Origin of the sequence: Nocardia cerradoensis NBRC 101014 (assembly GCF_000308535.1) — a bacterium.
Taxonomy (GTDB): Bacteria; Actinomycetota; Actinomycetes; order Mycobacteriales; family Mycobacteriaceae; genus Nocardia; species Nocardia cerradoensis.
On sequence record NZ_BAFW01000388.1, the window covers coordinates 1 to 113,479 of the forward strand.

Annotated in this window: 118 protein-coding genes, 2 tRNA genes and 1 pseudogene (1 of these 121 cut by a window edge); 57 read left to right on the plus strand and 64 right to left on the minus strand. The window is 67.7% G+C overall.

Annotation, left to right across the window (positions count from 1 at the left end; translation table 11 throughout):
• Both crtI and ON23_RS34955 read left to right on the plus strand, forming a co-directional pair.
• The coding region (gene crtI / locus ON23_RS34950; protein ID WP_039784131.1) for a phytoene desaturase family protein at positions 1-1,386 on the plus strand (1,386 nt) is incomplete at its 5' end.
• A 10-nt stretch (positions 1,387-1,396) separates the two neighbouring features.
• The gene (locus ON23_RS34955) at positions 1,397-2,368 is read left to right on the plus strand and encodes a phytoene/squalene synthase family protein (protein ID WP_039784134.1); all 972 of its coding nucleotides are present in this window, start codon (positions 1,397-1,399) and stop codon (positions 2,366-2,368) included.
• On the opposite strand, the gene ON23_RS34960 is transcribed toward ON23_RS34955, so the two are convergent.
• Genes ON23_RS34960 through ON23_RS34970 form a run of 3 tightly spaced genes read right to left on the minus strand, consistent with a single transcriptional unit; the run spans position 2,325 to position 5,820 of the window.
• A complete protein-coding gene (locus ON23_RS34960; RefSeq protein WP_039784136.1) occupies positions 2,325-3,797 on the minus strand; it encodes an SDR family oxidoreductase in 1,473 nt (490 codons plus the stop codon). The two genes, ON23_RS34955 and ON23_RS34960, sit on opposite strands and share 44 nt — an antisense overlap.
• Positions 3,798-3,821: 24 nt before the next feature.
• Positions 3,822-5,144, minus strand: coding sequence for a cryptochrome/photolyase family protein (locus ON23_RS34965; protein WP_039784138.1), 1,323 nt, complete (start codon positions 5,142-5,144; stop codon positions 3,822-3,824).
• A gap of 55 nt (positions 5,145-5,199) precedes the next feature.
• Entirely contained in the window at positions 5,200-5,820 is a 621-nt protein-coding gene (locus ON23_RS34970; RefSeq protein WP_373282280.1) for a lipocalin family protein, read from the minus strand.
• A 255-nt stretch (positions 5,821-6,075) separates the two neighbouring features.
• On the opposite strand from ON23_RS34970, the gene ON23_RS34975 reads away from it, so the two are divergent.
• From ON23_RS34975 to ON23_RS34985, 3 genes are all read left to right on the plus strand, one after another.
• Positions 6,076-6,957, plus strand: coding sequence for a MerR family transcriptional regulator (locus tag ON23_RS34975; protein WP_051043817.1), 882 nt, complete (start codon positions 6,076-6,078; stop codon positions 6,955-6,957).
• A 160-nt stretch (positions 6,958-7,117) separates the two neighbouring features.
• A complete protein-coding gene (locus ON23_RS34980) occupies positions 7,118-8,149 on the plus strand; it encodes an NAD(P)H-dependent amine dehydrogenase family protein (RefSeq protein WP_039784140.1) in 1,032 nt (343 codons plus the stop codon).
• 4 nt (positions 8,150-8,153) lie between these two features.
• Positions 8,154-8,924 carry an SDR family NAD(P)-dependent oxidoreductase gene (locus ON23_RS34985; protein WP_039784142.1) on the plus strand — a complete coding sequence of 257 codons (771 nt, stop codon included), beginning with the start codon at positions 8,154-8,156 and terminating at the stop codon, positions 8,922-8,924.
• A gap of 229 nt (positions 8,925-9,153) precedes the next feature.
• On the opposite strand, the gene ON23_RS34990 is transcribed toward ON23_RS34985, so the two are convergent.
• Entirely contained in the window at positions 9,154-9,654 is a 501-nt protein-coding gene (locus ON23_RS34990; protein ID WP_051043777.1) for a hypothetical protein, read from the minus strand.
• 137 nt (positions 9,655-9,791) lie between these two features.
• Between ON23_RS34990 and ON23_RS34995 the strand changes: the two genes are divergently transcribed.
• The 9 genes from ON23_RS34995 (at position 9,792) to ON23_RS35035 (ending at position 18,935) form a co-directional block, all read left to right on the plus strand.
• The gene (locus tag ON23_RS34995) at positions 9,792-10,991 is read left to right on the plus strand and encodes a PucR family transcriptional regulator (protein ID WP_039784144.1); all 1,200 of its coding nucleotides are present in this window, start codon (positions 9,792-9,794) and stop codon (positions 10,989-10,991) included.
• Between the two features lie 174 nt (positions 10,992-11,165).
• Positions 11,166-12,620 (plus strand): dihydrolipoyl dehydrogenase, encoded by a 1,455-nt coding sequence (gene lpdA / locus ON23_RS35000; protein WP_039784147.1) that lies wholly within the window; start codon positions 11,166-11,168, stop codon positions 12,618-12,620.
• An 11-nt stretch (positions 12,621-12,631) separates the two neighbouring features.
• On the plus strand, positions 12,632-13,801 hold the full coding sequence (gene pdhA, locus ON23_RS35005; RefSeq protein WP_083904437.1) for a pyruvate dehydrogenase (acetyl-transferring) E1 component subunit alpha: 1,170 nt from the start codon (positions 12,632-12,634) through the stop codon (positions 13,799-13,801).
• A gap of 18 nt (positions 13,802-13,819) precedes the next feature.
• A complete protein-coding gene (locus ON23_RS35010; protein ID WP_210743613.1) occupies positions 13,820-14,803 on the plus strand; it encodes an alpha-ketoacid dehydrogenase subunit beta in 984 nt (327 codons plus the stop codon).
• Positions 14,804-14,814: 11 nt separating this feature from the next.
• The gene (locus ON23_RS35015) at positions 14,815-16,053 is read left to right on the plus strand and encodes a dihydrolipoamide acetyltransferase family protein (protein ID WP_174376543.1); all 1,239 of its coding nucleotides are present in this window, start codon (positions 14,815-14,817) and stop codon (positions 16,051-16,053) included.
• Positions 16,054-16,242: 189 nt separating this feature from the next.
• A complete protein-coding gene (locus ON23_RS35020) occupies positions 16,243-16,470 on the plus strand; it encodes a hypothetical protein (RefSeq protein WP_157170386.1) in 228 nt (75 codons plus the stop codon).
• Between the two features lie 301 nt (positions 16,471-16,771).
• Positions 16,772-17,218 (plus strand): PaaI family thioesterase, encoded by a 447-nt coding sequence (locus ON23_RS35025; protein ID WP_039784156.1) that lies wholly within the window; start codon positions 16,772-16,774, stop codon positions 17,216-17,218.
• A gap of 53 nt (positions 17,219-17,271) precedes the next feature.
• Positions 17,272-18,108, plus strand: coding sequence for a helix-turn-helix transcriptional regulator (locus ON23_RS35030; RefSeq protein WP_039784158.1), 837 nt, complete (start codon positions 17,272-17,274; stop codon positions 18,106-18,108).
• A gap of 68 nt (positions 18,109-18,176) precedes the next feature.
• A complete protein-coding gene (locus tag ON23_RS35035) occupies positions 18,177-18,935 on the plus strand; it encodes a glucose 1-dehydrogenase (protein WP_039784160.1) in 759 nt (252 codons plus the stop codon).
• A gap of 273 nt (positions 18,936-19,208) precedes the next feature.
• Here the strand turns inward: ON23_RS35035 and ON23_RS35040 are convergent, their stop codons facing one another.
• From ON23_RS35040 to ON23_RS35075, 8 genes are all read right to left on the minus strand, one after another.
• Positions 19,209-19,574 carry a hypothetical protein gene (locus ON23_RS35040; RefSeq protein ID WP_051043779.1) on the minus strand — a complete coding sequence of 122 codons (366 nt, stop codon included), beginning with the start codon at positions 19,572-19,574 and terminating at the stop codon, positions 19,209-19,211.
• The gene (locus ON23_RS35045; RefSeq protein ID WP_051043780.1) at positions 19,561-20,004 is read right to left on the minus strand and encodes a Zn-ribbon domain-containing OB-fold protein; all 444 of its coding nucleotides are present in this window, start codon (positions 20,002-20,004) and stop codon (positions 19,561-19,563) included. Before ON23_RS35045 ends, ON23_RS35040 begins: the two co-directional genes overlap by 14 nt.
• Positions 20,005-20,412: 408 nt before the next feature.
• A complete protein-coding gene (locus ON23_RS35050; RefSeq protein WP_051043781.1) occupies positions 20,413-20,805 on the minus strand; it encodes a type II toxin-antitoxin system VapC family toxin in 393 nt (130 codons plus the stop codon).
• Positions 20,802-21,071, minus strand: a complete 270-nt coding sequence (locus ON23_RS35055; protein ID WP_157170387.1) for an antitoxin — start codon at positions 21,069-21,071, stop codon at positions 20,802-20,804. Before ON23_RS35055 ends, ON23_RS35050 begins: the two co-directional genes overlap by 4 nt.
• A gap of 116 nt (positions 21,072-21,187) precedes the next feature.
• Positions 21,188-21,259: transfer RNA gene (locus tag ON23_RS35060), tRNA-Val, on the minus strand.
• Positions 21,260-21,333: 74 nt separating this feature from the next.
• Positions 21,334-21,798, minus strand: coding sequence for a peroxiredoxin (locus ON23_RS35065; RefSeq protein WP_039784164.1), 465 nt, complete (start codon positions 21,796-21,798; stop codon positions 21,334-21,336).
• A 79-nt stretch (positions 21,799-21,877) separates the two neighbouring features.
• Positions 21,878-22,300 carry a DUF3052 domain-containing protein gene (locus tag ON23_RS35070; protein WP_030518770.1) on the minus strand — a complete coding sequence of 141 codons (423 nt, stop codon included), beginning with the start codon at positions 22,298-22,300 and terminating at the stop codon, positions 21,878-21,880.
• Positions 22,301-22,477: 177 nt separating this feature from the next.
• Complete coding sequence (locus ON23_RS35075; protein WP_039784167.1) at positions 22,478-23,035, minus strand: Rv2240c family protein; 558 nt, start codon at positions 23,033-23,035, stop codon at positions 22,478-22,480.
• Between the two features lie 238 nt (positions 23,036-23,273).
• Here ON23_RS35075 and aceE point away from each other — a divergent pair, with 238 nt between their 5' ends.
• The 6 genes from aceE (at position 23,274) to ON23_RS35105 (ending at position 31,936) form a co-directional block, all read left to right on the plus strand.
• Positions 23,274-26,198: a pyruvate dehydrogenase (acetyl-transferring), homodimeric type gene (gene aceE / locus ON23_RS35080; protein ID WP_039784306.1), complete on the plus strand. Its 2,925-nt coding sequence runs from the start codon at positions 23,274-23,276 to the stop codon at positions 26,196-26,198.
• 142 nt (positions 26,199-26,340) lie between these two features.
• Positions 26,341-27,606 carry a PucR family transcriptional regulator gene (locus tag ON23_RS35085; RefSeq protein WP_039784307.1) on the plus strand — a complete coding sequence of 422 codons (1,266 nt, stop codon included), beginning with the start codon at positions 26,341-26,343 and terminating at the stop codon, positions 27,604-27,606.
• Positions 27,607-27,734: 128 nt separating this feature from the next.
• Positions 27,735-28,649, plus strand: coding sequence for an ACP S-malonyltransferase (locus ON23_RS35090; RefSeq protein ID WP_036499807.1), 915 nt, complete (start codon positions 27,735-27,737; stop codon positions 28,647-28,649).
• Between the two features lie 130 nt (positions 28,650-28,779).
• Complete coding sequence (gene acpM, locus ON23_RS35095; protein ID WP_030518485.1) at positions 28,780-29,079, plus strand: meromycolate extension acyl carrier protein AcpM; 300 nt, start codon at positions 28,780-28,782, stop codon at positions 29,077-29,079.
• Between the two features lie 10 nt (positions 29,080-29,089).
• Complete coding sequence (locus ON23_RS35100) at positions 29,090-30,340, plus strand: KasA/KasB family beta-ketoacyl-ACP synthase (protein ID WP_039784171.1); 1,251 nt, start codon at positions 29,090-29,092, stop codon at positions 30,338-30,340.
• Between the two features lie 150 nt (positions 30,341-30,490).
• The gene (locus ON23_RS35105; RefSeq protein WP_039784172.1) at positions 30,491-31,936 is read left to right on the plus strand and encodes an acyl-CoA carboxylase subunit beta; all 1,446 of its coding nucleotides are present in this window, start codon (positions 30,491-30,493) and stop codon (positions 31,934-31,936) included.
• Positions 31,937-32,013: 77 nt separating this feature from the next.
• Here the strand turns inward: ON23_RS35105 and ON23_RS35110 are convergent, their stop codons facing one another.
• The 3 genes from ON23_RS35110 to ON23_RS35120 form a co-directional block, all read right to left on the minus strand.
• Positions 32,014-32,541, minus strand: coding sequence for a DUF3145 domain-containing protein (locus ON23_RS35110; protein WP_030518482.1), 528 nt, complete (start codon positions 32,539-32,541; stop codon positions 32,014-32,016).
• Between the two features lie 96 nt (positions 32,542-32,637).
• A complete protein-coding gene (locus ON23_RS35115) occupies positions 32,638-33,471 on the minus strand; it encodes a serine hydrolase domain-containing protein (protein WP_039784173.1) in 834 nt (277 codons plus the stop codon).
• A 50-nt stretch (positions 33,472-33,521) separates the two neighbouring features.
• Entirely contained in the window at positions 33,522-33,893 is a 372-nt protein-coding gene (locus ON23_RS35120; RefSeq protein WP_051043783.1) for a MerR family transcriptional regulator, read from the minus strand.
• 54 nt (positions 33,894-33,947) lie between these two features.
• Between ON23_RS35120 and ON23_RS35125 the strand changes: the two genes are divergently transcribed.
• The 3 genes from ON23_RS35125 to trpB all read left to right on the plus strand — a co-directional run bounded on the left by ON23_RS35125 (position 33,948) and on the right by trpB (position 37,356).
• Positions 33,948-34,721 carry an alpha/beta fold hydrolase gene (locus ON23_RS35125; RefSeq protein WP_039784174.1) on the plus strand — a complete coding sequence of 258 codons (774 nt, stop codon included), beginning with the start codon at positions 33,948-33,950 and terminating at the stop codon, positions 34,719-34,721.
• Between the two features lie 65 nt (positions 34,722-34,786).
• Complete coding sequence (locus tag ON23_RS35130; RefSeq protein ID WP_039784175.1) at positions 34,787-35,977, plus strand: serine hydrolase domain-containing protein; 1,191 nt, start codon at positions 34,787-34,789, stop codon at positions 35,975-35,977.
• Between the two features lie 137 nt (positions 35,978-36,114).
• Complete coding sequence (gene trpB / locus ON23_RS35135) at positions 36,115-37,356, plus strand: tryptophan synthase subunit beta (protein WP_039784310.1); 1,242 nt, start codon at positions 36,115-36,117, stop codon at positions 37,354-37,356.
• Positions 37,357-37,373: 17 nt separating this feature from the next.
• Here trpB and ON23_RS35140 read toward each other — a convergent pair whose 3' ends face one another.
• Positions 37,374-38,438: a phosphotransferase family protein gene (locus ON23_RS35140; RefSeq protein WP_083904438.1), complete on the minus strand. Its 1,065-nt coding sequence runs from the start codon at positions 38,436-38,438 to the stop codon at positions 37,374-37,376.
• Between the two features lie 77 nt (positions 38,439-38,515).
• On the opposite strand from ON23_RS35140, the gene pabB reads away from it, so the two are divergent.
• Positions 38,516-40,930 (plus strand): aminodeoxychorismate synthase component I, encoded by a 2,415-nt coding sequence (gene pabB, locus ON23_RS35145; protein WP_083904450.1) that lies wholly within the window; start codon positions 38,516-38,518, stop codon positions 40,928-40,930.
• Here pabB and ON23_RS35150 read toward each other — a convergent pair.
• Positions 40,910-41,383: a hypothetical protein gene (locus ON23_RS35150; protein ID WP_039784314.1), complete on the minus strand. Its 474-nt coding sequence runs from the start codon at positions 41,381-41,383 to the stop codon at positions 40,910-40,912. The two genes, pabB and ON23_RS35150, sit on opposite strands and share 21 nt — an antisense overlap.
• A gap of 89 nt (positions 41,384-41,472) precedes the next feature.
• Between ON23_RS35150 and ON23_RS35155 the strand changes: the two genes are divergently transcribed.
• Positions 41,473-43,110 carry an HNH endonuclease gene (locus ON23_RS35155; protein ID WP_244969791.1) on the plus strand — a complete coding sequence of 546 codons (1,638 nt, stop codon included), beginning with the start codon at positions 41,473-41,475 and terminating at the stop codon, positions 43,108-43,110.
• A gap of 7 nt (positions 43,111-43,117) precedes the next feature.
• Here the strand turns inward: ON23_RS35155 and ON23_RS35160 are convergent, their stop codons facing one another.
• The 6 genes from ON23_RS35160 to ON23_RS35180 form a co-directional block, all read right to left on the minus strand.
• A complete protein-coding gene (locus ON23_RS35160) occupies positions 43,118-43,489 on the minus strand; it encodes an ACT domain-containing protein (protein WP_039784177.1) in 372 nt (123 codons plus the stop codon).
• 20 nt (positions 43,490-43,509) lie between these two features.
• Positions 43,510-44,382 (minus strand): class I SAM-dependent methyltransferase, encoded by an 873-nt coding sequence (locus ON23_RS35165; RefSeq protein ID WP_039784178.1) that lies wholly within the window; start codon positions 44,380-44,382, stop codon positions 43,510-43,512.
• Positions 44,379-44,720, minus strand: coding sequence for a VOC family protein (locus ON23_RS35170; protein WP_039784179.1), 342 nt, complete (start codon positions 44,718-44,720; stop codon positions 44,379-44,381). Before ON23_RS35170 ends, ON23_RS35165 begins: the two co-directional genes overlap by 4 nt.
• A 1-nt stretch (position 44,721) precedes the next feature.
• A complete protein-coding gene (locus ON23_RS35175; RefSeq protein ID WP_036499828.1) occupies positions 44,722-44,889 on the minus strand; it encodes a ribbon-helix-helix domain-containing protein in 168 nt (55 codons plus the stop codon).
• 80 nt (positions 44,890-44,969) lie between these two features.
• Positions 44,970-45,131 carry a hypothetical protein gene (locus ON23_RS38665; RefSeq protein ID WP_167331925.1) on the minus strand — a complete coding sequence of 54 codons (162 nt, stop codon included), beginning with the start codon at positions 45,129-45,131 and terminating at the stop codon, positions 44,970-44,972.
• A 49-nt stretch (positions 45,132-45,180) separates the two neighbouring features.
• A complete protein-coding gene (locus ON23_RS35180) occupies positions 45,181-45,924 on the minus strand; it encodes an SDR family NAD(P)-dependent oxidoreductase (RefSeq protein WP_039784317.1) in 744 nt (247 codons plus the stop codon).
• A 259-nt stretch (positions 45,925-46,183) separates the two neighbouring features.
• Here ON23_RS35180 and ON23_RS35185 point away from each other — a divergent pair, with 259 nt between their 5' ends.
• The 3 genes from ON23_RS35185 to ON23_RS35195 all read left to right on the plus strand — a co-directional run bounded on the left by ON23_RS35185 (position 46,184) and on the right by ON23_RS35195 (position 49,843).
• Positions 46,184-46,999 (plus strand): IclR family transcriptional regulator, encoded by an 816-nt coding sequence (locus ON23_RS35185; RefSeq protein WP_051043785.1) that lies wholly within the window; start codon positions 46,184-46,186, stop codon positions 46,997-46,999.
• A 97-nt stretch (positions 47,000-47,096) separates the two neighbouring features.
• Positions 47,097-48,752: a steroid-24-oyl-CoA synthetase gene (casG, locus tag ON23_RS35190; protein ID WP_039784181.1), complete on the plus strand. Its 1,656-nt coding sequence runs from the start codon at positions 47,097-47,099 to the stop codon at positions 48,750-48,752.
• A 149-nt stretch (positions 48,753-48,901) separates the two neighbouring features.
• On the plus strand, positions 48,902-49,843 hold the full coding sequence (locus ON23_RS35195; RefSeq protein ID WP_039784183.1) for a hypothetical protein: 942 nt from the start codon (positions 48,902-48,904) through the stop codon (positions 49,841-49,843).
• A 91-nt stretch (positions 49,844-49,934) separates the two neighbouring features.
• Here the strand turns inward: ON23_RS35195 and ON23_RS35200 are convergent.
• From ON23_RS35200 to ON23_RS35220, 5 genes and pseudogenes are all read right to left on the minus strand, one after another.
• Positions 49,935-50,093, minus strand: a pseudogene (locus ON23_RS35200) (polyphosphate kinase 2); the annotation flags it as partial.
• 9 nt (positions 50,094-50,102) lie between these two features.
• Entirely contained in the window at positions 50,103-50,414 is a 312-nt protein-coding gene (locus ON23_RS35205; RefSeq protein WP_051043786.1) for a DUF3349 domain-containing protein, read from the minus strand.
• 10 nt (positions 50,415-50,424) lie between these two features.
• The gene (locus tag ON23_RS35210; protein WP_039784187.1) at positions 50,425-50,724 is read right to left on the minus strand and encodes a hypothetical protein; all 300 of its coding nucleotides are present in this window, start codon (positions 50,722-50,724) and stop codon (positions 50,425-50,427) included.
• Between the two features lie 5 nt (positions 50,725-50,729).
• Positions 50,730-51,965: an inorganic phosphate transporter gene (locus tag ON23_RS35215; RefSeq protein WP_039784322.1), complete on the minus strand. Its 1,236-nt coding sequence runs from the start codon at positions 51,963-51,965 to the stop codon at positions 50,730-50,732.
• Between the two features lie 289 nt (positions 51,966-52,254).
• Complete coding sequence (locus tag ON23_RS35220; RefSeq protein ID WP_039784190.1) at positions 52,255-52,707, minus strand: hypothetical protein; 453 nt, start codon at positions 52,705-52,707, stop codon at positions 52,255-52,257.
• A 124-nt stretch (positions 52,708-52,831) separates the two neighbouring features.
• On the opposite strand from ON23_RS35220, the gene ON23_RS35225 reads away from it, so the two are divergent.
• From ON23_RS35225 to ON23_RS35235, 3 genes are all read left to right on the plus strand, one after another.
• Positions 52,832-53,596 carry a maleylpyruvate isomerase N-terminal domain-containing protein gene (locus tag ON23_RS35225; RefSeq protein WP_051043787.1) on the plus strand — a complete coding sequence of 255 codons (765 nt, stop codon included), beginning with the start codon at positions 52,832-52,834 and terminating at the stop codon, positions 53,594-53,596.
• A gap of 122 nt (positions 53,597-53,718) precedes the next feature.
• Positions 53,719-53,792 (plus strand) — tRNA-Ile (locus tag ON23_RS35230).
• A gap of 376 nt (positions 53,793-54,168) precedes the next feature.
• A complete protein-coding gene (locus ON23_RS35235) occupies positions 54,169-54,660 on the plus strand; it encodes a hypothetical protein (RefSeq protein WP_039784191.1) in 492 nt (163 codons plus the stop codon).
• A 351-nt stretch (positions 54,661-55,011) separates the two neighbouring features.
• Here the strand turns inward: ON23_RS35235 and ON23_RS35240 are convergent, their stop codons facing one another.
• Positions 55,012-55,815, minus strand: coding sequence for an LLM class flavin-dependent oxidoreductase (locus ON23_RS35240; protein WP_039784192.1), 804 nt, complete (start codon positions 55,813-55,815; stop codon positions 55,012-55,014).
• Positions 55,816-56,017: 202 nt separating this feature from the next.
• Positions 56,018-56,686, minus strand: coding sequence for a maleylpyruvate isomerase family mycothiol-dependent enzyme (locus ON23_RS35245; RefSeq protein ID WP_051043789.1), 669 nt, complete (start codon positions 56,684-56,686; stop codon positions 56,018-56,020).
• 101 nt (positions 56,687-56,787) lie between these two features.
• On the opposite strand from ON23_RS35245, the gene ON23_RS35250 reads away from it, so the two are divergent.
• On the plus strand, positions 56,788-57,669 hold the full coding sequence (locus ON23_RS35250; protein ID WP_039784193.1) for a MerR family transcriptional regulator: 882 nt from the start codon (positions 56,788-56,790) through the stop codon (positions 57,667-57,669).
• Positions 57,670-57,691: 22 nt separating this feature from the next.
• On the opposite strand, the gene ON23_RS35255 is transcribed toward ON23_RS35250, so the two are convergent.
• A complete protein-coding gene (locus ON23_RS35255; RefSeq protein WP_039784194.1) occupies positions 57,692-58,309 on the minus strand; it encodes a TetR/AcrR family transcriptional regulator in 618 nt (205 codons plus the stop codon).
• A gap of 153 nt (positions 58,310-58,462) precedes the next feature.
• On the opposite strand from ON23_RS35255, the gene ON23_RS35260 reads away from it, so the two are divergent.
• From ON23_RS35260 to ON23_RS35285, 6 genes are all read left to right on the plus strand, one after another.
• Positions 58,463-59,515, plus strand: coding sequence for a Rieske 2Fe-2S domain-containing protein (locus ON23_RS35260; RefSeq protein ID WP_039784196.1), 1,053 nt, complete (start codon positions 58,463-58,465; stop codon positions 59,513-59,515).
• A gap of 39 nt (positions 59,516-59,554) precedes the next feature.
• Positions 59,555-60,640 carry an NAD(P)H-dependent amine dehydrogenase family protein gene (locus ON23_RS35265; protein WP_039784198.1) on the plus strand — a complete coding sequence of 362 codons (1,086 nt, stop codon included), beginning with the start codon at positions 59,555-59,557 and terminating at the stop codon, positions 60,638-60,640.
• Between the two features lie 132 nt (positions 60,641-60,772).
• Positions 60,773-61,204, plus strand: coding sequence for a nitroreductase family deazaflavin-dependent oxidoreductase (locus ON23_RS35270; RefSeq protein ID WP_039784200.1), 432 nt, complete (start codon positions 60,773-60,775; stop codon positions 61,202-61,204).
• Between the two features lie 199 nt (positions 61,205-61,403).
• Entirely contained in the window at positions 61,404-62,423 is a 1,020-nt protein-coding gene (locus ON23_RS35275) for a TerC family protein (protein ID WP_039784202.1), read from the plus strand.
• Between the two features lie 56 nt (positions 62,424-62,479).
• The gene (locus ON23_RS35280; protein ID WP_051043791.1) at positions 62,480-62,998 is read left to right on the plus strand and encodes a UCP032817 domain-containing protein; all 519 of its coding nucleotides are present in this window, start codon (positions 62,480-62,482) and stop codon (positions 62,996-62,998) included.
• A 220-nt stretch (positions 62,999-63,218) separates the two neighbouring features.
• On the plus strand, positions 63,219-64,127 hold the full coding sequence (locus ON23_RS35285; RefSeq protein ID WP_039784204.1) for a slipin family protein: 909 nt from the start codon (positions 63,219-63,221) through the stop codon (positions 64,125-64,127).
• Positions 64,128-64,247: 120 nt separating this feature from the next.
• On the opposite strand, the gene ON23_RS35290 is transcribed toward ON23_RS35285, so the two are convergent.
• The 5 genes from ON23_RS35290 to ON23_RS35310 all read right to left on the minus strand — a co-directional run bounded on the left by ON23_RS35290 (position 64,248) and on the right by ON23_RS35310 (position 69,166).
• Entirely contained in the window at positions 64,248-66,011 is a 1,764-nt protein-coding gene (locus ON23_RS35290; RefSeq protein WP_373282279.1) for an SDR family oxidoreductase, read from the minus strand.
• A gap of 30 nt (positions 66,012-66,041) precedes the next feature.
• Positions 66,042-67,151 (minus strand): PDR/VanB family oxidoreductase, encoded by a 1,110-nt coding sequence (locus ON23_RS35295; protein WP_039784207.1) that lies wholly within the window; start codon positions 67,149-67,151, stop codon positions 66,042-66,044.
• Positions 67,148-68,050, minus strand: a complete 903-nt coding sequence (locus ON23_RS35300) for a metal-dependent hydrolase (RefSeq protein ID WP_039784210.1) — start codon at positions 68,048-68,050, stop codon at positions 67,148-67,150. The genes ON23_RS35295 and ON23_RS35300 overlap by 4 nt, the downstream gene beginning before the upstream one ends.
• A 128-nt stretch (positions 68,051-68,178) precedes the next feature.
• Entirely contained in the window at positions 68,179-68,640 is a 462-nt protein-coding gene (locus tag ON23_RS36425; protein WP_051043792.1) for a hypothetical protein, read from the minus strand.
• Between the two features lie 208 nt (positions 68,641-68,848).
• Positions 68,849-69,166, minus strand: coding sequence for a winged helix-turn-helix transcriptional regulator (locus tag ON23_RS35310; RefSeq protein ID WP_051043794.1), 318 nt, complete (start codon positions 69,164-69,166; stop codon positions 68,849-68,851).
• Between the two features lie 51 nt (positions 69,167-69,217).
• Here ON23_RS35310 and ON23_RS35315 point away from each other — a divergent pair, with 51 nt between their 5' ends.
• Positions 69,218-69,970, plus strand: coding sequence for an SDR family oxidoreductase (locus ON23_RS35315; RefSeq protein ID WP_039784215.1), 753 nt, complete (start codon positions 69,218-69,220; stop codon positions 69,968-69,970).
• Between the two features lie 76 nt (positions 69,971-70,046).
• Here ON23_RS35315 and ON23_RS35320 read toward each other — a convergent pair whose 3' ends face one another.
• The 3 genes from ON23_RS35320 to ON23_RS35330 all read right to left on the minus strand — a co-directional run bounded on the left by ON23_RS35320 (position 70,047) and on the right by ON23_RS35330 (position 75,148).
• Positions 70,047-70,241, minus strand: a complete 195-nt coding sequence (locus ON23_RS35320) for a hypothetical protein (RefSeq protein WP_039784217.1) — start codon at positions 70,239-70,241, stop codon at positions 70,047-70,049.
• A 132-nt stretch (positions 70,242-70,373) separates the two neighbouring features.
• Positions 70,374-73,850, minus strand: coding sequence for a carboxylic acid reductase (gene car, locus ON23_RS35325; RefSeq protein WP_039784219.1), 3,477 nt, complete (start codon positions 73,848-73,850; stop codon positions 70,374-70,376).
• 410 nt (positions 73,851-74,260) lie between these two features.
• Positions 74,261-75,148 (minus strand): aldo/keto reductase, encoded by an 888-nt coding sequence (locus ON23_RS35330; protein ID WP_039784221.1) that lies wholly within the window; start codon positions 75,146-75,148, stop codon positions 74,261-74,263.
• A gap of 203 nt (positions 75,149-75,351) precedes the next feature.
• Here ON23_RS35330 and ON23_RS36430 point away from each other — a divergent pair, with 203 nt between their 5' ends.
• Positions 75,352-76,548, plus strand: coding sequence for an alpha/beta fold hydrolase (locus ON23_RS36430; protein WP_051043796.1), 1,197 nt, complete (start codon positions 75,352-75,354; stop codon positions 76,546-76,548).
• Between the two features lie 643 nt (positions 76,549-77,191).
• Here ON23_RS36430 and ON23_RS35345 read toward each other — a convergent pair.
• Positions 77,192-78,157, minus strand: coding sequence for an alpha/beta hydrolase (locus ON23_RS35345; RefSeq protein WP_039784223.1), 966 nt, complete (start codon positions 78,155-78,157; stop codon positions 77,192-77,194).
• 131 nt (positions 78,158-78,288) lie between these two features.
• Here ON23_RS35345 and ON23_RS35350 point away from each other — a divergent pair, with 131 nt between their 5' ends.
• On the plus strand, positions 78,289-78,990 hold the full coding sequence (locus ON23_RS35350; RefSeq protein WP_051043798.1) for a FadR/GntR family transcriptional regulator: 702 nt from the start codon (positions 78,289-78,291) through the stop codon (positions 78,988-78,990).
• Here the strand turns inward: ON23_RS35350 and ON23_RS35355 are convergent, their stop codons facing one another.
• The 5 genes from ON23_RS35355 to ON23_RS35375 form a co-directional block, all read right to left on the minus strand.
• Positions 78,991-79,254 (minus strand): hypothetical protein, encoded by a 264-nt coding sequence (locus ON23_RS35355; protein ID WP_157170389.1) that lies wholly within the window; start codon positions 79,252-79,254, stop codon positions 78,991-78,993. It lies immediately after the preceding gene.
• A gap of 234 nt (positions 79,255-79,488) precedes the next feature.
• Positions 79,489-79,686, minus strand: a complete 198-nt coding sequence (locus ON23_RS35360; RefSeq protein WP_039784228.1) for a DUF397 domain-containing protein — start codon at positions 79,684-79,686, stop codon at positions 79,489-79,491.
• A 174-nt stretch (positions 79,687-79,860) separates the two neighbouring features.
• The gene (locus ON23_RS35365) at positions 79,861-80,064 is read right to left on the minus strand and encodes a DUF397 domain-containing protein (RefSeq protein WP_039784230.1); all 204 of its coding nucleotides are present in this window, start codon (positions 80,062-80,064) and stop codon (positions 79,861-79,863) included.
• A 9-nt stretch (positions 80,065-80,073) separates the two neighbouring features.
• Positions 80,074-80,277, minus strand: a complete 204-nt coding sequence (locus ON23_RS35370) for a DUF397 domain-containing protein (RefSeq protein ID WP_039784232.1) — start codon at positions 80,275-80,277, stop codon at positions 80,074-80,076.
• Positions 80,274-81,155 (minus strand): helix-turn-helix domain-containing protein, encoded by an 882-nt coding sequence (locus tag ON23_RS35375; protein WP_039784233.1) that lies wholly within the window; start codon positions 81,153-81,155, stop codon positions 80,274-80,276. The genes ON23_RS35370 and ON23_RS35375 overlap by 4 nt, the downstream gene beginning before the upstream one ends.
• Positions 81,156-81,350: 195 nt before the next feature.
• On the opposite strand from ON23_RS35375, the gene ON23_RS38675 reads away from it, so the two are divergent.
• The 5 genes from ON23_RS38675 to ON23_RS35395 all read left to right on the plus strand — a co-directional run bounded on the left by ON23_RS38675 (position 81,351) and on the right by ON23_RS35395 (position 83,808).
• Positions 81,351-81,518 carry a hypothetical protein gene (locus ON23_RS38675; protein ID WP_167331926.1) on the plus strand — a complete coding sequence of 56 codons (168 nt, stop codon included), beginning with the start codon at positions 81,351-81,353 and terminating at the stop codon, positions 81,516-81,518.
• A 5-nt stretch (positions 81,519-81,523) separates the two neighbouring features.
• On the plus strand, positions 81,524-81,703 hold the full coding sequence (locus ON23_RS35380; RefSeq protein WP_039784235.1) for a hypothetical protein: 180 nt from the start codon (positions 81,524-81,526) through the stop codon (positions 81,701-81,703).
• On the plus strand, positions 81,684-81,971 hold the full coding sequence (locus ON23_RS35385; protein ID WP_039784238.1) for a hypothetical protein: 288 nt from the start codon (positions 81,684-81,686) through the stop codon (positions 81,969-81,971). The genes ON23_RS35380 and ON23_RS35385 overlap by 20 nt, the downstream gene beginning before the upstream one ends.
• A gap of 137 nt (positions 81,972-82,108) precedes the next feature.
• Positions 82,109-83,191 (plus strand): S-(hydroxymethyl)mycothiol dehydrogenase, encoded by a 1,083-nt coding sequence (locus ON23_RS35390; RefSeq protein ID WP_039784239.1) that lies wholly within the window; start codon positions 82,109-82,111, stop codon positions 83,189-83,191.
• On the plus strand, positions 83,188-83,808 hold the full coding sequence (locus ON23_RS35395) for an MBL fold metallo-hydrolase (RefSeq protein ID WP_245556281.1): 621 nt from the start codon (positions 83,188-83,190) through the stop codon (positions 83,806-83,808). The genes ON23_RS35390 and ON23_RS35395 overlap by 4 nt, the downstream gene beginning before the upstream one ends.
• 23 nt (positions 83,809-83,831) lie before the next feature.
• Here the strand turns inward: ON23_RS35395 and ON23_RS36435 are convergent, their stop codons facing one another.
• Positions 83,832-84,611 (minus strand): glycoside hydrolase family 19 protein, encoded by a 780-nt coding sequence (locus ON23_RS36435; RefSeq protein ID WP_083904456.1) that lies wholly within the window; start codon positions 84,609-84,611, stop codon positions 83,832-83,834.
• A gap of 556 nt (positions 84,612-85,167) precedes the next feature.
• Here ON23_RS36435 and ppnP point away from each other — a divergent pair.
• Positions 85,168-85,479, plus strand: a complete 312-nt coding sequence (gene ppnP / locus ON23_RS35405; protein WP_039784241.1) for a pyrimidine/purine nucleoside phosphorylase — start codon at positions 85,168-85,170, stop codon at positions 85,477-85,479.
• 117 nt (positions 85,480-85,596) lie between these two features.
• On the opposite strand, the gene ON23_RS35410 is transcribed toward ppnP, so the two are convergent.
• Positions 85,597-86,472, minus strand: coding sequence for an NmrA/HSCARG family protein (locus ON23_RS35410; RefSeq protein ID WP_039784242.1), 876 nt, complete (start codon positions 86,470-86,472; stop codon positions 85,597-85,599).
• A gap of 128 nt (positions 86,473-86,600) precedes the next feature.
• Here ON23_RS35410 and ON23_RS35415 point away from each other — a divergent pair, with 128 nt between their 5' ends.
• A complete protein-coding gene (locus ON23_RS35415) occupies positions 86,601-87,197 on the plus strand; it encodes a TetR/AcrR family transcriptional regulator (protein ID WP_039784244.1) in 597 nt (198 codons plus the stop codon).
• A 120-nt stretch (positions 87,198-87,317) separates the two neighbouring features.
• Here the strand turns inward: ON23_RS35415 and ON23_RS35420 are convergent, their stop codons facing one another.
• From ON23_RS35420 to ON23_RS35445, 6 genes are all read right to left on the minus strand, one after another.
• On the minus strand, positions 87,318-88,544 hold the full coding sequence (locus ON23_RS35420) for a cytochrome P450 (RefSeq protein ID WP_039784246.1): 1,227 nt from the start codon (positions 88,542-88,544) through the stop codon (positions 87,318-87,320).
• A 281-nt stretch (positions 88,545-88,825) separates the two neighbouring features.
• Positions 88,826-89,905, minus strand: coding sequence for an NAD(P)H-dependent amine dehydrogenase family protein (locus ON23_RS35425; RefSeq protein WP_039784247.1), 1,080 nt, complete (start codon positions 89,903-89,905; stop codon positions 88,826-88,828).
• 31 nt (positions 89,906-89,936) lie between these two features.
• Positions 89,937-90,134 (minus strand): ferredoxin, encoded by a 198-nt coding sequence (locus ON23_RS35430; protein ID WP_039784250.1) that lies wholly within the window; start codon positions 90,132-90,134, stop codon positions 89,937-89,939.
• Complete coding sequence (locus ON23_RS35435) at positions 90,134-90,937, minus strand: SDR family oxidoreductase (protein ID WP_039784252.1); 804 nt, start codon at positions 90,935-90,937, stop codon at positions 90,134-90,136. The genes ON23_RS35430 and ON23_RS35435 overlap by 1 nt, the downstream gene beginning before the upstream one ends.
• Position 90,938: 1 nt before the next feature.
• On the minus strand, positions 90,939-92,144 hold the full coding sequence (locus ON23_RS35440; protein WP_039784337.1) for a cytochrome P450: 1,206 nt from the start codon (positions 92,142-92,144) through the stop codon (positions 90,939-90,941).
• 177 nt (positions 92,145-92,321) lie between these two features.
• A complete protein-coding gene (locus ON23_RS35445; RefSeq protein WP_051043802.1) occupies positions 92,322-93,200 on the minus strand; it encodes an SDR family NAD(P)-dependent oxidoreductase in 879 nt (292 codons plus the stop codon).
• Positions 93,201-93,312: 112 nt separating this feature from the next.
• On the opposite strand from ON23_RS35445, the gene ON23_RS35450 reads away from it, so the two are divergent.
• Entirely contained in the window at positions 93,313-94,785 is a 1,473-nt protein-coding gene (locus ON23_RS35450; RefSeq protein WP_039784254.1) for an aldehyde dehydrogenase, read from the plus strand.
• Between the two features lie 45 nt (positions 94,786-94,830).
• Positions 94,831-95,580, plus strand: coding sequence for an SDR family oxidoreductase (locus ON23_RS35455; protein ID WP_039784257.1), 750 nt, complete (start codon positions 94,831-94,833; stop codon positions 95,578-95,580).
• Between the two features lie 86 nt (positions 95,581-95,666).
• Here the strand turns inward: ON23_RS35455 and ON23_RS35460 are convergent, their stop codons facing one another.
• Complete coding sequence (locus tag ON23_RS35460; RefSeq protein ID WP_051043828.1) at positions 95,667-97,019, minus strand: cytochrome P450; 1,353 nt, start codon at positions 97,017-97,019, stop codon at positions 95,667-95,669.
• 222 nt (positions 97,020-97,241) lie between these two features.
• Between ON23_RS35460 and ON23_RS37635 the strand changes: the two genes are divergently transcribed.
• The 6 genes from ON23_RS37635 to ON23_RS37640 all read left to right on the plus strand — a co-directional run bounded on the left by ON23_RS37635 (position 97,242) and on the right by ON23_RS37640 (position 103,180).
• Positions 97,242-98,246, plus strand: a complete 1,005-nt coding sequence (locus tag ON23_RS37635; protein ID WP_039784260.1) for a DUF4189 domain-containing protein — start codon at positions 97,242-97,244, stop codon at positions 98,244-98,246.
• Positions 98,247-98,490: 244 nt separating this feature from the next.
• Complete coding sequence (locus tag ON23_RS35470; protein WP_051043806.1) at positions 98,491-98,967, plus strand: helix-turn-helix domain-containing protein; 477 nt, start codon at positions 98,491-98,493, stop codon at positions 98,965-98,967.
• A 2-nt stretch (positions 98,968-98,969) separates the two neighbouring features.
• Positions 98,970-99,455, plus strand: coding sequence for a hypothetical protein (locus ON23_RS35475; RefSeq protein WP_039784262.1), 486 nt, complete (start codon positions 98,970-98,972; stop codon positions 99,453-99,455).
• Positions 99,452-100,657 carry an MAB_1171c family putative transporter gene (locus ON23_RS35480; protein WP_039784264.1) on the plus strand — a complete coding sequence of 402 codons (1,206 nt, stop codon included), beginning with the start codon at positions 99,452-99,454 and terminating at the stop codon, positions 100,655-100,657. Before ON23_RS35475 ends, ON23_RS35480 begins: the two co-directional genes overlap by 4 nt.
• On the plus strand, positions 100,657-102,057 hold the full coding sequence (locus ON23_RS35485) for a cytochrome P450 (protein WP_083904442.1): 1,401 nt from the start codon (positions 100,657-100,659) through the stop codon (positions 102,055-102,057). The genes ON23_RS35480 and ON23_RS35485 overlap by 1 nt, the downstream gene beginning before the upstream one ends.
• Positions 102,058-102,181: 124 nt before the next feature.
• On the plus strand, positions 102,182-103,180 hold the full coding sequence (locus ON23_RS37640; RefSeq protein WP_244969793.1) for a transglycosylase SLT domain-containing protein: 999 nt from the start codon (positions 102,182-102,184) through the stop codon (positions 103,178-103,180).
• A 15-nt stretch (positions 103,181-103,195) separates the two neighbouring features.
• Here the strand turns inward: ON23_RS37640 and ON23_RS35495 are convergent, their stop codons facing one another.
• Together ON23_RS35495 and ON23_RS35500 are read right to left on the minus strand one after the other, a co-directional pair.
• Positions 103,196-104,236, minus strand: coding sequence for an NAD(P)-dependent alcohol dehydrogenase (locus ON23_RS35495; RefSeq protein ID WP_039784265.1), 1,041 nt, complete (start codon positions 104,234-104,236; stop codon positions 103,196-103,198).
• 101 nt (positions 104,237-104,337) lie between these two features.
• Positions 104,338-104,757 (minus strand): pyridoxamine 5'-phosphate oxidase family protein, encoded by a 420-nt coding sequence (locus tag ON23_RS35500; protein WP_174376545.1) that lies wholly within the window; start codon positions 104,755-104,757, stop codon positions 104,338-104,340.
• A gap of 296 nt (positions 104,758-105,053) precedes the next feature.
• On the opposite strand from ON23_RS35500, the gene ON23_RS35505 reads away from it, so the two are divergent.
• On the plus strand, positions 105,054-105,920 hold the full coding sequence (locus ON23_RS35505; RefSeq protein ID WP_039784269.1) for a PfkB family carbohydrate kinase: 867 nt from the start codon (positions 105,054-105,056) through the stop codon (positions 105,918-105,920).
• A 48-nt stretch (positions 105,921-105,968) separates the two neighbouring features.
• Here the strand turns inward: ON23_RS35505 and ON23_RS35510 are convergent, their stop codons facing one another.
• The 8 genes from ON23_RS35510 to ON23_RS35545 all read right to left on the minus strand — a co-directional run.
• Positions 105,969-106,643, minus strand: a complete 675-nt coding sequence (locus ON23_RS35510; RefSeq protein WP_083904443.1) for a nucleoside/nucleotide kinase family protein — start codon at positions 106,641-106,643, stop codon at positions 105,969-105,971.
• 73 nt (positions 106,644-106,716) lie between these two features.
• Positions 106,717-107,361 (minus strand): LutC/YkgG family protein, encoded by a 645-nt coding sequence (locus ON23_RS35515; protein WP_039784270.1) that lies wholly within the window; start codon positions 107,359-107,361, stop codon positions 106,717-106,719.
• Positions 107,358-108,839 (minus strand): LutB/LldF family L-lactate oxidation iron-sulfur protein, encoded by a 1,482-nt coding sequence (locus ON23_RS35520; protein WP_039784271.1) that lies wholly within the window; start codon positions 108,837-108,839, stop codon positions 107,358-107,360. Before ON23_RS35520 ends, ON23_RS35515 begins: the two co-directional genes overlap by 4 nt.
• Positions 108,836-109,618: a (Fe-S)-binding protein gene (locus ON23_RS35525; RefSeq protein WP_039784272.1), complete on the minus strand. Its 783-nt coding sequence runs from the start codon at positions 109,616-109,618 to the stop codon at positions 108,836-108,838. Before ON23_RS35525 ends, ON23_RS35520 begins: the two co-directional genes overlap by 4 nt.
• A gap of 162 nt (positions 109,619-109,780) precedes the next feature.
• Positions 109,781-110,176 (minus strand): DUF779 domain-containing protein, encoded by a 396-nt coding sequence (locus tag ON23_RS35530; protein WP_039784274.1) that lies wholly within the window; start codon positions 110,174-110,176, stop codon positions 109,781-109,783.
• On the minus strand, positions 110,176-111,693 hold the full coding sequence (gene adh, locus ON23_RS35535; protein ID WP_039784275.1) for an aldehyde dehydrogenase: 1,518 nt from the start codon (positions 111,691-111,693) through the stop codon (positions 110,176-110,178). Before adh ends, ON23_RS35530 begins: the two co-directional genes overlap by 1 nt.
• A gap of 117 nt (positions 111,694-111,810) precedes the next feature.
• Positions 111,811-113,103, minus strand: a complete 1,293-nt coding sequence (locus ON23_RS35540) for a hypothetical protein (RefSeq protein ID WP_039784347.1) — start codon at positions 113,101-113,103, stop codon at positions 111,811-111,813.
• 147 nt (positions 113,104-113,250) lie between these two features.
• Positions 113,251-113,479 carry the 3' portion of a nitroreductase family deazaflavin-dependent oxidoreductase gene (locus ON23_RS35545; protein ID WP_039784277.1) on the minus strand. 275 nt of this gene lie beyond the right edge of the window, so the window shows 229 of its 504 coding nt (coding positions 276-504); the start codon falls outside the window, past its right edge; its stop codon occupies positions 113,251-113,253.

Genomic DNA, 113,479 nt, shown 5'->3' on the forward strand with positions numbered 1-113,479 from the left:
GTGGACGGCTACCGCCTCGACACGGGTCCGACCGTGCTGACCATGCCGCATCTGGTCGAGGAGACGTTCGCCGCGGTCGGTGAGCGGATGGACAATCGCCTGTCGCTGATGCCGGTGGATCCGGCCTATCGAGCCCACTTCGCCGACGGGCGTCACCTCGAGGTCCACAGCGACGCCGATCGCATGGCCGCCGCGATCACCGAGTTCGCCGGGCCGGGGCCGGCGGCGGGATACCGGCGACTGCGCGCCTGGCTGACCCGGCTCTACCGGACCGAATTCGACTCGTTCATCGCGGCGAATTTCGATTCACCGCTGTCGGCGCTGCGTCCCTCGCTGGCGCGACTGGCGGCGATGGGCGGATTCCGCCGCTGGGACCGCGCGGTCGCCCGGCACATCGACGATCCGGAATTGCGGCGCCTGTTCACCTTTCAGTCCCTGTACGCCGGCGTCGCGCCCAGCCGGGCGATAGCCGCGTACGCGGTGATCGCCTATATGGACACGATCGCCGGTGTCTGGTTCCCGCGCGGCGGTATGCGAGCACTGCCCGACGCGCTCGCCGCGGCCGCACTCGACGCTGGCGTGGAGATTCGCTACGGCACCGCCGTGACGGGCCTGGACCGCAGTGGATCCCGGATCGGCACGGTCGTCACCTCGTCCGGCGAGCGCATCCCGTGCGATGCGGTCGTGCTGACCACCGAGTTGTCCGAGGCCTACCGGTTGACCGGCCACACCCCGCGCCGCCCGCTGCGCCCCACGGCGGCACCGTCCGCGGTCGTATTGCACGTGGGCTGCGAGGCGATGCCCCGGGCGGCCCACCATCATCTGCTCTTCGGCCGCGCCTGGGACGAGGCCTTCGACGACATCATCGCCCGCGGCAGCGTCATGACCGATCCGTCGCTGTTGCTCACCCGGCCCACCGCGGCAGATCCGAGCCTCGCCCCACCCGGTCGCGACCTGCTCTACATCCTCGCTCCGGTACCGAATCTCGTCCGGGGACCGATCAATTGGGACCGCTTCGGTCCCGCCTACGCCGAGGAGATCCTGACCACCGTCCGGGATCGTCTGCCGTTCCCGGTGTCGGATCCGCGGTTGCTCCACATCACCACGCCCGCCGACTGGGCTCGGCGCGGCATGCTCGCCGGCAGCCCGTTCGCCTTGGCGCACACCGTCACTCAGACCGGTCCTTTCCGCCCGGCCAATATGATTCGCGGTCTCGAGAACGTGGTGCTGGCCGGTGGCAGCACCGTCCCCGGCGTGGGCATACCGCCCGTCCTGATCTCCGGACGGCTCGCCGCGGACCGCGTCACCGGGCCGATTTCTGCGCCACGGCCCGCACGCCGACCCGAGGCTGCTCTTTCCACACCGACCGCCGCCATCGCCCGCTGATCGGAAACTCATGTCCCCCATCGCTTTCCTCGACAACGGCCGCACCGATACACAGCTGCGGCGGTCCTATCGCGCCTGCCGGACGCTCAACGCGCGCCACGGCAAGACCTTCTTCCTCGCCACCCGGTTGCTCGCCCCGGATCAGCGTCCGGCGATCCACGCGCTCTACGGCTTCGCCCGCCGCGCCGACGACATCCTCGACGACATCGACCCGAGCCGCCCGGTCACCGAACGCGCGGCGCGACTGGACGCGCTGGCCGCGCAGTTCACCACCGAGAACGCCGATGCCGACGCGGTCCTCCCGGCCGTCCTGCACACGGCACACTCCTACCGCATCCCCACGTCGCTGTTCGACTCGTTCCTGGAGTCGATGCGCATGGATCTCACCGTCACCGACTATCCGGATCGGCGCGCGCTGGACCGCTACGTCTACGGTTCCGCCGAAGTCATCGGATTGCAGGTGCTGCCGGTGCTGGGCACGGTGTGCCCGGTGGACGAGGCCGCCCCCTACGCCGCCGCGCTCGGAAAAGCTTTCCAGCTGACCAACTTTCTGCGCGATGTGGACGAGGACCTGGTCCGGGACCGGGTGTATCTGCCGGCGGACGAACTGGCCGTCCACGGCGTCGACCGAGACCTGCTGCTGTGGTGCCAGGCGCACCGCCGCACCGACCCCCGCGTCCGGCGCGCTCTGATCGCCCAGCATGCCCACACTCGCGGCATCTACGACTACGCCCGTGCCGGGATCGCCCTGCTCGATCCACGGTCGCGCCCATGCGTCGCCGCCGCGCTCACCCTCTATTCGGAAATCCTCGATCGCATCGAAAGCCTGGACTTCGACATCTTCGTTCATCGTGCCCGCGTCGGTATTCCGCGACGGGCCGCGGTGGGAACCCGCGGTCTCGCCGCTGCCGTCTGGTCTCGGAGTCGCGTGGCCGGTGTTATGAAACCGACTGGGACACAGCCTCTTCGGCCGCTCCGGTGATGTTGCGGGTCATTCCGCCGAAGATGAGCGCGTGGAAGGGAGCGATCGCCTTCCAGTACAGGTGACCGGCCAGGCCGTGCGGGTCGAATACGGCCCGCTGCCGGTAGACCGTGCCCCGCGCATCGGTGTCCACGCTCAGCTCCAGCCACGCCCGTCCCGGCACTCGCATTTCCGCGCGCAACACGAGGGTGCGCGGGCGTTCGATGCGTTCCACTCGCCACCAGTCCAGCGCCTCGCCGGCGTGCAGCCGATGCGGATCCCGTCTCCCCCGGCGTAGTCCGGCGCCGCCGGCCAGCCGGTCGATCCAGCCGCGCAACGACCACGCCAGCGGAAACGAATACCAGCCGTATTCGCCGCCGATGGATTCGATCACCGCCCACAGTGTCGCCGGATCGGCGCGCGTGTGGCGTTCTCGCACATCGACATAGAGGGAACCGCCCGACCACACGGGATCGGTGGGCAACGGGGACGACGGTTCACGACCGAGCTGGTCGGCATCCGACCAGCGGGTGGGGACGTCGAGGTCGCGGATGCGCGTCAACGCCAGTTCGACCGCGGTGCGGTAGCCGATCAATCCGCGCGCCGGGTCGGGGATGTGCTCGGCGATCGCGTGGTCTTCGCAGACCACGTCATTGACCAGCGATTCCATCAGCGGCACCGCGATCGCCTTGGGCACCGGGGTGACGAGATTGACCCATTGTGCCGACAGCCACGGGGTGAGCACCGGGACCGGGACGATCACGCGCCGGGGCAGCCGCGCCACTTCGGCGTAGTCACGCATCATCTGTTCGTAGGTGAGCACATCGGGGCCTCCGATATCGAAGGCGCCGCGCACATCCGGCGGTAGTTGGGCTGCCCGCGTCAGGTAGTACAGCACATCACGCACCGCGATCGGCTGGATGCGGTTGCGCACCCAGCGCGGCGTGACCATCACCGGCAGCCGTTCGGTGAGATACCGCAGCATTTCGAAACTGGCCGAACCGGATCCGATGATCACGGCGGCCTGCATCGCTATCGCCGGAACCGATCCCGCGAGCAGAATTCGCCCGACCTCGGCGCGGGAGGACAGGTGCCGCGACAGTCGCTGACCGGGCGGAACGATGCCGCCCAGATACACGATCCGGCGTACCCCCGCGCGGGCCGCCTGCTCGGCGACCAGTGTCGCCGCGCGTCGGTCGACATCGTCGAAGTCCGTTCGCGTCAGCGAATGCACCAGGTAGTAGAGCACATCCGCCTCGGCGCAGGCCGCCGCCACATCCTCGGCGCGGAGCACATCACCGCGCAGGACTTCCACGCTGTCGCGCCAGGCGGCGTCGTCGAGTTTGGCCGGGGTGCGGGCCAGCACTCGCACCTGGTGGCCCGCGGCCAGTAGCTCGGGCACCAACCGGCCACCGATGTAGCCGGTCGCACCGAACACCACACATCGCATACCGTCTCCTGATCACCGCATCGATTACATGCCGGGCACTTCCGCGATCGGCGCCGGATAGGTCGCTTCGTCCATGTCCTCGCGCCACGGGCGGTGCACCGCCGCGCCGGACAGGTGGGCGAGTTCGGGCAGCCAGCGGCGAACGTACTCACCCTCCGGATCGAAACGATGCGCCTGCCGCAGCGGATTGAGCGTGCGATTGGGGCGGGTGTCGGTTCCGGTGCCCGCGACCCACTGCCAATTCATCTGGTTGTTCGCGACATCACCGTCGACCAGCCAGTACCGGAAATGGGCTGCGCCGCTTCGCCAATCCAGCCGCAGGGTTTTGGCCAGGAACGATGCGGTGATCAGCCGCGCGCGTCCCGGCATCCACCCTTCGTCACGTAGTTGGCGCATCGGCGCGTCGACGATCGGGAAACCGGTGCGACCGTGTGTCCACGCGTCGAAAGCCTGCTCATCCTTACGGATCTCGACCGGACCCGAGCGGTAATCGGACCAGGCCGCCGCGGGCCGGGCCGCCAGCACCTGATGGTGGAAGTCGCGCCAGGCCAATTGCCGCGCGAAACTGTGCGCACCCGGGTCCGACATGTCCAGGCGCGACACCACCTCCGCGGCGGACAGGCATCCGAAATGCAGGTACGGCGACAGGTGGGAGGTGGCGTCGGCGGCGAGATCGTCATTGGCCTCGTCATACGCGGTGACCGGATCGGACAGCCAGCGGCGCAACATCTTTCGCCCGGTGGTCTCGCCGCCGACACGCAGATTCGGTGAGGTCCGCACCGTGCGGAGTTCGTCGAGACCCGGTTGTTCGCCGTCCAGCCACGGCACCTCGAGATTTTCGGGCGGCGGCAGCGGACGCCGATGGCGAGCGCTTTCCCAGCGCCGGAAGTACGGCGTGAACACCGCGAAATGATCGCGTCCGGTGCTCGGCTCGATCGCATCGAGGTCCACGCTGGTCACGGTCGCCGCGTGCGTATGCACCTGGCAACCGCGGGACTCGAGCCTGTCACGCAGGGCCGCTTCGCGTCGTTTGCCGTAGTAGCTGACTTCGGCCGCGAGGTGGACCGACTCCGCCTGCGTCTGGGCGACGATCCGTTCGACCTCGTCGACCACGGCGCCGCGCCGTAGAACGAGATGCCCACCGCGCGTCCGCAATTCGTCGTCGAGTTCGTCCAGCGCCGCGGCGAGGAATCGCACCCGGTTGGGTGCGGCCGCCGAGCCGGTGACCAACGATTCGTCGAGGACGAACAGTGGAACCACCGCATCGCCGGCACGCTGCGCCGCGGTCAGCATCGGATTGTCGTGCACCCGCAGATCACGGGTGAACAGAGCTACCGCCACACCCATCGCCACTCACCTCCACTCACCGAACTCGCCATGGCCGGTACGCACCGAGCCGGGCTCACAGCCGGCACAACGGGGTGATATCGCCGCGCCCACCGGTCACCGGCGAGGTCAGGTACAGGCAGGGCTGCTCACCGGCCGCCACGATCGCCGCGACGACGTGGTTCCACTGATCCGCATCCAGTGCGGGCGTGCGGGAGAGCACGAATCCGGAGATCCGGTAGGGGTCTGTGACGAGCGCCCAGGAGTAGTCCGGCCCGAGTGCGGTCACGACATAGTTGGGCGGACCGTCCAGGCTTTCCTGCGTCGGCACGCCCGGGAACGCCACGCGCAACTGTGCTCCCGTCACCGGATCGACCACCCGCGCCGCCCCCTGGATCTCGTTGCCCGCACCCGACCACGTGGTGCACGAGTTGTGCACCGACACATCACCGTTCGGCAGCGCCGCGTACTCGGCGCGCGTATCGCGGGCGCAGACGAGATTGAAATACTGAGGAACTGCGGCGACCTGGTACCAGGTTCCGACGTAACGGCTCAGATCCAGCGCGGGAACGGGAGCCGGACCCGCCGCCGGACTCGCACCGGCGGGCGCCGCGACGGCGCAGAACACGACCGCCGCCGAGACGGCGACACCCGCCAGCCGAGCCGGGCGCATCGCTGTCGCAGCGAACGCGGTCATGCGACGCAGGGCGCCGGTCAGCGTGCCCGCCACCTTCCCGTCGAAGCCACCGGGCCGGTCTACCTGCGAACGATGTTCGAGCACCTGCGACTCCTCTGTTCGATGAGCATGGGTTCGACGACACGGACGATCCTACAGCAATCGATGCGTAATCGATGCATACTGGAGGCACCCGCACGCATCGCCCGCACCGCGCGGGTGCCCCTGCACCGTGACGTTGTGGCGCCCATGCCCGCGAAAGGCAGAATGATCGTCATGTCCGATGTCTCGCCTCCCGACAACGACGCGACCGGATTCTCGGTACGCACCGTCGCGGAGCGCATCGGCATCCCCACCGCGACCCTGCGCAGCTGGAATCAGCGCTACGGCATCGGCCCCTCGCAACATCGGCGCGGTCGCCACCGCCTCTACTCCGAGGCCGATATCGCCCGGCTCGAGCGCATGGTCGTACTCGTCCGAGGCGGATCGAGTCCGGCGCGGGCCGCCGAGTCCGTGCGCGGACCACTGCCGGTCGCCGGAGACCACGCGTCACTGCTCGAAGCCGCCTTCGCCTCCGACCCCACCACACTGCAGTCGTTGCTGCTCGCCCACATTCGCGCCTTCGGCGTGGTGGATACCTGGGATCGGCTGTGCCGCCCGGCCTTCGCCGAGATCGTCCAACGGCAAGGGGAGGGCATCGGATGCATCGACGTCGAACACCTACTGTCCTGGTGCATTACGGCGGCACTGCACCGCGCGGTCCCACCACCGGCCGACGCACCCGCCACCCCGGTACTGCTCGCCTGCACCAGCGGTGAAGCACACTCCCTGCCACTCGAGGTCCTGCGCGCGGCCCTCGCCGAGCGCGACGTCCCGGCCACCATGCTCGGCCCCAACGTCCCCACCCCCGCCCTCGGCGACGCCCTCGATCGCAGCGCGCCGGACTCGGTAGCGGTGCTGTGGTCACAGCAGGAATCGACCGCCCTCCTCTCGGCCGTGCGTACGTGCGCCGACCGCGGCGCCCGCGTCCTGCTGGCAGGCCCCGGCTGGCAGGACATACCCGCCCCCCACACCGCCGAAATCGTCGACGACCTCCAGTCCGCGCTGACGGAACTGACCCGCGCCCACCCGGCCGAGGTGTCGTCTCGACCACGCTGACCTTGCATCACCGGCGGCGAGCACGCAGTGCAGGTACCCCTCGCTCCGCCGTCGAGAGCCTGCCGGACCTTGTCCGACCGTGTGTGTGATGCTAATTTTCGTATACGAGAATTGCATTCTCATCCGGCCGACACCACCGGCAGCTCGAAAGGTCGATCACGTGCGCGTCATTCAATGGACCACCGGGAAGGTCGGAAAGCTCAGTCTGCGAGGGATTCTCGACGATCCGCGACTCGAGTTGGCCGGTGTCTACGCCTATTCCGACGACAAGGTCGGAGTGGATGCGGGCAGGCTGTGCGGGCGGCCCGATACGGGAGTGCTCGCCACCGCCGATATCGACGCGCTGCTCGCGCTCGACGCGGACACCGTCATCTACACGCCGTTCATGGCCGACCTCGACCATGCGACGCGGCTGCTCGCGAGCGGCCTCGACGTCATCAGCACCAACCTGTTCCTCAACGTCGGCGGAATTCAGGGCGAGACGGAGCGGAAACTCGCCGCCGCCTGTGAACGCGGGAACAGCTCGCTGCATATCACCGGCATCAATCCCGGCTGGGTCAATGCCGTGACCACCGCATTGACCGCGGTGTGCCGTGACATCCGATCGATTTCGATCTTCGAATCGGCCGATGTCTCGGTCTACGAATCCGCGGAAACATGGCAGGCCCTGGGAATTTCACGGCCCGAGGCCACCCCGGAGCTGATCGAGATCGCGAAACTGTGGATGAGCACATTCCGTGATTCGGTGCGACGCATGGGCGTGGCCCTCGGCTACGAATTCGACGATATGGATTTCTCCATCGAATACGCGACCGCCGCCGAAACGGTGGATCTGGGCTGGATCCGCATCGAGAAGGACACCATTGCCGCGGTGCGCGGCGGATGGGCCGGCACAGTCGGCGAGAAATCCGTCGTCCGGTCGAACGTCGCCTGGTATCTGACCGAAAAGCTCAATGAGAGCTGGGAATTCGACGACGACCACTATCACATCGTCATCGAAGGAGAACCCGAGGTGCGGACCCGGATCAGGTTCGTCCCGCCGGACAGCTGGGGAAATCACGAATGGGACACCATGACCGCGATGCCCGCGGTGAATGCCGTATTCGACGTCGCCCGAGCGCCCGCCGGCATCTCGACGCTCAAAGAAGTGGGATTGCCCTGCGCGCCCGCCGATCTGTGGCTGTCGAGGTGACGCGGTGGGATATGCCGACCAGCTGTTCGATCTGACCGGCACGGTGGTTCTGGTCACCGGCGGCAGCCGCGGACTGGGGCGCGAGATGGCCTTCGCCGCCGCGCGCTGTGGTGCCGATGTGATCATCGCCAGCCGCAACTACGACAATTGCGTGGCCACCGCCGACGAGATCGCACACGAAACCGGACGCGCCGCCATGCCCTACGGCGTGCACATCGGCCGCTGGGACCAGCTCGACGGGTTGGTCGACGCCTGCTACGACCGGTTCGGCAAGGTCGATGTCCTCATCAACAACGCCGGGATGCAACCGGTCTACGACGATCTGCCGTCGGTGAGCGAGAAGCTGTTCGACGCCATCATCGCCCTGAATCTCAAAGGGCCCTTTCGATTGTCGGCACTTCTCGGGGAGCGCATGGTGGCGGCGGGCCGCGGATCCATCGTCAACGTCAGTTCCACCGGTTCCATCCGGCCGCGCCCGTCGATCGTGCCCTATGCCGCGGCCAAGGCGGGACTCAATGCCATGACCGAAGGCCTCGCCCTGGCATTCGGCCCGGCCGTCCGAGTCAATACCCTGATGGCCGGCCCCTACCGCACCGACGCCACCGCCGGATGGTATCTCGACAACCTGGGACCCGACGACAATCCGTTCGCCGCCCATGCCCTGCAACGCATCGGCCATCCCAGCGAAATCGTCGGAGCCGCATTATTTCTCGCTTCCGACGCCTCCAGTTACACCACCGGATCGATCCTCCGCTCCGACGGCGGCATGCCGTAACGACCTGCGCGGCAACCGGTAACCGGCTGTCGGCGCGAAGGCCTCAGCTCAGGCTCTGTTCCGACCGTGATCAGCCGGCCAGGAATTCCAGGCGGTTGCCCACCGGATCGGCGGTGCGGAAACGGCGGCGACCGGGGATCTCGGCGGGATCCGCCCACCGGACCTCATGTCCGGCCGCCGTGACCGCGTCGACGACGAAGGCGGAATTCGCCGTGCGTTCCGGTCGCGACTACGGTGCGCGTCGAGCCGCCGGACGGTGCTCGGCATCGTCCTCGTCGTCCTCCGCGTCGTCGTGAATACGGTTGCGGGTCAGCGCAAGTCCGGTCCCGACGACGCCGATCAGACTCAACGCGATGGCAATGCTCGACCAGCCGTCCCTGTGCCAGTACACATCTTCGAGCGTGATCAGCAGCGCTGCCTCATCCACGATCAGCGCCAGCGCGATCCCCAGCGCCAAACCCATCCAGGTGCGCGCCCGGGGACTGCGATCGACCATGCCGAAGATGGCGACACCGGCCAGCAGCACCAGCCCCCACAGGTAATGGTGCAGATGAGTTCCGCCGGTGGATACATCGCCGACGTTGCTGGTGTCGATATGAATCAGCCAGGTCACCAGCCGGGCGCCACCGAAAGTGACGGTGAACGCCAGCCAGGCCAGCACGATCCCGCGGCGAGATTCCTCGATCTGGTTCCATCGGCGCGGAAACCGAAAACGAGCAGCTCCAGTCATGGCGCCGATATACCCCCGGCGGGCACCGCCAAGCGGTCACGACGGCCGGTGCTACCTCACACCCAGCGGCCGAAACCGGCACCGCGCCGACCGGTCGGCGTCCTGTGCGCATCGCCGCTCGACGTACTGTGGCCGTCGTGGCGCCCGCAGAAATCCCCGAACAAGTGCCCGACTCCGCGGAGTTGGCGAGGGCGTGCGGGAGCGATATCGCCGAGCTCACCGCCCGGCTCATGGCGGCGGTGTTCACCGACAATCCGGAGTGGACCGACTATTCGGCGGTGAGCAGAACCGACCTGCAGGAGGGATGCCGGCGATTCCTGACGCGGGTGCTGGAGTTGCTCGCGGCGAAGGGGGCCGGCGCCGAGCGCGACGATGTGGCCGCCGCGATCGGCCGGCAGCGCGCCGCGCAGGGTGTTCCGCTCGAGGCCATGCAGCGCACCTTCCGCCTGGGCGGGCGCATCGTGTGGGAAGCGCTGATGGATCGGGCCGGCGATATGTCACCTGCCGATTTCCGTGAAATCGGGACCGCGATGTGGGCGGTTGTCGACGGGATGTCCTCGGCGCTGGTGACCTCCTATCGCGGCGCCGAACTCGACCGGGTCCGACGCGACGAGCGCCGCCGCCACGCCCTGATCGAAGATGTCCTCTCCGGGCGTGGTCGCGACGCCGCCTTCGCGGCGTATGCGGCGCGGGAACTCGACCTCCCCGCCGGTGGCGACTATCTGGTGGTCGTCGCTCGCGGGGAACCGCAGCCGCTGCGGCTGGGCACCGAAAGTGCGTTGGCGGCCATGGGGATTCGTTCGGTCCGCCACGATCGGGGCGACCACACGGTCGGCATCGTCGCGCTGGAACAGCATTCGCCGCAGCAGGTGGCGGAGCTGCTGGGCCCGCTCGTTCTCGGACGCGCGGGGCTGTCCCCGGCGGTCGACGGATTGGCCGAGATCGACGTCGCCCACGCACTCGCCACGCTGGCACTCGATACCGCGCCGCGAGACCGCGAAGCCACCCTCACACTGCTGGACGATCGCTACCCGGAAGCCCTGCTGGTGCGCGCGCCCGATCTGGCGCAGCGATTGGTCCAACGGTGCTTGGGCCCGATTCTGGCGCTGCCCGCCAGAGAGCGCGACATCCTGCTGCGCACACTGACGGTCTGGCTGGCCGAGAACTGCTCGGCCGCGCACGCCGCACCGCTGTTGCACTGCCATCGCAACACCGTCATCAACCGGCTCCAGCGCGCCGCGACGCTGCTCGGGCGGCCATTGGAAGGCCGGCGCCACCAATTCGAACTCACCCTCGCGCTCACCGCCCGCGACCTGCTCGATCACCCCGCCGGCTGAACGTTTCCCGCACCGTAGCCGCAAGCGATATTGGGCGCAGCGCCCAATTCCGGGTCGCAAAACCTGGGCTTGCCGGGAATTGTCCGGTGTCCGTACGCGGATAAGACTCCACACCTGATGACCCACACCGCAACCGGATTCGGGTCACGCGATTCAGGACGAGGAGCACCACAAGTGCCGGAATTCGATCTCTTGATCATCGGCGGCGGGCCGGGCGGGTACGTCGCGGCGATCCGCGCGGCCCAGCGCGGACTGCACGTCGCCGTGGTGGAGAAGGAACGCCCGGGCGGGGTGTGCCTGAACTGGGGCTGCATCCCCACCAAGGCCATGCTGCGCTCGGCGGAGGTATTCCAAACACTGGGCGCCGCAGCCGATTTCGGTGTGCAGGCAGACAACGTGCGGTTCGACTTCGCGGCCGTCCGCCGGCGCAAGGACGGAATCGTCGGCACACTCACCGGCGGCGTGGCCGGGCTCCTACGGGCCAACGGCGTCACCGTGATCGAGGGACATGCCCGTTTCACCGGACCGACCACGGTCGAGGTATTCGAGCCGGGTCCCTCGCCGGTCTTCCCGGACGGTCCCCGCTACGCGGCCGCCCCGACCGGCACCCCGACGCGAACCGTGACGGCCACCGACGTGATCGTCGCCACCGGGTCGGTGCCCGCGCTCCTGCCCGTGCCGGGCGCCGACCTGCCCGGTGTGATCACCTCCGACGGCGCGTTCGGGTTGACCGAGGTACCGCGGCGGCTGGTCGTCATCGGCGGCAGCGCGGTCGGCGTCGAATGGGCCGGCCTGTTCGCCGCCTTCGGCGCCGAGGTGACCGTCGTGGAGATGCGGGACCGGCTGGTTCCCGCGGAGGACACCGAGATCGGCGCCGCACTGGGCCGCTCGTTCACCGAGCGCGGCATCACCGTCCTGACCGGTTGCACCGTCACCGGCATCGACCGGACCGGCGATGCGCTGGAGGTCGACGTGAACGGCGCGACGCCTCGGACGATCGCGGCCGACGTCGTGCTCGTCGGTGTGGGACGGCGGCCGAACACCGCCGACCTCGACCTGAAATACGCCGGAATCGAGACCGACGCACGAGGTTTCATCCCGGTCGACGACCGCCTGCGGACCACGGTCGAACACGTCTACGCCATCGGCGATGTCACCGGCAAGGCGCTGCTGGCCCATGTGGCCTCCCATCAGGGGCTCGCCGCCGCCGACGTCATCGCCGGTCACGACACGCACATCGATTACACCGTCATCCCCGCGGCGACGTTCACCCATCCGGAGATCGCGAGCGTCGGCCTGACCGAGGACGCGGCTCGCGCCGGCGGCCACGAGGTGATCACCGCGAAATTCCCGTTCGCCGCACTCGGGCGAGCCCAAGCGCTCGGCGATACCCACGGCTTCTGCAAGATCGTGGCCGGGGCACGCCATCGGGAAGTGCTCGGCGTGCACATCATCGGCCCCTCGGCGAGCGACCTGATTGCCGAAGGGGCGCTGGCGATGTCGCTCGAAGCGACGCTCGACGAACTCGCCGACACCATCCACGCCCACCCCACGCTCGGCGAGATCGGTATGGAAGCAGCCCTGACCGGGCTCGGCCTGCCGGTCCACACCGCGCCGCGTTCACGTTGAGGAGCACCACCGTGACTACCACAACCCCACCGAAGGCCACGCGCACGTCGACCCGGCGCGCATCCAAACGAGCGGCCGTGACCGCCGAGTCGACCGGGATCGCGTCGAGCGAATCGCTACCGGACGCCCGAACCGCCTCGCAGACACCATCATTCGACGCCCGTGTGGCGGCCGAGGACCCCGGCACACTGCGGAAGCTGTATCGCGACATGCTGTTCGTGCGCCGATTCGAGGAGCGCACCGCGCAGAGCTATCAGCAGGCCAAGATCGGCGGCTACTGCCACCTCAACCTCGGCGAGGAGGCCACCGTGGTCGGCCTGGGCGCGGCGATGCGGCCCACCGACTATCTGTTCACCAACTATCGGGAACACGGTTACGCCCTGACCAAGGGCATCGAACCCGGCCGGGTCATGGCCGAACTGTACGGCCGCTCCACCGGCACCTCCAAAGGCTGGGGCGGATCGATGCACATGTACGACACCCAGACCCGGCTGCTCGGCGGCTACGCCATCGTCGGCGGCCAGGTACCGCTCGCCGTCGGCGCGGCCCTGGCGATCGACTACCGCGGTGGCGATGACGTCGTCGTCTGCCAAATGGGTGAGGGCACAACGAATATCGGCGCCTTCCACGAATCGCTCAACCTGGCCGCGCTGTGGAATCTGCCGATCGTCTTCCTGGTGGTCAACAACCAGACCGGCATGGGCACCACCGTCGAGAAGTCCTCCGCCGAACCGGATCTGTGGAAACGCGCCGCCGCCTACCGCATGTGCGGCGAACGCGTCGACGGCACCGATGTCCTCGCCGTCCGCGAGGTGGCGAGCGAGCTGATCGAGGCCGCACGCCGCGAAGGCAAGCCGGCGCTGCTGGAAGCCGTCAGCCACCGTCTCAAAGGCCACTCGGTGGTCGATCCCGCGAAATACCGCACCGGTGAAGCCGTCTCAGCCGCTCGCGACAACGACCCGATCGCCCGATGGCAGACCGCCCTGCTGAAAGCCGGTGTGCTCAGCGAGGATTCGGCCGCCGCCCTGGACGCGGAGATACTCGCCGAGGTCGCGGCCGCCGTCGAGTTCGCCGACACCAGTCCGCATCCGCAGCCGTCGAGCCTGTTCGACTACACCTACGCCACCCCGGTGCCCGGCGATTCCCGCCGCCTGCCCGGCGACCCGCTCTTCACCGCCTGAGGACCCCCCGTGCCTGTCATGACCTACCGCGAAGCGCTGCGCGAGACCCTGCGCGAGGAAATGCGCCGCGACGACGACATCTTCCTCATCGGTGAGGAGATCGGCGTCTTCGAAGGCTCCTACAAGATCACCGCCGGACTGCTGAACGAATTCGGCGACAAACGCGTTCGCGACACCCCGATCGCGGAGGAAGGGTTCGTCGGCGCGGCCATCGGCGCCGCCATGCTGGGCTTGCGCCCGGTCGTGGAGATCATGACGATCAACTTCTCGCTGCTCGCGCTGGATCAGATCGTCAATCACGCCGCCAAGATCTACGGCATGTTCGGCGGGCAGACCAGCGTGCCGATGGTCATCCGCACCCCCGGCGGCGGCGGACAACAACTCGGCGCCACCCACTCCCAGAACATCGAGCTCTATTACGCGTTCGTGCCCGGACTCAAAGTCGTCGCGCCCAGTACTCCCGCCGACGCCCGCGCCCTGCTCAAGGCCGCCATCGACGACGACGATCCGGTGCTGTTCCTGGAGAACCTGTCACTGTACAACACCAAAGGCGAAGTGCCGGAGGATCTTTCGCCCGCGCAGATCGGCAAGGCCGCCGTCACTCGCAAGGGCACCGACATCACGCTGATCGGCTACTCCCGCATGGCCACGGTCTGCACCCAGGTCGCGGACAAGCTTGCCGCCGAGGGCATTTCCGCCGAGGTGATCGACCTGCGCAGCCTGCGACCGCTCGACCGCGACACCCTCGTCCACTCGGTCCGCACCACCGGGTGTGCGGTCATCGGCGAGGACGACTGGCTCACCTACGGCATCGGCGCCGAAATCGCGGCCTCGATCTCCGACGGCGCCTTCGACTACCTCGACGCCCCCGTACGCCGCGTCGCCATGGCCGAAGTGCCGCTCCCCTACGCCAAGCCGCTGGAGAAGCTGGCACTGCCGTCCGTCGAATCGCTCTACACCGCCGCCGTCGAAACCCTTGCGGCCGTGGGCAAGCGACGCTGAGAGGAAGATCGTTGTCCGACATCACCATGCCCCGCCTGTCCGACACCATGGAAGACGGCGTCGTCGCAAGCTGGCTCAAACAGGTCGGTGACACCGTCACCCGCGGCGAAGTGCTCGCCGAAATCGAAACCGACAAGGCCCTGATGGAACTCGAGGCCTACGACGACGGCATCCTCGAACGCATCATCGCCGCACCCGGAACCCGCGTGCCGATCGGCGAACCCATCGCCATTCTCGGCGACGGCAGTGGGACCGCTGCCGCACCCACACTGTCTTCGACTGTTCAGCAGGCCGAGACCGCATCGGCACAGCCGCACACCGAGCAGCCGCAAGAGCCGGCCCCCCAGTCCGCCGCCGACGCCGTCCGGCACAAATCCTCGCCGCTGGCACGCAAGATCGCACAGGAGCTCGGTGTCGAAATCACGACCGTCACCGGAACCGGCCCCGGCGGGCGCATCACCCGTCTCGACGTCGAAAACGCCCACGCGACAAGAACTCCCGACACTGCGCAAACGACCGCCGCGCCGGAACACACGGAACCGGCCACCCCGGCCACCGGCGACTACGACGAAATCCCGCTGACCGGCATCCAGCGCGTCTCCGCCACTCGCCTCACCGAGAGCAAACAGCAGGCGCCACACATCTACCTGACCAGCGCCATCGACGTCACCGAACTCCTCGCCTTCCGCACCCGGATCAACGAGACACTCGCCGACACCGGGGCCGGCAAGGTCAGCGTCAACGATCTGCTCGTCAAAGCCGTCGCCACGACACTGCGCGCGAACCCCGCGGTCAACGTCTCCTTCGCCGGTGACACCCTGCGCCGCCACCACGGCATTCACCTCGGCGTCGCCGTCGCCACCCCCGCCGGCTTGCTTGTCCCGGTCATTCGCGACGCCGACCGCAAAACGGTGTCGGCCATCGCCGCCGAAACCCGCGACAAGGCCGAACGCGCACGCGACCGCAAGCTCCGCGCCGAGGAGATGACCGGCGGCACCTTCACCCTCTCCAACCTCGGCATGTACGGCATCGAGCACTTCACCGCCGTCATCAATCCGCCCGAAGCCGCCATCCTCGCGATCGGCGCCGCCACCGACGAACTGCGACTCGACGGCGACGAGGTCGTGAGCCGAAAAGTCTTGCACGTCACCATGTCCGCCGACCACCGCGCCATCGACGGCGCCGTCGCCGCGCAATTCCTCGCCCAGCTGAGGGAACTGGTCGAGCACCCGCTGCGGATCGTGACCTAGGGTCCCGATGATGTGCGCGGGTCCCCAGAGTTCCGGAAAATGATCTGAAATGGGTTCGAACCGTTGAGTCGGCCGCGGGAACGGCGTTCAATCGAAGGGACGGTCCACGTTACGAGTCGGGGCACGAGAATCCTGTGGATCGCGTGCGCACAGCGCGCAATACGGAGAGTGATCGACATGATGGGGACAGTGCATCGAACCGCGGCGCGCGTGCTCATGGTGACCGCCATCGCGGTCGCGCCGATACTGCCTGCCGCGCCGGCTCTGGCGGAACAGCCGGCCGGAGCCCCGGCGGTTCAGGTGGCCCATGACACCGGCTGGTACGGAATTCCCTGCAATTGGGGCTTCAACTGGCTGTACCCGCAGTGCTGGTTCGGCTGGGGTAACTACGACGGTTTCCACGGCTGGCTGTGGTAGGCCGATAGCCGCCGGGAAGGACAGATCGGTCGCCGTTGCGTGGCGGCCGATACCGTTGCGGCACGGCACATTCCCGGACGTCTCCGGCCCTGCGGCGCGTATGTCGTCGGATCAGCGGTGACCGGGCCGCACCTCTTCGATGATGACGTCATCACCGGCCCGCACGCTCCGGACAGCGACCTCGCAGACGCCAGAACTTGAAGTTGACGTCAAGTTTAAATTAGAGTGATGAATGTCGTTGCCGGCATCTCCCCGATTCCGGCCGCAGAGCGTTGGGGAGCGCCCCGAGAGGAACCGAGTGATGAGTGGGCAGCAGGCCGAGAATCCGGAGTTCGCACAGCTCGTGCAGGCCGTCGTCCTCAGCATGCCGGCGGCGCGGCACCTGGGGTTCTCGTTCCGCCGCGTGGAGCGCGGCGAGGTGGAGCTCGTCCAGCCGTATCGCACGGAGTTGACCGAGCACAACGGCAACTTCCAGGGCGGTGTGATCGGATCGCTCGCGGACTTCGCGGGCGGATCCGCGGCGGGCACGCTGCTACCGGCCGGCTGGGTGAACATGACGGTCGACTACACCGTCAAACTGCTCGCACCGGCGCGAGGTGAGCATCTGGTGGCCCGCGGACGCGTGCTGAAGCCCGGCAAGGCGATCACCGTCGCGGCCGCCGACGTCTTCGGCGTCCATCACGGTAGCGAAACATTGTGCGCGACAGCGTTGGTCACGATGCGAAACCTCGACATGCGCACTGCGTGAGCGCTCGGGGCGCCGTAGCGTCGCCGAGCCGGTGCGCGTTGTTACTGTTTCTCATGACCAACGACGCGCACCGGCGCAGGGAACAGCTGCGCGAATTCCTCCGCAGTCGCCGGGAACGGCTCACCCCCGCCGAGGTCGGGCTCGCGCCGTCCGGACGACGCCGCACACCGGGACTACGGCGCGAGGAGGTCGCACAGCTCGCCGGGGTCGGCGTGTCCTGGTACACCTGGCTCGAACAGGGGCGCGATATCACGGTGTCGGCCGACGTGCTCGACGCGGTCGCGAGAGCACTGCGATTGACCGATTGGGAGCACGCCCACCTGTATGTACTGGCGGGGATGAATCCGCCTCGGGCCGTGGGGAATCGGGACGCGCGGGTCACCGAGGAACTGCGACATCTGCTGACGGTGTGGTCGCCGCGGCCCGCGGTGCTGCGTGACCGGTACTGGAACATCCTGGCCGTCAACGACGGCGCGCGCACGGCCTTCGGCTACGACTGCGCCGACTACAACTGCCTCGTCTCGTTCTTCACCAACGCGAGCTACCGGGAGATGCATCTGCACTGGACCGCCGCCGCACCGGCGGTCGTCGCCGCCTATCGCGCCGACGCGGCGCAGGGCGAGCCCGAATTCGGCCGGGTGATCACCGAACTCTCCACGGTCAGTACCGAATTCGCCGAATTGTGGGCACGCCACGACGTGGGGGCCCCGACGCAGGCGGTACACGCCGTGCGCCATCCGGACGCGGGCGACCTGTACTTCGACACCACCACGCTGATCGTCGCGGACCATCCCGATCTGCATCTGGTGCTGTACAACCCGCGGCCGGGCACCGAGACCGAACAGCGGCTGGGCCTGCTGACGCCGGAACGGTCGGCCGCACCCGCATAGCCTGGTGGTGGTGATCCCACGTTGACCTCGCACTGGTTGTCCACGGCGTTCGTCGGCAGGCTTTCGGTATGACACACAACAGATTCGAGGGCAGGATCGCACTGGTCACCGGCGGTACGAGCGGTATGGGACTGGCCACCGCGCGGCGGTTGCGCGACGAGGGCGCGCGAGTGATCGTCACCGGACGCGACCCGGCACGGCTGGCCGCGGCCGCCGAGGAACTCGGACCGGAGGCGCTCGCGATCGCCGCCGACACGACCGATCTCGCCGCTCTCGATGCCCTGTTCGACACCATCCAGAACCGGTACGGCCGGTTGGACGTGCTCTTCGTGAACGCCGGCATCGGATTCTTCCCGCCGACCGACGCGGTGACCGAGGCCGATTTCGACCGGGTCGTCGGCGTCAACGTCAAAGGGGTGTTCTTCACGATCCAGAAGGCGATTCCGCTGCTGTCCACCGGCGCGGCCGTCGTGATCAATGCCTCGTGGGCACTGCACCGCGGCATGCCGTTCGGATCGCTGTACTCGGCCACCAAGGCCGCCGCGCACAATCTCGCGCGCACGCTCGCAGCGGAACTGGGCGGCAAGGGAATTCGAGTCAACTCGGTGAGCCCGGGATACATAGACACCCCGGCGCTGCGGTCCGAACTGCCCGCGGCCGCACAGAGCGCGGTGGCCGGCGATATCGTCGCCGGCCGGATCGGCTCGGCCGAGGACGTCGCGGCTGCGGTGGCATTCCTCGCCTCGGACGAGGCGTCGTACATCACCGGTCAGGACCTGCTCGTCGACGGAGGTCTGGTGGGCCTGGTTCCGGGAACAGCGACGTAATCGGCCCGCTCCCCCCGCCACTCCGGCCGAGCTCGCCCTGCCGGCGCGCTCGCGCACTGTAGGCACCCGGTGTCGTACCCATCGTCTGCGCGAAGGTACTGACGAACGCGCTGGTCGTCCCCCATCCACAGGCGAGCGCGGTATCGTCGTGACATCGGCGGCGACACCGATCCCCCGCAGCCCGGGCACCGCGCTCTCGACCCGATCCGCACTGCGGCCGTTCACCGCGACCCGAGCACCACTGCTCGCCGGCCCGTCACAGCGCTGTGGACCTCACGAAGCTCGATCGCTTTTCACGAAATCCGCCAATAGCGCGGGATCACGACTGGGATTCCAGGCGTAGTCCAGTGCTGCCAGCAGATGTTGCTTCAGCCCTCTGGTTTCCCGATTGTCCGTCCGGCCCGGAGCCAGCGCAGCCTGCAGCATCTGCAGGAACCGTCGTCTGGCGACGCCGAAACGCACCAGCAACTCGCTGGAGTCGGCACCGCCGAACGGCGCCCATTGAATGGCGAATACGACTATCGACCGCGCATGCGGATCGAGATAGCCGTCTCGCTCGAGAAGTCGGCATTGCTCCAGCGAGGTCCGGACCCATTCCTTGCTGTAGCACCGCGCGACGCGAGGTTCACCGCGCCGCATGGTCTCGTCCGCCGGACCCGGAGGAAGTCACCGATTCGCTGTGCCGGCGATCGGCACACACCACGAAGACCGGGAACCTGTCGTCTCGCGGACGCGGCTGGAAATGCACGCGCACCGGCCGATCCGCAAGCAACGGCACCTCCCCCTCCAGCGACGTGTAGACCCACGGCCCCTCATCGAGTTCGACGATCGCGACCGTCGACTGAGCCAGCACGCCACCCGCACCGGCACGTTCCACCACCCGCCACGACACGATCGAACCCGCACCGGACGACGGCACCCGTTCCAGCGCATCCGACGCACACGAGGAACACCCCGCCGTCAGCGGCGCGAACAACTTGTCACATTTCGCGCATCGCCGAATCATCAAGACCTCTTCCGAGGCCGTCGTGCCGGTATGAGACCTGTGCCGAAGCGTGGGTGCAGACATCGAATCCTCCGCAACGTGACCGATAGAACGCACTCCAGCCTCGTCACCGACGGGCACCACCGCGACGGTAGAACTACCCGTGCGTATACCTATTTCTCGCCGAAGATTTGTCGAGTGACATTCCCGTCCCCGTTGTAACAGCTATTGGACACACCGAAACCTGTCTGAGGGCTTCAGCACGCAAAACGGACGGCACCCGATTCGAAACTCTCGGAGTTGCCGGTGCAGCATCGAAGGACCTACAGTCCGGACTGCCTCCCGGCACCTATCAACTGTCAGGGTTCTGCGGCTCCAGCTACACATCCCCAGACCAGGTGAAGGGTGAAGACTTCAGCGTGACCGTCGGTCCCAGCCAGCCATCGACTGGATCATTCGGATCCTGACTGAGGCCTGTGAGGCCGCACAGGTTCACCCGGATGCACCCATCACTTCCACTCCGTGAATCCGCGCAGCCTTCTGCATCCCGTCGTCCAGAGTCATCAATGGATAGGCGAGACGCTGAGCCAACGCGATATACCCGGCGTCCGCGTAGGTGGCGTTGTCGATCATCCCGACAGCGGTGACCGAATCCACCGGCTCGCGGATTCGCTCCACGGGATGAGTGCTGAACGCAGCAATCAGTTCACGCGCCTGATCGAACTCGAGTTCACCACGGCGAGCCAGACGAATGAGCGCGGAGCCCACTTCGAAGTCGACATGTGGCGGGGAGACACATCCAGCGATGCGAATTCGGTCCGCATAGCCCGACGGCAGTACCCCTCGCAACAGGTCGACCCACACCGAGGCATCGACGACGATCACTCGTCCCCCCGGTCGTAATCGTCCCGAACCTCCCGCACCACTTCGGCACCGGATGTCGTTGCGCGGCCGGTGATCCCGATCCGCTGCTGCGTCTGCCGCAACTTCTCGTCCCACGTAGCAATGGCTCGCCGCTGCAACTCTCGCCTGACGTCGGCAGCCATCAAGTCGCGCAGGTACGCCGACACCGACTTGTGCTCTGCTCTGGCCTTCTCCGCGATCACCTCAGCGACGTCATCAGGCACGTCGCGCACTTGAACTGTCGCCACAGCCGCACCTCCATCTACATGCACTAGTTCATGCACATGATAGCCTGCACAGCGGATAGAGACCGGGAGAGCATGAAAAAGCCTCTGACCTGAGTTGTCAGATCAGAGGCCGGTAATGGGCGCAGAGGGGTTCGAACCCCCGACCGCTGGTGTGTAAAACCAGTGCTCTACCACTGAGCTATACGCCCGGACTTCACCGGCCGGGCGGCGGTGAAGATGGTGTGCTGCGCGGGGCCGGGTGTCCGGGTCCGTGCGCGGCGGTTCATGAATCTAGTGCAGTGAGCGCTTTCTCCCAAGCCGCCTGGTCACGGGGCTCTCCGGGGCCGTTCATTTCGGCGAAACGGATGATTCCGTCCTTGTCCACGACGAAGGTGCCGCGGTTCGGGAAGCCGGTTCTGTCGTTGAAGACACCGTAGGCCTGGGTGACGGCGCCGTGCGGCCAGAAGTCCGACAGCAGCGGGAAGGTGTAGCCCTGCTCGGCCGCCCAGATCTTGTGGGTGGGCGGGGGGCCGACGGAGATGGCGAGGATCTCGGCGTTGTCGTTCTGGAACTTGGGCAGTTCGTCGCGCACCTTGCACAGCTCACCCTGGCAGATGCCGGTGAACGCCAACGGATAGAAGACGATCAGGACGTTCTTATGGCCCCGGTAATCGGCGAGGCTCACATCCTGGTTGTTCTGATCCTTCAGCGTGAAATCCGGTGCGGCCGTACCCACTTCGAGCGGCATGCGCAGTCCTCCTGTCTTCGACGGCGGGCTGTTCCGGTACTCGGCGGCCGCCCGTGCGAAACAATAGTCACGCGGTGGGTCAGCGCTGCTTCGAGGGCGTCTTGGGCTGCATCAGCTTGGTGCCGGTCCAGGTGCCGAGGCTGACCGGTGTGGTCGACGTCAACCCCGCGGTGGGGGCGGATTCGGCGATCTCGCTGGGATCGACATGCCCGGGCTGGCCGGTCTTGGGGGTGAGTACCCACACGACACCGTCCTCGGCGAGCGGACCGATGGCATCCATCAGTTCGTCGACCAGGTCGCCGTCTCCGTCGCGCCACCACAGCAGTACGACATCGATCACCTCGTCGGTGTCCTCGTCGAGTAGTTCGGAGCCGATCGCGTCCTCGACAGACGCCCTCAACTCGTCTGCGGTGTCCTCGTCCCAGCCCAACTCCTGAACCGCCATGCCGTGGGCAATGCCAAGCTTCTGAGCGTAGTTCTGCGCGTCCGCCGCGGCGACCACGGTGGTGTCCTCCTCAACTCCCGACAACAGATAGTTGCAAGCGAACATGGTTATCGGCCGCAACGCAAGCCGATCCGCCCAAATAACCTCCGAAATGTCGCGGATGCATGCCCCGGGGCGAAGCGTGCAGAGGCGGTTCGCAACGCCCTGAGCGGCCCCGGGACATCCGTTTCCCGGCTATCGCGCCGGGCATGCGGTACGCACCGCGTTCAGCGCGTCGTTGACTCGCTTACTGGCGTCGTTGAGCGTGCCGACGGGCGACGTGTAGGTCATCTTGCGGGATTCGCCGGCCAATCCGCGGGCGGCGTTCACATAGTCGGTGAACTTCTGCGCGAGATCCGCGGGTAACGCGTCGCCGGCGGCGGTGACCCGTCCCTCCACGGTCCGCGCGGCGTCCTCGAGGGTCTGGGCGGCGGCATCGCGCTTGGCGTCCTGGTCGGGGGCGTTCGCATCGTGCGCGTCGACGAAGTCGTTGTACTTCGTCACCGCGGCGCCGGTGGTCTCACGGAAGGGTGTGCAGTTGTCGGCGACGGCTTTCGTCTGTGCGGCAGCCTTTTTCGACGAGGTGGCCGCGGCCGAGGACGATGCCATCTCGGTGCGGAACGCGGCCGCGTCCGCCTGGTTCACCGTCGCGGTACCGTGGACAGCGGTAGAGCATCCTGCCACCACCAGTCCGGTGCCGACCGCCAAGGTCGCGCACATCAGTCCGAACCCACGTGGGTTCAGCAGTTTCATCGTCCTCCCCGCTTCTCGAGCAGTCGAAAGAATGTTCTGTGGCGAGCTTCGCTGCAACGAGCGTCACAGCCTAGCGAACGGTACTGGATTTACGGCTGACATGATGACCTGGGACGCATCATCGACAAGGATGTGAGGTGCGCCCCAAACCGTGAGCGACGGACGGCCCGCACACCAGCGGTGCTGCCCGGGGTTAGAGCCATCAGCTTGTCCACCCCCTGTACGAGGAGCATTGATTTTGACCGACCTGATGCACCCGATTTCGTCAAGTTCTGCATCCGACCCCGAGCCGACGAGCAGCAACGGTTCCGCCGATCACCAGTCGGCGCCCGCCCGCCCGGCCGGTGCGCGGGTGCGTGTGATCCGCGAGGGGGTGGCGTCATATCTACCGGACATCGACCCGGAGGAGACGAGCGAGTGGCTCGATTCCTTCGACGAGATGCTCGAGCGCGAAGGCCCCGGCCGCGCGCGCTATCTGATGCTGCGCCTGCTCGAGCGCGCCGGTGAACGTCACGTCACCATTCCGTCGTTGACCTCCACCGATTACGTCAACACCATCCCCACCGAGAACGAGCCGTGGTTCCCCGGCGACGAGGAGGTCGAGCGCCGCTACCGCGCCTGGATCCGCTGGAACGCCGCGGTCATGGTGCATCGCGCGCAGCGGCCGGGAATCGGTGTGGGCGGCCATATTTCGACCTACGCGTCGTCCGCGGCGCTGTACGAGGTCGGCTTCAACCACTTCTTCCGCGGTAAGGACCATCCCGGCGGCGGAGATCAGATCTTCATCCAGGGCCACGCCTCCCCCGGCGTCTACGCGCGCGCCTTCCTCGAGGGCCGCCTGACCGAGGATCAGCTCGACGGTTTCCGCCAGGAATACAGCCACGGCGGTCCGGGCCACGGCTTGTCGTCGTATCCGCACCCGCGACTGATGCCCGATTTCTGGGAATTCCCCACGGTCTCCATGGGCTTGGGTCCGATGAACGCCATCTACCAGGCGCGCTTCAACCATTACCTGCACGATCGCGGGATCAAGGACACCTCCGATCAGCACGTGTGGGCCTTCCTCGGCGACGGCGAGATGGACGAACCCGAATCGCGCGGTCTGCTGCAGGTCGCGGCGCTGGAGGGGCTGGACAACCTGACCTTCGTCATCAACTGCAATCTGCAGCGGCTCGACGGCCCGGTCCGCGGTAACGGCAAGATCATCCAGGAGCTGGAGTCGTTCTTCCGCGGCGCCGGCTGGAACGTCATCAAGGTGATCTGGGGCCGGGAATGGGACGCGCTGCTGGGCGCCGACCGCGACGGGGCGCTGGTCAATCTGATGAACTCGACCCCGGACGGCGACTACCAGACCTACAAGGCCAACGACGGCGCCTACGTGCGCGAGCACTTCTTCGGCCGCGATCCGCGCACCAAGGATCTGGTGAAGGACCTGACCGATCAACAGGTCTGGAACCTCAAGCGCGGTGGCCACGACTACCGCAAGATCTACGCGGCCTATGCGGCGGCGCTGGCGCATCAGGGCAAGCCGACGGTGATCCTGGCCAAGACCATCAAGGGTTACGGCCTGGGTAAGCACTTCGAGGCGCGCAACGCGACGCACCAGATGAAGAAGATGACGCTCGACGATCTGAAGGCGTTCCGCGACGTGCAGCGCATTCCGATCACCGACGCCCAGCTCGAGGCCGATCCGTATCTGCCCCCCTACTACCACCCGGGCATGGATTCGCACGAGATCGGCTACATGCTGGACCGGCGTCGCGCTCTCGGCGGCTTCCTGCCCGAACGGCGTTCGACGGCAAAGCCTTTGCCGTTGCCCGGCGACGCGCCCTATGCCTCGGTACGCAAGGGTTCGGGCAAGCAGAACGTCGCGACCACGATGGCGTTCGTGCGGCTGATGAAGGAACTGTTGCGCGACAAGGAGATCGGCAAGCGCATCGTGCCGATCATCCCGGACGAGGCCCGCACCTTCGGTATGGACTCGTGGTTCCCCTCGTTGAAGATCTACAACCGCAACGGGCAGCTGTACACGTCCGTCGACGCGGAATTGATGCTGGCCTACAAGGAAAGCCAAGTCGGCCAGATCCTGCACGAGGGCATCAACGAGGCGGGATCGACCGCATCGTTCACCGCGGCCGGCACGTCGTACGCCACCCATGGCGAGCCGATGATCCCGCTCTACATCTTCTATTCGATGTTCGGGTTCCAGCGCACCGGCGACGGCCTCTGGGCGGCCGCCGACCAGCTGGCTCGCGGCTTCGTCCTCGGCGCGACCGCCGGGCGCACCACGCTGACCGGTGAGGGTTTGCAGCACAACGACGGCCATTCGCTGCTGCTGGCCTCGACCAATCCGGCGGTGGTCTCCTACGATCCGGCGTTCGCCTTCGAGATCGCTCATATCGTGCGCGACGGCCTGCGCCGGATGTACGGGGGCGGACGGCCGCAGCTCGGGCCGGGCGGAACGCCGGCCTCGGAGGTGCCCGGTACCCATCCGGTCATGAAGGACGACGTCTTCGGCGGCGAGAACGTCTTCTACTACATCACCCTCTACAACGAGCCGTATCAGCAGCCGGCCGAGCCGGACGACCTCGACGTCGAGGGCCTGCTCAAGGGCATCTACCGCTACCGCCGGGGCGGTGACGGTGACGTGCGCGCCCAGATATTGGTCGCGGGTGTCACGGTGCCCGACGGGCTGCGCGCGCAGGAGCTGCTGGCGCAGGACTGGGGTGTGCAGGCGGACGTCTGGTCGGTGACCTCGTGGAGCGAGCTGCGCCGGGAGGCGCTGGCCAAGGAGATCCACACGCTGCGCCATCCGGACGCCGGAACCGATGCGCCGTACGTGACGCGGGTGCTGTCGCAGGCTCAGGGACCGTTCGTGGCGGCCTCCGACTGGATGCGCGCGGTGCCGGACCAGATCCGCAAGTGGGTCCCCGGCGACTACACCACGCTGGGCACCGACGGATTCGGGTTCTCCGACACCCGGCAGGCGGCGCGGCGGGTGTTCAACGTCGACGCCGAATCCATCGCCCTGGCGGCGCTGGAGGCCCTGGGACGCACCGGCGGTATCGATCCGGCAGTCGTCGCGCAGGCCGCGGCCCGCTACCGCATCGACGACGTCGACGCCGCACCGAAATCGATGAGCAGCGAAGAACAGCTCGCGTGACCGGTCCGGTAGGGGCGCGAATCGCGCCCCTACCGGGGGGTTGCGGAGACCGACCAGCGCGATGACGGAATATTGAACAGTGGAACGTAAACCGCCGCGGCCTCGCCGGGTTTCCGAGGGGTCGTCCGAGCACGAGGTCTATCTGCCGACCGGGGCCCTGTCACCCAATCGGCAAACCCGCGATCCGCTGCCGGACACCCTGCTGAAACGGGTGAAGCAGTTCTCCGGGCGGCTGTCCACCGAGGCGATCGCCTCGATGGAGGACCGGCTACCGTTCTTCGGCGACCTGGACGCCGCCCAGCGCGCCGGCGTGCAGATGCTGGTGCAGACCGCGGTGGTCAATTTCCTGGAGTGGTTGCAGGATCCGGAAAGCGATATTCGGTTCAGCCTCGACGCGTTCCAGGTGATCCCACAGGATTTGGCCCGGCGACTGACCCTGCGTCAGACCGTCGACATGGTCCGCGTCGCGATGGAGTTCTTCGAGCAGTGGCTGCCGGCGCTGGCCCGCAACGACCGCCAGCTGGTGGCGCTCACCGAGGCGGTACTGCGCTACGGCCGCGAACTCGGTTTCGCCGCGGCCTCGGTCTACGCCTCGGCGGCCGAATCCCGCGGCGCCTGGGACACCCGGCTGGAGGCGCTGGTCGTCGACGCCGTGGTGCGCGGCGACACCGGCGCCGAAATGCTCTCGCGCGCGGCCACATTGAACTGGGACGCCACGGCCGCGGCGACGGTGCTGGTCGGCACGCCGCCGAAAGATCAAGTGGCCGTGGCGGGTTCGGTGCACGTCATCGCCGCCCGGCACGGCCGCGCGGCGCTGGCCGTCGTGCAGGGTTCGCGGCTGGTGATGGTGGTCAGCGGCAATCTCGGTGATACCGGCTACCCCTCGCCGTTCCTGATGGACCTGCTGGCCGAAGCGTTTTCCGACGGTCCCGTGGTGATCGGCCCGACCATGCGCACACTGTCCGCGGCCCACGTCAGCGCCGTGGAGGCGATGGCCGGAATGGAGGCCGTGGTGGGCTGGCGGGCGGCGCCGCGACCGGTACACGCCTCCGAACTTCTGCCTGAGCGAGCACTGCTCGGCGATCGGGCTGCGGTCGACGCTCTCAACGAGTATCTTGTGCTACCGTTGGCCGCCGCCGGGTCGGCCTTGTCGGACACCCTCGACGCCTACCTCGATTGCGGTGGAGCCGTCGAGACATGTGCCCGGCAGCTGTTCGTTCATCCAAATACGGTCCGCTATCGACTCAAGCGCATCGCCGAGGTCACGGGCCGGGATCCGATGAATCCTCGCGACGCCTATGTGCTCCGCATCGCGGCAACAGTAGGTCGTTTGACACGAACCCGTAACGAATCGTCAACACCTGCCCCAGAAGACTCGCCGGCAACTTTCTACGAAGATCGCCTGTAACGGACATCGGGGCGCTGTCGATCGCGACCACCCACGTGCCGTTTTGTGGGGTCCACACAAAAGCGTCGCTCAAACATCATCGGCGCCGACATCTCCACAGACCCCCCTCACGGTGTTTTGTTAGAGGCGTGATCGCGTTGTTCGCCCCTGGACAGGGCTCTCAGACACCCGGCATGCTCGCGCCATGGCTCGATCTTCCCGGCGCGCGTGACCGCCTCGAACTGTGGTCCAAGGCCTCCGGCCTGGATCTGCTCCGCCTCGGCACCACTGCCACCGCGGAGGAGATCACCGATACCGCGGTGACCCAGCCGCTGGTCGTCGCCGCCGCGCTGCTGGCTTTCGCCGAGATTCCGCACGAAGCGGTTCCGGCGGATACCATCGTCGCCGGACATTCGGTCGGCGAGCTCGCCGCCGCAGCCGTCGCCGGCGTCGTCTCCCCCGATGACGCGGTGAAACTGGCCGCGATCCGCGGTGCGGAGATGGCGAAGGCGTGCGCGCTGGTCCCGACCGGCATGTCCGCCGTGCTCGGTGGCGACGAAGCCGCCGTGCTCGACCGGCTCGCCGAGCTCGACCTGGTCCCGGCCAACCGCAACGCGGTCGGCCAGATCGTGGCGGCAGGCCGGCTGGATGCGCTGGCGGAACTGGCCGCGAACCCGCCGGAGAAGGCGCGGATTCGCGCGCTGCCCGTCGCCGGGGCCTTCCACACCGCGTTCATGGCACCCGCCCAGGACGCCGTGGCCGAAGCCATCTCCCAGATGGTTCCGGGTGAGCCGACCCGTACCCTGCTGTCGAACTACGACGGCAAGCCGGTCGACTCGGGCTCCGACGCCATCGAGAAGCTGGCGGCACAGGTGACCCGGCCCGTCCGGTGGGATCTGTGCACCGAAACCGTTCGCGCGGCAGGGGTTTCCGCGGTGGCCGAGTTGCCGCCGGCCGGAACCCTGGTCGGCATCGCCAAGCGGGAGCTCAAGGGCACCCCGAATCTGGCGCTGAAGACCCCCGAGAACATCCCCGCGTTTGTCGAGCTCTCGGCAACCGGCTAGCTTTCCTCGCGGCTCGCAGTGACGCGACCGTGAGCGAGCAGGACGAAACATTCGTCCACCTCGTACCGAAGAAATAATCGGACCTCCGATTCACGTCGGACCAACGAAGGAACAAGAAGGGAGCCACCAAGTGGCCGCTCTGACCCAGGAACAGATCGTCGAAGAGCTCGGCAAGATCATCGAAGAGGTGACCGGCATCGAGCCCTCCGAGGTGACGATCGAGAAGTCTTTCGTCGATGACCTGGACATCGACTCGCTGTCGATGGTCGAGATCGCCGTGCAGACCGAGGACAAGTACGGCGTGAAGATCCCCGACGAGGATCTCGCCAGCCTCAAGACCGTGGGTGACGCCGTCTCCTACATCCAGAAGCTCGAGGCCGAGAACTCCGACGCGGCCGCCGAGCTCAAGGCCAAGTTCGACGCCCAGTAAGGCCGACACCGTGACCACTCCTTCCACTTTGAACGGGAACTTCCCGAACGTCGTCGTCACCAGCTTGGCGGCGACCACGTCGATCGCGGGTGACGTCGATGCGACGTGGAAGGGACTCCTCAACGGCGAGAGCGGCATCGACGTTCTCGAGGATTCCTTCATCGAGGAATACGACCTGCCGGTTCGCATCGGCGGCCACCTGAAGGTTTCGCCGGACACCCTGCTCAGCCGAGTCGAGATCCGCCGCATGGCCTATGTCGAGCGGCTGGCGATGGTGCTGGGGCGTGAGGTGTGGAAGAACGCCGGCAGCCCCGAGGTCGATCCCGAGCGCCTGGCCGTGGCGATCGGCACCGGCCTCGGCGGCGGCGACGCGCTCATCGACTCGGTGGACAAGCTGAAGAACGGCGGCTACCGCAAGATCTCGCCGCTGGCCGTTCAGATGGTCATGCCGAACGGGCCGTCCGCTGTCGTGGGCCTCGAATTGGGGGCCAAGGCGGGAGTGGTCACCCCGGTCTCGGCATGTTCGTCGGGATCCGAGGGCATCGCCAACGCGTGGCGGATGATCGTCATGGGCGACGCCGACATGGTCGTCACCGGCGGTGTCGAGGGCTACATCTCCGACGTGCCGATCGCCGCGTTCTCCATGATGCGCGCGATGAGCACCCGCAACGACGACCCCAAGGGCGCGTCGCGGCCGTTCGACAAGGATCGTGACGGCTTCGTCTTCGGCGAGGCCGGTGCGCTGATGGTCGTGGAGACCGAAGAGCACGCCAAGGCGCGCGGGGCCACCATCCACGCTCGCCTGCTGGGTGCCGGCATCACTTCCGACGGCTTCCATCTGGTCGCCCCGGATCCCACGGGTGCCGGCGCGGCGCGCGCCATGGAGCGCGCCATGCAGACCGCCGGACTGTCGAAGTCCGACATCACGCACATCAACGCGCACGCGACCGCCACCCCGATCGGGGACACCGCGGAAGCGAACGCGATCCACAAGGCCGTGGGCAAGCACGCCTCGGTCTACGCGCCCAAGTCCGCCCTGGGCCACTCGATCGGCGCTGTGGGCGCCCTCGAGTCGGTACTCACAGTGCTCAGCATTCGCGACGGCATCGTTCCGCCCACGCTGAACCTGGAGAACCAGGACCCGGAGATCGACCTGGATGTCGTGCACGGTGAGGCCCGTCGCCAGGACATCGAGTACGCGATCAACAACTCGTTCGGTTTCGGCGGCCACAACGTGGCGCTCGCCTTCGGACGGTACTGATCCGACTCGTCGACAACGTCTGTCGACAACTTCAGCGAACCCGGTGGGGCTTTTCGGCCAAGGCAGATTCCCTCGTCGAAAAGCCCCACCGGGATTTTCATCTTCGCAGCCGCGTCAGCGACTCCACATTTCCCTCGAGGAGAGACCGCGATGACCATCATGGCCCCCGCGCAGGCGGATGCCACGACCGATCCCCGTGATCCGCTGGGTCGGTTGCAGCGCTTCTTCGATCCCGGAACCGTTCTTCCGCTCCACCCGCGCGACAAGTCCGGCGTGCTGGCCGCCATCGGCGAGGTCGACGGCGTGCGCACCGTCGCGTACTGCTCCGACGCCACCGTGATGGGCGGCGCCATGGGTGTCGACGGGTGCAAGCACATCGTGGACGCGATCGATACCGCCATCGACTCCCGGATTCCGGTCGTCGGCATCTGGCATTCGGGCGGTGCGCGCCTGGCCGAGGGCGTCGAGGCACTGCACGCGGTGGGCACCGTCTTCGAGGCGATGGTTCGCGCCTCGGGCCTGGTCCCCCAGATCTCGATCGTGGTCGGCTTCGCCGCCGGCGGCGCCGCGTACGGTCCGGCGCTGACCGACGTCGTGATCATGGCGCCCGAGGGCCGCGTCTTCGTCACCGGTCCGGACGTCGTCAAGTCGGTCACCGGGGAGAACGTCGACATGGCCACCCTCGGTGGTCCCGAGACCCACGGCAAGAAGTCCGGTGTGTGCCATATCGTCGCCGACGACGAGAACGACGCGATGCACCGCGGCCGTCGCCTGGTCTCGATGTTCGCCGAACAGGGCGAGTTCGACCTGTCCGCCGCCGCCCACGGCGATGTGGACCTCAAGGCGATGCTGCCGGCGTCGGCCAAGCGTGCCTACGACGTCAAGCCGGTCGTGCGCGAACTGCTCGACAAGATCCCCTCGCCGGACGGCGACGACGAATCCTCGTTCGAGGAGTTGCAGGGCGGTTACGCCCGCAGCATCGTCACCGGTCTCGGCCGCCTCGGTGGTCGCACGGTCGGTGTGCTCGCCAACAACCCGCTGCGCATGGGCGGCTGCCTCACCAGCGAATCCGCCGAGAAGGCAGCGCGTTTCGTGCGGCTGTGCAACTCGTTCGGCATTCCGCTGGTCGTGATCACCGACGTGCCCGGCTATCTGCCCGGTGTCGGCATGGAATGGGAGGGTGTGGTGCGCCGCGGCGCGAAACTGCTGCACGCCTTCGCCGAGGCCCGCGTTCCGCGCGTCACCCTGGTGACCCGGAAGATCTACGGCGGTGCCTACATCGCGATGAACGCCCGCTCGCTGGGCGCGACGGCGGTGTACGCCTGGCCGGAGTCCGAGGTCGCCGTGATGGGCGCCAAGGCCGCGGTCGGCATCCTGCACAAGAAGGCCATCGCGAAGGCCCCCGAGGAGGAGCGCGAGGCTCTGATCGAGCGCCTCACCGCCGAACACGAGACCATCGCCGGCGGAGTCGGGCGGGCCCTGTCCATCGGCGTCGTGGACGAGGTCATCGATCCCGCCAAGACCCGGTCCACCATTGCCGCGGCGCTGGCCTCGGCCCCGGCCAAGGCCAGCCACAACAAGAACATCCCGCTGTAAAGCCTTCGGCGCCAATACATCACGGGTGGTCTCCGCTTCGGAGACCACCCGTCGTATTTTCCCGATCGATGTGGGGTTCAGCCGACGTCGCGGCGGAGCCAGGTGACCTCGGCGCCTTCACCGCCGGTGCGGAAGGGTTCGAGTTCGTCGTCCCAGGCGGTGCCCAGAGCGCGATCGATGTCGGCGGAGATGTCGCCGTGGCGGCCACGAGCCCGGGCCGCGCGCACGATTTCCCGCAGGCGCATCTCGCCGACCATGACGTCGCCGTTGGCGCTCATCGCGCCGGTCCACAATCCCAGACCGGGAACGAAACTGTACCGTTCGCCGTCGACGCCTTCGGAGGGATCCTCGGTGACCTCGAAGCGCAGCACCGGCCAATCCCGCAACGCCTTGGCAATTCGCCCCGCCGTGCCGACCGGACCCACCCAATCGGTGGTTGCGCGCAGTTGTCCCGCGGCGGCCGGCTGGGCGGTCCAGCGCAGCGACGCAGGCGATTTCAGAGTGGAGGAAAGCGTCCATTCGATGTGCGGGCACAGCGCGGCCGGTGACGCGTGGATGTACACCACACCACACGTCACATCCGCGAACTGATCAGATGCGCGCACCTGTACACCTCCAGCCTCGACGTCGGACGTCTTCCCCAACATCCCGTCGAGCGCAGGCGTTGCCCGAGTTTACTGGAGTGCCCGATGTTACGGCTGTTACTTTTCGGCCGTGTCGCGAATCCGCTGGATATCGGCGATGACGGCATCGCTGAACGTCGGCCACACCGCTCGGGCCCAATCGCCGAAATTCTCGTCGCTCAACGCCACACACGCCACCCCGATCTCCGGATCCACCCACAGGAAGGTGCCGGACTGCCCGAAATGCCCGTAGGTTCCCGGCGAGTTGGCTCCCCCCGTCCAATGCGGAGTCTTGTGGTCGCGGATCTCGAATCCCAGACCCCAATCATTGGGGCGCTGCGATCCGTATCCGGGAAGTACTCCGCCGACGCCCGGGAATTGCACGGAGGTCGCCGCGGTGAGCATGTCACCGGATATCAAGATCGGGTTCAGCAATTCTCCGGCGAAACGCAGCAGATCGTTCACCGTGGAGCGGGCGGCGTGTCCGGCGGATCCGGCCAGGACCGAGGATTTCATTCCGAGTGGCTCGAATACGGCTTGCCGCAGATATTCCGGAAATTCGATTCCGGTCTCGCGCGTGAGGAACTCGGCGAGCACCTCGAATCCGGCGCTGGAATAGATGCGGCGCTGCCCGGGCTCGGCCATGATCACGGTGGTGTCGAAGGCCAGTCCCGCCGTATGCGCCAGCAGATGCCGCACGGTGGAGCCGGGCGGGCCGGCGGGCTGGTCCAGTTCGATCGCACCTTCTTCGACCGCCACCAGAACCGCATAGGCGGCAAGGGGTTTCGTGACCGACGCGAGAGCGAACACCCGATCGAGGTCGCCCTCGGTGCCGACCACGCCTTGGGTATCGACGACGCCCGCGGCGGCGTGCCGGACGGGCCAGTCGCGAATCTGTTCCAGTGCTCGCACGGCACCGAGCCTACGAGAAGGGCCCCAGCCCACCGCCGCGGGGAGGCCGGTTACGCCGGGCCGTCGCTGCGATAGGGCGCGGCCACCAGTTGCTCGTCCTGACGGGCCAGCAGCGTGCGGCGCCGGGTCAGCTCGGCGATCTGCGCGTCGAGGTGAGACAGGCCCTCCCGCACGATCTTTCGGGTGTGATCGCAGTGCTGCAAGCCCGTGGCGGTCGCACACGGCAGCAGTTCACGGATGGCGCTGGACGGCAGTCCGGCGGCGAGCAACTCGCGAATACGGTGTACCCGCTGGGGTGCGTCGTCGGCGTAGACGCGGTAGCCGTTGCCGTCGCGGCGGGCGCTCAGCAGTCCCTGTTCCTCGTAGTAGCGCAGCAGGCGGGTGCTGACGCCGGTGATGTTCGCCAGCTCGCCGATCAGCACCGCACCCTCCCGGACTTGACCTTCACACTCATGTCAATCCCTAACGTCGCGGCCATGACGAACATTTCACTGTCCACATCGGTGACCGGCAGCGGTCCCGCGGTCGTGCTCGCACACGGCGCCGGCGGCGGGATCGAGGCCAACTTCGGTTCTCTGATCCCGTTGCTCGCCGAGCGGCACACCGTGATCGGCTCCGACTATCCGGCCGATGACACCGTCCTGACCCTTGACGGGTTGGCCGACGCACTGGTCGAGGAGGCCGTGGCGGCGGGCGCCGAGCGGTTCCCGATCATCGGATTCTCGCTCGGCACGGCGGTGGCGGTGCGGGCCGCCGTGCGTCATCCCGATCGGGTCACCGGGTTGGTGCTCGCGGCCGGGCTGGCACGAGCCGACCATCGGGCCCGGCTCGTGCTGGATCTGTGGCGCGGCGCGCTCGCCGCCCGCGATCACGACGCGTTCGCGCGCGTGGTGCTGCTGTCCGGATACAGTGCCGCGTTCACCAATTCGCTGCCGGACGAAATGTTTTCGCAGTATCTGACACAGATCGCGGCCCAGGTTCCGGGTGGTGCGGCGGCGCAGGCGGATCTGGTGACCCGGGTGGACACCCGCGCCGATCTGCCGCGGGTCGCGGTGCCGACCCGCGTCATCGCGGCCACGGCGGATCTGCTGGTCGATCCCGCCAATTCGCGCGAGCTGGCGGCGGCGATTCCGGGCGCCGACTACGTCGAGGTGGCGGCGGGACACGTGCTCATGCACGAGGCGCCGCAGGAGTGGCATCGCGCCGTCCTCGACTACTTCGCGGACAGCTCCCGGATCCACGCCGCCTGACCGGTTTCCGATCCGGGTGGACACCGTACGACGCCGCAGCGATGACCGTTACCATCGGTTGCACTATGGGCGAGGTTGCTGAGGTACACGGTGAGGTGGCGAGCGGTTTCGAGCCGGTCGCGGACGCGTTTCGGCGCAACTTCGCCCGGTTCGGCGAGATCGGCGCGGCCGTGGCCGTCTACGACGGGGACCGGCCGGTGGTGGATCTGTGGGCGGGGTTCCGCGATCGGCGCCGGCAGCTGCCGTGGGAGCGCGACACCATGGTTCCGGTGTTCTCCTCGACGAAGGGGATGACGGCATTCGCCGTGGCGAGTGCCGTCTCGTGCGGGGTGCTCGACTACCAGGCGCCGGTCGCGCAGTACTGGCCGGAATTCGCCGCGCACGGCAAGGAATCGATCACCGTACGGCAGCTGCTCGACCACCGCGCGGGTCTGCCGGTGCTGGATCGGGTGGTGCGGCTGTCGGATATGGCCGACCGGGATCGGCTCGCGGAGATCCTGGCCGACCAGAAACCACTGTGGAGCCCGGGCACCCGGCAGGGCTACCACCCGATCACCGCCGGGCTGTATCTGGGCGAACTGCTCCGCCGCGTCGATCCGCGGCACCGCACCCTGGGCCGCATCTTCGCCGAGGACTTCGCCGGCCCGCTCGAGCTGGACTTCTTCATCGGACTGCCGGAGGAACAATCCCTCGATCGCATCGCCACACTCGCGTCCACCTCCGGGCTGGACGTGCTGCGCTACGAGCGGGACGTGCCGCTGCGCATCGCGATTCAGATGTTTCTGCGGCGGGGTCTGACCTATCGCGCCTTGAGCAGCCCCCGCACCGGCGCCCCCGAACGCGCCACCCGTCGCGAATTCCTCGGCGTCGAGAGCCCGGCCGCGGGCGGCGTGGGCACGGCACGGTCCCTGGCTCGGGTCTACGGTGCGGCGGCGGGACGCACCGGCGAATTGCCCATCGCACCGGGCATTCTCGACCGGCTGGCCACCGCCGACACCGTCGACGACGTGCCCGCCGACGATCTGGTGCTGCTCACCCGCAGCCGCTACCACCTGGGCTTCCGCAAATCCTGTGGCAGCTTCCGTTTCGGCAGCGACAAGCGCGCCTACGGCACCACCGGTTACGGGGGCTCGTTCGGATTCGCCGATCCGGCAACGGGTTTGGGTTTCGGCTATGTGATGAACCGCCTCGGCACCGCCGTCCTCGACGATGTGCGGGCTCGTGCCGTCCGGGAGGCACTACTCCGCTGCGGCTGATCTCGCCACCCGCGCCCACTTACCACCACTGACGATGACCTCTTCCGTGCTGTTAACTCACTCGTTGCCGGCAGGTGACCGGGTGTGCGAGCGAATCGCACACACTGTCCGAGCCGGACGGCGAGGAGAAAGCGCGGATGCGAATGGTTATCGGACACAGGCCAACCCACGCCACCACTCGGGACGGCATCCGAGACCCCGGCAGATTCGGCGCGTTCGGCGGGCGTTACGTTCCCGAAGGACTGATGGCGGCGCTCACCGACGTGGAGAACGCCCACCGAGCGGCCTGGGCGGATCCCGAATACCACCGCGAACTCGACCGGTTGCTGCGCGAGCGCGTCGGCCGGCCGACCTTGCTGCACGCGGCGCCGCGGCTCGCGCGGGCGCTGGGAGTGCCCGGGGTGCGCGTCTTCCTCAAGCGCGAGGATATGACGCACACCGGCGCACACAAGATCAACAATGCCCTCGGGCAGGCGCTGCTGGCCGTGCGGATGGGCAAGACCCGCATCATCGCCGAAACCGGGGCGGGGCAGCACGGCGTCGCGGTGGCGACCGTCTGCGCCATGCTCGGATTGTCGTGCGTGATCTACATGGGCGCCGACGATATGGCCCGCCAGCAGAGCAACGTCGTGCGGATGCGCCTGCTCGGGGCGGACGTGCGCGCCGTTCGTTCCGGTGATCGCCGCCTGAAGGCCGCGGTGACCGAGGCCGTGCGAGATTGGGTGGCGCACACCGAAACCACGCATTTCCTGTTCGGCACCGCCACCGGGCCCGCACCCTATCCGCGCATGGTGCGCGACCATCAGAGCCGGATCGGCATCGAATCCCGGGCACAGCTGCTGGCGGCGACGGGACGGCTGCCCGACCACGTCATCGCCTGCGTGGGCGGCGGCAGTAACGCGATCGGCATGTTCCACCCGTTCACCGGCGATGCGCAGGTGCGGCTGACCGGCGTGGAAGCCGGGGGCCGCGGCCTACACACCGGCGAGCACGCGGCCACCCTCAGCGCGGGCACACCGGGTGAGATGGACGGCGCGTTCAGCTATGTCCTGCAGGACCACGAGGGCCAGATCGCGCGAACCCACAGCATCGCGGCCGGGCTGGACTATCCGGGGGTGGGCCCGGAACTGAGCCATCTCAAGGACATCGGCCGCATCGATCATGCCGTCGCGACCGATGCGGTGGCGCTGCGCGGACTGGATACGCTGTGCCGGACCGAAGGCATCATCACCGCGCTCGAATCCGCGCACGCCGTCGGATATCTGCTGGAGTCGGCCGAACAGGGCGCGATCGCCGAGGACTCGCTGATCCTGCTGTGCCTGTCCGGCCGTGGCGACAAGGATCTCGCCATCGTCGCGGACCTGCTCGACGCCGGCTGACGCCGTGCGACGCCGGCTCATTCGCAGAGCCGGGCGGCCTTCTCGAACAGTTCCAGCGTGATGGCGTGCAGGAAATCGCCGGTCTGCTTGGGCGCCTTGCCGGCGAAGGCCCGCGCGTGCGTGCCCTCGAGCACGATGCCGAGTTTGAAGCAGGCCAGCACCGTGTACCAGGAGGCGTGGCCGAGGTCGCGGTCGGAGAAGGTCGCGTAGTGGGCGATCATCTCCTCGGCGGTGGGCAGGCCGCCCGCGGCGCCGAGCTTGCCGACCAGGGCGGCGCCGGTGGTTCCGGGTTCGGGGCGGGTGGCGATCTGCCAGCCCAGATCCAGCAGCGGATCACCGATCGTCGACATCTCCCAGTCGACCATGGCGGCGACCTCGGGCCCGTCGTAGGAGAACATCATGTTGGCGAGGTGGCAGTCGCCGTGCAGGATGCCCGGCCGCCACTGCGCGGGCCGGTTGCGGTCGAGCCAGTCCCCGACCCGGTCCACCCCCGGAATCTGCGGGCCGGGGTAGCCGTCGTTGCTGTTGTAGGACTCGAGTTCGCCGAGCCAGCGCGGCACCTGACGTTCCAGGAAACCGTCCGGCTTGCCGTAGTCGGACAGGCCCAGCGCCTCGTAGTCGAGCGATCCGAGCCGGGCGATGGCCTCGACCGCCGACAGACCCATCTGCCGCCGCACCTCCGGATCGCCGGCGTGCAGGGCGGGCAGTTCGTTCTGCGGGTTGAAGCCGGTGATCGGCTCCATCAGATAGAAGACCGCGCCGATCACCGATTCGTCGGCCCCCGCCGCGATCACCCGCGGCGCACGCACGCCGGTGCCCGCCAGCGCGCCGAGCAGGCGGGATTCGCGGCGGATGACGTCGTTGCTCTTGGGACGCAGATGTTTCGGCCCGCGTCGCAGCACGAAATCGCGGCCACCCCGGCGGAACCGCAGCATGATGTTCTGGGTGCCGCCGCCGAGTGAGGTCACATCCTCGAAGTCACCGCCGGGCAGGCCCTGTTCATCCATCCATTCGCCGACGGCCGCGAAATCGACGACCTCGCGCTCGACCTCGGCCGGTTGCACCACAGACATGCCCCACATTGTGCACCACCACGACCGGTCAACTGAAGGCATATGCCCTCACTGCGTGGTCCGAGATGCCCGATACGGTGATGCACATGAGCACGTCCTGGTCTCGGCATTTGAGCGAGACCACTCTCGACCACGGGGTGCACGCCCGGAACCCCGTGCGCACGCTGCTGGTCGACAACTACGACTCGTTCACCTACAACCTCTTCCAATTGATCGGCACCGTGAACGGCGCCGAACCGACCGTGCTGCGCAACGACGAGATCGACACCCTGGCCGAGCTGGACCTCGACCGGTTCGACAACATCGTCGTCTCCCCCGGCCCCGGACGCCCCGACGTACCAAGGGATTTCGGGATCTCCCAGACGCTGATCGAGGGGGCGGAGCTCCCGCTGCTGGGCGTCTGCCTCGGCCATCAGGGCATCGTGCTGGCGGCGGGCGGGCAGGTCGTTCCGGCGCCCGCTCCCCGGCACGGCTACCCGGACCGCATCAGCCACGACGGTCGCGATCTGTTGGCCGGAATTCCCGCCGACTTCCTGGCCGTGCGCTATCACTCGCTGTGCGCCGCCCAGCCGCTGCCGGACGCGCTGGCCATCACCGCCACCGCGCCCGACGGGGTCGTGATGGGCGTGCGGCATCGCCACCGCCCGCAGTGGGGTGTGCAGTTCCATCCGGAATCGGTGTCCAGCGAATGCGGCGCCGCACTGCTGGGGAATTTCGCGCGGCTGACGCGGGAGTGGTGGGCGCGTCGGGAGATGCGGCGATCGCCGGTCGCGGTTGCCGGGCCGGTGACGGGGTCGGGGCCGGCACACCCGGCACAGACGACCGTCCTATCCGATCCGACGCGGCCGACCGGCGGACCAGCGGTTGCCGGTATGAGGTCCGTGCCGGTGAGCATCGGTGCCGAAGAAAGTGCCGGTAGCGCACGGGACGACTCAGCGACGCGAGTCCGAGACTTCGCGCGGGTGTCCGAACCGGGTCCCGACACAGGTGGAGGTTACGGCAAGGCCGCAACCTCCCGGTCCTCAATCCGCTCCACGATCACCCTCACCGTTCTGCATGAAGTGATCGACCGCGCCGTCGACACGGAATCCGTTGTGCTGCAGTTATATCCGGACTCGCCGACCGCGTTCTGGCTCGACAGCGCGCATGTGGAGCCGGGTCTGGATCGGTTCAGTTTCGCCGGTGATGCGTCCGGGCCGCTGGCGGAGGTGGTGCGGTATCGGGTCGGCGCGGGATGTGTGATCGCGGATCGCACCGGCACGCGCACCGATCCGCGGCCGGTGCTCGACTATCTGTCGGCGCGGCTGAGTGAGCTGAGTATCCGATTCCCGGATGTGCCTTTCGATTTCGTGGGCGGCTACGTCGGTTATCTGGGCTATGAGATGAAGGCCGACTGCGGTGCGCGGGCAGGGCATCGATCGCCCTATCCGGATGCGCAGTGGATCTTCGCCGATCGGCTGGTCGTGGTCGATCACGTCGCGGGCCGCACCCATCTGCTCGCCGTCACCGACGCGGCGTCGGCCGAGGTGAATCGCCGCTGGCTGGCCGATACCCGCGCGATCGTCGCGACACTGCCGGATCGGCGGAATCCGGAACCGCTCACACTGCCCGCCGACGAAGAGGCCGTCGTCTCGCGCCTGAGCCGTGGCCGGGACCGCTATCTGGCCGATATCGCGGCGATCGACGCCGAACTACGCGCCGGGGAAACCTACGAGGTGAATCTCACCGACAGCGCCGGGATCGATTCCGATGCGCCGGGCCTCGACGTCTACCGGGTGCTGCGGCGCAGCAATCCCGCCCCGTACGCGGCGTATCTGAGATTCGGCGAACTGCATATCGCCTGTTCGTCACCGGAGCGCTTCCTCAAGGTCGACCGCACCCGCACGGTGGAGACCAAACCGATCAAGGGCACCGCCCCACGCGGCGCCACCCCGGAGGCCGACGAAAACCTCTGCCGCGCATTGGAATTGGATCCCAAGACCCGTGCCGAGAATCTGATGATCGTCGATCTGCTGCGCAACGATCTGGGCCGGGTGTGCGAGCTGGGCAGTGTGCACGTCCCGGAACTGATGGTCGCGGAGACCTACACGACCATGCATCAGCTGGTGAGCACCGTGCGCGGCCGGCTGCGTCCCGAAGTGGACGTGATCGATTGCCTGCGAGCCTGTTTCCCGGGCGGCTCGATGACCGGGGCCCCGAAGCTGCGGACCATGGAAATCATCGACGGGCTGGAAACCGAGGCGCGCGGCATCTACTCGGGCACGATCGGATTTCTGGGTCTGGGCGGAACGGCGGATCTCAATATCGTCATCCGCACCGCGGTCCGGGACGAGCGCGGCTGGCGCGTCGGCGCGGGCGGCGCCGTGGTGCTGGACTCCGACGCCGACGCGGAATTCCACGAGATGGTACTCAAGGCCGCCGCCGCGGCGCGTGCGGTGATCGCCACGGCGGATATGCCGCGGCCGGCGGGCGGCGCGGGCCTATTTTCGGCGTCGACGTGATTTCGGCTCCGGTTGCGGTGGTTCCGCCTCGCGGCTGGTGAGGCGGCCCAGCATCGAGATGCCCGGCAGTTTCGACAGCCGGCTGAGCACGTCCTCACCCAGCGCGATCACGGCCTCGAGCCGCGGCAGCAGCCGGTCGTAGGCCGCGAAGGCTGGATCGGCCAGGGCCAGGGTCCGGTCGAGGCGGTCGATGGTGGAATTGAGCCGGTCGATGGCGGTCGCCAGATTCTCGATCAGATCCGGGAGTTGCGCGGCCAGCTGTACGGACGCGGGCGGCAGCCGCACCGCGGTGCCGAAGGCGGTACCGGCGGTGACCTGCGCGGCGTCGATGGCCTGGCCCGCGGCGGTCTGCGCGGCCTGCGCGGCGGCCTGCGCGGCCGCGAGGATTTCCGTCGCACCCGGCACCCGCGCGCCGCCGGGCTTGCGCCCGGAGTCACCCTTCGGGTTCGTCATGGTTCCACTGTGCCGCACCCGGGCGGTCACGAAAAGCTCCGCGCCGACCGCGCGATTCGTGTCGGGACGGCCTGGCATAGTTCGTGGCGATGACAACCATGCGCCCCACCGTCGACGGCGACGCCACGCCGGTGCCGACTTCGCTTCTGTCGGTACTGGTTTCGTGGCGTTCGACGGCGTTGCTGGATGCGCATGCGGTCCTGCTGACCGCCGGCGGGCGGGTCCGCTCCGCTCGCGACGTGGTGTATTTCAACGCGCCGCGCCATCCCTCCCAGGCGGTGACCGTCGATCAGGATCCGCAACCCGGCACCGCCCGGCTGTCGGTGTCGCTGCCACGCACCGAGGCGGAGATCGTCCGCATCCTGATCACCGGGTCCGGACCCGACCAACCCCTGACCGCACTGCCGGGCCTCGCGGTGGCGGTCGAGGATGCCGAGGGTCTGGTGGCGCGTGCCGACGTCGCCGCGGAACCGGGTGCGCGGGCCGCGGTGTTCGCGGAGTTCCGCCGCGCCGAGGACCGCTGGTGGTTCGTGCGGGGCGGGCCGCAACACGCCGATGCGGCGGAGTTGTTCACGACCTTCGGCGCACCCGTCGCGGACTCGGCGCAGCACCGATCGCAGCGACTGTCATTGCAGCGCAACAGATTTGCCGCACCGATGCCGCCGCCTCGGGACGCCCGCCCCGATTGGCATCCCGATCCCGCGGACGCGGCGTCACTGCGCTGGTGGGACGGCTCCCGGTGGACCGAACAGACGTTGCCAGGCCCGCCCACCGACCCGCGCGGCTGTCCTCGCTGCGGCCGGCGGCGGGGCTGGCGACTGCTCGGCGCCGCGCCCTGCCGCACATGCGCGGCGGAGGTCGACGACTATCTGTCCGAGTGGCGCATCCGAGCGCTTCACGTCCTGACCACCACCGGTCCGAGCGGACCCGACTGGGACGAGCTGTGGACCCGGATCCGCCATCGGCGCATCGACCCCGGCACCGCCCGCGCGGCCCTGCGCGGACCCGCCGTCGCGCATCTCGAGCGCACGGCGGCCTTCGCCCTGGCCGACGGCACGATCACCGGCGCCGAACTGGAACGATTCGATGCGACGGTCGCCGCGCTCGGGGTGCGCGACGGGGCCGTGGAGGAATTGCGCCGCAGTCTGCGCCGGCTGCGCATCCTGTCCCGGCTGCGGGCGGGCGAGCTTCCGGTGATCGCGGTGCCCGATCTGCATCTGGACCCGCAGGAACGCGTCCACCTCGACACCGCCGCCACCCGCATCCGGCGGACGGGGCGCGGCGCGCACGCGTCCGCGGGCCGGTTGATCTGCTCGAACCGGAAGCTGCGCTTCATCGGCCCGGACGCCGGTATCGAAATCCCCTGGGCCCGAGCGGTTTCCGTATCGGCCACCGAGACCGGGGTGACGGTGGCGGCGACCTCGGCGCGCGGCGGTGCCGAATTCGACGTCGACGAACCGGAATTGGTGGCCGCGATCGTGGAAGGCGCCCTGCGCGTGGCGAAACGGCTCACCGTCGCACCGGGCAGACGCGACAGCCGGTCCATCGCCCCCGATATCAAGGCCGAAGTGTGGCATCGCGACGGCGGCCGGTGCGTCGAATGCGGCGCCACCCACTACCTCGAATTCGACCACATCATTCCGCTCAGCCGAGGCGGGGCGACCAGTGCGGCGAATCTGCAGATCCTGTGCCGCGGCTGCAACCGCGACAAGGGCGACCACATCTGAACCGTCGTCAGCCCGCGTCGCCGGCGATCTCGAATCCGGCCTCGGTGAGCGCATCGGTCGCGGCGGCGCTGCGCGATTCGGGGACCAGCACCAGGTCGGCGTGGTAGGTCGAGGCGACGAACACCGGAATTCCGTGCCGCGTCAACGGTTCCAGGATCGCGGTCAGCGCGCCGGAGGTGTCCAGCTCGCGCGGCGTGGCGGCGTACAGGCCGAGCCAGCACGACTCCCGCTCCCACGGCGGAGCCTCGCGGACGACCGTCAGCCCCTCCGGCGCTCGCACCAGCGCCACCCATTCGTCGTCCTCGGGGAAGGTGGCGGCCGGGATGTGGTCGACGCTGAATCGGGACGGCACGATGTGCAAGCGCTGGGATTTCGCCATCGGCTCATCGTAGGCGGGACTCAGGTCGTCGCCACCAGCAACTCCTCACCGTTCGAGGTACGCAACCCGTCCGGGCGCCCGGCGAAGTACCGGCTGTTGAGCTCGTCCGCCGAAATGTGGTGCGCCTGCGCGAAACCGGCCTCCCGGGCCATCGCGACGATCTGTGCGGGGGCGTAGAAGCTGCGGAAGGGCGTGCCGGAGGCGGCCGCGCCGGATTCCGCGAACTCCCGGCTCGTCCGGTCCTGTTCGTCGAGCAGTTCCAGTGGCGGCATGAAGGACATGACGACCGTGGAACCGGGTGCCGAGGCCGCCAGCAGCGACAGCGTTTCCCGGTTGGCCTCGTCGGTGAGATACATGCTGACCCCCAGCGAGGCGACGAGCGCGGGCCGGGCCGGATCGAAACCGGCCGCGGTCAGCCGCTCCCACCACGAATCCTTCTCGAAATCGACCGGGACCGAACGCAACCAATCCGGGAGCTCGTAGCCGGTCTCGACCAGGCGCCGCCGCTTCCACTCCTGCGTCTGCGGTTGATCGACCTCGAAAATCCGGAAGCGAGCGGCGATCTCGGGTTTGCGCTGCGCGAACGTCTCCAGTCCCGCGCCCAGCAGCACGTATTGGCCCACTCGCCCGGCCTGTTCGGTGAGCAGATCCTCCACGAATCGCGAACGCACCACGATGCTCGCCCGGAAGCGGCTGGTGCCCACCGGATCCATATCGCCGCGCTCCCGCCAGCCCTCCGGCGGATCGGCCAGTCGCAGGCCGATCTCGTCGTCGAGCACATGCGGCGGCGGATCGAGCCGGACGTGCAGCGCGCGCCACAGCGCAACCCGCACGGCGGTCTGATCGGGCACCGCGGTGCGCTCGGGCACCGCATCGGTCCGGGTATCGCTCATCGGTCACCACCGGGAGCCTGCAGCGTCCACACCCGCCCGTCCGGGTCGCGCACGGTCATCTCGCGGGTTCCGTAATGGGTGTCGGCGAACGGCGACACCACCTCGACGGGCGCCGGAAAGTCCTGTTCCGCTTCCACTTTCAGCACGACCTGCATTCCGGGTTCGCGATCCGCCGGCACCTCGGCGATGAACAGGTACGGACCGTCCCCGTTGCGCAGCTGTCCGGAATTGTGGTCGGTGGCGAATTCCAGTTCGAAGCCCAGCTGCTGGAAGAACTTCGCCGATTTCCCCCAGTTGTGGGTCTCCAGGAAGATCGCCTCGACACCTCTGGCGGCCATATCACTTCTCCTTCTCACGCGTCGGCGGTTCGGCGCCGAGGTACGCCCGCAGCGCCTCGGCCACCAGCGCCGACAGCGACATCTCCGATTCGACCGCCCGGTATTTGACCTGCTTGATCAGCTCCACCGGGAGATACACGTTGAACTGCTTGACTTCCTCGGCACCCACGAGAGAACGCTATCATGCTAGCAATCTAGATTGCTAGACTCAGGGCCATACGAATTCCAGGAAGTGACAGCCCGGACCGATTACTCGGACGACTCCTCATCCGACCGCGGCGTGCTCGACAGCCGGATCACGCCCGCGTCCAGGTCGAGATCCAGCCGCGGCCGATGCTGCTGCCCGTCGCTGTCACCGCCGCTCTCGTCGGTCAGCTTCTTGCCGGGGAACATCTCGCCGAACACGCCCATAACCCCACGATAGCCGCCTGCCCGCCCGCGGGCGGGGACGGAAACGACCTCAGCGGAGTTTGATGGAACCGCCGTCGACCATCAGGGTCTGGCCGGTCATGTATTTCGCGTCCGCGCTGGCCAGGAATACCGCGACCCGGCCGATATCGGTTTCCGGATCGCCGAAGCGATGCAACGGGGTACGCGCGAGCAAGGCCTCCTCGACGCCCGGATTGGCCTCGATATAGGCCGCGACGCCCTCGGTCAGCGCCAGCGGGGAGATGACGTTGACATTGATGTCGTCGGCGGCCCATTCGTTGGCGGCGACCCGGCTGATCGCCCGGATCGCCTCCTTCGCCGCCGCGTAGGAGCCCTGCCGGGCCTGTCCCTCGAGCCCCGCCCCGGACGCGAAGTTGATCACCGAACCGCGGTTGCGTTTCAGGTGCGGATAGCAGGCGCGCATCAATCGGAAGGTCGGATAGAAGCCGGTGCCGAAGGACAGATCGAACATCTCCTGCGTGGTCTCGAGCAGCGGCGCCTGCTTGGACACATGGGCGTTGTCGACCAGCACGTGCACCGAACCGAACCGCTCCACCGCCGCGGTGACGATCAGCTCGGCGCTCTCCGCACGCGTGATATCGGCGTGCAGATACGCCGCGGCGCCGGCCAGCTCCTGTTCCAGCTCGTGTCCGGCCTCGTCGTTGATGTCGACGAACAGGATCTCGGCGCCTTCCTTCGCGAAGGCCCGCACGATCCCCCGGCCGATGCCGCCCGCGCCGCCGGTGACGATCGCAACCTTTCCCTCGAGCCGCACGCCCACTCCTCTCGCTTGCGAAAAGCCCCACGCTGTCAGGTCCGCCGGACCGGTTCGGGCATCGTTCCGGTGAGCGGGATACCGGACGAACGCCGATGGACCGCCATCGCGCGGTGTGTCTGGCGTCACTACACTCGGGCTTCAATTCCGGTTCTCGCCCAGATTCGACGGGCAGGATGGAAGCGACTCACGATCGGAGGCATCGATGCCACTGGCCACTTCGGCACCCGGGCCCCTGCCGCCATCGATGGTGGAGCGGATGACGCTCATTCTCGACATGTTCGAGCACCGGTCGACGCGGCTGAGCCTCGTGGAGATCTGCACACACAGCGGACTCCCGCGCTCCACCGCGCATCGCATCCTCGACCAGCTGGTGAAACTGCACTGGCTCGAGCACACCCCGTCGGGCTACTGCCTGGGCCGGCGCTCACTCGGGCTCGGCGGGTACGACGGCCGGCACGGCGAGATCCGCGAGGCGGCGGCCGAGCACCTGCACGAGTTGCAGCTGCGGAGCGGACTGGTGGTACACCTGGCGGCGCTGGAGGGCGCCGACGAGGTGTTCCTCGACAAGCTCGGCGGCCCGTTCGCGCGCACACTCGAATCGCATGTGGGGCGCCGCAGTTTCGCCCACCTCACCACCGGCGGCCGCGCCATGCTGGCCTGGTTGCCACCGGAGGAGGTGGAGGCGCTGCTCGGCAAGCAGCTGTCGAATCCGGCGCGGGGCCGCGGATGGGACGTGCCGAGCCTGCATCGCGAATTGAACCGCATCCGCCGCAACCGCGGACTGTCGTTCGACCGCGGCGAATACGCCAATGCGATGGTGGGCCGGGTACTTCCGAGCGTGGCCGCCGCGATCCGGGGTCCGCAGGGGCCGCTGGCCGCGATCTGCCTGTGCGGGGAAACGAACTTCGCCACCATGGAACGACTCGCCCCGCTGGTCGCGGAAGCGGCCGCCCGCACCTCGCGTGCGTTGTCCGCCGAGACCCGCGGGCGACGCCAGGTATCGGCCGCGCGGCGCGGTCAGGCGGTCCGGACGGGCGGTCGCCCGCTCGCCTCCTCGCCGAGTCGCGCGTAACCGCGCGGAAGTCTCGCTGAGCGGAAACGTCGGCATATACCGCCGGTGGGCGTGACACAGTGCGGTGGTTGTGACGCCGCACACAGAAGGACCGCCCATGACCACCACGTCCATGCCCGATATCGCCGCCGTCATGCGCGAGCTGACCGGTCCGGGCGGCCGGTTCGAGCTCGTCGAGGAGGAGGTGCTCGGCGCGCGTATGCCGGTGCTGCGGCATCGCCGCCGCGCGGTCGCGGAATTGCTCGCCGCATCGGTCGCCTTCGGTGACCGGGACTATCTCGTCACCGAGGACCGGCGGCTGAGCTATCGCGAACATGCCGCAGCCGCAGCCGCTCTCGCGGCCGCGCTGCACGAGGAGTACGGAGTGGGGCGCGGCGACCGGGTCGCGATCCTGGCCGCGAACACCGTCGAATGGGTGATCGCCTTCTGGGCGGCGCAGAGCCTCGGCGCGATCGCGGTCGGGCTCAACGGCTGGTGGGTGCCGCGCGAAATCGAGTACGGCCTGGCATTGACCGAACCGGCCGTGGTGGTCGTGGACGCGAAGCGGGCGAAACTGCTCGCCGATATCGACACCCCCGCCGCCGTGGTGACCATGGAGGAGGATCTGCCGCGTCTGATCGCCGCCCACGCCGGCGCCGAACCCACGGTCCCCGACGTGGCGGAGGACGATCCCGCCGTCATCCTCTTCACCAGCGGGACCAGCGGAAAACCCAAGGCGGCCTTGCATTCCCAGCGCAATCTGCTGGCCGTCACCGGCTATTTCGAATACACCGACGCGCTCGCCGCCGCGTTCACCGGAAAGACGCCGGAGCCCGGTGCACCGCTGGATCTGCGCTGCCTGCTGACCTCTCCCCTGTTCCACATCGCCAGCCTGCACAACCTGGTGGTGCCGCGGCTGGCCACCGGCAGTGCCGTGATCATGCCGCAGGGCGGATTCGACGCCGACCGAATTCTGCGCCTGATCGAGACGGAACGGGTGACCAACTGGGGTGCGGTCCCGACCATGGCCTCCCGGCTGCTCGAACACGGCGATATCGGACGCTACGACACCTCCTCGCTCACCGCGTTCGCCCTCGCGTCGGCGCCGTCGTCACCGGCGTTCAAACAGCGTCTGCGCGAGGAGGTTCCGTTCGCGGCCGACGCCCTGGTGGACAGTTACGGTCTCACCGAATGCAGTACCGCCGTCGCCGTCGCGACTCCCGCCGACCTCGCCGAATCCCCCGGCACCCTGGGCCGGCCGATCATCAGCGTGGCACTCGAGATCCGCGATGCCGACGGGACTCCCGTGCCCGAGGGCGTCGAGGGGGAGGTCTACGTCCGCAGCCCCTTCGTGATGCTGGGGTACTGGCGCAACCCGGAAGCCACCGCGGCGGCGATCGATGCCGAGCGGTGGTTGCGCACCGGCGATTTCGGCGTCGTCGAACAGGGCCGCCTGCGCTTGACCGGCCGCAGATCGGATCTGATCCTGCGCGGCGGCGAGAACATCTACCCGGTCGAAATCGAGCAGTGCCTCGACGAACACCCCGACGTCGTGGAATGCGCCGTCGTCGGTGAACCGCACCCCGATCTGGGGCAGCAGGTGGCGGCCGTCGTCGTCCTCGCCGAGGGGTCCACGGCGTCGGAGGCGGATCTCCGCGCATTCGCCCGTGAGCGGCTGGCCTATTTCAAGGTGCCCGAACGGTGGCGGATCACCTCGGAGCCGTTGCCGCGCAACATCACCGGCAAACTGATCCGGGCCGGGATCACAATCTGACAGGGGATCCCTCCCGATATTGCCGAATGTACGCCACGCCGGGCTCTACACTGGTGCGGACCTGATTGCCCTGTGTCACAGAGTGAGTGGTGTGCATGCCTCCGGATCCCGGCCAGATGACGGCGGCGTTCGAACGATTATCGACCCGAATGACGGTGCTGCAGGCCGGAATGCTGCTCGCGCCGACGATGCACGAACAGGGTGCCGCCCGCTACGGCCGCATCGTCGCCGCGCAGCTGGCGGCACTCGCGATCCGTGGTCATATCGACGTGCACATCGGTAGCGACGGATTCGACGGGGCGGATTCGCTGCGCGCGGTCCTGCTGCCCGGCCCGCCCGACGCGGTGGCCGCGGAGGAGCGGCAGTTGTTGCGCCACCTGTTCGGCAACGGATACTCCGTGCGCATCGCCGCCTGCACCGACGGCCCGGGCTGGGATCGGCTGAACGCGACGGTGCGTCACGAGTTGATCGCCAACGGTTTCGGCTGGGCCCGGCCCGACCGCTACCGGGCGTTGCGCACGATGGTCCGGCTGCGCCGGCGGATGCTGGACTACGCGGCGCAGCGACCGGCGTGGCAGGACAACGAACCGCTGCATCGCGCGGGCTATCCCTACGCGGTGCTGTTCGCCGTCGACACCGGTCCGGGCCCGCATTGGCCGGGACCGGAGTACGGCGCGCAGGCGCAGCTGTCCTTGCCGTGGAATCTGCCGCAGGCCTGCGCGCACGCCGTTCGCGATTCGGGCGAGATCGCCTACAGCGCGCCTCCGGTCGGCACCGAGGAGCGGCTGGCCGAGGTCGAGCAGCTGCTGATCGCCATGGACTCCCATTCACAGGGGGTGCGGTACCACCATGTGGTCGAGGCCGAGCGACTGCACCGCTTGATCGACGATTACCGCTGGCGCTACAGCTTTCACACGCTGACCACCTCACCCCGCCCCGACGTACTGCGGGCGGCGCTGCTGGATCTGGTGCGCGAGACCGAAGCCGTGCGCGCGTATGTGCCGCCCGGTGTGCCGGGACACGAAGAGGCCGTATTGGTTTCGATGTACGCGGTGCGACTGTCGGACCTGGTGCTGGATCGGACGCCGTGAACCGGGTTCAGGAACCGACCACGTCGCGAGCGCGGCCGACGATGAGCGGATCGGCGGGAGTGACGATGTCGGGTTCCTGCTTCGCGGGCGGGTACGGATAGCCTTCCCGCCAGGTGTCGACGACGAAACCGTCTGTGGCGGTGAGCAGTACGGGGTCGTCGTCGTCCATGTCGTCGACCGTGAATCCGGTGGTGTCGGTCAGATCGACCGCGGACCCGAGGTCGGCGACAGCACTGAGATTGCGCCGCATATCCGCCCTTCAGTCGTGGAATCCGGTGAGCGGCCAGCCACCGGCGGCCAGTCTCGCCGCCACCTGCCGCAGATCGTCCTCGCTCGGATCGCAGCGGGTGACCTCCACGATCGCCGCCTCCACCTGCTCGCGATCGACGACATCGGGCCGGCCGGCCAGCAGCAGGCCGAGAATCCGGTCGAGTTCGTCCTGGTTCAGCTGTTTCTTCAGCAGTGCGAGCAGCGGGAAGTAATCCTTCGGCGGGACGCCGTCCGGGTAGCCCGCGCGTAGCCAATCCAGGATCTGGGCGAGCAGGCCCTCGTCGTTGGTCCTCGAATTCACCTGTGTACTCCTACTTCTCGACCAGCGTCGGGTAGATGTGCTCGAAACTGACCGCCTTGCCGAAACCGGACGCGACGATGATCGTGATACCGACGGCGATCGCGGCGACCACGACGGCGAAGACCACGACGGCCACCGCGGCGCCGAACGGATTGGGCCGGTGAACGGTCTCGTCGGCCGACTCGTGTCCGTTGGCCACCGCCAGGCCGCGCACGCCGACGGCGAACAGCGCGGGCAGACCGGCACCCAGCACGATGCCGACGAGCAGGATCTTCCAGACCGATTCGAGAACGAGCTTTATCGTTTCCATGGTTCTCAGACCTTCGCGATCGTGTCCGCGGGAGCGACCGGCTCGTCCCATTCGGCGTTGACGTTGGTGTGGTCGACCTTCTGCAGCTGGGCGCGCCGGTACATGTAGACCGAGAGCGCGCACAGGATCGCGAAGGCGATCAGCGGGCCGAGCAGCGTGGGGATCTTCGCCGCGATCACCCACATCACCGCACCCACCACCGCGGCGGCCGGCAGGGTGATCACCCACGCCGCCACCATGCGCAGCGCGATGTTCCAGCGCACCCGCGCGCCGGGCTTGCCGACACCGGAGCCGAGGATCGAGCCGGTGGCCACATGCGTGGTCGAGAGCGCGAAGCCGAGGTGGCTGGAGGCGAGAATGATGGTGGCCGAGGATGCTTCGGCCGCCATACCCTGCGGCGAGCTGATCTCGACCAGCCCCTTGCCGAGGGTGCGGATGATGCGCCAGCCGCCGATATAGGTGCCCAGGGCGATGGCGGCGGCACACGCGAACTTCACCCACAGCGGCACATTGTCGGTTTCGTGCCAGGCGAACGGGCCGGTCGACTGCGGGTCGGAGGCGCTGTAGCCGATCAGCGCCAGGGTGATCACGCCCATCGTCTTCTGCGCGTCGTTGGTGCCGTGCGCGAGCGAGACCAGTGAGGCGGTACCGATCTGCCCCCACCGGAAACCGGCCTCGGTGAACCGTTCGCCGATACCCACCACGATCTTGAAGATCAGGAAGGTGCCGACCGCGGCAACGATGCCCGCGATCACCGGTGAGAACAGCGCGGGCATGATCACCTTGCCCACCACACCGTCGATCTTCCCGTGCCCGATCCACACCACACCCGCGCCGGAAGCGATTGCGGCGCCGATCAATCCGCCGAACAGCGCGTGCGAACTCGAGCTCGGCAGACCCAGCAGCCAGGTCAGCAGATTCCAGATGATGCCGCCGATCAGCCCGGCCATCACGATGATCAGCAAGGCCCGCCCGTGATCCGCGGTGAACTCCGCCTTCGGCGTTCCGTCCTTGTTCTGAATCCTGATCACCGCATTGGTGACCGTCAACGCGACCTCCACCGACAGGAACGCACCGACGAGATTCAGCAGCGCCGAAAGTGTCACCGCGGTCGTGGGTTTGAGGGCACCCGTCGCGATGGACGTGGCCATCGCATTCCCCGTGTCGTGAAAACCGTTGGTGAAGTCGAAGGCAAGCGCCGTGACGATCACCAGCAGTAGGATGATCAGTTCGCTGTTCACCCTCGTGATGGTGCGGTGTGCGGGCGGCGCCCACAATCCCCTGCTCATCGTCGAAAACGGCGCTTACCAGGGTGTTTCATCGATGTCGGGCAGAGATTCATCGAAAGTTCTCAATGGAATCGTCTGGGTGCCATCTGCGGGAATCGGCGGGATTTCGGTGAACTATTCGTGCAAACCTCGGCGTCTTTCCGCGCTTTCCGCCTTTTTCGCCGAGGTTTGCACGGAAAGTTCACCGGGTGCGCGATGGGTGCCACTGCACCACGGCCGCCCGCGCGGTACCGATCCCGCACTAGGCGGCGACGATCGTCTCGGCGACCAGGCGGAGATCCGGCACGGTGTCCTGCGGTTCGCGCACCCACGTGCGGCGCGGATTGCCGGGTGTCGGGAGGGCGATCAACGCGCCGGGTCTGGTCTGGGTGACGAAGCAGCGGAACAGGTCCAGAGACCACCACCCCGCTCCCTCACCGCAGCTGGGATTCTCGGCGAGAAACGACCATACGCATCGATTCCCCACCCCGACCGCCATCACCGGCACCTGCAGATCGCCGAGCATGCCCAGCACCGATGTGCCCAGCCCGGCGGGTGTCATCACCGCACACAGGCGCCCCGACCGCAGGACCAGCGCCCCGATCCGTTCCTCGTACCAGGTATCACCGAATATTTCCCGGTACCGCGACTGCACGGGCGCAATGCACGCGGTGGGCTGTTCGGTTACCTGCTCGCTCGCGTAGATGGCTGTCATCAGCCGATCCTGCAGGCCATTCGCTATCGGACTGTGGCGCTGGAGTGACAGACGTGCTACGTCATGGGCGGGTAGCCGGCATAGTTCGGTGGGGGCCGAAGGGTTTCGCTTCTACTGTCCCGGCATGAGTTCAGTGCAGCAGAGTCGTGAGGCCGGGGCATTTCTCGAGGCGCGGCGGGCCGTCGCACCGGATGTCGTCAGCGCGTGTGCGGGGTGGACGGCGCATGAGGTCACCGCGCATCTCGTGGCCGGGGCCGTCGAGGTCAGCCGGCACCTGGAGCCGTATCTGAACGGTGATCCGGTGCCCGCGACGCGCGGCTTCGAGGAGCGGGAGGCACCGTTCCGGGCGATGAGTGATGCGGAGTTGTTGCGACGGCTGGAGCTCGAGGAGCAGCGGCTGCGGGGGTTGCTCGGGCAGGTCTTGGCCATCGACCGCGAGGCGGTGATTCCCTGGACCGGCCGGACCATGCCGGTGGCGATGTTCCTTCCCCATCTGCGCAGCGAGTTCGCCCTCCACCGCTGGGACATCACCGGCGACGACGCCATCGGCGACGAACTCCTCGGCCAGCCCGAACTCACCTCCCACGCCGTCCGGGTGCTCGGCCCGATGCTGCTGGCGGCGGGTGTGCGCCGCGATCCGTTCCCGGATCAGGATCTCCACGTGCGGCTGCGCTCAGCGGGTGCTCTCGATATTCGACTGTCGGTCGAATCCGGTTGCGCTGAACTGGGATTCGCCGAGGCGGAGTCCGACGAGCCTGGTCTCGATCTGGACGCGGCGGCCCGTCTCCTCGTCCTGTGGGGACGCCGCCCCGAGCACCGCACCCGCGTCCGCAGCGCCCTCACTCCTGCCCAACTGACCAGACTGCACGCCCTGCTCGCCGGCTACTGACGCGCAACGGCGAAACCACCTTCGCGCCATCCGTTTTCACCGCGAGGCGCTGACCCCGGAACCCAACTAGGCCGTTGCACCCCCGACCCGGTAGCATCCCCCACGCGCGTGCAGCGCGGCGAGGGGCGGTAGCTCAGTCGGTTAGAGCCGCGGACTCATAATCCGCTGGTCGTGGGTTCGAGCCCCACCCGCCCCACTCATGCCTTCCCACCAGCGGTAACACCGAAGGGTTCAGCTGGGTGGATCCGCTACAACGCCTGTTCAGCCTCGGACATATCCGGTCGACGGCTGGCGACGGTAACCACGCTGAATCGGGACGTCCGTTTCGGGTGCGGCGACAGGGCCAGGGTGCGAGGCTGGATTCGACAGCGATGCGATCCGAGGAGCAGTCATGGGCACCACTGCCCGCGGCGAGCCCGACAGCGCCGCGTTCGGTCCGGCACCGATATCACCGCCGCACGCCGGCGCCGCTCCTGTCCGCCCACCTGCCCACGACATGGTCGCCGAGCAGGGAGGAACCTGCCTGCCGCTGTCGAACCACCACATCGACTACTCGTTTCAGGGAGCACACGATGTCCACCATCCACCTCACGCACACCACCACGTCGACACCGGAGCAGTTCGTCGCCGCCCTCACCGACTTCGGTCCGGGCCGGTCGAAGCTGTTCGGCAACAGCACCGACGAATACCTTCACGTCCACTCCCAGGACGCCACCCACGCCGACGTCACCGAGGGCTCGCACCGCATCTGGGAGCGCCTGCGCTACGACTGGTCCGACCCGCACCACGTCGTCATGACGACCACCGACTCCAATATGTGGGGCGGCGCGTCCGGCCACACCTACACACTCACACCCATGCCCGACGGGACTACCGAAGTCGATGCCGTCGTGGTGCGTGAAGGCAAGAACTTGACGGGGCATCTCCTCGAGGCGGTGATCGGCACGGTCGGCAAACGTGTTCTGGACAAAGAGCTCGTCAAGACCATCCATGCCGTCGAAGCACGCAATGCGGGCGGGCCGTCGACCGACCCGGCCGCAGGGCCGCACGACATGCATTCCTGACGTCAGTACCGTCGAGCAGTCACCCGAACGACCATCCGACCGCCGCGACAGCACACCTCGAAGATCCCGATCAGGTCCGCTCACAGCGCCACCTCGCCGAACAAGCTTCCATCGCAGCAGACCGGTCGAGGAGCGACGGCGCGCTGGTCCTCTTCCTGGCGCGAAGTCGGTCGGATGCTGCCACCGCGGCAGTGATCTCGAGGCTGCCGTGGCGATCCGGTCGTGACCGCCCGATCCACCTCCGGCCCTCGATACTGGACTACGCGCCGGTGGAGTTGCCCGCCGTGGCCCGATCGCGCTCTGCGATCAGCGGCCGGGGCCGACCCGCCCTAGCGCCCCGCGAGTTCGGCCCTAGCGCCCCGCGAGTTCGGCGACGACCGGGGCGAGCCGCTCGGCGACGTCGGCGCCGAAAACGAAGTAGGAGAAGCCGATCTCCTCGCGCCGCCGCTGGATTTCCTCGGCCGCGGCCGCCGGGTCGTCCGGGAGCACGGCCAGTGCGTCCACCGCGCGCAGAGCGGCCGGGTCGGTGTCAGGGGGCGCCATATGCGGGGCGACAGTGTCGCCGACGACCGGCACGGCGAGGGCGAGTTCCGGGGCCCCGGCGATGCGGAAGTCGCGGGCCAGCTTCTCGACTTCGCCGCGAGACTGGTCCCCCAGCGCGAAGGTGACCGTGTCCGCGACCTCGGCCGCCAGCGCCCGGGCCTTCGGACCGAGGACGGCCATCGCGACCGGCGTGTGACGGTCGGGGCCGTCGAGATCTCGCAGCGCCTCCACCGTCTTGCGCACCTCGGCCAGCCGCTCGCTCGGCGAGACGACGGGCAGCCCCTTGTCGCGCAGCTCGTCCTCGATTCCCGGCCTGCCGGTGCCGATGCCCATCTCGAAGCGCCCCTCGGTCAGCAGCGACAGCGAGTGCGCTTCCCACGCCGTCTGCCACGGCGGGCGCAGCGGGGAGGCATAGACCCAGGTGCCCACCCGCAGGTCGGTCAGGGCCGCGGCGGTGGCCAGCAGAGGACCGGGCGCCGGTTGCGTAAGCGGGAAGTCGACCACCAGCAACGTGGAGTAACCACTGTCGGCGATGCGGCGCACGCGATCCCGCCACGTCGGCACGTCGGTCATGAGCGGGGCGACAACCCCGAATCGAAACGGTCGCGTCATAGCTGGACTCCTGTCGGTCGATGCGTTCAGAGACAGGACGGCGGGCCCACCCGAAATTCATCGGTGGCGCGCCTACGGCCGGTTCCGGGCTGCTGCAGGCTGCGTACGCGAAATCAGCGGCGACCGATACCCGGCTCGAGGGTGGCGGCAACCTCTCCCGCGAAGCACAAATGGTTCTACGCGACATCGCGGCGCGGGAGCCTCACGGCGAGCTATCGCCTGCTCGCTCGGCCAGCAGCTGGGCCGCCCCCTCCCCGGTGAGCTGGTCCGGGGCGGGCCGGCGGCCGGTGACGAGCAGGAGCAGGGTGGTGACCGAACCTTCGATCACCGGTCCGGTGCCGGCGGTCCACTCGCTGTCGGAAGCGACGAGGTGGTAGTCACCGAACTTCTTGCGGGCGTGGAACGGGAAGCCGCCGTTCCATATGCGGTCGAGCGCCAATTCTGCTGCCGCTACCGGCATTTCGCGCGGGATGCCGAGTGGGATGGCGATGTCTTGACCGTGCACGAGCAGATCCATCAGCCGGTCGACGGGGGTTGTGCCGACGGGCGTGACCCGGGCGCCGATGCTGTCGTGCAGCTCGGCCAGTAACTGTGCGGTGGTCCGGCGGTCGGCGTGGCGGATGGCGGTGTCGCGGACCATGCGGTCGAAGTCGCCTCGGGCTCGGATCAGATTGAACAGGATCGCCCCGACGCCGGAATCGGCCGACAGGATCAGGTGCGCGACGACATCGCGAACCCGCCAGCCCGCGCACAGCGAAGGCTGCTCCCACCCATTCTCGGGAAGGGACCGCAGCAGTTCGACGAGACTCGTGCGCTCGACGGCGACGGCCTGCCAGATCTGCGCGGTCTCGATGGTTGTCTTTCTCGCCATTTTCGGAACTCCTCGCCGGATCGGTGTTGCAGTACCGTAGGAGTTCCAGTCGGGTGGAGGTTCCAGCGATTGTGACTCACAGCACACGTCGAGACGGTCTGATGACCATCGGGGAACTGTCCGTGCGCACCGGCGTCCCGGTCCGCACCATCCGCTTCTACTGCGACGAAGGGGTGCTGGAGGCGCGCCGCAGCGCGGCCGGGCATCGACTGTTCGATCCGGCGACCGCGGTCGATCGACTGCAGCTGGTGCGTCGCCTGCGGGCGCTGGGCCTCGGGCTGCCCGCGATCATGGGCGTACTCACCGGAACCACGTCGATAACCGACGCCGTCGCCATCGAAAAAGCTTCGCTGGGTACCGAATTGGCGGCATTGACCTGGCGAAGGGCGGCGCTGGCGGCGGTCGCGAACGCCTCGCCCGCCCAGCGCGCCGCGCGGCTGGAACTGCTGGCCGCCGTCGGTGACCGCCAACGCGCCTACGACGATCTCGTCGCATTCTGGCGCCGCCTGCTCACCCCGATCACACCGGAATTGTTCGACGCGTTCGTCACGATGAACGTTCCGGCCCCGCCCGCCGATCCCACACCCCGCCAGGTCGTCGCCTACGCCGAACTCGCCATCGCCGCAACCGATCCGGTGTTGACCGCCGCGCTGGCGAAACAGCTCTGGCGCCACGATCCCGCACATGTTCGCGACAAACGCGCACTGCTTGCCGGTATCGCCGAGGCCTGCGCGATCGTGGACCCGCTGGTGGCCGACCACGTCGAACCGCGGCCCGGCGCCGAACTCGACCGATTCCTCGCCGCCCACGCCGCGGCCCGGCGCGTCCGCCCCACGGCCGAGTTCCGGCGCCGGCTTCTCTACGGCGCCGACGACAACCATCCGCGCATTCGCCGGTACTGGACGCTCACCACGCAGATCACCGGCACGACCACCACCGGCGCGGCGCAGGACTGGCTGTACCGGGCGCTGAGCCGGTCCTAACGGCCGGTCGCCGCCGGAAACCTCACTTCTCCAGGTACGCGACCATTCCGTCGATGAGTCCTTGGATGGCGTCGTCGAGGTTGCCGTAGGTACCGAGGGTGCGTTCGGAGGTGATACCGCGCATGGCGGCGGGGATGAGGGCGGCGACCCGGCGGATCTTCACCGGGTCGACGCCCAGGTCGGCGAACGCACGTTCACATGCCTTGTCCCAGTTGGGTTTCCACGAGGCGAGTTCGGCGGCGGTCAAAGGATAGTCGCGTTCGAGTTCGGCGTGGTCGCGGGGCAGAGCGGCGCGCAGAGTCTCGATGGCGAGGGATTCGGGCCGGCGCAAACCGATCGCCATCGTGTTGATCAGAGCGCTGACCCGTTCCGCCAGGGTCCCTTCCGTCGCGATGCCGGCGGGCAGGTCACCGCGCTTGTCGGCGGTGTAGCGGAGCACCGCCGCCCACAGTCCGTCGATATCGCCGAACTGATATTTCACGACTCCCCAGGTGGCGCCGATGTCGCGGGCGATCCGGTTGCCGGATACGGCCGCGGGGTCGCCGGTGGCCAGCGAGGTGATCGCGGCTTCGAGCATGGCCTCACGCGACTGGATACCCCGCTTGTTCGCCCGCCGCCCGGTCACCTCTACATCCGTCACGACGGTCGATAATACCGCCTCTGAACTCGCGACATCCAGTTTCAACGAACCCTCTTGTTTTCTTTCATAGAGGGTTCTACGCTTGTGTCGCCGGGCGCGGGTTCAGCAGTCCGCGCCGCGGCGTACAGCCCTCGCCGAACGTGGAGGATCGAGATGGCAAAACCACCCTTGTCGATGGAGCCGACGGGCTGGTTCCAGGTCGCGTGGTGCACCGAGATTCCCATCGGCGCGGTCCACAAGATGAAGTACTTCGGCCGCGAGATGGTCGCGTGGCGCTCCGCATCGGGGCAGCTGGCGGTGTTCGACGCGTATTGCGAACATCTCGGTGCGCATCTGGGCTACGGCGGGCGCGTCGACGGCGAGAACCTGGTGTGCCCGTTCCACGGATGGGAGTGGAATCGGCAGGGGCGCAACGTCTGCATCCCCTACGAGTCACATCCCAACAAGGGTCGCCGCATCCGCAGCTATCCGGTCGTCGAACGCAACGAGGCCGTGTGGATCTGGTACGACATCGACGGTCGCGCACCGTATTTCGAGGTGCCGGACATCTTCGAGGCGTTCGGCGACGACAAGACCGCCGCCGACTATTACCCGCCGGTGCCGGCGGCCACACTGTTCCGGCCGGGGCTGGAACTGCATCCGCAGTACATCATGGAGAACGGCGTCGACTTCGCGCATTTCAAGGTCGTGCACAAGACGCCGTTCGTGCCGGAGTTCACCCGCCACGATTTCTCCGGCCCGGTGTCCTACGTGGATTTCACCATCGCCTTCGACGAGGGCGTCAGCGAATCGGACGTCAGCAGTGGCGTGGAGTCCATCAACGCCGGGCTGGGCTGTTCGATCACCAAGAGCTGGGGCATGGTCGACAACCGCACCATGCCCGCGGTGACCCCGGTGGACGCATACACCTCCGACGTCCGGTTCACGGTGTGGATCGGCCGCAAGCCGGGCGACGACAGCCCGGAGATCACCCGGTACGGCAAGACGATGGCCGATTTCGTCATCGAACAGTTCGAGGCCGACATCGACATCTGGGCACACCAGCGCTACTCCGATCCACCCGCGTTGAGCCGCAAGGAATTTCAGGGATTCACGGCGCTGCGCCAGTGGGCGCAGCAGTTCTATCCCGACGGCGGCCCCGCGGGTACCGACCCCCACCGGCCCCACAGCGGCGCAGTAGTTCCCGCGGCCGACGCGACCGCCTGAGCATCGTCACACCTCAGCCAACACACCGAAAGGCACGCTATGAGCACGTCCGACACGATCCGGGTATTCCAGGTCGCCACCGGCAATCTCGGCACCGAGATGATCGGGCGGATCCGGAACCATCCGGATCTCGAACTCGTCGGGCTCCACTCCTACACGCCCGAGAAGATCGGCCGCGACGCCGGTGAGATCGTCGGCCTCGACCCGATCGGCGTCACCGCGACCGGCACCGTCGAGGAGATCATCGCCGCGCGCCCCGACGTCCTCACCTTCCACGGCGTGTTCCCCGACGAAGACCTCTACGAGAAGGTGCTCGAAGCGGGCATCAACGTGGTCACCACCGCGGATTGGATCACCGGTTTCCACCGCGACACCAACCATGCCCATCCCTCGGGCCGCAAGGTCAGCGAGGTGATCCAGGCCGCGTGCGAGCGCGGAAACGCCACCTTCTACGGCACCGGCATGAACCCGGGCCTGTGCCAGATCCTGGGCATCGTGCACACCGCCGACGTCGCCGACATCGAGAACGTCACCGTCACCGAATCGGTCGACGTCTCCTGCCACCATTCCGTCGACACCTGGAAGGCGGTGGGCTACGGCCGCCCGATCGACGACCCCACGATCCCGGACTCGCTCTACCAGTACACCGCCGTGTTCGCCGACTCGGTCTACCTCATGGCCGACGCCTTCGGCCTCGAGCTAGACGAAGTGACGTTCAGCTACGAACTCGGCGCCTGCACCAAGGACGTCGACCTCGGCTGGTACTTCATGCCCAAGGGCTCACTCGGCGCCAACTACATCAAGTATCAGGGCATGGTCGACGGCGTCGCGCGCGTGGAGACCCATCTCGAATGGCAGATGACGCCGCACACCGACCCGTCGTGGGAGATCAAGGGCTGCTACATCACTCAGGTGACCGGCGACCCCAACATCTACAGCAAGCACATGATCTTCCCGCGCAAGGGTTTCGACCTGTCGAACCCGGAGAACTTCGCCTCGATCGGCATGACCGTCACCGGCCTGCCGGCGCTGAACGCCATCCGCTCCGTAGTCGCCGCGCGCCCCGGCATCATCACCAGCGCGGACCTGCCGCTGCGCAGCTTCGCGGGACGCTTCAAGATCTGAGCTCTCGGCAGCCGCATCCCGGCTCTTCGCATGAATCGCTCATGCACGGGGTGCGGCTGAATCTCGTTGCGGGCTTTCGCCGTCCGAGGCGGTTAGGGTTGGGCAAAGGGGTTGCCTGATCGGAGGTGTGGGATGGCTGATTTATTTTCCACCGCGTTGCGGGCTCATCAGTGGCTCTACGAGAAGTCGGACGGGTACGTGGGGCACCGGCTGCTGTTCGGAAATCCCACCCTGCTGTTGCGGACCGTGGGGCGCAAGACGGGGCAGCCGCGGACCAGTGCGCTGACCTATGCGCGCGACGGTGAGGACTATCTGGTGACGGCGTCCAACGGCGGGTCGCCGCGGCCGCCGGGGTGGCTGGCGAATGTGAAGGCGGCGCCCGAGTGTGAGATCCAGGTCGGGCATCGGCGGATTCCGGTGACCGCGCGGCCGACGTATCCGGACGACAGCGACTACGCGCGGCGGTGGACGCTGGTCGACAAGGTCAACAAGGGCCGGTACACGCAGTATCAGAAGATGACCGATCGGCCCATATCGGTGGTGGTGCTCAGCCCGCGGAAGTGACGCGGGCGGCGGTCGGACCGGTCACATTCGTCCGGATCGCTTGGTTTTCGGGCAAAGGTTTCGCTATCCTCGCTTCCGAGGGGAGTACTTCCCAAGCGCCACACCGGTCAGTACGGATTCCGCCGTCGGGATCCCCGGATGGCCACCCGGATATCGGGTGAAGGAGACCTCGGGTGCTTACGCATACCCGAGGAGACCTGTGAATTCGTCCGTTCTCGCAGCCGAACAGCTGCACACCATCGGTAGTCCGTGGCTGTGGGTCGCCACCATCGCCGGTGTGCTGGTGCTGCTCGCGCTGGACTTCGTCGTCACTCGTAAACCGCACGAGGTGTCGATGCGGGAGGCGGTCGGCTGGACCGTGTTCTACCTGGCGTTGCCGGTCGCGTTCTTCGGCATTCTGTGGGCCGGATTCGGGTCGAAGCCTGCCACGGAGTTCATCACCGGTTATCTGCTGGAGAAGTCGCTCTCGGTGGACAACCTGTTCGTCTTCATGCTGCTGCTGGCGGCCTTCGCGGTCCCGGCGGTGCTGGCGCAACGGGTGCTGCTGTTCGGCATCGTGGGCGCGCTGGTGCTGCGCGGCATCTTCATCGCCGTCGGCGCGGCCGCGCTCGCCTCGCTGGACTGGGCGTTCCTGCTGTTCGGCGCGGTTTTGCTGCTCACCGCGCTCAAGCTGATCCGCGACGCGGTCACCGGGCAGGAACAGGAAGTCGACATCTCCCGGATGCGCTCGGTGCGCCTGATGCGCAGGCTGATGCCTGTCACCGACGACTACCGCGGCACGAAGATGGCCGTGCGGGAGGCCGGCCGCCGCGCCCTGACCCCGCTCGCCCTGGTGGTCACCGCCGTCATGGCCACCGACCTGGTGTTCGCCATCGACTCGGTGCCCGCGGTCTACGGCGTCACCGGCGACCCGTACCTGGTGTTCGCCACCAACGCCTTCGCCCTGCTGGGGCTGCGCGCCCTCTACTTCGTCCTGCAGGCGGTTCTGGCGCGCCTCGTCCACCTCGCCTACGGCCTGGCGGTGATCCTCGGCTTCATCGGCGTCAAACTCGTGCTGCACTGGGCACACGGTTACTGGGATTGGCTGCCGGAGATCCCCACCGCCGCCTCCCTGCTGGTGATCGTGGTGGTGCTCGGCGCGGTGACCGTGACCAGCCTGCTGGCCACCCGGGGGGAGAAGGACGGCGACTCCGCCACCGTCGACACTCCCGCTCGATAGGAAGCACGCGGGCACCGGAGTTGTCCCGCACCGAAAATCCGACATACCGTGGGCCGGTGCTGTCCCGCTTCCGGCGTATCGATCCGGTCCGCACTCGGCGCGCCGCCGATGCGCTGCGATTGCCGGAGGCCGTCTTCAAGACCTGCCCCTGCCAGCCGCGAGATGTGGTGGAAACCGGTCTGCGGCATTGGTTGCGGTGCTGCGGTGCGGCAATGGCCGACGACCAGGTGATCGGAATGCCGTCCCATGCCGTGGACGAGGCATGGCACGGTTTGATCCTGTGCACCGGGCGATATCGCGACTTCTGCGATGCCTCGTACGGCCGGTTCCTGCACCATTTCCCCGAGGGAGACGGCTACGGCGGCGGCAGCGGTGTGCCGATGGCGACTCAGCTCGGACGCACCGTCGTCGCCTGGTCCATGGTCGCCGCCCCAGGCGAGAAGTGCGTGCTGTGGGATCTGGATGCCGTTGTGGGAGTGGAGAATCCGTGGGGCGTGCCGCCGGAGCGGGTCGCCGAGGTGGAAACCGCCCTGGGTGAGATCGCCGGGGGCGCACCGCACCGCTCCCCTGGGTAGCGGCGGGCCGGATCCGCCCCGGGCGCTCTGCCCGGAGACAGTGACCGCCATGCCGGTCGGCGACCGCGAATCGGTGAACCGGTTGTTGCGCAGCCCCGGCTGCGATCCGGCCGGTTGCTCCCGCCCGAAAGCGTGATAGCCCGCTCGGCGCAACGGTGCCATGATCGATGGCAGGAGCCCGGTCGCGGGCGTGCCGGGCGTTTCGCATGGTGGTGACGCTATGGACGTTGCGACGTTTGCCGCATTCATCGTGGGGGCCGGGGCGGTGTGTGTCGGAGTCGCGTTCGGGACCGGATTGCGGGTGGTGCAGCAGTACGAGCGCGGGCTGGTGTTCCGGTTCGGGCGGGTGCGGGCGGTGCGTAAACCGGGGTTGCGGGTGCTCATTCCGTTCGTGGACAAGATGCGCAAGGTGCCGATGCAGGTCGTGACGATGCCGGTGCCGGGCCAGGAGGGCATCACGCGTGACAACGTGACCGTGCGGGTCGACGCCGTGGTGTACTTCCGGGTGATCGACCCGACGCAGGCGGTGATCGAGGTCCAGGACTATCTGTTCGCCGTGGAGCAGGTGGCGCAGACGTCGCTGCGCTCGATCATCGGCAAGAGCGAACTCGACGATCTGCTGTCCAACCGCGAACAGTTGAACAAGGGCCTGGAGTTGATGATCGACAGCCCGGCCCTCGCCTGGGGCGTGCACATCGACCGGGTGGAGATCAAGGATGTGGCGCTGCCGGAGTCGCTGAAACGGTCGATGTCGCGGCAGGCGGAGGCCGAGCGCGAACGCCGCGCCCGCGTCATCACCGCCGAGGGCGAGCTCCAGGCCTCGCGCAAGCTGACCGACGCCGCCGAACGCATGGCGACCGCCCCGGCCGCGTTGCAGTTGCGACTGCTCCAAACCGTCGTCGAGGTTGCGGCAGAGAAGAATTCGACGCTGGTCCTCCCGTTCCCGGTGGAGCTGCTGCGTTTCCTGGAACGATCGACGCCCGCGGAAGCGAGCGCGCCGCCGGCCGACACTTCCACCGAGACCGAGAACACCGCCGATGCCACCCCGGACCCGAGACCACTACGTGTCCAACCGCCCTGGACCGAGGCGGCACGGACACCGCAGCAGAACCCGGCCCATCCGGAGTGAATGCCGCAGTCTCCTGCCGCTGCGGCATGTGATCAGGTGCGAGGCATTCACACGCGGGACGGAGCGCTCGCCGCGCCACCCGGGAGCGGCGAGCCGGACTACGCTTCGCGCGAAAGCCCCCTACGTCAGCTTCACCCGCGCGGCCACGAAGCGGTGCAGGGCCGGGGCCAGTCGACTGAAGTGGTACTGCAGGTGGGCTTCCGGGGTGACGGGGACGATGTCGCGGTGGCGTTCCACGGCGCGCACGATGCGGTCGGCGACCTTCTCCGGGCCGTAGCCGCGCTTGCGGTACAGCGCGTCGTAGCGGGCCTGCTTCGCGGCCTCGGCGTCGTCGGACAGGCCCGAGAACTTCGTTGTCGCAACGATATTCGTGTGCACGATGCCGGGGCAGATGGTGTGCACCTCGATACCCTGGCCGGCCAGTTCGGCGCGCAGGCAGTCGGAGAACATGAAGACCGCGGACTTGCTGGTCGAGTAGGCGCTGAAACCCTGCTGCGGGCTGTAGGCGGCCATGCTGGACAGGTTGACGATATGTCCGCCTAGTCCCCGCTCGGCCATGGCGGCGCCGAAGGTGCGGCAGCCGTTGATCACACCGCCGAGATTCACCCGCAGCACCCGGTCGAATTCGGCGGCGGAGGTGTCGAAGAAGTCTCCGGCTTGGCCGATGCCGGCGTTGTTGATCAGGATGTCGGGCACGCCGTGGGCGGCGATCACCGCGCTCGCGTGTTCGCTCATCGCCGCTTCGTCGGAGACGTCGACGGCGTAGGCGTGGGCACGGCCGCCGGCCGCGGTGATCAGTTCGACGGTCTCCTTGGCGGCATCCGGATTCAGATCCGACAGGACGATCTCGGCGCCGCGACGAGCGAAGGCCAGCGCCGTTTCCCGGCCGATACCGCTGCCGCCCCCGGTGATCACGACCAGCCGATCCGTGAACGGCCCGGCCTGCGCGCCGACCTCCGCGCGGCGCAGCGTGCGCGGATACTCACCGGTGTCGACGGCCGTGGCGAGTTCGGTGGCCGAGGTGGCCAGCAGCTCCGGATGGGAGAACGGCAGCCAGTGCCCTCCCGCGATCTCGCGCCGGAACAGCCGGTCGGTCCACTTCGATGTGTCGTCGTAGCCGGCCGGGCGCACCGCGATGTCGCGGCGGGCGATGATCAGCTGCACCGGAACCTCGGTGTGCCGCTCGCGCGGGCCGAGCATGCGCGGCAGGATGTTGGCGCGGTAGATCCGCATCCCGTCGAAGAAGTCCTGGCGGAACGCCGGGCCGAGTTTCACGTTCTCCGGCGAGGTTTCGTTCATCAGCCCGATGAACCGCTTCCACACCTTCTCCGACGACAGCGGCCGCATCACCGCCTTGTTCAGGCCCGGGGTCATGAACAGGAAGGTGTAGGCCGAGGAGAGCAACTGCGTGGCCGGCCCCCACACGGCGCCGCGGCCCATCCGATCGCGGGTCCACTTCGCCAGGTGGTCGAGGTTCGGGCCGGACACCGAGGTGAACGAGGCCACCCGGGTGGCGGCCTGCGGTTCGCATACCGCCTCCCACACCTGGACCGAACCCCAGTCGTGGGCGAGGACGTGCACCGGCCGGTCCGGGCTCACCGCGTCGGCGACCGCGTAGAAGTCGGAGGCGAAGCGGTCCAGGCCGTAGTCCTCGGTGCGGTCGGTGCGGGTGGAGCGGCCGTGACCGCGGGTGTCGTAGGCGACGACGTGAAAACGCCCGGACAGCTTGGGAATTACGCGATCCCACAGGTGATGGTCGTCGGGCCAGCCGTGTACGAGCAGCATGGTCGGCGCTGCGGGATCGCCGTATTCGTAGACGGCGATATCGAATTCACCGTTGCGGACGAAGTGTTCGGAGTCCGGAACGGGGGCGGTGTCGGTCACGAGAATCTCCTCGGAGAGGGCAAGTGGATGTCAGAGGTCGAGCACCAAACGCTCACCGGCGCAGCGTGATACGCAGATGAGCAGTTCCCCGTCGGCGCGCTCGCCGGGGGTGAGGACGGTGTCGCGGTGGTCGGGCTGTCCGTCGAGCACCCGGACCTTGCAGGTGCGGCAGAAACCCTGCCGGCACGAGTAGGCGATATCGGGCCGCACGCGCAGCACTTCGTCGAGCACCGAGCGGTCGGCGGGAATGTCGAGCACCTCACCGGTGCGGGCGAGTTCGACGCGGAACGGCTTTCCGTCGACCACCGGCGCGGCGGAGAAGCGCTCGGAATACAGTTCCACGCCGGGCATGTCGCGCACCGCCGCGGCGATAGCCGAGGTCATCGGGACCGGTCCGCAGCAGTAGACCGAGGTGTCGACGCCGACGCCGGGCAGCAGATCCGCCGCCGTCGGCAGACCTCCGTCGTCGTCGGTACGCACCGTCACCCGGCTGCCGAAGGATTCGATGTCGGCGAGGAACGGGATGGTGTCGCGACTGCGGCCGGTGTAGACCATGGTCCAGTCCACGCCCAGCCGATGCGCCATCCGCACCATCGGCAGGATCGGCGTGATCCCGATGCCGCCCGCGACGAAATGCACACGGGCGGCGGAGGATCCGTGGCCGGGCAGGACGAACGGGAAGGCGTTGCGGGGCCCGCGGATCGTGACTTCGGCGCCGACCCCGAGTTCGTCGTGCACCTCGACCGAACCACCGAGCCCGCCCGGTATCCGGCGCACCGCGACCCGATAGTGATACCGATCGGCGGGGTCACCGCACAGCGAGTACTGCCGCAACCGGCCCGAGGGCAGTTCCAGGTCCAGATGGGCGCCCGGTCGCCAGGTCGGCAGCGCGCTGCCGTCGGTGGCGCGCAGCACCAGGCTCACCACGTCGGCGTCGTGGGCCTCGATCCGCCGCTCGACCACCCGCACGCGCAGCCGGCCGCTGTCGACCGCGCCGGTCACCGGACGCCGGTGGATCAGCGACGCCCACCGCATCCGCGCCTCGGCGACCGCGCCGATGATGCGGATCGGCCGGTCCGAACCGTGCCCGCCGTAGAGGTCGGGCGGTAGTTCGGCGGGGACGGACCTGCGGGTCGTCACGACGCGAGTGCCTGTGCCGCAGGCGATTTCGCCAGATACGCGACGGCCTGCGCGGTCGATCCGACCGAGGCCGGGGTGTATCCGGGCTTGGCCACCGACAGCGCCGACCACAGCAGCGAGGGAATTCCGGGCAGCGCACCCCGCCACATCGCACCGAGGGCCTTGCCCACGATGCGCGGATACCCCATATTCGGCAGCTCGGTGTCCTGGTGCACCAGGTACTTCGTGCCACGCAGCAGCAACGCCACGAAGATCGGGAAGGTGATCGCCATCAGCGTGCAGCGGCGCAGGTAGCCGACCTCGAAATATGCGGCGACATCGTGCGCCACGAAGCGGTGTTCGACCTCTTCGGCACCGTGCCAGCGATACAGGTCGAGCATGTTCGGCGCGGCGTCGAACCGCTCCAGATCGGCGTTGATGATCCAGTCGCCGAGGAAGGCGAAGAAATGCTCGAGGGTGGCGATGAAACCCAGCCGTTCGACGAGGGTCTGGAACTCCTCGCGCGGCGTCTGCCCGTCCCGCGGCCCCAGCGCCTTGCGGAAGATGTATTCCATCTGCCGCGCGTAGTTGTCGACGTCGACGCCGTGGGCGCGGAAGACCTGCTGCAGCGAATCGTTGTGGGTTTCGGCATGCATGGCTTCCTGCCCCATGAAGCCGATGACCTGTTCGCGCAGCTTCTCGTCCTTGATCAGCGGCAGCGCCTCGGAGAAGGTCTGGATGAACATCCGCTCGCCCTCGGGAAGCAGCAGGTTGAGCGAGTTGAACACATGCGAGGCGATGGGTTCGGCGGCCAGCCAGTGCAGGGGCGTGGCTCGCCAGTCGAACTGCACGTTGCGCGCGTGCAGCGCCACCTCACCGGGATCGCCCACGCCACGATTGCGCATGGGAAGTAACTTCATCGGTACTCCTGGTCGTCATCTCGGCCATCGGTTCCGGCAGCACCGGCACCGTTGCTACAGCAGCGTAGCAATTATCGGACGGTAAGCGACACCTTGAGTACCACATAAATTCTGACCGCCGGAGCGGATCAGCGCGGGGTTCTCGGCCAGGTGTAGGTGTGGCCGTCGGCATCCACCGTGGTCACCTTGGTGAAGACATTGCCCGGCCGCGCGACGTCGGTCAGCGTGAGATGCACTTTTTTGGTGACGTACTTGCCGGCGGCACAGTTGGGATCGCAGGTGTTCTCCCGCTCGACTCCGTCGCCCTGCGCCTGGTCCGGCCCCCAGCTCTGCCACACGATCTGTTCGACCTGGGCGCCCAGATCGGCGCAGGCGAGGATCATGTTCTCCGGCCGGACCGCCGGCTTACTGAAGGAACAGTCGATAACTTCCGGGACCGTACCGGTGGTGGTCGCCTTCGGCGCGACCGAGTCGGCCGGGCGGGCGTTGCCGGAGTCGGACGAGCCGCAGCCGGCCAGCATCAGCAGGGCGGCAGCCGCGGCCGCGCCGAACAGCGGACGGCTGCCGCGCCGAATCGTGTCACCGTTCATGTCAGTCCCCAGATCTCGTCGAACTCCACCCGCCGCCCGTGGGCGTGTCTCACAAACCTAGTGGATCGATTCGGCGGGCGGGCGCTCACAGCGCCTGGCGCACCTGCGCAATCCACAGCCCTCGCCAGACCGCCACGGTTCCGCCGGGAAACCCGGTACCGATTCCGGCCCGCGACCCGTCCGGGTCGAATTCACGGGGCCGGGCCGGCTACTCGCCCACCGTCGCGTCCGGATCGAGGTGATCCGTCGCCCACGCCCAGAGCGGTTCCAGCGCCCGCACGAGTTCGATTCCGGCCGTGGACAATTCGTAGGCCTTGTCGGCGCGTTTGACGATCACACCGGCGCCTTGCAGGGTCTGCATGCGCACCGAGAGCATGCTCGAGGAGCAGTTGTCCATACGCCGGCGCAGTTCGAGGAAACCGAGCGGTCCCGGCGCCAGTTCCCAGACGACGCGCAGCATCCAGCGCTGCCCCAGCAGTTCCATCGCCGCCTGCGGGCCGCCCCCGCGCTCTCTTGCACTTCTCATTTCGAACCACCATAGTGATTCTGAAATAGAAGCAACGAGTGGGAGTACCGGGTGGATTCACAACGCATCGTGTTGATCACCGGCGCCTCCCGCGGTATCGGGGCGCAGACCGCCCGGATTCTCGCCGGGCGCGGCGATCACGTCGTGCTGAACTATCGCGAGAAGCGCAGGCGGGCAAGTGTTCTCGCCGATGCGATCGCGGCCGACGGCGGCGTGGCCACGCCGGTGGGCGCCGACCTGTCCGATCCCGAGGCGGCCGCGGCCATGATCGAGGAGATCCGCACCCGGTTCGGGCGGCTGGACGTGCTGATCCTCAATGCCTCCGGCGGGCTCGAACACGGCGCGGCGCCCGATTACGCCATGACGATCAACCGGGACGCCCAGGTGCGGCTGGTCCGGTTGGCACTGCCCCTGCTGGCCCCGGGTGCGCGCATCGTGTTCGTCACCAGTCACCAGGCGCATTTCCACGGCCGCAAACCCACCCCGCCGGACTACGAGCCCATCGCGCTGAGCAAGCGGGCGGGCGAGGACGCGCTGCGCGCCATGGTCGGCGAATTCGATTCGCGCGGTATTGGTTTCACGGTCGTGTCGGGCGACATGATCGAGGGCACCATGATCGTGCGCCTGCTCGAACGCCGCGATCCGGACGCGGTGGCGGCGCGAACCGAACACGGCGCGCTACCGACGATCGACGAGTTCGCGACCGCGATCGCCGATGCCACCACGGCCGACACCGAGCCCGGCCACACCGTCTACGTCGGCGGGGCCGACTATCTGACCACCGCGCCCGATCCGGCTACCTGAGCGCCGGATTCGGAGGCGATACCGCCACGGCCACGCTCCGACCCCTCGCTGCGAAGCGACCACCGTTCGCGGACGCTCACCCGTTGGCGTGGTCGAACCACCGGTACGGGATCGACCAATCCCATTCGGCCTCGGCCGCTTCGGCGTCGCGGTAGTCGTCCACGTGGCATTCGTTCAGGAAGACCGGAACCATCGCGCCGAATCCCGCACCCAGTGCGGACAATCCGTCCAGCACACAGCGCCACAGAGCGGACTTCTCGAGTCGGTGCACCGGAATCGACCTCCTTGTCGCACTCGGCGAACACTCGGGGCGACGCGGTCACCCTCGGCCCTTCGCCGACCAACGCTGTGGGGCAAAACGGTACGCCCGGCAGGGCCCGGCCGTGTCCGGTTTCGGCAATCTTCACAGCAGACCCGCGGCGGTCAGATCCCGGACGTATTTGCCGATCAATTCCCGGCTCAGATGCGGGATGTCGCCGTCGGGACCGGTTCCCGCCGCGCGCACCGCGGCCCGGAACCGCTCGGCCGGCAGCGCCGATCCCGCAATGGCCGGGGCCGGGCGGCCGAAGGCGTGCAGCAGCGGCAGCACCGAATGCCGCCGCTGCCGTTCGGGCAGGGCACGCAATGCGGTCTCGAAGCGCGCCAGCCAGTCGGCGTAGTCGGCGATGCGAGTGATGCGGTGACCGTCGTCGACCAGCCAGTCGACGAAGGTGTCCAGGCCGATGCCGTCGTCGTGCGGATTGAGCACATCGAAGGTCTCGAATCCGCTGTCGGCGCCGGGACCGAGCGCGGTGATGGCGGCGGCGGTGAAACCCGCGGGCAGGCCGTCGTAGTGACCGCGGGCGCGACCCCCGTCGGCGGCAGGGCGGTAGAACGATTCCGGCGCGAGACCGGTGGCGAGCACGCTGAGCAGCAACCGCGTGAACATATCGGGCAGATTGAACTGCCCGGCGTATTCGCTGTGCGCGAGGATCATGTCCGACCGGAAGACCGCGACCGGCAGCCCGCACAGGTCGTGCGCCTCGCGCAGCAACACCTCACCGGCCCATTTGCTGTTGCCGTACCCGTTGGCGTAGCCGGTGTCGATGACCCGCTCGGGGCTGATCTCGCGAATATCACCGTCCTCGGTGAAGTGGTCGACCTGGGAGGCCACCGCGACGGTGGACAGATAGGCCACCGGTTTGCGGCGCGCGGTGACGGCCAGGCGGACGACCTCGGCCGTACCGACCACGTTCGGCCCGAACAGCTGGTCGTAGGGCAGAACGTGATTGACCAGCGCCGCCGGGTGCACCACCAGGTCGACGGTCTCGGCGAGTTCGCGCCACCGGTCCTCGTCCAGTCCGAAATACGGTTCGGCGATATCGCCCGGCAGGACGGTCAGCCGCCGTTGCGCGAGCTCCCGATACCGTTGCAGCAGAACGGGATCGCCGCTGTCGAACGCCTCGTCCAGGCGCGCCCGCGCGGTTTCGGCGTCACGGCCGCGGATCACACAGATCAGGGTGCCGTCACAGGCGTCGAGCCGGTCCAGCCATTCCAGGCACAGGAACCGGCCGAGGTAGCCGTTGGCCCCGGTCAGCAGCACCGTGCGCGGCGGGGCTGACGCGGACGGCAGAGACTTTGCGGCGGTGAGGGTTTCGTGATCGATGAACGCGTCGAGGGTCAGATCCGCGGCCCGCACCCACGTACCGTGCCCGTGCACGCTGGTCAGCGTGGGGCGCCGACCGCCCTCGTTCCGTTCGGTGTCGATGTATTCGGCCAAGCGCCGCAACGTATTCGCCGGATGGACGATGGTACCCACCGGCACCTCCACGCCGAACAGTTCGGTCAGCAGATTCGACAGCGACAGCGCCGACAGCGAATCGCCACCGAGGTCGGTGAAATGCGCCTCCGGCCGGATATCGGTACTCGCGCAGCCCAGCAGGGCCCGCGCGGCCCGGCCGACCGTCTCCAGCACAGGGCGGTCCGCGGCGCCGCGACGCAGGGCGGCCAGCTCGTCGGCCTGTTCCCGCGACAGTTCGGCGTAGAGCTGCTCCAGACGTTCGCCGTAGCGCTGCTTCAGCTTGGGCCGCAACAACTTTCCGATCCCCGACAGCAGGCCGTTGTCCTGGGTGAACGGTTCGGTCTCGAGCAGGAAGTCGCGCGGAATCTCGTAACTGTTGAGCCCGGCCTCCTTCGCCAGCTCCTGCAGCGATTCGGCCAGTGCCGCACGGGGTTCCGGGAGCGTCAGCGCCTCCTCGGTCGGCACGATCACCGCGAGCAGGTAGGCGCGTTCGCTGCTGCCGTAGACGAAGATCTGGCGGATCAGCGCACTGGTGGAGAACACCGATTCCAGCTTCGCGACGGTGACGAACTCGCCCTGCGACAGCTTGAGCACGTTGTTGCGGCGATCGACGTAGACGAGATGGTCGGGACCGAGTTCGGCGACCACGTCGCCGGTGCGGTAGAAGCCGTCCGCGTCGAACATCTCCGCGGTGATCTCGGGGCGTTTGAAGTAGCCCGGGAACATGGTGGTGGTCTTGAGCAGCAGTTCCCCCCGCGGATGCGGCTGGTCGGTGCCGAAGTAGCCGAGTTCGGGCACGTCGACGAGCTTGTAGTCCAGCACCGGTGGGCGCCGGACCTTGTTGTCGACGATGACGCTGCCGCCGGCCTCGGTGGAACCGTATCCGTCGTGCAGGCCGATGCCGAGGACCGATTCCATGAAGGCGCGCATCTCCGGCGCCAGCGGCGCACTGGCACACATCGCGCCGAGGAAGCGGCCACCGAGAAGTCGATCGCGCAGTTCGGTTTTCACCTCGTCCTCGACGACGCCGCGCTCCCCGCCGGCCGCGATCCGGGCCTCCACCTCACCCTGGTGGTGTTGCAGCAGCATCTCGCAGACGCGCGGCACGAAGACCAGTTCGGTGGGCCGGGTCAGCTCCAGATCCTCGAACAGCGTCGACATATCGCTGCGTGCGGTGAAGTAGGCGGTGCCGCCGCGGGCGAGCGTGCCGCCCAGTTGCAGCCGCCCGGCCACATGGCTGAGCGGCAGGTAGTTGAGGGTGATCGCGGGCACCGGCGCCTTCGCGGTGTACAGCCACATGGCGGCGGCCAAGCGATCGGTGTACATGGCGCCCTTGGGCGTTCCGGTGCTGCCGGAGGTGTAGACGAGCAGCGCCAACGGGTCGTCGCCGGGCGCGCTCGCGAGCGGTACGGCCGGTAGGGCGAGACCGCGCTCGAGGAGATCGCGCAACGAGTCGATCGTGATGTCGCGACCGGATTCGGCCAGACGGGAACGCGCCGCCGCGACCGCCGCGCGTTCGTCATCGTCGTCGGCGCTGTCGAAGACGACCAGCTGCCCGATCGTCGCACTCGCGAGCGCGGCCTCGACGGCGGCGTCGAGCAGTTCGGCGCTGCAGGCCAGTACCCGCGCCTCGGTCTCGGCGATGATCGAAACCCATTGAGCGACAGCGGCGGTGGCCTGCAGCGGCACCGCGACAGTGCCGAGCCGCACGCCCGCGAGGTCGACGGTGACGTAATCGCTGCTGACGAATCCGACGGTGCACACGAAATCCCCGGCCCGCACCCCGGATGCCTGCCAGGCACTCGCCAGCGCACCGGCGCGCGACCACAGCTGCCGATAGCTCAGCGTTTCGAAGCGCGGCAGCAGCCGCCGCACCCGGCGCCCCTCGGCATCGACGACGATCTCACCGGCCCGCTGCCCGACGGCCGGACGGTCGGCGTAGGCGGTCACGACCGTGTCGACCAGTTCGGCGAACCGCAGCCCGGGGCGCGCGAGTGCGGCGCTGACGTCCGCATCCGGCCAGGCCGCGCGCACCTCGTCGTCGGCCATCGCCGCGGCGAGGCGCCGTTTACGCTCGGCCTTCTGCACGTCATCGGGCATAGGTAGGTCTCCCTGGGTCGTCAACCGGCGGACGAGTCGTCGCCCGCGCGCCACTGTAGCGCGCATCACGGTTAACTTAGCTCCGCTAACTACCCGTTCGTCAAGCCTTCGCGGCAACAATTCGCTACACCGTGACGGAAACGCCTACTCACATGTGGATGACCTCAGCGGTAGCGCGGTGGGGGTATGAAGACGTCCTCCACCTTCCTACGCCGAGACGAGAGCCTCGCTCGAAGTCATAGCGCACAAACGTGTCGAGGGTGCCGAGGCCGCCCGCCTGATCGGTACCGCGCTGCGCCCGAACCGAAACGTCGAAATCCGCTCGCAGCCCCCTGATACGGAATTTCGTCCGGGTCGCCGCGGACGGTCACGGCGCAGGACGGCGGCGCATGAGCGCGTCCCGAACACCCTCAGGGCTCCGGAATGTCGATGCCGAAGGTCTCCAGGGTGACGTCGGCGGGGTCGGGGCCACCACGCTGTCCGGTGTCGAGGGCATCGATCGCCGCCAGTTCGTCACCGGTGAGGTCGAAGTCGAAGACGTCGAAGTTCTCGGCGATTCGTTGCGGCCGTGTGGATTTGGGGATGACCGAGCGCCCCTGTTGCAGGCCCCAGCGCAGCATCACCTGGGCCGATGTCTTCGCGTGCGCCTCGGCTGTCGCGGTGATGACCGGGTCGTCGAGGGTGCTGGTGTGTCCGCTGTCGCGATAGAAGGTGATGCCACCGATCGGCGACCACGCCTGGGTGAGAATTCCGTACTCGGCGTCGGCGGCGAGGACGTCGGGCTGGCGGAAGTACGGATGCACCTCGATCTGGTTCACTGCCGGGACCACCGACGTCTGCTTCAGCAGATTCTCGAGGTGCTCGCGCATGAAGTTGCTGACCCCGATCGCCCGGACGCGACCGTCGGCGAGCAACTGCTCCAGCGCACGGTAGGCGTCGACGGTGAGATCGAAACGCGAGGGCAGCGCCTGATGCAGGATCAGCAGGTCGATCCGGTCGACACCGAGTTTGCCGGCACTCTTGTCGAACGCATGCAACGTCGCGTCGTAACCGAAGTCGCTGATCCAGATCTTCGTCTCGATGAAGACCTCCGAACGATCGACACCCGAGCCCCGGATCGCCTCGCCCACCTCGCGTTCGTTCCCGTAGGCCGCCGCGGTGTCGATATGCCGATACCCGGTCGCCAGAGCGGCCTCGACCGCCCCGGCCGTCTCGTCGGGCGGCGTCTGGAAGACGCCCAGCCCGATCGCGGGCATCCGGACGCCGTTGTTCAGGGTCAGCAGCGGTGTAGTGGTCATGTCCAGGTCCTACCCCCGATGTGGCAGGTAAACGTCCCGGCGCTCGTGGGCAGGGTGAACCGATCGTGCAAACCTCCGCGAAATATGGCGATTTCCGTCATCGCCGGCGAGGTTTGCACGAAAAGTTCAGCCGCACGCTCGGTCGGCGGGGGTCACGGCGTGGCGCTATCGTGAACGGCCTGACTATCGCACGGGGGTAGACCATGGATGTGGTGCGAGCGCGGCATATCGCCCGTTTCGGCGTGGACCTGCACGGGGACGAGGCCGGCGATGGACCGACGGTCGTCTTGCTGCATGCCGGGGGTGAGCGGCGGCAGGTGTGGACTCCCGTCGTGGAGCGACTGGTCGAGGACGGATTGCGGTGTGTCGCTTTCGATCAGCGCGGCCACGGCGACAGCGGCGGTTCACTCAGGAGGCTGGACGAGTGCGCGGGCGATGTTGCCGCGATAGTCGATGCGGAACCTGGATGCGTGCTCGTCGGCGCGTCACTGGGTGGGCTCGCCGCCGTTGCGGCACTGGGTGATCCGCGCACGCGAGCGAAGGTCACGGGACTGGTTCTGGTGGATGTGGTGCCCAATCTCGATGCGGGCCGGGTGCGGCGCTTTCTCGATGCCGGTGGCCTGTCGGATGTCTACCCGGATTTCATCGACGATGTCTTGGCCCACGTCCCGGGACTGCGCCAGATCACCACGCAACTGGATATCCCCATCCTTCTGATCCGTGCCGGTCGTGGCTCATCGCTCACCGACGTCGAGGCGGACGGGTTGCTCCAGCTGGCTCCGCACGCCACGGTGACCCGAATTCCCGGCGCCGGGCATCTGGTCGCCCGCGATGAGCCGGAAGCGTTGGCGCGGACGATCGCGGATCTCACCACACCGTGGCCGGCGCTGGCGCTGCTGCGCGAACTCGGCGCGGCCCGGGTGGAGCATCCCGGTGGGGATCTCCTCGACCATCTCGAGCGGGTGCGGCAGCTGGTCGCCGACCTCGGCGGAGGTACCCGCGTCCGGCTGGCCGCACTCACCCACGCCACCTACGGCACGGACGGCTTCCCTCACTCGCTGCTGCCAGCCGACCGGCGATCACGCCTGCGCGCGGCAATCGGTCGCGACGCGGAAGCTCTGGTCTACCGCTACGGCGCGTGCGACCGAGCCGAGACCTATCCCCACCTCGGCGCCACCCCGCTTCCGATCACCGACCGCTTCACCGGCGAGGTCGTCGCGGTGGACGGCACCGATCTCGCGGACTTCGCACTCCTCACCATCGCCAACGAACTCGACGTGGTGCGCCATGCCGCGCTCACCACCGAAACCGTTCACGGGATCCGGGCTCTCATCACCGCGTGTGCGACCTACGTGCCCGATGCCGCCACTCGGGCCCTCGCCGACCGGCATCTCCGCTGAGAACGCGGGACACGGCTCGAATTGCGTCGTGTCAGAAGGGCTGAACTTTCCGTGCAAACCGTCGGGAAATTTGCAGGTTTCCGCAAAATCGGGCGAGGTTTGCACGAAAAGTTCAGGCAGATAATCGTCCGGGCCCCCAATCGAACGTCACCCGCCCGGCGCGCCCTCACCCCAGCGACGACGAATACGCAAGAACACCCGAAGCCCAAGGGAGATAAGGACTTCGGGGGCTCTCGAACCGTAGTGAGCGGAGGCTGCTACGCCCGATCGAACCGGCCGCGTTGGACGCTGGTGGTGAAGGAGGACCATTCGGCGGGGGGTAAAGATACGAAATCGAAAGGGGCCATGGGTTTTCCAGTCCGCCGATCACCCAGCGGCTGCGTTCCGGGCGGAAGTCGTAGTAGTCGGTGAGGATGCCTTTGGCCCAGAGGCCGGAGTCCTGACCGTAGGAATGTCGGCCCTGGCCCCACTCGACCAGCCACTACCCGCCGGCCTGGTCACCGTCCCGTTTCCGGAGCGCCCGCCGAGCCGTCTCGTGGTGGCATGGATGACAGCGTCTCGCAGTCCGCTGATCCGCGGTTTCGTCCGGACGGCCGCGGAGGGGTCCGGCGCCTGGACGCACCGCCGGTGGTAAAACCGAGTATTACCGGATGGTGTCGGAGACGAATTCGGTGATGGCGTCGTGCATCTGGGTCAGACCCGGTTCTTCGAGGGGGTAGTGCCCGGCGTTGTCGAGCATGACCGTTCGTACCGGCACGGCGGTGATCGGCGCCAGCACCGGTCGGCTCAGATGCAGTGGGGACCAACGGTCTTCGGCGGGCTGGGTGAGCAGGATCGGGCAGGCGTCGAACTGCGCGGGTTCGATCGCCGGCCGGTAGCCGACGTAGGAGGTGAGGAAGCGGATCGAGACGCGGTTGCCTGCGGAGGTGCGGTCTCGGGTCATGACCGCCAGCGCGGCCTTGTCGTTGACCAGTGCCGACATCTTCGACGCCAGGGTCATCGGGAAACGCAGGCGACCGGCCGGGGTGCGCGCCGCGAGCCGCATCAGCGGGACACCGATGCGCGAGCTCACGATGTCGTGCGCTGTCTCGTCGCGCACCCGCTGGTCGGACTGGTCCAGGAAGGTCATGCCGACGATGCCGCGCAGCGTGCCCTTCGGGGCCTTCGCGGCGACGTGATAGGTGAGCAGACCGCCCGCACTCAGGCCGTAGAGCACGATCGGCCGATCGTCGCGGGTTTGCTCGTAGGCGAGGAAGTCGACCACCAGGTCGACCCAGTCGTCGTAGGTCGGCACCGTTCCCGGGGCGACCCGGGTCAGGCCGTAACCGAGGTTGTCCAGCGCGACGGTTTCGAATCCCCGCCGGGCCAGCGGAGCGCCGGCGATCAGGCTCATCTGCCGGCCGTTGGTGCCGACCCCGTGATGGAGCACGATCTTGGCCGGAGCACTCGCGTCGCGGTAGCGATCCAGATGGACGCGGTGGCCGCGCCACTCCCAGAACTCTTCGTCGGGCGCGGTCGACTCACCCAAGCGGAGCCGCTGCGGCAAGAATTGTTGCAGGTCACGCCAGGCCTGCTGCTCTCGGTAGAACTCGGGGTCGGCGGATGCCATGGGTAACCGTTCCTGTGTCGGTGAGCTGGTGGACGAAGACTCGACCAGCGGGTACCGCTCGGACATTACTGGTTGGACCAGTTACCGGCAACCTGGTTGGTGGTCTTACCTCTCTGAGATACCGTCGGGGCATGGATCTGGTACCTGTGCGTCGGCAGAACGTCTCGGACGGGGTGTTCCAGCAATTGCTGACCCAGATCCTCGAAGGCGATATCCGGGAGCTGCCGTCGGAGCGGGAGCTGGCGGCCACCCTCCAGGTGAACCGGCACGCCATCCGGGAGGCGCTCAAGCGGCTGGAACAGATCGGCTTGGTGCGCATCGTCCACGGCGGCCCCACCGAGGTACTGAACCTGCGCGAGCACGCCGGACTGGATGTGCTGGCCTATATCGCCACCGGACCGCTGGAACGGGTGGGCCCCACGCTGATCCGTTCGGTGTTCGAATTCCGGCACGCGATCGGCGTCGATGCCGCCCGCCTCGCCGCCCGGCGAGCCGATCCCGACACGGTCGAGGCATTGCGCGCGGCAGCCGGTCGATATCGGGAACCGTTGTCGCGCAACGACTTGGTGTTCGTCGATCGAGCTTTCTGGACGCGCGTGGTCGACGCCTCGGACAACCTCCCCTACCGGCTCTCCTTCAACACCTTGATCAAGGCACTGGATCAGATGCCCGAGGCACTCGAGCATGTTCTCGGGCCGGAGATCGACGACCCGGACGGGCACGATGCACTCGTCCGGGCCGTCGCCGACGGTGACGAGGGGAAAGCGGCATTCGAGGCCGGCCGTCTCCTGGCGCTCAGCGCCACCGTGGTGGCGACCATGCTGCGCGGTTGATCAGTCCGGTCCGGCCAGGAGTTGTCCCACGCGGCCCGCACAGAATGCCGTCAGGTCGAGTTCGGGCGGGAGTTTCAGGCGATGCGCCATCCGCAGCAGCGGAATACCGAGCAGGACGGCGGCGAGGACTTCGTTGAACACCAGGTTGCGGACCGGCATTCCGGTGCGATGCTCGCAATATTCGATGGTCTCCTGCCGGGAGGGCGTGCCGGCCGCCGGAGGATGTCCCTCGAAATCACTGCCGGCCCAATCCAGGAACAGCACCACGCCAGGTCGGATTGGTGGTCACCGAGCCGGGCTGCTCGCCCTGGCCACCACCGGCCGGAGATGAACCGGCGAGGGTGCGCGGTCGGGCCGAGCTCGGTCGGGCGTCGACGGGCCACACCGGGCCGCCGTGGACATCTACCGGTGAACTAATCGTGCAAGCTCCGGCACTTTTGGCGGTTTTCGCGCGATATCGCCGAGCTTTGCACGAAAAGTTCAGGGCGGAGGCTACGCCTAACCGAACCGGCCGCGCCGAACACCGGCGGTGAAGGTGGACCACTCCGCGGGAGCGAAGAACAGGGCAGCACCGGTACGGTTCTTCGAATCGCGAACGCTCACACCATCATCGAGGAACGCCACCTCGACGCAGTCCTTGCTCGCGCCTGAGAAGCTCGACTTGAACCACTTCGCCCCGGACAGGTCCTTGCTCATGACAGGCGCTCCTTGGTCGGTAATGCCGAAACAAGCTGGGAGGCTCAACAATTAGTGTTGCATGAGATCGACGGCCAGGGCACCGGTCGGCGCAATACCTCTGTCGAGGAGGCTGCGGACGGCAGAACCCCCGAAGGTTCCACCCTCGGGGGTTCTCGGCTGCTACAGGATGCCTCAGGCGTGGTCGAACCGGCCATGTTCCAGGCCGGTGGTGAACGCGGACCACTCGGAAGAAGTGAAGACCAGGACAGGGCCAGCGGGATTCTTCGAATCACGCACGCCGACACCATCTTCGAGGAACGCCACCTCGACGCAATCCTTGGTAGAGGTCGATCGACTCGACTTGAACCACTTCGCCGTGGACAGATCGTTGCTCATGGCACGCTCCTATGCCTGGTCGAAGTCACCCTGCTCTACGCTCGCGGTGAACGTGGACCACTCCGAGGGCGTGAAGATCAAGGCGGGACCGGCGGGGTTCTTCGAATCACGTACGCCGACACCGTCATTGAGGAACGCCACCTCGACGCAGTCCTTGGTTGAGCTCGAGAAGCTTGATTTGAACCACTTCGCCCCGGACAGATCGTTGTTCACGGCATGTGCTCCTTGATCAGTGCCACCGAATCAGCTGGTGACAACGCTACACGATCAACATCTCGGAGAGCTTGCGAATATCGTTGCAGCTCTGCGTCACGTTCCAGGTAGAGATCCCCGGCCCAACCCTCGACATAAATGATGGGCGGTTGGGCGAGGCCAGACTGTGGGAGGTCCGGGAACTCCAACTTAGTGAATGGCCCCGCTACCGAGCCGAGAGGGCTACTCGCGACGAAGGGGACGATTCGGATGCAGACGTTCGGCAACGCCGCCAGGTTCACGAGGTGCCTCAGCTGGTCGGAATGTACCGCCTGACCGCCGACCTGATCACACAGCACAGCCTCGTGCAGCAGGGCCGAAACTCGCAGATTCACATCTTGCAGCCGCTCTTGGCGATGGGTCTGCCACTCGATACGGCGCTCGAGTTGCGCTCCAGGGATTTCAGGATATTCAGCCCAGGCGATAGCACGCCTGTAGTCGGGTGTCTGAAACAGGCCGGGCACGATGGTCGTCTTCCAGATCGTCAGCCGGTCCGCCGCATCCTCCAGCGCCAGGTAGTGGTTGAAACCAGTCGAAATCTGGTCCGCGTACGCCCTCCACCAGCTGGCCGTCACCTTCCCCTCCCGCGATGCGCGAATCTCCTTCACCAGATCCAGGCAGATGCGCCGCTCCTCATCGCTCGCCCCGTAGCTGTCGCACAGTGCGTTCACCTGGAGGCTCGTGATTCTCGTCGTCTGCCCCTCTTCGATGCGGCCGATGGTCTGATGCGACGTTTCCGCGATGCGCGCGGCCTGGGATTGTCCCATTCCCTTGTTGTTTCGCAGCCGCCGCAGTTCGCGCCCCAATGCTCGTTGCGCGAGTGTGCTCCCTGACCCCATGTTGTTAGCTCCCCTATCGATTGTGTCCCGGTTTTCTGGACAGGTCCCCACTGGACAGGTTGCTGGTAGACGAGTTCAAACAATCGGTACGGCAACGGATATCCGAAATCCCCACCATTCGACTACAACTCGCGGCCGAGTCGATGCAACCTCAACGCCGACAACCACTTTCACATCGCAGGGGAAGTATCCACCATGGGACTGCTCAACCACGATCGAATGCCGATCATGACCGTCTCCTACGCGCATATCATCATGCAATTGCACATCGACTGCGCTTTGTGCGTGTGCCCGGTGAAACAGCAGGCGAAGCAGCGGCTCATCGAGGCGAAACACTTGGTGCCGGACTCGGGTCGGGAGTGAGGCCGATGTTCTGGGAATTCGTTCTGCTGATCAGTATTCCGCTCGCTGTGATCGTGCTCGCGGTGTTCTGGCCCGAACAGATCTCCAAGCCCGAATCGCGCGATTCCGTGCGCGCGATCATCGACCGCATCGCGCGCGAGGACCGCGCCGGAGAGGCGAAATACCGTGACCGATACCGCGAATAGCGGCCATTTCCGGACGGCGGTCGGGCCGTCGTCGGCGTGGTGGCGGGTCGCCGGCCGCGAGCGGGTCGAGATCACTCATCTCACCGATCGCGAAAAAGCCGTCAATACCGAATCTTTCGTGAATTTCCGGGTGACGCGGTACTCGTGCCACGGCGTGGTCTTCATCGACACGCCGAGTTTGGCGCAAGCACATTCCCTTCTGCCGCAATACCACGCGCTGTGGTGCGCGGTGAGCGAGGAGTTCCGCCGCCGCCCGCCACGGAGATGAAAATGGTTTCCACCAGCACGCGAGCGGCACAGACGAGGAAGCTGAACTATAGTCTGGACACCTGTCCGGCGCACCCGGTGCGGGCATACACTGACCCGTAAGGTGAACCGGCACCACCGACGCGTAAAGGAGATTCCATGTCCCAGAAGGTTCGCGGCGTCATCGCCCGCAGTGTGGGCGCCCCGGTCGAGATCGTCGATATCGTCATCCCCGATCCGGGTCCGCACGACGTGGTGGTGCGGGTGCAGGCCTGCGGGGTGTGCCATACCGATCTGACCTACCGCGAGGGCGGCATCAACGACGAATTCCCCTTCCTGCTCGGCCACGAGGCGGCCGGCGTGGTGGACACCGTCGGCGATGCCGTCACCCACGTCCAGCCCGGCGATCACGTGGTGCTGAACTGGCGCGCGGTGTGCGGCCAGTGCCGGGCCTGCAAGCGTGGCAAGCCGTGGTACTGCTTCGACACCCACAACGCGAGCAAGCCGATGACGCTGGCAGACGGCACCGAGCTGACCCCGGCCCTGGGCATCGGCGCCTTCGCCGACAAGACCCTGGTCCACGAGGGGCAGTGCACCGTGATCGACCCGGAGACCGATCCCGCCGTGGCGGGCCTGCTCGGCTGCGGTGTGATGGCCGGGCTGGGCGCGGCGATCAACACCGGCGGCGTGAGCTACGGCGATTCGGTCGCGGTCATCGGCTGCGGCGGCGTCGGTGACGCGGCGATCGCGGGGGCGCGGCTGGCGGGCGCCACCACCATCATCGCGATCGACCGCGATCCGCGAAAGCTGGAGTGGGCCAAGGAACTCGGCGCCACCCACACCCTCGAGGCCGGTGACGACGTGGTCGAGCGGGTGCAGGAATTGACCGGTGGTTTCGGCGCCGACGTGGTGATCGACGCGGTCGGGCGGCCGGAAACCTGGAAGCAGGCCTTCTACGCGCGCGATCTGGCCGGCACGGTGGTGCTGGTCGGCGTGCCGACGCCGGATATGACGCTGGAGATGCCGCTCATCGACTTCTTCTCGCACGGCGGCTCGCTGAAATCCTCGTGGTACGGCGACTGCCTGCCGGAACGCGACTTCCCGATGCTGCTCGACCTCTACCGCCAGGGACGGTTGCCGCTGGAGCGCTTCGTCAGCGAGCGCGTGGCCCTCGACCAGGTGGAGCAGGCCTTCACCACCATGCACCACGGCGACGTCCTGCGATCGGTGGTGACGCTGTGAAGATCGACCGCGTCGTCACCTCCGGAAAGTTCGAATTGGACGGCGGCAGTTGGGATGTCGACAACAACGTCTGGGTCGTCGGCGACGACCGCGAGGCCGTCGTCATCGACGCCGCCCACCAGGCCGAGCCGATCATCGCGGCCGTCGGCGATCGCACGGTGCGCGCGATCATCTGCACCCACGCCCACAACGACCACATCAACGTGGCCACCGAACTGGCCGCGGCGCTGCGGGCCCCGATCCTGCTGCATCCGGCCGACGAGGTGCTGTGGAGCGCGATCTACCCCGACACCCGCTACGAGCCGCTGCACGATCGGGAGCGAATTCCGTTGGCGGACAGCGACATCGAGGTCCTGCACACACCGGGCCACTCCCCCGGCGCGGTGAGCCTGTATCTGGCCTCGGAGAAGACGGTCTTCACCGGCGACACCCTGTTCCAGGGCGGCCCCGGCGCCACCGGCCGCTCGTTCTCGAGCTTCCCGACGATCATCGAATCCATCCGCACCCGCCTGCTGCATCTCCCTGCAGACACCACCGTCCTCACCGGACACGGCGACTCCACGACCATCGGTGCCGAGGCGCCCCACCTACCGGAGTGGATCAAGCGCGGACACTGATGGTGAAGGCGCCACCCGGGGGCCTACGGGCACTTCAGTACCTGGCAGACCTGAATGAAGTGATCGCGACGGACGTCTCTGCCGTTCGAACCACCGTTGATGATCTGCGACACCGGGTCGATGCTCGCCGGGTTCTGGGGGTGGGCGTTGTCCGCCACGGCATTGAGGTTGTGGGTGGTCCAGTACCACGCGGCCGTGGCGAACGCGTACTGCGGATCGGCGACCAGCTCCGGGTGGTTGACGAAGTCGACGCCCAGCGCCTGGCTCGCGAGTTCGTAATTGTGCCGGCCGGTGAGCTGGAGGGCACCGCGCCCCTTGTACTTGGGTCCGTCACCGGGCTCGGTGTTGCCGAGATCCGCGCGCCCGTCGTAGGCGCTGCCGTCGCTGTATTCGGTCAAGGTGGCGAAGCCATCCGTTTCCTGACCGATCTGAGCGAGGAAGGCGGCAGCACGCTGCGGTGTGTCGTCGATACCCGCCGCCGCCATCGCAGTGTTGATCTGCGGCAGCCAGGCGCTGACATGCGCCTGATCGGCGCCGGGCAACGCCGCCGGTGCGGCAATGGGCTGTGGCGCCGGAGCGGCACTCGGCTGGGGCGCCGGAGCGGGCGCCGGAGCTGCGGCGGCCGGGGCCGCCGGGACAACGGGGGTCGACAACGCATGCAGCGCGACCGCGTCCGGTTTGGCCGACTCGCTGACGCCGGCGGCGGTGGTGATGGCCGCGACCGCGGCGGCGGCCGCTGCCACGGCACCGGCGGTACGAACGAGTGATGTCACCGACGTGCGGCGCGCGAGTTTCGAAGACATGCGATGTGATTCCTTGTTCTTGACCGTTCGGCCGGGCTCGGGCATGCGGCGGGCAGCGCGCGACCCGACGGGACCGCAACGAACTCGCCTCTGCACGAGGTGCTGGGGGATGACTTGATCTGGATCGGCCGAACTACTGCAGGCGCCGCGATGTGTGGCGCCTCGACATATGTCAGGCGTACGTCCTGCCGCGTCCGGTCCGCCGACGGGGTTTCACTCCGACGGCGCGGCCGTGTATGACGAGGGTTTCAATTGGGAGACACGAATGCGCGATTCGCATTACATAACCGAATCGGGCGAGCCGGTTATATCTCAAGACGATAACGCTCATGCATCATGGGTGCAACGAACACACGTTCGAGAGAACGGTGCCGGCACCACACTTTCCCTGGGACGACCGGGAGATCCTCGCTAAACTGTGTGTTGGCACACAGTAGGGGATTCTGTATCGCGGATCACGTTCAGATCACGAGTCCCGCGTCCCGAGGCTCCCGCGCGGAGCGCGAAGGTGGCGACAGTAGGCTGACCCCTCCACCTCATCTCCGGGAAAGAGACCATGTCGCAGTTCGAGAACGTCAGCGTGGCCACCAAGGCCAATGTGTACTTCGACGGCACATGCGTGAGCTACAGCCTCACGCTGCCCGACGGCACCAAGAAGTCGGTCGGCGTGATCCAGCCCGCGACCTTGACCTTCAGCACCGGCGCCCCGGAAGTCATGGAGCTGGTGGAAGGCGAGTGCGCCGTGACTCTGCCCGGCGAAACCGAGCCGACGACCTATCGCGGCGGGGAATCGTTCTCCGTGCCTGGCGACAGCTCGTTCGACATCGAGGTTGTGCAGACGCTGCACTACGTGTGCCACTACGGCTGACCACAGGTCGGACCTGGCCCGGCGGGCCGAGCGAATCAATGAAACGACCGAGGGCCGCACGAGCGATCGCGCGGCCCTCGCGGCATCGAGCAGCGCGACGGCACCACCCGGCGATGATCACGCCCGGGTGTCGAGCACGGAGCGGATCAGCTTCGCGCCTTTGGCCTCGAGCCAGTCCCGGAAGGTCATCAATCCCGGGTGCAGTGTGCGTAGTTCGTCGACGTCGACGTCGGGGATGCTGCCGTTACCGCTGTTGAGCAATTCGTAGCCGCGGGCGAAGCGTTCGTTGATGCGGCGCAGTTCCTCGATCGGACGCTGGATGTAAGGGACCGTTCGCCCGACGGCGGCGCTCACCTGCGCGGCGACCTCGGGCGGGGTCAGCACGTCGCCGACCAGTTCCAGCGTCCGGCCGCGGTAGTCGTCCGGATTCCGCAGCGCGAGCGCGGTGAACGCGCCGATATCGTCGAGCGCGATGAATTGCTGACGCACGTGGGCAGCGGCGGCGGTGCGTAGCGCGCCGTCGCGGATCCCGACCGTGTCGGACTGCGTGATCAGATTCTCCATGAAGGAACTCGGCCGCAGCACCGTGGCCGAGACACCCGACGCGGCGATGTATTGCTCGATTTCCCATTTGGCCGGCTGGCCGCCGCGGTCGGCGCCGAGGCCCGAACTGTAAACCAGATGTGCCACACCGTATTTCACCGCCGCGTCGGTGACGGCCTTACCGGCCTCGACCTCGTCCTGCTCCGGCGCCAGCGGACCGGGATGCACGCTGTACACACCGTAGGCGCCGTCGACACAGCGGTCGATCGTCGCGAGGTCTTCCAGCGAGCCCGCGATCACCTGCGCACCCGCCTGCGCCAGGCTCCGCGCCCTGTCGCTGTCCGGGCGCCGAGTCAACACCCGCACCCGCCACCCGTCGGCGAGCAGCCGGTCGGCGACCGCCCCGCCCTGCTGTCCGGTCGCGCCGATGACGAAAACAACCTGGTCCATGTGCCCTCCGTAGGCGGATCTTCGGATCTTCCGCGCCACCACGCGCAGTAAACGGAGACCACTCTCCGCTTTCATCACTATACGGAGAGCCGTCTCCGTTTCGCAATGGTGGCCGCTACGATCGAGCGATGGGTAACGACGCCGAGCAGGGTGGCAGGCCACTGCGCGCGGACGCGCGCCGCAACCGAGACCAGGTGCTGGCCGTCGCCCGGAAGATGCTCTCGATCGACGGCTCGTCGGCGTCCTTCGACGAGATCGCGCGCCGAGCGGGCGTCGGCGTCGGCACCGTGTACCGGCATTTCCCCACCCGTTCCGCATTGTTCGAAGCGGTCGTCGTCGGCCGGGTGGAGGAGTTCACCGAACGAGCCCGCATGCTCGCGGACGCCGATTCCGCGCCGGAGGACGCGTTCTTCGACTACTTCACCCACCTCGTCGGCGAGGTCGCCCTCAACCAGGCCCTGTGCGAAGCACTGGACGACGGTGACACGGCCGTAGCGATACCCGACCGGCTCCGGCACGAGTTCATCCGGTCGTTCGACACCCTGCTCACCCGGGCGAAAGAGGCACGGGCCGTACGGCCCGAGATCGGTGTCGCCGACGTGCTCGACCTGGTCATCGGCGCGGCGACGGTCCAACGCCGCGCCCGGGCGCGCAACGCACCGAACCCTCTGATCGCCGTCGTGCTCGACGGCCTCCGCGTGCCCGATCACCGAGCGTCGGCGTGAAGGCCATCGGTCCACTGCGCTGGGAATGACGCTGAGCCACACCGCATGCCACGCAGACGACCGAGGGCCGCACGAGTGATCGTGCGGCCCTCGGCTGTCCCCCAGCCCTTTACCCCGGGTCTAGGAGTATTCGACCTGCCAGTGCTTGATGCCGTTGATCCAGCCCGAGCGCAGGCGCTGCGGGTCGGCGATCTGACGCAGATCGGGCATGACGTCGGCGATGGCGTTGAACATCAGGTCGATTTCCAGGCGGGCGAGGTTGGCGCCGACACAGAAGTGCGCGCCGGTGCCGCCGAAGGCGAGATGCGGGTTGGGGTCGCGCAGCACGTCGAAATCGAAGGGCTTGTCGAAGGCCGCCTCGTCGAAATTGGCCGAGCTGTAGAACAATCCGACCCGCTCGCCCGCCTTGATCAGCTGACCGCCCAATTCCACATCCTCGGTGGCGGTGCGCTGGAACGCGGTGACCGGAGTCGCCCAGCGCACGATTTCGTCGACCGCGGTGCGCGGGCGCTGCTGCCGGTACAGCTCCCACTGTTCCGGATGATCGACGAAAGCCTTCATCCCGTGGGTGATCGCATTACGCGTGGTCTCGTTTCCGGCCACCGCCAGCAGAATCACGAAGAATCCGAATTCGTCCGAACCCAATGCCTCGCCGTCGATATCGGCGCTCACCAGCTGGCTGACGATATCGTCCGACGGCTCCGTCCGGCGTGTCTCGGCCATATTCCACGCGTAGCCGAGAATTTCGGCCGAGGCGACCGCGGAATCGCCGTATTCAGGGTCGTCGTAGTTGAGCATCTGATTCGACCAGTCGAACAGCTTGTGCCGATCGTCCTGCGGGACACCGAGCAGTTCGGCGATAGCCTGGAGCGGCAATTCGCACGCCACCTGTTCGACGAAATCGCCGCCGCCGGATTCCTTGGCCGCGCGCACGATTCGCTCGGCCCGCTCGGTCAATGCCACGCGCAGGCTCTCCACCGCGCGCGGGGTGAAGCCCTTCGAGATGATGCGGCGGATCTTGGTGTGCTTGGGCGGATCCATGTTCACCAGCAGCGCACTGGTGACCGACAACTGCTCCGGCGTCGCGAAGCCGGGCAACCGGATGATGGAACCCTTCTTCTCCGAGGAGAAGACGTCCGAGCGGCGCGAGATCTCCTTGATGTCCTCGTGCCGGCTCACCACCCAGTAGCCCGCATCCTCGAAGGGGTAGGCCTGCTCCGCGTTCTGGGCGTTCCACCAGACCGGCGCGGTGCGCCGCAATTCCGCGAATTCGGCGACCGGACTTCTCTCGGCCCACAGTCCCGGGTCGGTGAAATCGAATCCGGCCGGTATCGACGGAGCAGCCACAGTTCCTCCTCGTGTCCGCTGCACTGCGAATCATGAATTTTGTTCGAAACATGTTCTTCCTTGATTAGAACACGTTGCACTGCAGTGGAAAAGAGCTGCGGACGCGCGCATTCCGGAAAAACAGAAGTTATGACAAAGCTATTTCTGGCATGCAAAATACAGCCCGATCGACGGAATTTCCCGATCGTCCGGACGCGCTCGCCCACCACTATTCGTCTGTATCGCACCGTTCGGTCGATGAAAACCCGAGGGGCACCCGGGAATTCAACGGCGGGTTTCGTTCATCCGCTCACCTCGGTTCTCCGGTCGCGATGCAGATGCGGCGCGGCCCGTCCCGCCGGCAGCGGCAGATCGAGATAGGTCCGCACACCCGGTTCGGCCGCGACGACATCGGGGATCGCATTCACACAGTTCAGAGCCGTGGCGACGATCGAAGGATTGCGCCGGGCCCCCTCGGCCGGATCGTGGGCGTGCAGACCGGACAGGGTCAGGACACAGCCGGGATCGCCGCGCACCTCGACCTCGAACCGCTGCCCGTTCGGCCCGAAACTCCACGCCGGGTCGAAGTCGCGCTCACCCATGAACCAGTTGACCGCCGCCGTGATCACCGGTTCGCCGTCGACCGTGCCCTCCCACCGAAAGTGCTGGGCCGCAACCTGTCCCGGTTCGATGATGCCGATCGGCGAATCGATCGGCGCGGTGGCGACCGCGATGTCGTGGGTGGTGCGGATGTCGGGGTCCAGGTCGAAGCCCAGTTCGTCGGCCAGCATCCACACCGACTGGCTGTAGCCGCCGGCCAGCATCGCCGCAACGGTGCTTTGCGCGGCCTTGTCCGGATCGGCGCCGAACATCATCCAGTGCCGCACCACATCCGGGGCGCCGTAGGTGCGGATATCGGAAAACTCCTCGGCACGGATCCCGGTCACCGAACCCGACAGCGCCGAGACCACCAGCGGCAACCGTTCGGTGAGACCGCCGGGGTGAATTCCGGTGCCGTGCAACGTGACTCCACCCTCGGCACAGACCGCGTCGAACTTCTCGCGGTCGCGCTGCCGGGGATAGAACCAGCCCAGCGGGGTCACCACGTTCTTGCCCGAGCGCAGGATCGCGCGCAGGACCGCGGTGTCGGCGAAGACCGGGCTGTAGACCACGCAGTCGGCGTCGAGGGCGAGCAGGGCCTCGGCATCGGTGGTGGCCGTGACGCCCACGGGTTCGCGGCCGACAAGCACGCCGAGGTCCACGCCGTCCTTGTCCGGACTGTGCACCCAGGCGCCCACGAGTTCCAGCTCCGGATGGTCGAGGACGCCTTCGATCGCGGCGCGACCCACTCCGCCGGTCGCCCACTGGATCACCCGGATCACGAACGCTCCCCTTCCCGAACGGCCGCGCCCATCACTGGTCCCGCACGATCGAGAGTGCCTGGGTCGGGCAGTACCGCACCGCGTTCTCGACATCCGCGCGGTCGGCCTCGTCCACCTCGGGCCGCACGATGTCGACCTTGCCGTGTTTGGGCACGTCGAAGTAGTCCGGCGCCTCGGCCTGGCACATCGCGTGGCCCTGACACAGGTCCAGATCCACCTCGATACGCATCAGCCCTGCTCCTGTTTCGGTGAGTCCGGCTCGCGCAGCGGGGCTTCCGGCTGCACCTCGACCAGCACCAGATGCGCACCGCGCGGTGTGTTGACCACCGCGGCGATCGCGGCGGCGAGGTCGGAGGCCCGCAGGAAGAAGGGGTGGCGGGCGAACCCCCACTTCACCCAGTCGTCGAGCAGCGGGCCGACCTGCTCGGGTGCGGCGTTCATCCCCATGCCGGTCTGGGTCGCGCCCGGCCGGACGATCGAGGCGCGAACACCGGTGCCCTCCAACTCCATTCGCAGCTGCCGGGCCATCGCCTCGAGTCCGGTCTTGGCGGCGTTGTAGGCACCGTTGCGGGGGCGGACCTGGTCGGCGCAGTCGGAGCCGATGAAGACGAAATCGCCGCGGCGCCGGGAGATCATGCCGGGCAGGATGCGGTGGGCCAGCCGTTGCGCACCCACCAGATGAACGTCGACCTGTTTCAGGAAGGTCTGCGGGTCCATCTCGTAGGCCAGGCCGAATTCGATGTCTCCGGCACCGGATACGGCGACCTCGATGGGTCCGAGCGCCTCCTCGGCGGCGGTGACGAAGGCGTCGACCGACGCGTCGTCGGTGACATCGAGCGAGCCCGCGAAGGCCGTCCCGCCGTTGGCGGTGATCTTGTCGGCGAGCTCACGACACGTCTCCACCCGGCGCGCACCGAGCGCCACCGGGAATCCGGCCTCGGCCAGCATGATCGCGGTCGCGGCGCCGATTCCCGACGACGCCCCCGCGATCAGAACCGGTCGCACATCCGGATGCGGATCGAAACGCGGCATATTACGAAACCTCCACGGTGACAGGGAGTTTCGCGAACCCCCGGACATTTGTCGAATGCACCCGCTCCACGGCGGACTCGTCGACCGAGTACTCCCGGACACGGGAGGCGAACTCGCGCAACGCGACCACGGTCTCCAAGCGGGCCAGATGCGCACCCAGGCAGAAGTGCACGCCGCCGCCGAAACTGGCCAGCGCGCTCTTGTCGGTGCGTTCGATGTCGTAGCGATCCCCGTCGGTGAAGACCGCGTCGTCGCGATTGGCGGAGCCGATCAGCAACACCACCTTCGAACCGGCGGGGATCACGCCGTGTTCGAACGGCACGTCGACGACCGAGGAGCGCGCCACCATCTGGCTCGAATTGTCGTAGCGCAGAGTCTCTTCGACCCAGTCCGGCACCAGATCGCCGTCGGCGACCACCTTGGCGAACTGTTCGGGATTGCGGCCGGCCCAGTACAGGGCGTTGCCGAGCAGTTTGGTGGTGGTCTCGTTACCGGCCACGACCATCAGGAACATGAAGCCGATGATCTCGTCGTCGGTGAGTTTGTCGCCGTCGATCTCCGCGTCGAGCAGCGCCGAGGTGAGATCCTCGGTGCGGCTGCGGCGACGCTGGGCGACCATGTCGGAGTAGTAGACGACCAGATTCAGCGAGGCCTCGATGGCCGCCTCCGGAACGTCGAGTACGCCCTCCTCGCGATGCACCACCAGATCCGCCATCCGGCGGATCTCGGCGCGATCGGGTTCCGGCACGCCCATCATGTCGGAGATGACGTCCATGGGCAGTTTGCCCGCGAAGTCCTCGATCCAGTCGAAGCTGCCGCGCTCGAGCGCCGGTTCGAGATGTTGCAGCGTCAGTTCCCGGATCCGGTCGCCCATACCGGCGATCCGGCGCGGGGTGAAGCCCTTGTTGACCAGCTGGCGCATGCGCAGGTGACGCGGATCGTCCATGGCGAGGAACGACATGGTCTTGTGCGCGTGCGGGCCCCACGCGGCCGGATCCAGGGAGACGCCGTTGGCGCTGGACAGGCGGGCGGCGTCGCGGAACGCGGCGGCCACGTCGGCGTGGCGCGAGAGCGCCCAGAAGTCCAGGTCCGGGTTGTAGTACAGCGGCGCCTCCGTGCGCAGCCGCCGATAGACCGGATACGGATCCTCGTGGAACCGGTAGTCGTAGGGATCGAATACGACCGGTTGCGCAGATGCCACAGTCATCACACCCACCTCTCGAAATATAACGCGTTCACATCGAGCCTCATCCGCACACCGCCAACCGAGACACAGGACTGGACATGTGTCTGGACGCTACCACCGGACCGGAATCCGGACAATGGGCGAGCATCCTCGGCAGCATGGGCGCACCACCAGGGCAGGCGAGCGTTCCCATCCTCCTCACGCCCCGTCGCCGAGGAGGGGGTGCAGTTCGGCCACCGACCACGGCGGAGCATCGGCATGGTCGCGATAGCCGATCGACTCGAGCTTCGGCCGCGCGAAGCGACCGACGAATCCGCCTGCGGCAATGAGGATCTGCCCGGTCACGGTCGCGAGGTCGGAGGCGAGATAGACATACAACGACGCGGCGTACTCCGGCGGCGGCGCGTCCAGTGACGACTGCGCGGTGAACTCGTCGAGCAGGCCGCGCTCGCGCAACTCCGCGATCTTCTCCTCGTATTCCGCGCCGGTGGACAGGCGCGTCCTGGCCCCGGGGCAGATCGCGTTCACCCGGATGCCGTGCTCTTTCAATTCCGCGGCCATGGCCAGCGTCAGGCTCGCGACCGCGCCTTTTCCAGCCGGATAGCCGGTGCCGCCGTAGTCACCCAGGTAGGCGAACGAGCCGGTGTTGACGATCGAACCCGCGCCGCGGGCCACCATCAGCGGCGCCACCGCGCGACAGGTGTTGAACACCGTGGTGAGGTGCGAATCGAGTTGGGCACGCCAGTCCGCGGTCGAGATATCGAGAATCGAGGAGTGCGCGGGTTCGGCGATCCCGGCACAGTTGACGAGAACGTCTACGGCACCGAAACTGTCGACGCACCGGCGCACCAGCGCGTCCGCGATCGTTTCGTCCGCGGCCGAACCCGCGACCGCGAGGGCGCGACCGCCCGCCGCGCGAATCTCGTCCACCACCGCGTCCACCGCCGCCTCGGACCGGGAATTGACCACCACACCCGCGCCCTGGCGTGCCAGTTCGCCGGCGACGGCCCGGCCGATGCCGCTGCCGCCGCCCACCACGATCGCCGCCTTGCCGGCCACCGCCGCATCTCCGGTCATCGCCGGTACCCGCCTCTCACAATTCGATCACTCTGCAACACGTTCTTGTATTCACAGCTCCGTCCAAACTATATTCCGTACAGGTGTCCAGACAGCCCTATCGGAGAGGCGAATGACGAAACTGCTCCCCCCTGGCGAGGGATCCCGGCTTCTGATCGACGGCAAACTGGTCGCCGGCGGCGCGGGGGTATTCGCGACGGTCAATCCGGCGACCGAGGAGGTTCTCGGCCAGGCCGCCAACGCCGACGCCGCCGATATGGACGCGGCCATCGCCGCCGCCCGCGCGGCGTTCGACAACACCGAATGGTCGCGCGATCACGCGTTCCGGGCCCGCTGCGTGCGGCAACTGCGCGACGCGCTGCGCGACAACATCGAGGAACTGCGCGAGATCACCATCGCTGAGGTGGGCGCCCCGCGCATGCTGACCAGCGGCCCGCAGCTGGAGGGCCCGATCGGTGATCTGGGCTATTTCGCCGATCTGGCCGAAAGTTACGAGTGGGTCAGCGATCTCGGCGTCGCGAAGCCGATGGGAATTCCCACGGCGCGCACGCTGCGCCGGGAGGCGATCGGCGTGGTCGGCGCCATCACGCCGTGGAACTTCCCGCATCAGATCAACTTCGCCAAACTCGGTCCCGCCCTGGCGGCCGGGTGCACGGTGGTACTCAAACCGGCTCCCGATACCCCATGGGTCGCCGCACTGGTCGGCACGGTGATCGCCGAACAGACCGACATTCCGGCCGGCGTGATCAATATCGTCACCTCCGACGACCACCAGCTGGGCGCCCAGCTGGTCACCGATCCGCGGGTCGACATGATCTCGTTCACCGGCTCGACGCAGACCGGTCGGACCATCATGGCCGGTGCGGCGCAGAGCCTGAAGAAGGTCTTTCTCGAACTCGGCGGCAAGTCGGCCTTCATCGTCCTGGACGACACCGATGTGGCCGCCGCGGCGAGCTACGCGGGCTTCACGGTCTGCGTCCACGCCGGCCAGGGCTGCGCGCTGACCACCCGCCTGCTCGTCCCGCGCGAGCAATACGACACCGCGGTCGCGGCGGCGGCGAAGTCCATGGGCGGCATCGTGCCGGGTGATCCCAACGAACCGGGCACCGTCTGCGGGCCGGTCATCTCGGCGCGCCAGCGGGAACGCGTGCAGCGCTACATCGATATCGCACGCGCCGAGGGCGGCACCATCGTCACCGGCGGCGGCAGTCCCGATCGCGAACGCGGGTACTTCATCGAACCCACCCTGATCAGCGGACTGTCCAACACCTCGACCGTGGCCCAGGAGGAGATCTTCGGCCCCGTGCTGGTGGTGATCCCGCACGACGGCGACGACGACGCCATCCGGCTGGCCAACGAATCGCCCTACGGGCTCTCGGGCGAGGTGTGGGGCACCGACCAGGCGCGAATCGACCACGTGGTCAACGGTGTTCGGACCGGAACCCTCGGCGTCAACGGCGGCATCTGGTACAGCGCCGACGCCCCGTTCGGCGGCTACAAGCAGTCCGGCATCGGCCGCGAACTCGGTGTGGCCGGATTCGAGGAATACCTCGAAACCAAGCTGATCGCCACCGCGCAGAAATAGACAGCACGCGACCTCGTCGCGACATACCGGAGGAGAACACAACTCATGGCTCGTTTCACCGATCGCGTCGCGATCGTCACCGGCGCGGCGCAGGGCATCGGCGCCGAATACGCGAAGGCACTGGCCGGCGAGGGCGCCACCGTCGTCGTCGCGGATCTCAACGCGGACAAGGGAAAACAGGTCGCCGAGGAGATCAGCAGCGGTGGCGGCACCGCGGTCTTCCATCCCGTCGACGTCTCCGATCCGGAATCGGTCACCACGCTGGCCGACTACACGCAGAACGAATTCGGCGCGATCAACCATCTGGTCAACAACGCCGCCATCTACGGCGGGATGAAGCTGGACCTGCTGCTGACCGTGCCGTGGGACTACTACAAGAAGTTCATGAGCGTGAATCTCGACGGCGCGCTGAACATGACCCGCGCGGTGTGGCAGCACATGTCGAAGGGCGGCGGCGGGTCCATCGTGAACCAGTCCTCCACGGCCGCATGGGTGTATTCGAACTTCTACGGCCTCGCCAAGGCCGGGGTCAACAGCCTCACCCAGCAGCTGGCGGTCGAACTCGGCGGATCCAACATCCGGATCAACGCCATCGCGCCGGGGCCGATCAACACCGAGGCGACGCAGACCGTCACCCCCGGCTCGATCGTGAACGACATGGTGAACCGCCTGCCGCTCAAGCGGATCGGCACCCCGCAGGATCTGGTGGGCGCGTGCCTGTATCTGCTGTCCGACGACGCGGCGTGGGTCACCGGGCACATCCTCAACGTCGACGGTGGGCAGATCATCCGGTAACGAGCGCGCGCGACGCCCGTCCCGTCACGGGGCGGGCGGCTGGGCAAGATCGTGTGAATCGAGCTCGGCCGCAGCGCCTTCCGCGCTCAGCGGCCCGCGCCGTCGCGGCGGACGGTGACCGGTTCGGCCAAGCGATTCTCATCGCAGTCCCGTTGCAAGGTTTCCAGGGTTTCGTCCAGCCCCGGTCCCAGCCGACGGCCGGGTGTGAACGTGGCCGGTAGGTGGCGCATGCCCTGGATCACGCCGATCGTGTCGTAATGCACCGCGCCGCCGGGATCGCATCGGAAATCCGGCAGCCGATCGAGCACCGCGACCAGCATGCGTTTGAATACCGTGCGCGCCACATTGGATCCGATGCAGCGGTGCACCCCCAGGCCGAAGCTGAAGTGCCGGTTGCCTTTCCGGTCCAGATCGAGAGTGTTGGGATCCGGGAACAATTCCGGATCGCGATTGGCCATCGCCCACGACAGCCACAGCCGCTCCCCCTCCTCGAGCCGGATGCCCGCGTATTCGCAGTCCGCGGCGATGGTGCGGCCGTCGCCGGGCGCGGGAGTGAAGTAGCGCAGGAATTCCTCGGTCGCCGAGTTCAACAGCAACTCGCGTTCCGCGCTCAGGATCGCTCGCTGATCCGGATGATCGGAGAGCCATTCCAGCGCATGGGCGGTCAGTGCGGTGGTGGTGTCGAAGCCGCCGCCGATGAGCAGGCCCAGCATGCCCAGCAGTTCGATATCCGGCGGCGCGGTCCCATCGATCTCGAGCCGGGTCAGCGCCTCGATGATTCCCGGGCGCGGATTCTCCCGCACTTCCGTGAGGTTGATCAGCAGATCCAGTCCCATCGCCTCGTGCTGACGCCGAACCCGTTCGATATCGGGGGAATTGGGCGGGGTGTAGACCGAGGCGTGCGCGGGTTCGCAGTACAGCTGCCATTTGCACAGCGGTATGCCCAGCATCGCCAGGGTGAGGACGGCGGGCACGATATTGGCCAGATCGTCGACGAAATCGATGCGCCCGCTCTCGATCCGATCGTCGAGGCTCGCCCGGACCACCTCGTCGACGAACGGGACCCAGCGCTGCACCGCGGCGGGCGACAGATACGGATTGAGCGCCTGGCGCCACAGCCGCTGTTCGGGCGGATCCATTTCGAGGATGCCGTTGCGGATGGCGTTCCCGGTCTCGGGAAACGGAATGGTGATGCCGCGATAGCCGCGGCGCTCCCCGTTCGGATCGTGGTCGCTCGACACGTTTTCCGACCGCGCGAGGCTGAACACCTCCCGGCTGCCGGCCGCCACCCAGTGGCCGCCGTAGGTCGGCGACCAGGCCAGCGGGCACTGCCGGTGCATATCGGTGGTGATCGCGTCGAAGTTGTCGCGGTACTGCGGCGCATGGCGATCGAAGTCGTAGCGCGGCTGTCTGTGGTCGTCGGCGTGCACGGTCACGATGCTGTCCTCTCGGGCGTCCCCGGTCTCAGGCTCCGACTTATCAGAATAGTGGGGACGGCAATATTGCTCTCCAAATTTGAGAATGATATTTCGGGCAAACTCGACGTCATGGGTATGCGCTACAGTGGCTCGCCGATACGATTCACAGCAGGGACGGGGGCACGGTCGATGTCGATACCGACCACGACACAGCGCATTTCGACGAGCCGGGTGCGGTAGGCGATGGCCAGCGACGATCGCCCGGATTCCCCGCAGCAGCCGCCGTCCGGTGAGCCGGGCCCACCCCCGGCGCCGCCGACCCGGGCCTACCCCGGTGGCGTGCCGGATTCCAGCGCGCAGCCCGGCGGCCCCGTGCCACAGCAACCGGCTCCGCCCACCCAGGCCTATCCGGGACAGCCCGCCCCGCCGACCCAGGCCTACCCCGGGCAACAGGCGCCGCCGACCCAGGCCTACCCCGGCGGGCAACCGGGCCCGCCGCCCGGGTCCGAGGATCCCACCGTGCATGCGGGGCAGGGATATCCCGCCGGAGTGCCGTATCCGGGCGATCCGAATCAGCCCCCGATGTACGGGCAGGCATATCCGCCGGGCGGCTATCCGGAAGGCGGCTATCCGGGCGGGCAATCGTATGCGCAGCCGTATCCCGATCCTCAATACGGTGGGCAACCCTACCCGTATCCTGGTGCGCCGCAGCAGAATTCGGGTGGCGGCAAGGTGCTGGCGATCGTCGCGGCAGTGGTCGCGGCGGTCCTCGTGCTGGGCGCGGTCGTCGCGGTGATCGTGGTACACAACCACAACAAGAACAGCGATACCGATGCGGCCGCCCAGCAGTCGACGACCACCCGCCCCTCGCCGACGTATTCGACCTCGACCGCACCCACGACCCGCGAGACCACCCGCTACGCTCCCCCGCCACCTCCGGCCACACCGGCCGACGTCTGGATCGCCGCGGGCTACGACGCCGACACCGGCAAGGTGACCTGGGCGCGCAGCACGGTCAGCTCCGACGACGCCACCAACCAGGTCCAAACCCGTTGCCCCGGTTGCGCGCAGCCGGCGGCGTGGGCGCGCAACGCCTGCGTCGCGGTGGTCGTCGGCCAGAACAACGGCTGGGCCTCCACCTGGGGCACCACGGCGGAAGAGGCCGAATCCAAGGCCGTCACCAGCGCACAGGACAACTACGGGGTTACGGGGCCGTTCAACAAATGGTCCAAATGCGCGACGGAGTAGAACACCGCGGCGAAGAACTCCGGAGCGCTCCGGGCATCGTCGACCGGAGCGCCGCGACCGGCCCGCCGCGCGCAGCGGCGCCGGCCCGTCGGCGTGTGCACTGACTCCCCCTCCTCGCCAGTGAACACGTTGTGTCCCAACGTGTACTCACGTAGACGTCCATGACGGTGTCATGAACGCTGGTATATGTCAATCGTCGGCTCATGTACTGTTGTCGAATCCGCCTCTACTCGGAGGGAGGGCCTTGAACGAGGACCCGACCACTACGCCGCGCGCCGACGGTGAGCCGACCGAGCTGGCGGCCAAGATCAATCGCCTGCTCGCGGTGATGCACCCACCGTCCGAGCCGCCGTTGTCGAATGTTGCTGCCGCCGAGGCGATTACGAAGGCGACCGGCACCTCGATCAGCGCGGCCTATCTGTGGCAGTTGCGGTCGGGGGTGAAGTCGAATCCGACGGTCGCCCACCTCCGGGCGATCGCCAAGTTCTTCGGAGTGCCCGCGTCGTATCTGCTCGACAACGGCACCGATGCGGCGCTCGACTCGCAGCTGAGCCTGTTACAGGCTATGAAGGATGCGGGCGTGCGGAATCTGGCATTGCGAGCGTCGGGGCTGACACCGCGAACTCTGTCCAGTATCGCGTCGATCGTGGACCGCGCGCGGGAGTTGGAGAATCTGCCCCCGGTCGACGGGGACGAACGGGAAGACCAGGACGGACCGTAACCATGGGGGCATCGGCCAGGCGGATCAAGAAGGTGCTCGACCGATTGCCGGTGCCGGAACCCTGGGATCGCACTCGCTTCGTGGCCGCGGTGGCCGCCGCCCGCGGGCGCCCGATCACCCTGATTCCGATGGCCATGCACGACGTGATCGACACCCCGTGCGGGCTGTGGCTGGTCCGCGAGGACGACGACGTGATCATCCACGAGGACGCCACCTCGGAGTACCACATCGACCAGATCGTCTGCCACGAGATCGGGCATATGGTGCTCGGCCACGACCGCGGAACATCCGGCGGCGGATGCGATTCCACCCTGGGCGCGATGCTGCCCGATATCGACCCGGCCACCGTGCGCGCGGTCCTGGGCCGGTCCGGATACGGCAGCGGACCCGAACGGGAGGCCGAACTGTTCGCCAGCCTGGTGATGGTCTCGGCGACCGCCGGTCGCCGCGGGCAGAGCCTGCGCAACGTGCTGTTCGAGGGGCGATGACCTCGTCGGTGCCGGTGGTGATCGCCTGGCCGGTCATCGTCGCGACTGTACTGGTGGTGGCGGCGCGGTGGGGGTGGTTCGACGACACCGCGGCCGAACGGTATCTCAACGCGACGCTGACGATCATCGCGGCGACCCAGGTGCTGCGCGAGGACGTGGCACAGCGTGCGATCGTCGCCGTCCTGCCCACGACCGTGACCACGGTGCAACAGATTTCGTTGTGCACCATCGTCGTCTCGATCGCACCGTTCCTGTGCGTCATCGATCTGCTGTCCGGTCGCGCCGCCGGGGACGTGCGCAGCCGGCCATGGCGGTATCACCTGATCGCGGCGGCGCTGTCGATCGCGATCCTGGCCGCCGGAACCCGCGCCCGCCACGAGCAGCGCCCGGTCGAGGTGTCGGGCGGCTGGGCCGAAGTGCTGGTCTGGCTGGCCTTCTCGATTCTGCCGCTGTTTCTCGCGGTCCGGATGATCGCTCGCTGCTGGTCGGAATATCGCCAGCACGGCGTCACCCGCGGTGAGAAGGTGGTCCTCGCGGGAATAGCGCTGGCCGGGGCGGCGATCGGAGTGACCACGGCGATCGCGACCGGGCTGGCGCTGGTGCAGCAGATCGGCGTGCTGGATTCGGTGGATTACCGCCTGCGCACCAACTCCCGCAATTTCTTCTGGATCGCGACGGTGATCGCGATCGTCTCCTCGGCACCGGTCGTCGAAGCCCTGCTCGGGGTGGCGGGTTTCGACGCCACCGGCCGGCGGTGGCGGCGGCTGCGACCGCTGTGGGAGTCGATGACGACGATGTTCCCCGACAGCCGGCTGCCGATGGACCCGGGTTCGCGCCGGATAACCCGGCTGCGCCTGCACCGCACCACGGTCGAGATCCGCGACGCGATCCTCGAACTGCGTCCCTACTGTGCCGATGTGGACCCGGCGGAGTTCGCGAATTTCGCCGCGGCCGAACGTATTCCGCCGCGCGATGCCGAACCGGCCGGGTATGCCCTGCAGTTGGCGCTCGCCGCCCGCGAACGCTCCCGCACCGGTGATCCGCCCGGCGGTGCCGCGGCGACGCCGGTCTCGGATTCGGCCACCCTGGACGACGAGGTGGACGAACTGCTCCGCGTCGCCCGGTGGTGGCCCGCCGCCACCCGCTTCGCCGACCGCCCCCGCCCCCTCCCCCGCGCCGCGCAGGAAGCAGAGAACGCCTGATGACCGTCCGCACCGACACCACGTCCACCCACACGCTGCCACATCCGCCGTGGCGACTGCCGCTGCTCGGCGACGTGCTGACCACCGATTTCGCGAAACCGTGCCAACGGCTGGCGGAACAGGGCCGCGAGCTCGGCCCGGTCTTCGAGCAGAAGTTGTTCGGCTATCCGGCGATCATCGTCACCGGCGCCGAGGCCATCGACGAAGTCAACGACGAGCGGGTGTGGGAGAAACACATCGGCCATTCGCTGATGAAATTGCGTCCCCTGGCCGGTGACGGACTGTTCACCGCATTCAACCGGGAACCCAATTGGTCCAAGGCGCACAACATTCTGCTGCCGGCGTTCACCAAGACGGCGATGGCGAACTACCACACCACGATCGTCGCCGTGGTGGACGAATTGGTCGCCGGGTGGGCCACGGAATCGTCCTGGATCGACATTCCCGCCGCGACGAATACGCTGACCTTCGAAATCATCTCGCGCGCCGGGTTCTCGCATTCGTTCGGCACCCTGACCGATTCCGCGGCCGACCCGTTCGTCGCGGCGATGGTCCGCGAGCTGACCTACGCCAATCGCCGCACCGACGTCATGCCGTGGTTCGAGCGCCTGTTCCGCCGCGCGGAATACCGCCGCCACCGCGCGGATCTGGCACATGCGCACGGCGTGGTCGACGCGATCATCGAGGCGCGGCGAGCACAGCCGCACGACGTGTCCGAGGACATTCTGGATCTGCTCATCGACGGCGTGGATCCCGATACCGGAGAGCGGCTGGACGCCACCAACATCCGCAATCAGATCCTCACCTTCCTCATCGCCGGTAGCGAAACGTCCGCCAACACCATCGCTTTCGCGCTGCACTATCTGGCCACCCACCCGGACGTGGCACAGAAGGTGCGAGCCGAGATCGACGAGCGATGGCCCGCGCCGGACGCGCCCGCCATCGGCTTCGAGGAGGTGGCGAAGTTGCGCGGTCTGCGCCGGGTGGTCGACGAGACACTGCGGCTCTGGCCGACCGCGCCCGGCTACTTCCGCCGCGCCAAACAGGACACCACCCTGTGCTCCGGTCGCTATCGGATCGCGGCCAAGGACTGGGTCCTGGTGTTGCTGCAGGCCGCGCACCGCGATCCGGCGTGGGGGCCCGACGCCGAGGAATTCGATCCGGACCGCTTCCTGCCGGACAACATCCGCGGTGCGGGACCGCGCGTGTACAAACCGTTCGGCACCGGTCCCCGCGCCTGCATCGGCCGGCAGTTCGCGCTGCACGAAACGATGGTCGCCCTGGCCGCGATCCTGCACCGCTTCGAACTGGAACCCGAACCCGGCTACCGGCTGGACGTGCGCGAAACGCTGACCCTCAAACCCGCCGGGCTGCGCCTGCGCCCGCACCCGCGCCGGTAGGCGCGCCCTCCCAGCGACGGGAATAGCTGGACTCGGTCACGAACCTATGCTTCCGGCGAACGCCTGTCGCAGCGCGAACTCGGCGGCGACGCGGGGCCAGGCAGGCTGTGGCGGAAGGTGGGTCATGACCGAGTCGGTGAGTTTGCCCCGGGTGACCGACGCACCGCTGTTGAACGCGGCCGTCAGCCGCCTGGAGAAGGTGCTGGAGGCGCTGCTCAACGGCCTCGGCGACGGCAACGCCAAGAAGGTCGTGATGGCCAGTCTCGCCGCGACGGACAAACCGACCGCGACGATCACCGGCGAGATGGTCGCCGATTACGGCGATCGGCAGAAGAAGATCCGGAAATACAACGAGGAGTGGAACTCGCTGGACACCATGATGTCCGATATCGCCGAGAATTCGGCCGGCATCGCCAACGAGACCCGCGCCGCGGTCAAACAACTCGAAACCGATATCACCGGAATTCTGAACGGTGTCGCCCCGCATCCCAGTGTGGCCCTGCAATTGTCCTTGATCGACAAGATCGACAAGGCGGTCGAACACGCCGATCTCGTCGTCTCCCAGGCGCACAAACTCCACGACGAGAACTCCACGCGAATTCCCACCCAGCCCCAGGGCAGCGGCGGTGGCGGCGACTACGGCCCCGTGCCGAGCACCTATGTGCCGCCGAACAGCAGTGGCAGCTACGACCGCCAATACACCCAGCCGGTGAGCTCGAGCGGCGGCGGGCCCGGCCGTCATCTCGACGATCAGGAACTCGCGTACTACATCGGAAAGGCGCTGGACCGCCTCGGAATCACCGATCCCGCTGCCCGCGCGCGGTGGACCGAGGGTTATCTGACGCTGATCAAGCGGGAATCGAGCGGCAACACCGGCTCCATCAACACGACGGACTCCAACGCCGCCGCCGGCCATCCGTCACAGGGCCTCACCCAGACCATTCCGAGCACCTTCGAGGCGTATCACGTCGCCGGAACCTCCTCCGACATCACCGATCCGGAGGCGAATATCGCGGCGAGCATGAACTACGTGATGGACCGCTATCACGTCTCACGGGACGGCTCGAATCTGACGTCGAACGTGCAGCAGGCCGACGCCGGTCGTCCCGCCAAGGGGTACTGACGAGAAACCGCGGCCTCAGGGCACGATGACGGCACGCCCGCGCAATGTCCCGGCCGCGAGTCGCCGATATGCCTCGGGCGCGTCGTCGAGTGCGAACCGTTCGACGGCGATGTCGAGGACGCCCTCGTGCGCCAGGTCGATCAGTTCGATCAGCTCGCTGCGCGCACCCCAATACGGGGCGGTCGCCGTCGCCTCGTACGGGCTGACGCCGAAACCGATGCGCGCCGCGGACTTTCCGTCACCGATACCGACGATGGTCACATCGGAATCCACGCCGGCGACGGCCATCGCGATATCGATGGTCGGCTGATATCCGACGAAATCGAGCACCAGGCTCGCACCCGCCGCGCCGGTGATCTTGCGGACGTTGTCGGCGGCCTGGGAATTCGACAGCACCGCCTCGTGGGCGCCGACCGATTTCGCGAATTCGAGTTTGTCGTCGCTGACGTCCAGCGCGACGACGCGTGCCGGGGACAGGTGACGCAACAATTGGATCGCCACATGGCCCAGTCCGCCACTGCCGATGACGACGGCCCAGGACCCGGGGCGCAGCTTCGACAGCGACCGTTTGATCGCGTGATACGGGGTGAGACCGGCGTCGGTCAGCGGAACGGTCGCCACCGGATCCAGATCCCCGATCGGCACGAGATGGCGGGAGGAATCGACGATCAGGTATTCGGCGATGGCTCCCGGCGCCCCGAGGCCGGGCGGATAGATGCCCAGTTCGGCCGCGCGGGAACAGTAGTTCTCCAGACCCTGCGCGCAGAACCAGCAGGTACCGCAGCCCCACGGCCCGTACACCACCACGCTGGTGCCCAGATCCAGGCCGCGCACACCGTCGCCCAGCGCGGCGACCGTCCCGGCGCCCTCGTGTCCGAGGGTCAGCGGCAGTGGATAGGTGAACGCTTCCGCGGGCAGCGACATCACGAAATCGTCGGAATGGCAGACCCCGGCCGCGGTGACCTTCAGCAGCACCTCACCCGGCCCGGGCTCGGGAGTGGGAATCTCGCGGACTTCCGGTTCGGCACCGACGGTGACGTACTGCAGAGCCTTCATAGCGCTTTTCCTCTCGGTCGAGCAGCTGGGGTCGCGATCGTTCACACCGGCCTGGCAACCTCCAGGCTAATGTGCACCCGCCGCTCCGGACGTCCGGCGCGCTACTGCTTGGAGTAGTCGGTGCTCAACCACCGTTCGGGGCGCATGCGGATCACCACCGAATCCGGGCCGAGGTTCTGCTCGGCGAATTGCGCGCCTTCCTCCGGTCCCAGATAGCGCACCGCGATCGCGCGGGCGACCTCGGGCGACGCCGCGTCGATCGAGGTGACCGAGCCCTCCGCGGTGACGTACCGGTACGGCGGCTGTTCCACCTGCGCGGTGATCGAGAACCGCCCCGCCGCGCGGATGAGCCTCTCCTTCACCGTCCCGGCGTCGGTCCACACCACCACTTCACCGCCCGGCTCGTAGCCGTACCAGATCGGCACCGCCAGCGGCGCCCGGTCGGGGCGCTCCACGGCGATCACCCCCACGTGCAATTCGGCGAGGAACTTCTCCCGTTCGGTCCGCGTCATGGTCGGCATCGATGGTCCTTTCGCGAGTCGGGTCTCTGCTCGCGACAACCCGGGGTGACCGCGGTCCTATTCCGAACCCCGGATGCGCAACGGCGGGGCGGCGTGGCGGCGGAAGGGCGACTTCTCTGGCATATATGAGGCGGCATCGCTCGTGAGACACTCATGCTGACCTGTCTCGATCCGAGACAACGCGGACCGAAGGGATCCTGTCCGGCGATGCGAACCACCGACGTCGATCGGCTCGCGGGTGGGGTGCGACGCACCGTCGCCGTGGCCACGCCCGGACTGCGCGCGGAGGGGATGAGATGAGCGTCCCGCTGTTCGTCGGCCTCACCACCGTCGACCTCTCCTACGCCGTCGACGCCTATCCGGGCGAGGACACCAAAACCCGTGCGCGCGAGCAATTTCTGGGCGCCGGTGGACCGGCCGCCAATGCCGCGGTGGCCTGCGCGATCCTGACCGGCGGCGCCCGGCTGCTCACCGCCGTCGGGCAACATCCGCTCACCGCGCTGATCCGCGACGATCTGCGGTCCCACGGTGTCGAACTCGTCGACACGACACCGCGGCGTACCGACCCGCCGCCGATCTCCTCCATCGTCGTCGCGGCCGCTGCCGGGACGAGAACCGTTGTCTCGCTGGATGGTTCGGGCATCGCGGCGTCATTCGACGACGAATGCGCGGCCCTCGTCCAGGACGCCTCGGTGGTGCTCGTCGACGGGCATCACCTCGAACTGGCCCTCGGCATCGCGCGAGTGGCGCGTGATGCGGGAATTCCGGTGGTGCTCGACGGGGGGCGCTGGAAGCCGGAACACGCGGAGTTGCTGCCGCTGGTCGACATCGCCATCTGCTCGGCCTCGTTCGCGCCGCCGGGCGCCCAGGATGTGTTCGACCACCTGCACCGGATCGGGGTCCGCGCGGTCGCCGTCACGCGCGGGCAGCAACCGATCGTGTACTCCGCCAACGGTTTTCGCGGCGAGATCGCGGTGGGTGACGTGGACGGCGCGGATACGCTCGGCGCCGGGGACATCCTGCACGGCGCGTTCTGCGCGTACCACTCGCGCGGCCACGACTTCGTCGACGCGCTGACCCGCGCCGCCGCGGTCGCCACCCTGTCGTGCCGGTTCTTCGGCACTCGCGCGTGGGGAGACCGGCTCGATGAGTTGGCCGAATGAGGTGCCCGGGCCGCACTCGAGTCGCACGAACGAATCGGCCGGACAGGCTCATCGAACCGGGCGGATACGGTAGCCGCCGCGGACCGCGCGCAGCACGAGATCGGCGCGGTCCGCGGTCTGCGCGATGAGACGCGCATTCGGCAGGTCACTGCCGGCGACCATGGCCTGGGCGCGATCCGGTGATTTCCCGCCGCGCCGATGCCGGCGCAGCAGGCGCTGTTCGATGACCGATTCCTCGACATCGAGGTACCAGACCTCGTCGAGATATTCGCGCACCTCACCCCACCCCGGCCGATCCAGCAGCAGGTAGTTCCCTTCCACGATCGCGACCCGTTCGCCGGTGAAGGTCACGGCATCGGGGATCGGGTCGTGGCGGGCCCGGTCATAGACCGGCCACGGCACCGGCACGCCGATCGCACTGTCGCGCAGTCTCCGAAGCCGCGCGACGAACGCCGCCACATCGAAGGTATCGGGCTGCCCTTTGCGACCGAGCGCGCCGGAGTCACGCAGCTCCGCCGAGCTCCGATGAAATCCGTCCATCCCCGCCACCTCGCCGGGGACTCCCAGACTCCGCACCGCATCCGCCAAACTCCGTGCCAACGTGGACTTTCCGGCACCCGGCGGTCCGGCGACACCCACCAGGTAGCGGCGCCCGCCCGCGTCATCCGCCGCCCGGACGATCCGCGCCGCCAGCTCACCCGGGCCCAGCACCTCGGCCGTCACCGGACACCTCCTGCACCGCGCGGCCGATCTCGCTTCCCTGTCGGCGAGCACCGATCGACCACCACCTCCCGCCTCACTCGACCAGGATCACGATCAAACGCCTGGGCCCGTGCACACCCTGCACACGGGTCATCTCGATATCCACGGTGGCCGACGGACCGCTGATCCAGGTCGTCGGGCGGCGCGGGTCGAGACGCGGAACGACCTCCGGCAGTGCGGTTTTCACCTGTTCGGCGTGGACCACGCAGACGTGACAGTCCGGGACGAGGGTGGGCGCGCGGCGGCCCTGACCGGCATCACCGTCGAGGACGATGGTGCCCGATTGCGCGATCGCCGCGGCGCAGGTGGTCACGACCGCGTCGACCTCGTCCAGTTCGCGCGTCGTCAGCGGCGGATCGTCGGTCACGACACGATGCTCGGAACGGTCCGCCCACAGGGCCGTCCAGATGTCCGGCAGTCCGGGCGGCGTCAGCACCACCCGCGCCGACGCGTTCCGCAGTTCCCGGTCCACGGTCGCGGCGACCCCCGCCAGGGTGGTCCGATGCACCTGTGCGCCATAGCGTTCCAGTCGCTGTTCGAACAGCTCCAGGATCGCGCCACGATCGTCGGGGTCCACTCCCGGCGCGGTCCGCAGATAGTCGCGCGGCACGGTGACCGCCTCCGCCGGTTCGCCGATGGCCTCGCGGACGCGTCGCAGAATCGTCTCGCGCGCATTCACGAGCGGCTCCCGTCGTCGGCGCTCCCGTGCGGAGGCCCGTCGTCGTGGCGGCCGCCCTCGGTGCGCGCCCACCAGCGGCGAAACGATTCGGCAGGGATGTCGGGTACCCGCCGGCTGTCGGTCCACCCGCCCAGCGGACCGGGCAGATGCCACTTCGGGACCGCGATGCCGATACGCGCCGCCGAGCGCACGGCCGCGCCCCACAGCGCCGGATGACTCATGAATCCCGCCATCGCGTCGAACGCCGCCCGTTCGACCCGATGCTTCACCGCCGCCTCCCCCTCGGCCACCCGGTGACGCAGGGCCAGCAGATTCCCGGTGATATCGATGCGGACCGGACAGACGTCGTCGCAGGCCCCGCACAACGCCGACGCGTACGGCAACGAGGCGGTCTGCGGATCGTCGGCGCCCTTCAGCAACGGGTTGAGGATGGCGCCGATCGGCCCCGGATAGACCGAACCGTAGGCCTGCCCGCCGGTGCGTTCGTACACCGGGCAGATATTCATACACGCGCCACAGCGGATGCAGCGCAACGCTTCCCGCCCGAGTTCGTCGCGCAGCGCGCGGGTTCGGCCGTTGTCCACCAGGACCAGGTGAAAGGCCGAGGGCCCGTCCTGGGCGGTGACACCGGTCCAGGTCGACACATACGGCGACATCCGCTCCCCGGTCGCGCTGCGGGCCAGCAACTCCAGGTAGATCTCCAGATCGCGCCAGCTCGGAATCACCTTCTCGATGCCGGCCACCGTGATCAGCGTCTCCGGCAGGGTCAGGCACATCCGCCCGTTGCCCTCCGACTCCACCATCACCACCGTTCCGCTCTCGGCGACAAGGAAATTCGCGCCGGTGATGCCGACCTTCGCGCGCAGGAACTTCTCCCGCAGATGCAGCCGCGACGCATCGGCGAGCGCCTGCGGATCGTCGGTCAGATCGTCCGGCGCGGGACGGCCGTGCTTGCCCATCTCGCGGCGGAAGATGTCGCGAATCTGGCTGCGGTTCAGGTGCATCGACGGCACCACGATATGGGAGGGCAGATCGTCGCCCAGTTGCAGGATGATCTCGGCGAGATCGGTTTCGCGGGTGTCGATTCCGGCCGCCGCCAGCGCCTCGTCCAGGCCGATCTCCTCCGACAGCATGGATTTGGCCTTGACGATCTCCTTCTCGCCGGTCGCCCGGACCAATGCGGTGACGACGGCGTTGGCCTCGGCGGCGTCGGTCGCCCAATGCACCACTCCCCCGGCGCCTTCCACCGCGTCGGCCAGCCGCTCCAGATAGATGTCGAGACGGCGCAGCACGTCGTCCTTGACCGCGGCCGCGGCGGTGCGCAGTTCCTGCCAGTCCGGCCGTTCCGCCACCAGGGCATCACGCTTGGCGCGGATGGTGTGAGTGGCACGGCGCACGTTGGCGCGCAATTGGTCGTCGGCGGTCGCGGCCCGCGCGGCCTGCGGGAACGGCGGCCAGCCCACGAAACTTTCGGTCACGAGCGGGCTCCCGCGACCACCGGCAGCCCGGGCATCGGCCCGTCGGCCGTCGTGCGCGCCAGGATTTCCACCAGATGCAGATCGCGCACCGCGGTCGCGTCGGCGGCGAGGCGCCCGCCGATGTTCATCAGGCACGAATTGTCCACGGCGGTCACCACACTCGCGCCCGTCTCGCGCACGTGCGCTGCCTTGTCGGCGTTCATCGCGCCGGAGGCGGCGGCATTCTTCACCGAGAAGGTGCCACCGAATCCGCAGCATTCGTCGGCCGCGGGCAGATCGACCAGATCCAGTCCGGCCACCGCACGCAACAAGCGGTACGGGCGGTCGCCGATGCGCTGCACGCGCAGCGAATGGCAGGTCGGATGGTAGGTCACCCGATGCGGGAAATAGGCGCCCACGTCGACGACACCCAGATCGTCGGTGAGGAATTCGGTCAACTCCCGGATTCTGGGAACCAGCGCCTCGGCCTCGCGGGCCAGCGCGGCGTCGCCGACCTGCTCGGCCACCACCCGGTAGAACTCGCCGGGCGCCGCACCACACGAGGCCGACGGCACCACGATCCGGTCGTATTCACCGAACACGGAGACGAAATGCCGGGCCATCTTCGCGGTGTCGGCCCGATAGCCGGTGTTGGCATGCATTTGGCCGCAACAACTCTGGGCCATCGGGAAGTCGACCTCGACGCCGAGCCGGCGCAGCAACGCCACCGCCGCCCGGCCGGTTCCCGGATACATGACGTCGTTGACACAGGTGATGAACAATGCCGTACGCGCCGACATGCGGCCCCTCTCGTCACCGATGCCGCGGGCCGGGCACTGTTCTCGAGCGGCACCTCGATACGGATACTGGCGGACGATCCCGGCCAGAATACGCCGCACGCACCGCGGCGAGGCGGATCTGCGGGCCGTGTGGGCCCTGCGGATTCGCCTCGCCGGCATTCGTCAACTCACCGCATCCGCTCCGGTGAGCGGCGGCGGTCCGGAATCGAGTTCGGCCACTTCGGCATCGGTGAGCAGCCGGGACCGGATCAGGAACCGCACCCCCTCGGGGGCTTCGAGCGAGAATCCGCTCCCCCGCCCGGGGACCACGTCGACGGTCAGATAGGTGTGCTTCCAGTACTCGTACTGATCGGCGCTCATCCAGAACGGGGTATCGGCGCCGACCCGGCCGAGCAGCACATCCGAGGCGCCCACGCGGAATTCCCCGCGCGGGAAGCACATCGGCGCGCTGCCGTCGCAACACCCGCCGGACTGATGGAACATGACCGGCCCGTGCTGGCGAATCAAGTTGTCCAGCAACGTCTGCGCGGCCTCGGTCAGGTCGACGCGGGTACCCATCAGAAGAAGCCGAGTTTGTTCGGCGAGTAGCTCACCAGCAGGTTCTTGGTCTGCTGGTAGTGATCGAGCATCATGCGGTGGTTCTCGCGGCCGATACCGGACTTCTTGTAGCCGCCGAAGGCCGCATGCGCCGGGTAGGCGTGGTAGCAGTTGGTCCACACCCGGCCGGCCTTGATGCCGCGGCCCAGGCGGTAGGCGGTGTTGCCGTCGCGGCTCCACACGCCCGCGCCGAGCCCGTAGAGGGTGTCGTTGGCGATCGCCAGCGCCTCCTCGGTCGAATCGAAGGTGGTCACGGCGACGACCGGGCCGAAGATCTCCTCCTGGAACACCCGCATGTCGTTGGTGCCCTTCAGCACCGTCGGCTCGACGTAGAAACCGTTCGGCAGGCCGTCGACCTTGCGCTGGCTGCCGCCGGTGAGCACCTCGGCGCCTTCTTTGCGCCCGATGTCGATGTAGGACAGGATCTTTTCGTACTGGTCGTTGCTCGCCTGGGCGCCGATCATGGTCTCGCTGTCGAGCGGGTTGCCGCTGACGATGGCCTTGGTCCGCTCCAGGCAGCGCGTCATGAACTCGTCGTAGATGGAGGAGTGGATCAGCGCGCGCGACGGGCAGGTGCACACCTCGCCCTGGTTCAGCGCGAACATCACGAAGCCCTCGACCGCCTTGTCCAGGAACGCGTCGTCGGCGGCCAGCACATCGGGCAGGAAGATGTTGGGGCTCTTGCCGCCCAGTTCGAGGGTGACGGGGATGATGTTCTCGCTGGCGTACTGCATGATCAGCCGGCCGGTGGTCGTCTCACCGGTGAACGCCACCTTCGCCACACGCGGGCTCGACGCCAGCGGCTTACCGGTTTCGACGCCGAAACCGTTGACCACGTTGAGAACTCCCGGCGGCAGCAGATCGGCGATCAGCTCGACCACCTTCATGATGGAGGCCGGGGTCTGCTCGGCGGGCTTGAGCACCACCGCGTTTCCCGCGGCCAGTGCCGGCGCCAGCTTCCAGGTCGCCATCAGGATCGGGAAGTTCCACGGGATGATCTGACCGACCACACCCAGCGGCTCGTGGAAGTGGTAGGCGATGGTGTCGGCGTCGATCTCGCTGACGCCGCCCTCCTGGGCGCGGATGGCGCCGGCGAAGTAGCGGAAGTGGTCCACGGCCAGCGGCAGGTCGGCGGCCAGGGTTTCGCGCACCGGCTTGCCGTTGTCCCAGGTTTCGGCGACGGCCAGCTGGTCGAGATTCGCCTCGATCCGGTCGGCGATCTTGTTCAGGATGTTGGCGCGATCGGCGGCCGAGGTCGCGCCCCACGCGTCGGCGGCACCGTGCGCGGCATCCAACGCCAATTCCACGTCGGCGGCGGAGGATCGGGCCACCTCACAGAAGGTTTCCCCGTCGACCGGCGACGGATTCTCGAAGTATCTGCCCTCGACCGGTGCCGTCCATTCGCCACCGATGAAGTTGTCGTAGCGGTCGGCGTAGGAGACGATGCTGCCTTCGGCGCCGGGCTTGGCGTAGATCATGACGGGTGCTCCTCGATGAGTCACGAAGGGTCGCATCACGACAGGGCTCGCCGTGATGTGGACCACTATGAGCCGCGAGGGTTGGCACAAGGTTGAACGCGGACGAGCGCGTCGCGATCAGCTCCGCAGGGCGCTGTGCAGACGCGCGGCGGCCACCGCGCGGCGCGCGTCGCGGGCGGGCAGCAGCCGCAGCGCGTGTTCGTGGATCTCGATGTCACCGGGCGCTTTCGCGCCGTAGTCCAGGGCGTATTCGGCCTCGCCGGCGGACAGGACCGCGGTGCGGATACCGACCTCGAGGTGTTCGCGCCATTCGACGATGCCCGGTGTCTGCGAGCCCGGTAGCAGCGGGCCGCGATACAGCCGCACGGCGGTGGCGGTGTCCCCGGCGGCCAGGGCGGCGAGCATATCGGTGGCATCGCAGGAGACCGGTGTGGTCAGCCGATAGACCCGATTGCTGATATCGCCGCCGGTGGCGCGGCGCAGATGTGAGACGTCGGCCTTGAGCGTGCTGGAACCGGTGGGCCGGTCGCCGTAGACGGCCAGCTGCAACCGTTCCGGTGTGTAGCCGTCGGGTTCGAGGGCGAGCAGGGTGAGGATCTCGAGCAGCCGTCGGCGCAGTCGCAGCGGCCGACCGCCCCTGGTCAGCGCGGCGGCGCCGAGACATTCCAGCCGCACGCCCGCGGCCGTATTCGTCACGCCGCCTTGCAGTTTCGCCTCCACGGCCGCGGTGAGAGACAACACCGTCGACATGGCCAGCGGATGCGAGCGATCCCAGGTGGTGGACAGATCCAGCACACCGAGTTGCCGGCCGTCGGCCGCGCGGATCGGCGCGCAGTAGCAGACCCAGCCGTGCAACGCCTCGACCAGATGTTCGGCGGAGAACACACTGCTCGGGCGGCCGGTGTGCAATGCCAGCGACAGCGCGTTGGTGCCCATATGGTTCTCGTCCCAGCGGCCGCCGGGGGTGAAGCCGACCCGCTCGGCACGCCGCCGCATCACCTGACCGCCGTCGGACCAGAGAATGGTCCCCGCCTCGTCGGTGACGGCGGCGACGAATCCGGCGTCGTGGGTGATGCTGTGCAGCTGATCGGAGAGTTCGGCGATGGGGCCGCGCAGCGGCGAATCGGCCCATGTCGACGCGACATCACCGGCAACCGCGGGCGCGCAGTCGGTGGCCGGATCGACGAACGCTCGCGACCGCACCCAAGACTGCGCCACGTCTGCCCGGGGCTGCGCCGTATCGCCCTCGACGGCCTCGGCATCCGTGGCATCGGACGCGGTGGGACCTGATTCGAGCGAACACACGGCCGGGACGGCCGGAGGATCGTGCGGGCTCGGAACCCAGCGCGCCCACTGCCGTTCCAGTGCCGCGCGTCGCCGCAGCAGAGCACTGTCCTGTCCTGATCGCATCCGCATCTCACCCGTCGCCGCTCGGTCCGCACCGTGCGTTCCGGCGGCGCGTGGGGCCGGGCCGCACATCGTCGGCTCGGCCCCATTGTCCAGCAGGCCGGCTCGCCGCGGGAGCGAAACCGGCCGGTGGGCACCCTCGAAGTCGGCTCAGATGGGCGTCAATTCGAACAGCCGGAACCGGCGCGTGCCCGCCAGACGCTGTTCCATGGTGTATCCGGGCCAGTAGGCCACCGCCCGGGCCCAGGCGTCCTCGCGCTCGGCTCCGCTGAGGTGGCGGACCCGCACCTTGATCCGCCTACCGCCACTGTGGATTTCGGCGTCGGAGGCGGCGGCCAGATTCGCCGACCAGGACGGATGTTCCGGCCGCCCCCAGTTG

Excerpts from the sequence above, each read along its gene's own strand:
- ON23_RS34955 (WP_039784134.1), top strand. The coding sequence starts at position 1,397 with ATGTCCCCCATCGCTTTCCTCGACAACGGCCGCACCGATACACAGCTG.
- ON23_RS34960 (WP_039784136.1), bottom strand. The coding sequence starts at position 3,797 with ATGCGATGTGTGGTGTTCGGTGCGACCGGCTACATCGGTGGCCGGTTG.
- ON23_RS34965 (WP_039784138.1), bottom strand. The coding sequence starts at position 5,144 with ATGGGTGTGGCGGTAGCTCTGTTCACCCGTGATCTGCGGGTGCACGAC.
- ON23_RS34970 (WP_373282280.1), bottom strand. The coding sequence starts at position 5,820 with ATGACCGCGTTCGCTGCGACAGCGATGCGCCCGGCTCGGCTGGCGGGT.
- ON23_RS34975 (WP_051043817.1), top strand. The coding sequence starts at position 6,076 with ATGTCCGATGTCTCGCCTCCCGACAACGACGCGACCGGATTCTCGGTA.
- ON23_RS34990 (WP_051043777.1), bottom strand. The coding sequence starts at position 9,654 with ATGACTGGAGCTGCTCGTTTTCGGTTTCCGCGCCGATGGAACCAGATC.
- ON23_RS35010 (WP_210743613.1), top strand. The coding sequence starts at position 13,820 with ATGACCTACCGCGAAGCGCTGCGCGAGACCCTGCGCGAGGAAATGCGC.
- ON23_RS35025 (WP_039784156.1), top strand. The coding sequence starts at position 16,772 with ATGAGTGGGCAGCAGGCCGAGAATCCGGAGTTCGCACAGCTCGTGCAG.
- ON23_RS35030 (WP_039784158.1), top strand. The coding sequence starts at position 17,272 with ATGACCAACGACGCGCACCGGCGCAGGGAACAGCTGCGCGAATTCCTC.
- ON23_RS35035 (WP_039784160.1), top strand. The coding sequence starts at position 18,177 with ATGACACACAACAGATTCGAGGGCAGGATCGCACTGGTCACCGGCGGT.
- ON23_RS35040 (WP_051043779.1), bottom strand. The coding sequence starts at position 19,574 with ATGCGGCGCGGTGAACCTCGCGTCGCGCGGTGCTACAGCAAGGAATGG.
- ON23_RS35045 (WP_051043780.1), bottom strand. The coding sequence starts at position 20,004 with ATGTCTGCACCCACGCTTCGGCACAGGTCTCATACCGGCACGACGGCC.
- ON23_RS35065 (WP_039784164.1), bottom strand. The coding sequence starts at position 21,798 with ATGCCGCTCGAAGTGGGTACGGCCGCACCGGATTTCACGCTGAAGGAT.
- ON23_RS35075 (WP_039784167.1), bottom strand. The coding sequence starts at position 23,035 with ATGAAACTGCTGAACCCACGTGGGTTCGGACTGATGTGCGCGACCTTG.
- ON23_RS35105 (WP_039784172.1), top strand. The coding sequence starts at position 30,491 with ATGACCATCATGGCCCCCGCGCAGGCGGATGCCACGACCGATCCCCGT.
- ON23_RS35125 (WP_039784174.1), top strand. The coding sequence starts at position 33,948 with ATGACGAACATTTCACTGTCCACATCGGTGACCGGCAGCGGTCCCGCG.
- ON23_RS35130 (WP_039784175.1), top strand. The coding sequence starts at position 34,787 with ATGGGCGAGGTTGCTGAGGTACACGGTGAGGTGGCGAGCGGTTTCGAG.
- trpB (WP_039784310.1), top strand. The coding sequence starts at position 36,115 with ATGCGAATGGTTATCGGACACAGGCCAACCCACGCCACCACTCGGGAC.
- ON23_RS35140 (WP_083904438.1), bottom strand. The coding sequence starts at position 38,438 with ATGTGGGGCATGTCTGTGGTGCAACCGGCCGAGGTCGAGCGCGAGGTC.
- pabB (WP_083904450.1), top strand. The coding sequence starts at position 38,516 with ATGAGCACGTCCTGGTCTCGGCATTTGAGCGAGACCACTCTCGACCAC.
- ON23_RS35150 (WP_039784314.1), bottom strand. The coding sequence starts at position 41,383 with ATGACGAACCCGAAGGGTGACTCCGGGCGCAAGCCCGGCGGCGCGCGG.
- ON23_RS35155 (WP_244969791.1), top strand. The coding sequence starts at position 41,473 with ATGACAACCATGCGCCCCACCGTCGACGGCGACGCCACGCCGGTGCCG.
- ON23_RS35160 (WP_039784177.1), bottom strand. The coding sequence starts at position 43,489 with ATGGCGAAATCCCAGCGCTTGCACATCGTGCCGTCCCGATTCAGCGTC.
- ON23_RS35165 (WP_039784178.1), bottom strand. The coding sequence starts at position 44,382 with ATGAGCGATACCCGGACCGATGCGGTGCCCGAGCGCACCGCGGTGCCC.
- ON23_RS35170 (WP_039784179.1), bottom strand. The coding sequence starts at position 44,720 with ATGGCCGCCAGAGGTGTCGAGGCGATCTTCCTGGAGACCCACAACTGG.
- ON23_RS38665 (WP_167331925.1), bottom strand. The coding sequence starts at position 45,131 with ATGGGCGTGTTCGGCGAGATGTTCCCCGGCAAGAAGCTGACCGACGAG.
- ON23_RS35185 (WP_051043785.1), top strand. The coding sequence starts at position 46,184 with ATGACGCTCATTCTCGACATGTTCGAGCACCGGTCGACGCGGCTGAGC.
- casG (WP_039784181.1), top strand. The coding sequence starts at position 47,097 with ATGACCACCACGTCCATGCCCGATATCGCCGCCGTCATGCGCGAGCTG.
- ON23_RS35195 (WP_039784183.1), top strand. The coding sequence starts at position 48,902 with ATGACGGTGCTGCAGGCCGGAATGCTGCTCGCGCCGACGATGCACGAA.
- ON23_RS35210 (WP_039784187.1), bottom strand. The coding sequence starts at position 50,724 with ATGGAAACGATAAAGCTCGTTCTCGAATCGGTCTGGAAGATCCTGCTC.
- ON23_RS35220 (WP_039784190.1), bottom strand. The coding sequence starts at position 52,707 with ATGACAGCCATCTACGCGAGCGAGCAGGTAACCGAACAGCCCACCGCG.
- ON23_RS35225 (WP_051043787.1), top strand. The coding sequence starts at position 52,832 with ATGAGTTCAGTGCAGCAGAGTCGTGAGGCCGGGGCATTTCTCGAGGCG.
- ON23_RS35235 (WP_039784191.1), top strand. The coding sequence starts at position 54,169 with ATGTCCACCATCCACCTCACGCACACCACCACGTCGACACCGGAGCAG.
- ON23_RS35240 (WP_039784192.1), bottom strand. The coding sequence starts at position 55,815 with ATGACGCGACCGTTTCGATTCGGGGTTGTCGCCCCGCTCATGACCGAC.
- ON23_RS35245 (WP_051043789.1), bottom strand. The coding sequence starts at position 56,686 with ATGGCGAGAAAGACAACCATCGAGACCGCGCAGATCTGGCAGGCCGTC.
- ON23_RS35250 (WP_039784193.1), top strand. The coding sequence starts at position 56,788 with ATGACCATCGGGGAACTGTCCGTGCGCACCGGCGTCCCGGTCCGCACC.
- ON23_RS35260 (WP_039784196.1), top strand. The coding sequence starts at position 58,463 with ATGGCAAAACCACCCTTGTCGATGGAGCCGACGGGCTGGTTCCAGGTC.
- ON23_RS35265 (WP_039784198.1), top strand. The coding sequence starts at position 59,555 with ATGAGCACGTCCGACACGATCCGGGTATTCCAGGTCGCCACCGGCAAT.
- ON23_RS35270 (WP_039784200.1), top strand. The coding sequence starts at position 60,773 with ATGGCTGATTTATTTTCCACCGCGTTGCGGGCTCATCAGTGGCTCTAC.
- ON23_RS35285 (WP_039784204.1), top strand. The coding sequence starts at position 63,219 with ATGGACGTTGCGACGTTTGCCGCATTCATCGTGGGGGCCGGGGCGGTG.
- ON23_RS35300 (WP_039784210.1), bottom strand. The coding sequence starts at position 68,050 with ATGAAGTTACTTCCCATGCGCAATCGTGGCGTGGGCGATCCCGGTGAG.
- ON23_RS36425 (WP_051043792.1), bottom strand. The coding sequence starts at position 68,640 with ATGAACGGTGACACGATTCGGCGCGGCAGCCGTCCGCTGTTCGGCGCG.
- ON23_RS35310 (WP_051043794.1), bottom strand. The coding sequence starts at position 69,166 with ATGAGAAGTGCAAGAGAGCGCGGGGGCGGCCCGCAGGCGGCGATGGAA.
- car (WP_039784219.1), bottom strand. The coding sequence starts at position 73,850 with ATGCCCGATGACGTGCAGAAGGCCGAGCGTAAACGGCGCCTCGCCGCG.
- ON23_RS35330 (WP_039784221.1), bottom strand. The coding sequence starts at position 75,148 with ATGACCACTACACCGCTGCTGACCCTGAACAACGGCGTCCGGATGCCC.
- ON23_RS36430 (WP_051043796.1), top strand. The coding sequence starts at position 75,352 with ATGGATGTGGTGCGAGCGCGGCATATCGCCCGTTTCGGCGTGGACCTG.
- ON23_RS35345 (WP_039784223.1), bottom strand. The coding sequence starts at position 78,157 with ATGGCATCCGCCGACCCCGAGTTCTACCGAGAGCAGCAGGCCTGGCGT.
- ON23_RS35350 (WP_051043798.1), top strand. The coding sequence starts at position 78,289 with ATGGATCTGGTACCTGTGCGTCGGCAGAACGTCTCGGACGGGGTGTTC.
- ON23_RS35360 (WP_039784228.1), bottom strand. The coding sequence starts at position 79,686 with ATGAGCAAGGACCTGTCCGGGGCGAAGTGGTTCAAGTCGAGCTTCTCA.
- ON23_RS35365 (WP_039784230.1), bottom strand. The coding sequence starts at position 80,064 with ATGAGCAACGATCTGTCCACGGCGAAGTGGTTCAAGTCGAGTCGATCG.
- ON23_RS35375 (WP_039784233.1), bottom strand. The coding sequence starts at position 81,155 with ATGGGGTCAGGGAGCACACTCGCGCAACGAGCATTGGGGCGCGAACTG.
- ON23_RS38675 (WP_167331926.1), top strand. The coding sequence starts at position 81,351 with ATGGGACTGCTCAACCACGATCGAATGCCGATCATGACCGTCTCCTAC.
- ON23_RS35380 (WP_039784235.1), top strand. The coding sequence starts at position 81,524 with ATGTTCTGGGAATTCGTTCTGCTGATCAGTATTCCGCTCGCTGTGATC.
- ON23_RS35390 (WP_039784239.1), top strand. The coding sequence starts at position 82,109 with ATGTCCCAGAAGGTTCGCGGCGTCATCGCCCGCAGTGTGGGCGCCCCG.
- ON23_RS36435 (WP_083904456.1), bottom strand. The coding sequence starts at position 84,611 with ATGTCTTCGAAACTCGCGCGCCGCACGTCGGTGACATCACTCGTTCGT.
- ppnP (WP_039784241.1), top strand. The coding sequence starts at position 85,168 with ATGTCGCAGTTCGAGAACGTCAGCGTGGCCACCAAGGCCAATGTGTAC.
- ON23_RS35410 (WP_039784242.1), bottom strand. The coding sequence starts at position 86,472 with ATGGACCAGGTTGTTTTCGTCATCGGCGCGACCGGACAGCAGGGCGGG.
- ON23_RS35415 (WP_039784244.1), top strand. The coding sequence starts at position 86,601 with ATGGGTAACGACGCCGAGCAGGGTGGCAGGCCACTGCGCGCGGACGCG.
- ON23_RS35430 (WP_039784250.1), bottom strand. The coding sequence starts at position 90,134 with ATGCGTATCGAGGTGGATCTGGACCTGTGTCAGGGCCACGCGATGTGC.
- ON23_RS35435 (WP_039784252.1), bottom strand. The coding sequence starts at position 90,937 with ATGCCGCGTTTCGATCCGCATCCGGATGTGCGACCGGTTCTGATCGCG.
- ON23_RS35440 (WP_039784337.1), bottom strand. The coding sequence starts at position 92,144 with ATGACTGTGGCATCTGCGCAACCGGTCGTATTCGATCCCTACGACTAC.
- ON23_RS35445 (WP_051043802.1), bottom strand. The coding sequence starts at position 93,200 with ATGACCGGAGATGCGGCGGTGGCCGGCAAGGCGGCGATCGTGGTGGGC.
- ON23_RS35450 (WP_039784254.1), top strand. The coding sequence starts at position 93,313 with ATGACGAAACTGCTCCCCCCTGGCGAGGGATCCCGGCTTCTGATCGAC.
- ON23_RS35455 (WP_039784257.1), top strand. The coding sequence starts at position 94,831 with ATGGCTCGTTTCACCGATCGCGTCGCGATCGTCACCGGCGCGGCGCAG.
- ON23_RS37635 (WP_039784260.1), top strand. The coding sequence starts at position 97,242 with ATGGCCAGCGACGATCGCCCGGATTCCCCGCAGCAGCCGCCGTCCGGT.
- ON23_RS35475 (WP_039784262.1), top strand. The coding sequence starts at position 98,970 with ATGGGGGCATCGGCCAGGCGGATCAAGAAGGTGCTCGACCGATTGCCG.
- ON23_RS35480 (WP_039784264.1), top strand. The coding sequence starts at position 99,452 with ATGACCTCGTCGGTGCCGGTGGTGATCGCCTGGCCGGTCATCGTCGCG.
- ON23_RS35485 (WP_083904442.1), top strand. The coding sequence starts at position 100,657 with ATGACCGTCCGCACCGACACCACGTCCACCCACACGCTGCCACATCCG.
- ON23_RS37640 (WP_244969793.1), top strand. The coding sequence starts at position 102,182 with ATGACCGAGTCGGTGAGTTTGCCCCGGGTGACCGACGCACCGCTGTTG.
- ON23_RS35495 (WP_039784265.1), bottom strand. The coding sequence starts at position 104,236 with ATGAAGGCTCTGCAGTACGTCACCGTCGGTGCCGAACCGGAAGTCCGC.
- ON23_RS35500 (WP_174376545.1), bottom strand. The coding sequence starts at position 104,757 with ATGCCGACCATGACGCGGACCGAACGGGAGAAGTTCCTCGCCGAATTG.
- ON23_RS35505 (WP_039784269.1), top strand. The coding sequence starts at position 105,054 with ATGAGCGTCCCGCTGTTCGTCGGCCTCACCACCGTCGACCTCTCCTAC.
- ON23_RS35525 (WP_039784272.1), bottom strand. The coding sequence starts at position 109,618 with ATGTCGGCGCGTACGGCATTGTTCATCACCTGTGTCAACGACGTCATG.
- ON23_RS35530 (WP_039784274.1), bottom strand. The coding sequence starts at position 110,176 with ATGGGTACCCGCGTCGACCTGACCGAGGCCGCGCAGACGTTGCTGGAC.
- adh (WP_039784275.1), bottom strand. The coding sequence starts at position 111,693 with ATGATCTACGCCAAGCCCGGCGCCGAAGGCAGCATCGTCTCCTACGCC.
- ON23_RS35540 (WP_039784347.1), bottom strand. The coding sequence starts at position 113,103 with ATGCGATCAGGACAGGACAGTGCTCTGCTGCGGCGACGCGCGGCACTG.